Below are 111796 nucleotides of genomic sequence, written 5' to 3'. Positions count from 1 at the left end.
CGGCGTCGCGGACCGAGACCGTCGCTCCGGACTGGGTGTGGGTGCCGCCCCAGAGCTGGGTGATCCGTTGACCGTTCGGGAAGGTCCACCCGACGGTCCAGCCGGCGATCGCGCCGAAGCCGACCGTGTGGACGACCTGCTGGCCGGCGTCCCCCGGCGCCCAGACGAACCGGCTGCCGTCGGCCGCCGCGGCGACCGTGCCGCCGTTGTTGAAGCCGCCCGGCTCGCCGCCCTGGAACCAGTTCGCCCCGCCGTCGGTGGAGAAGGCGACGTGGCTGTCGTTCGGGCGGTCGGCGTCGGTGAAGTTGCCCGCCCGGACCATGACCGAGGGGTTGGCCTCCGCGTAGTCCAGGCTGGTGGTCCTGGTGAAGACCGGCTGGGTGAACATCGTCGACGGCACCACGTCGTGGTTGGTGTGCCGGAAGCCGCCGATGTCGCCCAACGCGCTGACCAGCGGTGCGCCGGAGGGCGGGCTGACCAGGTCGAGCACGGCGGTCTCCTCCAGCCCCTTGACCATCGGCCGGATGGTGAAGGTGCCGCCGGTGTCCCACCTGGTGAGGTCGGTGCTGCCGTAGATGGTGGCGCCGGTGCCGTACAGGAACCGGTCGGAGTCGTGCGGGTCGATCTCCACCGACTCGTTCATCCAGCCCAGCTTCGGCGCCTCCTCCGGTGGCGACGGGTTCGCCCCGAAGGTCAGCCACGGCACCGAGCTGATGTCCATCGTGTACTTCTTGGCCCGGTTGGGGTAACTGCTCCAGTCCCAGATCCGGCTCCAGGTGGCGCCCCCGTCGGTGCTGCGCCAGAAGACCGCGTCCGGCCACCAGGAGATCTGGGTCGCGACCAGCAGCGTGTTCGGGTTCTTCCGGTCGATGGTGAGGCCGCTAGGTCGTGCCGCCGTCGGTGCTGCGGTAGACCGGGTTCTCCTTGTCCGCCACACCGACGTAGACGGTCCGCGTGGCAGCCCCCGACGTGCCCGTGGCCCGGTCGAAGGCGACCCAGGTCAGACCCTGGTTCTGGGCCTGGTAGCCGCTGGTGTCGTTCGGGTCGGCGACGTAGTTGCCGGCGTTGGGGAAGCTGGTCACCTTCGCCCAGGTCGCGCCGTGGTCGGTGCTGCGCCACAGCCCGTTCCCGCCCTCGGCGGCGAAGTAGACGACGCTGTTCCGGTTGGGGTCGACGGCCAGCCGCTCCCCCATGCCCCGGCCGGGCATGTTGCCCAGTCCAGCAGCGGCGTCCAGGACCCGGTGGCCTGTTCCCAGCGGTACAGCCCGCCGATGTCGGTCCGGGCGTAGATCAGGTCCTTCTCGGTGGGGTTGAAGACGATGCCGGGGACGAAGCCGCCCCCGTCGATTCGGACGTTCTTCCAGGCGTACGCCTCGGAGGGTGGCGCTCCGGCGGCGGTGAACGGCACCGCCACCACGGCCACGGCGGCGGCCAGGGTGGCCACGACCGCGCCGGCGAGACCCTTGCGCATGCTGCGGTTCCTTCCCGGGAGGGGGACGCCCCGGCGGCGGGTTGACGCGCGTCCGGGGACGGACGTTGTGCTCCGACCGGAGTTGCCCTGGCTCCGGCGCGCTCGGGGAGATGGCTCCCGCACCCGAAGGAACGCGCTTACCCTAGCCGATCACACGCATCTATGGAAGCGCTCCCATGGGTTGTCATCCGTCCCGGGTGACGGCGCCTCACCCCCGGGCCGGACAGGATCGTTCCGGACGGGCGCGCGCCTGCCACCGAGGAAGGAGCCAGCGATGACTGTCGTGACCGTGAGCCGCATCGACCAGGACATCCAGGCCGCCGTGCTCGACGAGCTGACCTTCGAGCCCCGGGTTCAGCCGAACGAGATCGGCGTGACCGTGTCCGAGGGTGTGGTCACCCTGACCGGCCGGGTCGACAGCTACGCCCGCAAGTGGGCGGCCGAACGCGCCGCACACCGGGTGCCCCGCGTCCGGGCCGTCGCCAACGACCTCACCGTGCAGATCGGCACCGGCGCCGAGCGCCCCGATCCGGACCTCGCCGCCGCGGTCACGCACGCCCTGGAGTGGGACGCTTTCGTCCCGGTCGAGCGGATCGACGTGAGCGTGTCGCAGGGCTCGGTCACGCTGCACGGCGAGGTCGACTGGGAGTACCAGCGCCGGGCCGCCGAACGCGCCGTCGCCCGGCTGGCCGGCGTCCGCGCGGTGAGCAACGGTCTCTCCGTCCGCCCGGCCGCCCGCGCCGACGGGCACCGGCTCGCCGAGGCGATCGCCGACGCGCTCGCCCGCAACCGGGCCACCGAGGCGGAGCGGATCACGGTCCGCGTACACGGCGACACCGTCGTGCTCGGCGGACTGGTCCACTCCATGCCGGAGCGGGCCGAGGTGGAGCGGGTCGTCTGGTCGGCGCCCGGCGTCCGGGAGGTCCAGAACCACATCGCGGTGGCCCCGGTGCTGCGGTGACGCCACCCCGGCGCCCCGGGCCGGACGGCGGTGAACCACCCGGCCCGGGTGAGCCACCTTCACCCCGATCCGGGCGAGCGTGGGAGTCATGACTGATCCGAACGGGCTCCGACCCGGGTGCGCCGCACCCGGGTCGACCCTGCGGGTACACCGCCGTCGCTCGGATCGGCGGGGGGTGGCGCGATGAACACGCCGCTTCAGATCACCGCCCGCCTGCGCACACCCGTGACCGAGACCGACCACGTCCGGGGACCGGCGGACGCCCCGGTGACGATCGTCGAGTACGCGGACTTCCAGTGCCGGTTCAGCGGGGCCGCGTACCCGAACCTGGCCGAACTGCTCCGCCAGCGGGCCGACACGGTACGGCTGGTCTACCGGCACTTCCCCATCGCCAACGTGCACCCGTACGCGGAGAGCGCCGCCGAGGCGAGCGAGGCCGCCGCCGAGCGCGGGCGGTTCTGGGACCTGCACGACTGGCTCTTCGAGCACCAGGACCAACTCGACCCGGTGCACCTGTCGCTCGGCGTCGAGCAGATCGGCCTGCCCGCGGACGACATCGGCGCCGAGGTGGGCCGCCGGGCCCACGCCGACCGCGTACGGCGCGACTTCGTCGGCGGCATCCACAGCGGCGTGGCCGCCACCCCGACGCTGTTCGTGAACGACGTCCGCCTCGGCGGCGGCTACGACCTCGCGGACCTGCTCACCGCCGTCGACGCCGCCGCGCCCCCGTGACCGGCGGACCAGCCACGCCACGTCCCGCACGTCGCCGCGCCACCACCACGTGCGGGACGTCGTTCCGGTCCGGCGCCCGTCAGATCAGCCGCAGGTCGCGGGCGCGCCGCACCGCCTCGCGGCGGCGCGTGGCGTCCAGCTTGCGGTAGATGTTGCGGACGTGCGTCTTGACCGTGTTGACCGACAGGGACAGCTCGGCGGCGATCTCCACGTTGGACAGGATGCTCTGCAGGTACCGCAGGATCGTCAGCTCACGCTCGGTGAGGGGTTCGTCGAGCGCCGCCGGGGCGCCCTCGGCCGGTGCCCGCTCCACCGGCTCGTCGGCCCCGCGGACCAGGTCGCTCACCGTCGGCCAGTGCGCCGTCCCCGTGTCGAGATGCGCCGCGAGCAGGTCACGCACCCCCGGTTCGGCGCGGGTGAACGGCCGGCGGATGCCCTCCGGTCCGGCCAGGTCGAGGGCCCGCTCCAGCACCCGCCGGGCCCGCCGCTCGTCGCCCGTACGCCCGGCGAGCACCGCCTCCAGCACGGCGGCGTCCAGGCGTACGGGCAGCGGCCAGCCGTCCGCCTCCGGGGCCGACCAGTCGGGCAGGACGGCCTCGGCGGCCCGGTCGTCGCCGGCCCGTAGCTCGACCCGGGCACGACCGACGGCCAGGGCCGGGTCCCCGTCGTCGCCGAGCAGGTCCCGCGCCGTGTCCAGATCACCCCGAGCCCCCCGCAGGTCCGCCTCGGCGGCCACCAGCCAGCGGCCCAGCGCCCCGGCGCCGGGACGCCCGGCCAGCCGTTCCCGCGCGGCGACCAGCACCCGGTGCCCGGCCGCCAGATCCCCGGCGTCCCGCAGCAGGTGCGCCCGGCACAGCGCGGCCACCGCCCCGGCCTCGGGATCCCCGGTCGCCGGCTCCGCCAGCGCCAGGTCCGCCTCCGCTTCCTCGGGCTGGTCCCGGTGCACCGCCACCACGGCCAGCGCCAGGTACGCGTACCCGCAGTCGGTCCGCCCGGACCACCCCTGGCCCGGCGGCAGGGCGAGCGCCTCCCGAGCCAGCGCCTCGGCCCCGCGCAGCGCCCCGCGCACGGCGTGCAGCAGAGCCATCCGGCTGGCGCCGAGCAGCTCGGTCCGCGTCCGGCCAGCGGCCCGGGCCGCTTCCAACGCGAAGCCGAAATGCGCCTCGGCACGGCGCAGATCGCCGTCGGCGAGGTCGGCCAGACCGAGGGCGGTGCCGGCGGCCGCCCGCACGTCGGTGTCCTCGGCGGCAGCACCGCGCGGCTCGGCGGGCGGCGCCGGCGCGGCGAGCAACCGGTCGACCGGTGGCGCGGGCACCGCGCCGGCACCGCTCGGCGTGGGCCCGGCCACCCCGGCGGTGTCCGGCAGGCGGGCCGCCGGGCGGGTGGCGAGCAGGCGGGCGGCGGTGTCGCGTACCGCCGGGAGGTCGCCGGACAGGCGCGCCACCGCCAGCTCGACCGCGGTGGCCAGCCGGGCGAAGCGCTCGCGGCGGGGCACGGGCAGCGACCGGCCCGCCTCCGCCGCGGACCGCAGGTACCCGACCGCGGCCGGCGCGTCCCCCGCGTGGGCGCGCTCCGCGGCGCAGGCCAGCGCCAGCTCCGGGTCGGCCGCCAGGACCTCGGCGGGCGGGGGCGCGGGCGCGGGCCGGGGTGCCCCCTCATGGCCGTACGGGGCCAGCTCGGGCCAGTTCGCCACGAACAACTCGGTGGCCCGGGCCCAGTCGGCGCCGGCCAGCGCGTGGCGCAGCCCGTCGGCGGGCCGGCCGTTGCCGGCGTACCAGCCGGCGGCGCGCAGGTGCAGGTCCCGCTGCTCGTCGGCGGGCAGCCGGCTCAGCTCGGCGTGCAGCAGATCGGCGAGCAGCGGGTGGCAGCGATACCAGGGCGGGCGGCCGTCGTCGCGGCGCAGCAGCCCCCCGCCGCCGGACAGGGCGACCAGCGCCGCCTCCGCGTCGGTGCGGCCGGTGAGCGCGCCCGCGAGACCGGCGCAGACGGCGTCCGCCACCGCCGCGCGGCGCAGCACGTCCCGGTCGCCGGGGTCCAGCCCGGCGAGAACCTCCTCCCGCAGGTAGCTGGCCACGTCCGGCTGGTCGCCGCCGAACTGCTCGACCCATCGGGCCGGATCGGGCTGGCCCCGCAGCCCGAGCGCGGCGAACCGGAGTGCGGCCGGCCAGCCGCCGGTCCGTTCCCGCAGCCGCCGCACGGCCGCCGCCGGGAGCACCGCCCCGTGCGCGGCCAGCAGATCGGCCACCTCGTCACCGGTGAACGCCAGCTCGTCCGGGCCGAGTTCGGTCAGCTCCCCGGCCAGCCGCCAGCGGTGCACGGGAAGCGGCACCGCGGCCCGGGCGCCGACCACCAGGCGGAGCCGCTGCTCGGCATGCCGGAGCAGGAACTCCAGCCCGGTGACCGCCGCCGGGTCGGTGATCCGGTGCAGGTCGTCCAGGATCAGCAGCACCGGCCGTTCCCGGCCGGCGAGGGCCGCGGCCAGCAACTCCAACTGGTCCGGGCGGGGGGAACGGTCGGGCACCGACGGCTCGGCCGGACCGTCGCCCGGGTCGGTGGCGCTCCGCAGGGCCGCCGCCAGGTACGACCAGAGACGGTCGCCGTCGTCGCCGGCCTCCACCGACACCCACCCCACGTCGGGCCGCTCCCGGCCCGGGTCGGGGCCCGCCGCACCGAAATCCCCCGGTGGGGCGCTGGCCGGTGGAGCGTCCCGGGCGCCGTCGGCGGCCCCGGTCACCGGCCCGCCCCGGACCGGGTCACGGCCGGCCGCCCCGGCAGCCCGGAACCACGACGCGAGCAGGGTGGTCTTGCCCCAGCCGGCCGGCGCGGCGACGAGGGTCAGCGGCACGGCCGCCCCCTCGTCCAGCGCCCGCAGCAGCCGGGGCCGGAGCACCACCGGTTCGGGCAGCGCGGGTGGGCTGAGCCGGGAGGCCAGCACCGGCGCTCCCGGTCCCGTGACGACTGCGGTCTCCCGTCGGTCCTCCGGCACCCGGCCCCACCCCCATGGACGTGTCCATTCCCCCGGTCCTGCGGCCGGCGGTTACCCGACCGACGGCGGTTCACCCCTTCGGGGCGAGCACGCTTCACCCCGCCCCGGGCGAGGGTGGCGGTACGCGTGCTCCTTGCGCGCGCCCGGCGCCGGGCGCGCGGATCGGGACGGGAGGGACAGGTGGGACGGATCGCGACGGTGGCCGGCAGCGCCCTCGCGGGTGCGGTGGTGGGAGCCGTGTCCGGCCGGGTGCTCCGGAGCCGGCGGCACCGACCTCCGGCCGGCCGGCCCCGAGCCCACGCCGACCCGGTGGGCGGCTGGCAGGTCGTCACGGTGGACCGGGCACCCCGCGCGGTGCTGCCCGGCGGGCGGTGGCCGGAGCCCCTGCGCCGGCTCGGCGGCGCGATCCAGGTGGAGGTACGGCCGGCGCCCGGCTGCCGGGGCACCGAACTGGCCGCCCGGCCCCGCCCCGGCGTCCCGCTCCCGGGGCTCGCCGCGCACGTCGTCGGCGACGACCCCGCCCGCGCGGTCCGGGCCGCGCTGCGGCAGGCCAAACAGCTCGCCGAGACCGGCGAGGTGCTGCGCGCCGACCGGACGCCGATGGACCGGGGGCCGGCGGGATGAGGGCGCTGTGCTGGACGGGCGCCGGCCAGGTGGCGGTACGGCAGGTGCCCGACCCGGAACTGCGCAACGGCCACGACGCGATCGTGCGGGTGCGGCAGAGCGCCACCTGCGGCGGTGACCTGCCGCTGCTGGCCGGGCGGACGCCGTACGTGGCCGTGGGGGACGTGCTGGGGCACGAGTTCCTCGGTGAGGTCGTCGAGGTGGGGCCGGAGGTGCGCCGTCACCGGGTCGGCGACCGGGTGGTGGTCAGCGCCTCGGTGGCCTGCGGCACCTGCTGGTACTGCCGCGGCGGGCTCCCGTCGTGCTGCGACAACGGCAACCCGGAGCCGGAGGTCGGTGAGGCCGTGTACGGGCACGCGGTGCCCGGCGCGTTCGGGCGGCCACGCGCGACGGGCGGCTTCGCCGGCAGCCACGCCGAGTACGTGCGCGTCCCGTACGCCGACGTCGGCGCGTTCGGCGTGCCCGACGCGGTCAGCGACGACCGCGCGCTCTTCGCCTCGGACGCCGCCCCGGCCGGCTGGATGGCCGCCGACGTGGGCGGGGTACGCCCCGGCGACGTGGTGGCGGTGTGGGGCGCCGGAGCGGTCGGGCAGCTCACCGCCCGGGCCGCCGGTCTGCTCGGGGCGGAGCGGGTCATCGTCGTCGACGACCAGGACGACCGGCTGCGGATGGCGGAACGGCACAGCGGCGCGGAGACCGTCGACCCACGCCACGTCGACGTCCCCGCCGAGCTGCGCGAGCGGACCGGCGGGCGGGGCCCGGACGTGTGCGTGGAGGCGGTCGGGCCGGCCTGGGACGGGCAGGTCCGGACCCTCGCGGAACGCTTCACCGGTGGGGCGCAACGGCCGCCGGCGGTCCGCGAGGCGGTACACACCTGCCGCAAGGGCGGCACGGTCGTGGTGCTGGGCGAGTTCGACGGGCACGTGGACGCCTTCCCGCTGGGTGCGGTCAGCGCCAAGGGGTTGTCGGTGCGGGGCGTACGGCAACACGGGCAGCGGTACGTACCGATGCTGCTGGAGCGGATGGCCCGCGACGAGCTGCGCACGGAGCACCTGGCCACCCACCGGTTGCCGCTGGAGCAGGGCGCGCACGGGTACGCGCTGTTCCGGGACCGGCGGGACGGCTGCGTGCGTACCGTGCTCAACCCGGACCTGCCGGCCGGCCGGTGAACGGGCGGTGCGCGCGGCAGCGCGGCGCCCCGCGGGGCCGGCGGGTGGAGCGGGGCGGCGGCCCGGTCGGGGCGGATGGCAGACTCGGCGGATGCGTGAGGATCGGACGTACGACCTCGTCCTGTTCGGAGCCACCGGTTTCACCGGGGGGCTGACCGCCGAGTACCTCGCCCGGCACGCGCCGGCGGGGCTGCGCTGGGCGCTGGCCGGGCGCAACCCCACCAAGCTCGCCGCCGTCCGGGAGCGGCTCGCCGCGATCGACCCGGAGCTGGCGGCGCTGCCCCTGCTCACCGCCGACGTCACCGATCCCGGGTCGCTGCGGGCGGTCGCCGAGAGCGCCCGGGTGGTCGCCACCACCGTCGGCCCGTACGTCCACCACGGCGAGCCCCTCGTGGCGGCGTGCGCGCGGGCGGGCACCGACTACCTGGACATCACCGGGGAACCGGAGTTCGTCGACCTGATGTACGTACGGCACCACGCCGAAGCGGTCCGCACCGGCGCCCGCCTCGTGCACACCTGCGGGTTCGACTCGATCCCGTACGACCTGGGCGTCTGGTTCACCCTCAAGCACCTGCCGGCCGGCGTCCCGGTCACCGTCGACGGGTTCGTCCGGGCGGGCGGGCGACCCTCCGCCGGCACGTACCACTCAGCGCTGACGGCGTTCTCCCGGACCGGTGAGATGAGCCGCGCCGCGAAGGCCCGGCGGGCGGTGGAGCCCCGGCCGGAGGGCCGGCGGGTCCGCGCGGTCCCCGGCCGGATCGCCCGCTCGCCGGAGCTGCGCATGTGGACGGTGCCGCTGCCCACCATCGACCCGCAGGTGGTGCGCCGCTCGGCCGCCGCCCGCCCGGAGTACGGCCCGGACTTCCGCTACCGCCACTTCGCGGCGGTGAAGCGGCTACCGACCGTGCTGGCCGGCGTGGCCGGGCTGGGCGCCCTGGTCGGTCTCGTGCAGGTGCCGCCGACCCGGCGCTGGCTGCTCGGCCGGCTCTCCTCCGGGCAGGGCCCGAGGCCCGAGCAGCGGGCGCGCTCCTGGTTCCGGGTGCGGTTCCTGGCCGAGGGCGGCGGGCGGCGGGTGCAGACCGAGGTGTCCGGCGGCGACCCCGGCTACGACGAGACCGCGAAGATGCTCGCCGAGTCGGCCCTCTGCCTCGCCCTGGACGACCTACCCCGGACGTCCGGCCAGGTGACCCCGGTGACGGCCATGGCCGACCCCCTGCTGAACCGCCTCCAGAACGCCGGCATCACCTTCCGCCTGCGGTGAAAGGAAGGGCCCCTTTAACGCCTCCGGTAGAGGAAGGGTCCCCTGTTAACAGCTTGACCCTCGACCTGCTTGAGGACACAGGATCCATTGCCGTGGAGAGCGACCTGCACAGCATCGGCGAGCTGGCCCGGGCCAGCGGGCTGACCGTCAGCGCCCTGCGGTTCTACGACTCGGCCGGGGTGCTGGTCCCGGCCCGGGTCGACCCGGTGACCGGCTACCGGTGGTACACCGACGACCAGGTGCGCCCGGCCCGGCTGGTCGCCGGGCTGCGCCGGGTCGGGATGCCGGTGCCCGAGATCGCCGCGGCGGTACGGTCCGGGCCGGCGGCCGCACACCGGCTGCTGGACACACACCTGCGCCGCCTCGAGGACGGTCTCGCCGACGCCCGCCGTGAGCTCTCCCGGATCCGTACCCTCATCGATCCCGAGGAGCAGCCGATGACCACCCAGCTGACCCTGTCCCGCACCGACCTGGCCGCCGCCGTCGACGCGGTCCGTTTCGCCGTCGCCACCGGACCCGACCTGCCCGAGCTCACCGGCGTCCTCTTCGACGTGGACGCCGGCGGCGTCCAGCTGGTCGCCACCGACCGGTACCGGATGGCCCTGGCCCGGATCGGCGCCGACGTCGACGGGCCGGCCGTCCGCGCCCTCGTCCCGGCCGGCTTCGTCGACGAGGCACGCACGCTGCTCGACACCGCCGGGGAGGTGCGGCTGGCCGTCGGCGACGGCACCGTCGCGGTCACCGTCGCCGGGCGTACGCTCGACGCCGGCACCCTGCCGTACGACTTCCCGGACCACCGGCGGCTGCTGCGCACGGCGCCCGGCGGCCCGGCCCACCGCGCGACCGTCGACGTGGCCGCCCTGCGCGCGGCCCTCACCAGCCCGGACGCTCCCGTCGTCCACCGGGAGCACGGTGGCGCCGCGCTGCCGGTGAGTGTGCTCGGCCCGGACGGCCGGGGCGGGGTACGCCTGTACGGCGAGGACGAGCTGACCGGGGACGCGCTCCGGATCGGGGTGAACGCCGGCTACCTGCTCCAGGCCCTCGACGCGGGCGGCCGGGGCCAGCTCGTCCTGGAGCTGGACGGCCCGATCGCGCCGCTTGCCGTCCGCCGTCCCGACGACACCGACGCCTTCTCGGTCCTGATGCCGATCCGCCTCTGACGGGCCGTCGTGTCCCGGCCGCCCGGCGCCGGCGACGAGACCGGGCCCGGACCGGCCGGGGCGCGACGGTAGCATCTGAAGGTCCACCTGACGTCCGGACGGAGGCGTACGGAGCAGCATGCTCGACATGGAGTTGATCCGGAAGGATCGCGACGCGGTGGCGTCCGCGCTGGCCAAGCGGATGGACCCGGCGGAGGTGAGCCGCGCGCTGGACGAGATCCAGCAGCTCGACCAGGAGCGGCGCAGCCTGATCACCGAGATCGACGGCGAGCGCCAGCGCCGCAAGGCCGAGGCCCGGGCGTACGCGGAGGCCAAGCGGGCCGGCCGTGAGCCGGAGGTCGCCGCGCCGGAGGCCGGCCGCAAGCAGCTCTCCGAGCTGGAGGCCGAGCTGGACGAGGTGCAGGCGCGCCTGCGGGACCGGATGAGCGAGCTGCCCAACCTGCCGGCGGACGACGTCGTGCCCGGCGGCAAGGAGGCCAACCGGGTCGTCCGGACGTTCGGCGAGCCCCCGGCGATCGAGAAGGTCCGCGACCACGTCGAGCTGTCCCGGATGCTGGGCCTGGTGGACCACGAGCGGGGCGTCAAGCTCGGCGGTTCCGGCTTCTGGATGTACACCGGGGTGGGTGCCCGGCTGGAGTGGGCGCTGCTCAACTTCTTCATCGACGAGAACGTCAGGGCCGGCTACGAGTTCCTGCTGCCGCCGCACCTGCTGCTGGAGAGCGCCGGCTTCGCCGCCGGCCAGTTCCCGAAGTTCACCGACGACGTCTACCACCTGGACCGGGCGTCGGCGCCGCGCGCGCAGTTCCTGCTGCCGACCGCCGAGACGGCGATCCTCGGTGCCTTCCAGGACGAGATCATGGACACGGCGAAGCTACCGCTGAAGGCCTTCGCGTACACCCCCTGCTACCGCCGGGAGGCGGGTGGATCCCACTCGGACGAGCGCGGCACCGTGCGCGGCCACCAGTTCAACAAGGTGGAGATCTTCCAGTTCACCCTCCCGGAGCAGGCGGAGGCGGCGCACGAGGAGATGGTCACCCACGCCGAGAGCCTGGTCGAGAAGCTGGGGCTGCACTACCAGCGCACGCTGCTGTCGGCCGGCGACGCCAGCGCGGCGATGCGCAAGACCCTCGACATCGAGGTGTGGATGCCGAGCACCGGCAAGTACAAGGAGGTGTCGTCGGTCTCCTGGGGCGGTGACTACCAGGCACGGCGGGCGGCGATCCGCTACCGGGAGCCGGGCGGCAAGCAGACCCGCTTCGTCCACACCCTCAACGGTTCGGCGCTGGCGACGAGCCGGCTGTTCCCGGCGATCCTGGAGCAGTTCCAGCAGCCCGACGGCAGCGTGGTGATCCCGGAGATCCTCCGCGACCGCGTGGGCACCGACCGCCTGACCCCACGCTGACCCGCTCCGCGCTTCTCGGCGGGACCCGGACGTACGTCCGGGTTCCGCCGCTTCAGCAGGTGTTGAAAGGGGACCCTTCCGCTACCGGGGGCGTTAACAAGGGGCCCTTCCTTACACCTCGGCCAGGGATGCCAGGCGGCGGGTCAGGTCTTCGCCGTCCAGGAAGCCCTGGTGGGTCACCCGGCCGGTGCGGTCGAGGATGACGAAGGTGCTCTGCTCGGTGACCTCGAAGCGGCGCCACAGCGCGCCCGCCCGGTCGTCCACCTGCGGGACCCCGGCCAGTTCGAACTCGGTCACGAAGTCCTTCATGGCCTTCTGCTGGCCGAGGCCGGCGACGCCGACGACGGGAACCGTGTCGCGGTACTGCGGCGCCACCTCGGCGACCGTCCACGCCTGACTCGCGCACGTGGCGCACCAGGGCGCCCAGAACCATAGCACCACCGGTTTACCGGCCAGGGCGGCGGCGTCGAAGGCCGCGCCGTCGAGGGTCTTCGCCGTGAAGCGCAGCGTCTCCGGCACGGTGGCGGGCCGCTGCGCCGCGCTGGGTGACGCCGCCGAGGGTGAGCCTGTCACGGTGGGCGTACCGGCTGCGGGGGGCGGGGGCGCCGCGTCACCGGTCGCGGTGGTCGCGGACGCACCGCCGTCGCCGCCGCACGCGGTCGCGCCGAGCAGGGCGACCGCCGTCACGGCCGCCAGGACGGTACGCGGAAGCCTCCGCATCCGGGCCTCCCTCCGGTACGCGGTCACGACTCGGCCCTGGTCAGCCGCAGGGCGAGTTCGGGGCAGACCTTGACCGCCTTGAGCGCCCCCTCGCGGAGCCAGGTCGGCACGGGCGTGGCCGGGAACGCGGGGTACCCGTTGGCGTCGAGTCGGATGAAGTCGGGCACGACGTGCGCGCAGAGCCCGTGCCCGTCGCAGCGGGACCAGTCGAGCATCAGCTTCTGCGGGTTGGGGTCGGGGGCACCGGGCAGCCCCATCAGGCCCTTGACCCGCTTGCCGCAGCCGTCACCGGTGGCGTGCAGCCGCAGGTCCTCGGCGAAGACCTCCATCGCGGAGAGCGCGAACCGGGCCGTGCCGTCCGGGTGGCTGCACGCCCCACGGCCCTTGACGTCGCCGGCGGCGGCCCGGACGACCTCCACCGGGGCGCTGCCGGAGACAGCGAGGTCGACCGAGCGGGCCAGCTCCGGCAGACCCATCCTGCACGGCCCGCACTGGCCGGCGGACTCGCCCGCCAGGTAGCGGACCACCTGGGCGGCCTCGCCGAGCGGGCAGCTGTCCGGGCCGAGGGGCAGGATGATGCCGGCGCCGAGCGTGCCGCCGACGGCGGCGAGTCCCTTGCGGGAGATCTCGGCCCGGTCGGCCGCCTCCTGGGTGATCCACTTTCCGTGGTAGCCGCCCACCAGGATGCCCGGCCCGTCCGGCACCTCGCACAGGTCGAGGATCTCCCGCAGCGGGGTGCCGGCGGCGCATTCGACCACGGCCGGTCGCTTCGCCGCGCCGGTGACGGTGAGCAGCACGGTGCCGGGTTCGTCGTCGGTGCCGAGCGCCGCGTACTCGTACGGCCCGAGCCGGGCGGCGATCGCGAGTTGGGCGTACGTCTCCGCGTTGGAGAGCAGGGTGGGCAAACCACCGACACCCGAGTCGCTGGAGCGCTTCTTCGTACCCGGCGGGATGTGCGGCAGGCCGTTGATGCCGTTGACCAGCGCCCCGCCCTCGCCGGAGATGAACCGGTGCGGCACGGTGACGATGCTCGTCGGCACCGGCATCCGCCGCTCCCCCAGCGCTTCCATCAGGGGCTCCTGGCCCACCCCGTCGTCGGCCACGCCGATGATGATCTCGTCGGCGTCCAGCGCGTACGCGGCCAGCGCCGCCCCGTCGAGGACGAGGTGCGGGGCCCGGGTGAGCAGCACCTTGTCCTTCCAGCTGGCCGGCTCCCCCTCGGAGGCGTTGACCACGACGATCGCCGAGGCGTCCTGCCGTTCGCAGGACTCGAGCACGGCGCGCAGCTTCGTGGCGAACGGGAAGCCCGCCCCGCCCTTCCCCTTGAGCTGGATGCCGTCGGCGAGCCGCAGCAGGTTCGCCGGTTCCATCGGGCCGATCGGGCCGTGCACCTCCTCGTGGGTGAACAGGTCGAGGCGGCCGAACTCGGCGAAGCCCGCGGTCAGCCGGGGCTCGCCGACGCACGCGACCGGCGGGACGGTCGTCCGCATCACTTGGCCTCGCCCCGCAGCCCGGCCCAGTACGCCGTGTCGACGGCGTCCGCGCTCGCCCGGCGCCGCCGCCGGCTCTCCTTGGCCTCCCGGCGCGCCCGCCGGGAGGCGAGGTCGACCAGGGTCGGGGTGTCGTCCGGCGGCAGCGCGTCGTCCTCCGGGACGTACCGGGCCGGCGGCCGCCAGTAGTCCGTCTCCTCCGGCAGCACGTCCTCCTCGGCGCTGTGCCGGCCGCCGCCGCTGCGCGGGGCGGACGAGATCGGGGTGCCGGAGACCGGCCCGCCGGAGATCGGCCCGGCCGACACAGGTCCGGCCGAGATGGGTCCGGCCGAGATCGGCTGCGTGGTCTCCCAGCGGCGCGGGCTGGTCCAGGGCTCCTCCGGCTCGTCGCGGCGCTGCGGCGGCACCGAGTACCGGGTGCCCGTGTCCACCTCGCCCCGACTCCGCCGGGAGGGGCGGACCTCGTCGTCGTCGCGCCGGCGCCGGCCGGCCGGCTCCTCGTCGCGCCGGCGGGACCGGGACTCGTACTCGTACGCGTCCTCGCGCCGCCGGGTCACCCGCTCCTCGTCGCGGCGGGCCACGACGGGCTCGCGCTCCTCCGACCATCGCCGGGACCGGGTGGGCGCCGGCTCCTCCGACCGGCGGCGGGCGGGCCGCTCGCCGCGACGGGCCGGCACCGGCTCGACCTCGTCGCGGCGGCCGCGGCCCGGCGCCGGCTCGCGCAGCGAACCGGGCTCCGGCACCACCGGCACGGTGAACCGTTCGGGGTCGCGGCGGCGGCTTCCGGGCGCGCTCCACGAGCCGGCGAGGGTGGTCTCGGACCAGGTCGACGCCCGCCCGTCCCGCGTCTCGCGCCGGTCGTCGGCGTCGAGCTTGCGGGCGAGCGCGCCGAGGAGCGCACGGCCCTTGCCGTCATCGGTTGCCCGCGCGGTCATCGCCTTGTTCATCGCGGCGGCCTGGTGCTGCTCGCGGCTGCGCCGGCCCAGGTACACCGAGGCCCGGACCAGCAGCGCCAGGACCACGAGCAGCACGCAGGCGAGGTAGCTGACCACCACCCAGGACTTCGCCGGCCGGCCGGCGTTGAGGCCGTGGAAGATGGCGAACGGCCACGCGGCGTACGCGGCGGAGTGCAGCGTCCGCCACAGCCACTTCGGACCGACCCCGGCGAACCGGGCGCGGATGATGCCGGTCCAGAGCACGCTCACCATGAGCAGCCCGGCGACCGTGCCGAGGCCGACGTAGAGCCCGCGCCCGCTGACGAACGGGACCACCGCGTCGGTGCTCGCCGCCCGCCCGGTCGCGATCTTGGTGATGACGTGGAAGACCAGCCCGGCGACGCCGAGGATGCCGGTCGCCCGGTGCGCGGACTGGAGCAGCACCCGGTGCCGGATCATCAGCACGAGCCGGTCGGTGGCGAGCAGCCCCAGCATCACGGTGAGGCTGAGCGACACCAGGGCGATCACGCCGGCGAAGAACTCGGTGAAGAAGAAGCCGTACGAGTACATCGCCCCGCCCACGCCGGTCAGCATGGTGACGGCCCACAACGCGGCGAGCGCGGAGACGGTCAACAGGACGACCGCGGACCGCGACGGGGCGCGTACGCCCCGGCTGCTGGTGCTGGTCCGGACGGGCGCCGCCTTCTGTTTCTGCTGTGCCGGGGCCATCTGCTCCTCGATTGTCTCGCGGTGGCGCGCCACCGGCCGACCCTGCTCCCTCCTCCTGTACGGACGGACCGCGCCCCCGGATCACCGGTCGGCCAAGAATTTCCGCGCGGACCGTCGAACCGACCCGTCGCGCGGTGCGTGTACGCGACCTCCGGGGACGGCGATGACAGCGACAGATGTCCATACATTGACAGCGCCTGCAACACGCTTGTAAAGTTTCGGAAACTTTCAGCCCGGCGTGCAAGACACCGGCAACCTGGAAGCCCTCCCACGGCTCCACCACCACCTGCTTTCCCCCACACCCCCGTAGGGAGAATCCGATGCATCGACGTCGACGCCCGTCGGCGATCGTCGCCCTGGGCGTGATCGCCGGCCTGCTCCTCCCGGCCGTCGTGGCGGCACCCCCGGCCGCCGCGGCCCCGGCCGGCACCAAGAAGGTCATCGCCAACCTCTTCGAGTGGAACTGGACCTCGGTAGCGAGCGAGTGCCAGTCGACCCTGGGCCCCAAGGGTTACGGCTGGGTCCAGGTCTCGCCGCCGCAGGAGCACGTCCGGCGCTCCGAGTGGTGGGTCTCCTACCAGCCGGTCAGCTACCGGATCGAGTCCCGCAAGGGCACCCGCGCCCAGTTCAAGTCGATGGTGGACACCTGCCACGCCGCCGGCGTCAAGGTGATCGTCGACGCGGTGGTCAACCACATGTCCGGGCAGGACAACCCGGGCACCGGTTGGGCCGGGTCGTCGTACAGCCACTACGACTACCCCGGCATCTACCAGTCGCAGGACTTCCACTACTGCGGGCGGCCGGGCAACGAGATCAGCAACTACGGCGACCGGTGGGAGGTCCAGAACTGTGAACTGGTCAACCTCGCCGACCTGAAGACCGAGTCGGAGTACGTCCGGTCACGGCTGGCCACGTACCTCAACGACCTGCTGTCGCTGGGCGTGGACGGGTTCCGGATGGACGCCAGCAAGCACATGCCGGCGGCCGACATCGCGGCGATCAAGGCCAAGCTCTCGCGGTCCGCGTACATCGTGCAGGAGGTCATCTACGGCGCAGGCGAGCCGATCACGCCGAACGAGTACACCGGCAACGGTGACGTGCACGAGTTCCGGTACGGCAAGGACCTGGCCCGCGTCTTCCGCTCCGAGCGGCTGGCCTACCTGCGCAACTTCGGCGAGGGCTGGGGGCACCTGCCCAGCTCGGTCTCGGCGGTCTTCGTCGACAACCACGACACCCAGCGCGACTTCGGCGGGGTGCTGACCTACAACGACCGGGGCATCTACGCCCTCGCGAACGCGTTCATGCTGGCCTGGCCGTACGGGTCGCCGACGGTCATGTCCAGCTACACCTTCGGCAACCGGGACCAGGGCCCGCCCCAGGACTCCTCCGGCCGTACGCGCAACACGACCTGCTACTCCGGCTGGGAGTGCGAGCACCGCTGGCCGGTCATCGCCAACATGGTCGGTTTCCGCAACGCCACCGAGGGCGCCGGGGTCGCCAACTGGTACGACAACGGCTACCAGCACATCGCGTTCAGCCGCGCCGGCAAGGGCTACCTCACCGTCAACGACGAGGACTTCGCGATCAGCGGCCGGTCCTACTACACCGGCCTGCCGGCCGGCCGGTACTGCGACGTCATCCACGGCACGTACAGCAACGGGACGTGCAGCGGCCCGGTGATCACCGTGGACGGCAACGGCTGGTTCGCCGCCACCGTCCCCGCGCACGACGCGATCGCCATCCACGTGGGCGCCCGCCTGAGCTGAGCGGGAAGGAAGGGCCCCTTGTTATCGCCTTCTGCACAACAAGGGGCCCTTCTTAACACGGCATCCCTTAGAGTGATTTGGTGCTGTTTGACCGAATGGGCTCGCGCCTCCGCTGGACGGCCGTCGGGGTCGGCGTACCCCTGCTGCTGGTGGCCGCCGGCATCACCGGCTGGCGACTGACCCCGCAGCCGGAGCCCACACCGGCCGCCCAGCCGGTCATGGAGCAGCCGGCACCGGAGGAATCCGAGACCCCCGGGGCCCCCGAGACGCCCGTACCCGAGGAGACCGTGCCGGTCGCGGCGCCCGCGCCGGACGACCTGCCGGTCGTCGACTACGACCCGGCGCCCCGCGGCTTCCCGGCCGACCCGGAGCCGCTGGACCCCGCGCCCCTGACCGAGGGCGTGCACCCGACCCGGCGGATCGCCGCCTACACCGCGCCCGGCGGGAAGCCCGTCGCCTTCCTCGCCCCCACCATCAACGACGTCGAGCTGACCATGCCCGTCGTCGAGCGCCGCAGCGGGTGGACGGCTGTGCTGCTCCCCTCCGCCAACCGCACCCTGGCCTGGCTGCCGCCGGGCGGCTTCACCACCGTGCCCCTGCCCGACCAGATCGTCGTGGAGCGCCGGCACCACCGGCTGACGTGGTACCGGAGCGGCCGGGCCGTCCGGTCCTGGCAGGTCAGCCTCGGGCAGAGCGGTCAGGAGACGCCGCTGGGGCGGACCTTCGTCCTCGGCCGCACCGAGCCGCCCGAATCCGTGTACGGCGGAGTGGACATCTTCGCGCTCGGTGCGATCCCCGACGACCCCGACTCGGTCCCGGCCGGCCTGCGCGGCGCGCACATCGGGCTGCACAGCTGGTACCACGACGGCGAGCTGGGCCGGAACACCACCAACGGCTGCATCCGGCTGACCAAGAGCGGGCAGCGGCAACTGCTGTCCGAGGTACGCCCCGGCACCGAGGTCCTGGTCGTCGACGAACTGCCGGAGCCACCCCCGACCGCCTGACGATCAGGTCACGACGAACCGGACCGGCCCGCCTCCGGTCCCGGTCCACGCAAAGCGCGGCCGCGCAGCACCGACTGCTCACCGCCGCCGTGGTCGCCGCGAACAGTCGCCGTCGTGGTCGGGCCAGAGCAGGCAGCGCAGCCCGTCCGGCATGACCCGGTCGCAGAACACCCAGTGGCGTACGTTCTGGTTGTCCTCCGCCGAGACGGTGGTGCCGCCGGGGTCTAGCTGCGGCAGGACGTGCGCCCAGTGCGCCACCACCCGGGCGAGCCGCTGGGCGGCGAGCAGGTCGCCCGCGGCGGCGGGCAGGTGGATGACCCAGCGCTCGGTCACCGGCCGTACCCCCGCTCGTTGCGGGCGCGGGCCTGCTCGGACTGCCAGCGGCGCAGCGCGTCCTTGACGCGGTCGGTTTCCCGCCGGCTGCGCGCCAGCGCGTCGTAGACGGCGGCCAGGTCACCGGCGACCCGGTCGAGGAACTCCCCCACCTCCCGGGGGTCGAGCCCGCGCCGGCCCAGCGGCGTAGACCGGAACCGCCGCTCCCGCACCTGCCACGGTCGCATCGGATGGTAGGCGGCCGAGCGGTAGCAGGTCGGCCCGAGAACCGACCGCTGGCTGCTCCGGGCATGCCGGAAGAACACGCGCATGACAGCACCTGCCTCTCACCGTCGAGATTGACCTGTGGAAGGGGCGGGCCCACCGGTCCGCCCCGCACCGGCGGACCCGCCCCGGCACCTGCCACCGCAGCTCCGATCAGCAGTACGACAGCAGGGCCATCCGAGCAGCCCAGGATGCGAGCGCGATTCGTAACGCGAACGATCCGAGGCCTCACTCATCGTGCAGCGGGCTGCGCCCTTTTCGCAACTCCCGATTAGAGCCGATACCGTTGCGATGTTCGTCCGTTTCCTGAACACTGACGCCCATGACTGGAAGTCCGACCGTCCGTCGTCGACGCTTGGCCGCTGCACTGCGCCGTCTCCGGGAGCAGACCGGCATGACTGCCGACCAGGCCGCCAAAGAGGTCGGCATCTCGAAGTCGGCGCTGAGCCGGATCGAGAACGCCCAGGTCTCGGTGATGCCGCCGGTCGCCCGCGGCCTCCTTGAGCTGTACGGCGTCGAGGGCGAGGAGGTCGACGCGCTCGTTCAGGTCGCCCGGGACGCCCGCAAGCGCGGCTGGTGGCAGGCGTACGACGACGTGCTGCCGGACTGGTTCGAGGTTTACGTCGGACTGGAAGCTGAGGCTTCAGAGATCCGGGCCTTCCAGCCGCAACTGATTCCCGGTCTGCTCCAGACCGCCGACTACGCCCGCGCCGTCATCCGTGCCGAGCACCCGGACGCGTCCACGGACGAGGTGGAGCGCCGGGTCGAGTTGCGCATGCGCCGGCAGGCCAGCGATACCCCGCCCAGGCTGTGGGTTGTGCTGGACGAGGCCGCGCTGCGGCGCCCGGTCGGCGGTGCAGACATATTCAAGGCTCAGCTGCGGCGGCTGGTAGAGGCGGCAGCGCAGCCGGGTCACACCATCCAGATCCTGACCTTCGGCGCAGGCGAATACGGCTCGATGGGCAGCGCGTTCAGCTTGCTGGCCTTCCCGGAGCCAGCCGACCCGGGGGTTGTCTACGTCGAAACCCGCGCGGGTAGCCTTTATCTGGAAGGCCAACAGGTCAGGGAGTACAGCCGGGTCTTCGAACACCTGGTCGCCACGGCGGCCAGCGCTCGAGAGTCCCGCGACCTGATCCAGAGGGCGATCGACGACCTATGAGAGGACGGCGCGGGTGGACGAGGTCGACACGGCCCGCGTGACCTGGCGGAAAAGCACTCGCAGCAACGGATCCGGCGACTGTGTGGAGGTCGCGGACGACCTGGCGGGCAAGGTCGGGCTACGCGACAGCAAGGACCCGAGCGGACCGGTTCTGACCTTCGCGCCCACGGCTTGGCGAATGTTCATCGAGGCCGTGAAGGCTGAAGCTCCGCGACCGTAGCCGAGGGTCGAGCGGCGCAATCCCTCATCTCGACGTCAGGCTTCCGCCGCTTGCCCCTGCCGCCACAAGACGGACACCAGTAGCTTCCCCCCCAGCACGAGTGGACCACGGCGCATGTCGACACGGCGATCGACTTCGTGATCAGCAACGGCGCCGAGGACCGTGGTCAGACCATCTCCTACTCGCGTGTCTTCGAGGCAGCCAGCCTGCCGAACCCGCACAATCTGCACGAGAGTGGCGAGTCACATCGAGTCACCGAGTTCATGGCGGCCTTCCATCACCGCTGCAAGGAGCGGCAGCTGCCGCCCTTGGACGCTCTCGTCGTGCATGTCGCTGGCCCTCGTGCCGGGTTCCCCGGCGCAGGCTATTTCCGGGTCAACCAGAAGCCCGACCCGCGCGGCGGGCGGATCGCCCCGGAGGCTCAGATTGCTGGTGCCCACTTCTGGCAGACCCAACTGGAGGAATGCAGGCGATGGGGCGTACGGAGCCGGCGCGGACAGGTCTGATCGGCGAGGCCGAACAACCGACGAATCCGGAAGCTGCGCCAGTCAACTCTGCGGCGGGTCGATCCAACTGTCGAGGCGATACACGATCTTGCAGTATTCGGCGGGCTGATCGATGACCGGTTCGAACAGGACGCCGTCGGCGCCGAGCTTTATGGCGAGTTCCTGCCCGAAGCTGGTCGTCGGCGTCGAGCACCTGCCGGATCTCCGCCTGCAAGCCGGCGAACGCCCGACTCCCGGTCGAAGCGGCGACAGTCTCCGCGTTGCGGTCCCGCACCCATTGGGCGGCCTCCGCACCGTCGAGGTCCTCCAACCAGAGGTACGGGTCATCGCCTTCAGCGGTCAGCGTTACCACTGTCGCACTATCGCCGACCAATCGGCCTATCCATTGCCCCGGCAACTGTCAGCATGGCGACTCGCGGCCTGGCCCGGCTACTGTCCGAGGACAGCAGCCGCCGGCGCCACCCTCAGTCATATATCAAGATCAGCGGCGCTTGATATCATCAGCGCGGTATCCCGCGAGACTGAGAGGAGCCGACCATGTCCAGGACCATCCTCGACGTCGATGACGAACTGCTCGCCGAGGCTGCGAAGATCTTCGGCACCACCACCAAGAAGGCGACCGTGAACGCGGCTCTGAAGGCTGCCGTCGACCGGGAGAAGCGGCGCGAATTTGCCGACTGGCTCAAGAGCGGCGGCCTGCCGGGTCTGACCGGGCCGACCGACGTGAAGCCGAATGCGGCGTGAGTCGAGAACTCTACCTGCTCGACAAGTCGGCTCTAGCCCGCTGGCCCAAGTCCGCCGTCGCGCCCGTCCTCGACGAATTGTCCGAACGCGGTCTGTTGGCGGTGTGTGGCGCGGTCGAGATCGAGGTGCTCCAGAGCGCCCGGACGGCCAAGGACGCCCAGCGTGCCCGCTGGCTGCTCGGTGGCTTCCACTGGCTCCCGATGCCAGACGAGGTCTGGGATCGTGCAATCGACGTTCAACTCCAGGCGCTGCACAAGGGCAACCATCGCGCCCTCTCCATGGCTGATCTGGTGATAGCCGCAACCGCAGAGCGGCACGGGGCGACGGTGCTGCACTACGACGGTGACTACGACATGATCACTGCGATCACTGGTCAGCCCACCGTCTGGGTCGTGCCTGCTGGCACCGCAGACTGATCAGCCGATCTGCCCTCGCTCGTCGAGGTCGTCCAGCGCGGCCGAGACGACTGGTCGCCATGTTCGCGCGACACGGCGAAACGGTCAGCGAGTGTGATCCTGAGACCTTCGGCCCTGGCATGGGCGCGGCCTTCGGGGGTATGACCGGAACATGAGGGCGAGTTTCCGGCTTGGCCGGATCGCGGGCGTACCTGTCGGCGTCAACTGGAGCGTCCTGGTCATCTTCCTGCTCATCGCCTGGGGGCTGTCGGCCAACCAGTTCCCGCGCGCCTACCCCGACCGGCCGTGGATCGCGTACGCCGCCGCGGGCCTCGCGGCCGCGGTGGTCTTCTTCCTCGGCCTGCTCGCCCACGAGATCTCCCACGCGATCGTGGCCAAGCGCAACGGGCTCCAGGTCGGCGGCATCACGCTGTGGCTCTTCGGCGGCGTGGCCGAGCTGAAGGGCGAGGCACCCAACCCGGGCGCGGAGCTGCGCATCGCCGGGGTGGGCCCGCTGGTGAGCCTGCTCATCGGCATGTTCTTCGGTGCCATCGCGGTGGCGCTGGCCCTGGCCGGTTCCGAGGGGCTGCTGCTCGGTGCTCTCGCCTGGCTGGCCGGCATCAACGTGCTGCTGGCCGTCTTCAACGTCCTGCCCGCCGCGCCGCTCGACGGTGGGCGGCTGCTGCGCGCGGCGGTCTGGAAGGCCACCGGCGACCGGACGAAGGCGTCGGTCGTCGCCGCCCGGGCCGGGTGGGTGCTCGGCGCGCTGCTGATCGGCCTGGGCTTCTGGCAGTTCTTCGCCGGGGCCGGCTTCGGCGGGCTCTGGCTGATCCTGATCGGCTGGTTCCTCATCGGCGCCGCCGGGATGGAGGAGCGGCAGGCCCGGATGGGCAGCGCCCTGCGCGGCGTCCGCGTCGCGGACGTGATGACGCCGCAACCGCAGACCGCCTCCGGGGACCTGACGGTGGCCGACTTCGTCGACAACTACCTCTTCGCGTACCGGCACTCGGCGCTGCCGCTGACCGAGGAGGGGCGGCCCATCGGGCTGGTCACCCTCGACCGGGTACGCGACGTCCCGGTCGACCGGCGCGGCGCCACCACCCTCGCCGAGGTCTCCTGCCGGGCCGACGAGCTGGTGCTCGCCTCCCCCGACGAGTCGCTGAACGACCTCCTGCCCCGGCTCAGCGAGTGCGCCGACGGGCGGGCGCTCGTGGTGGCCGACGGCCGGCTGGTGGGCATCGTGTCGCCGAGCGACATCAGCCGGGCGGTGCAGCGCGGCAGCATGCGCGAGCAGATCACCGGCCGCCGGTAGGGGCCAGGCGGGCCCGGAGTTCCGGAGTGATCGGGCTGGACAGCTCCGAGGATCACCGACCCGTACCGGTGACCGGTCCCGGAACCCCGCTCAGCAGGCCCCGCAGCCACGCTCGGGTCCAGGCGGCGATGGTGAACGAGTCGGTGACCACCCCGTCGCGGATCAGCTCGCCGACCCGCCCGGCCGGGTACGTCCGTGCGGCGCGGATGCCCTCCTCGGCCGCGGTGTCGCCCAGCTCGGCGATCTCGGCCAGGTAGAGCCGCACCGTGCTGGTCGCGATGCCGGTGTCCGGATGCAGAACCCCCAGGTCGACCAGGCGGGCCGGTGCCACGCCGATCTCCTCGCGCAGTTCCCGCGCCGCCTGTTCCTCCGGCGGCACACCGGCCTCACCGAACCCACGCGGCGCCTCCAGGTGCCACCGGCGGGTGGTGTGCCGGAAGTGCTCCACCAGCACGACGCCGCCGTCGAGCACCGGCAGCACGACCAGGCCGTCGGCGCCGCTGCTGGGAAGCGACCGGAGGTACGTCCCGAGCACGCCACCCGGGAAGCGGACCGGATCGCGGACGAGCGTCACGTAGTCGTCCCGGTAGACCACCCCGGGCCGGCTCCACTCCGCCGGCAGGCCACGGGCGCGCAGGACGTCCGCCCTGGCCTGTTCCGCCGCCGCCACCTGCTCCGGCTCGTCCAGGATCTCCACCGCGGAGCCGGGCGGGTTGGCGAAGAGGTCCGGCTGGCGCCGTCGCAGCTCGACGTACTGCCTCCAAAGTTCACTCACCCTCGTCCTCCTGCGGCCGGTCGATGTTCGGCTCGTCGTCGCGACCCGTGTCACCCGGACTGACCGGGAATCCCGTCTCCTGCAGCCGGCGCACCAGCTCCCGCCAGTCCTCCCCGGCCCGTTGCAGGTGTACCCGCATAACGTCGACGCCGGTGCCGAGGTCTCGGGCGGCGCGGCGCTGGTCCCGGTTGACCACGGCGAAGCGGACCACGGCGGTGGCGCCCCGCCCGGCCACCTCGGCGGCCACGTCACCGACCAGCTCCACCCGTGGATCACCGTCGAAGACCAGCGAGACGGTGCTGCCCAGCACCTCGACCGTCACCCGGATCACCGGTTCCCACGCCCGCGCCCGTTCCAGGCGCCGTTCCCCGACGATGCCCGCCAGCCGCTGGGCCAGAGCGACGTAGCGGTCGTACACCCGCTGCGCCCGGGTGACGAAGTCGAGCGGCTCGGCGAGCAGTTCCCGCAGGGCGGCCACGTACTCCCGCCACTCGTCGGTGTCCCGCGCCTGCCGGACATGGTGCAGCTCCAACCCGGTCAGGTCGAGGCGCAGCGGCAGCTGGGCCAGGTCGAAGGCGTACGGCCGCAGCGTCCTCACCAGGGTGAGCAGGTCGTCCAGGTTCCGGTCCGGCGGCCGCTCCCGCCGGTACTCCTGCATCGCGGTGCGGCGCAGGGAGTCGGCGGGGATCAGCGCGTACCCGTCGACGGCGTCCGGCAGCGTGGTGTTGTAGCGCAGGTCGACCAGTTGCTTGAGCTGGCCGACCAGCGGCGCGGAACGAAACCGGCCCTCGGCCGGATTCGTGTCGGGCTCCACCAGGAACTCCCGGTAGAAGCCCTCCCGGGTGGCCTGCTCCGTCTCCACCGCCCAGAGCGTCACCTCCTGCATCCGCCGGCGCAGCACCGGGCGGCTCTCCTCCGGCAGCCGAAGATCCCGCCGGAGCTCCTCGATGTCGAAGGCGGCGAGCTGGAGCAGGAAGCGGCGGAACTCGGCGAACATGCAGCGCTCGGTGAGGCGGTCGTTCTCCGCGTCGTCCCACGACAGCCGCAGGCAGCGGACCTCGTCCACCTCGCCCAGCAGCCGCAACCAGCCCGACCAGCCGGCGCTGTCCACGCCGAACCCGGGCTCCGCCGCCAGGCTGCGCTCGCGCAGGAGGAACGGCACGAGGACGCCGTCGGCCAGCAGCTCCCGGAACGCCGCCCGCTGCGGCCCGTCCGCCGTGAAGTCCCGGTGGACGACGGGGTTGTTGAAGAAGTACGCCCGGTTCACCACCACCTGCTCGGCGTTGAGGATCGCGCGCAGGTACTCGGCCCGCGCGTCGCGGCGGCGGCGCTGCTCCACCTCCCGGTACGACTCCCGCCGCGCGACGATCCGGGCGAGCAGGTCCTGCGTGACCCACTGGTTGTCCAGGCACTGCGCGACGACCGTGATCGGGGCCAGGGCCCGGTTGTCGATCGGCGTCAGCCGGAGACCCGTGCCGGAGGGATCCGTCATGTCACTCCATCCCTTGTGGACGTCAAGGTCGGTGACGAGGCAATCACGGAACCCGCCCGGTCGGAAAGCCGACGAAGGGCCGAGGCTGCTTTCTGACAGTCGGCGCCGGCGCTCAGGGGCGGGGGAAGTAGTGGTCGAGCAGGTCGGTGCGGAACGTTCCGGACGGGTCGAGACGGACCATCAGGGCGAGGAAGTCCGCGTACCGGGGCCAGGCCGCGGCGACCGCGGCCGGGGCCAGACCGAAGACCTTGCCCCAGTGCGGGCGCGGGCTGACCGGCGCGAGGCGTTCCTCCACGGCCGCCACCACCGGAGTCACCGCCGCCGCGTCGCCAACCCAGGTGAAGTGGATCGCGAGGCTGTCGCGCCCGTGGTTCGGGCTGAGCCACAGCCGGTCGGCCGCGACCGCCCGCAGCTCGCAGACCTGGAGCACCGGGGCGATCAGGTGCGCCACCTCGTCCAGCGCGGCCAGCGCGTCGGCCCCCGCGGCCCGCGGCACGTGGTACTCCGACTGGAGTTCGTCCCCGCTGCTCGGGGTGAAGCCGAGCCGGAAGTGCGGCAGGCGCTCGTGCCACGGCCCGGGGGCCCCGAGCTGCGGGGTGCAGTGCTCCGGGGACAGCCCGGCCACCGGATGCCGGGGCGTCTCGGCGGCGGTCGTCCCGAGCCAGCCCGCCGGGGGTGGGGGCAGCTCCGCGTGCTGTTTGACCCACACCTCGCGGAGCAGCGGCGTCCGCCAGTCGGTGAAGACGCTGACGCTGTACGCGGAGTCGAGCGCCTCGTCCAGCGCCTCCCGGGCGAGGCCGAGGCGCACGTACTGGCACAGGGTGAAGGCCGGCACCACGTCGAGGGTGACCCGGGTGACGACGCCCAGCGCGCCGAGGGAGACCACGGCGCCGGCGAACGTGTCCCCGTCCGCGTCGCGGTCGAGGGTCAGCAGGTCACCGTCGGCGGTGACCAGTTCCAGGGCCGCGACGGCGCTGGCCAGGTTGCCGTTGCGTACGCCGGAGCCGTGGGTGCCGGTGGCGACGGCCCCGGCGACCGAGATGTGCGGCAGGGAGGCGAGGTTCGCCAGCGCGTACCCCTGGGCGTGCAGGGCGGTGGCGAGGTCGCCGTAGCGGAGGGCGGCCGGCACGGTGACGGTGGACCGGTCCCGGTCGAGGGTCACGTCCGGCGGCAGCCCGGCCAGCGACACCAGGTCACCGGTGGTGTCACCGAACCGGTTGAACGAGTGCCCGGTGCCGGCCGCCCGGAGCCGGTCGCTGCCGCCCCCCGCCGCCCCCCGCCCCCGCCGCCCCCCGCCGCCGCGCGCCTCCCTCACCCGCCCGCGCGCTGCCCCGCGCCGCGCACGTCGATCATGAAGCTGGCGGGTGCTTGGATCTCCAGATAGCCCGCTAACTCCATGATCAACGGAGCGAGCCGGAGGCGGGGTGATGCGGCGGTGGGAGGGGTGGGCGGTTATCCCGGGCTCGGGTGGGGAAATGGGGGCGGATGAGTAGTTACCGCGATCCCGCCCCGCGGGGCGATGTGTACCCCTCGGAGGAGGAGATGGACCCGACCGGTGTCGGTGTGCTGCCGGCGAGCGCGCCGCCGGACACCACCCCCGGGCCGCAGCCGACTCCGGCGCCGCCGCCCGCCCCGACGCCGGTGCCGCACCCCGGGCCCCCGCCGCGCGCGGAGGCCCGGTCGATCGTCACGCACCGCTTGGACGGGGCCGTCGAGGTGGTCACCGACCTGGACGGGGACGGCGTCGCCGACGTGGTGCAGGTGGACCTCGACGGCGACGGCGTTCCGGACGTCACGTACGTCGACAGCGACCGCGACGGCCGCCTCGACACCGTGCTCCGCGACCCCGCCGGCACGCGTACCCGCTGAGCGCCGCGCGCCTCAAGGTTGTTAACAGGGGCCCCTCCTCTACCGGAGGCGCTAACAGGGGGCCCTTCCTTACACCTTGGGCAGCACGTCGGCGGCGACCAGGTCCAGGTGGTCCAGGTCGGCGAAGTCGAGCACCTGGAGGTAGATCCGCTGGCTGCCGGTCTCGGCGTACCGGCCGATCTTGTCGACGACCTCGGCGGGGGTGCCGGCCAGGCCGTTGGCGCGCAGCTCGTCCGGCTCCCGGCCGATGGCCGCGGCCCGGCGGGCCACCTCGGCGTCGTTCCGCCCGCAGCAGAGCACGAGCGCGTTGGACCAGGTCATGGTGGCCGGGTCGCGCCCGATGCCGGCGCAGGCGGCGCCGACCCGCTCGAACTGGGCGACGGTGTCCTCGATCGAGGCGAAGGGCAGGTTGAACTCGTCGGCGTAGCGGGCGGCGAGGCGCGGCGTGCGCTTCGGGCCCATGCCGCCGAGCAGGATCGGCGGGCGCGGGGTCTGTACCGGCTTCGGCAGGGCCGGCGACTCGCTGACCGGGTAGTAGCGCCCGGCGAAGTCGAACGTACCGCCCGCCGGGGTCTCCCACAGGCCGGTGATGACCGCGAGCTGCTCTTCCAGCCGGTCGAACCGCTCGGCGAGGGACGGGAAGGGGATCCCGTACGCGGTGTGCTCGTCGGCGTACCAGCCGGTGCCGATGCCCAGCTCCACCCGGCCACCGCTCATCTGGTCGACCTGGGCGACGGTGATCGCGAGCGGGCCGGGCAGCCGGAAGGTGGCGGCCGTCATCAGCGTGCCGAGCCGGATCGACCGGGTGTCGCGGGCCAGTCCGGCGAGGGTGGTCCACGCGTCGGTCGGGCCGGGCTCGCCGGTCACCGAGCCCATCTTCAGGTAGTGGTCGGAGCGGAAGAAGGCGGCGAAGCCGGTCTCCTCGGCGCGGCGGGCCACGGCGAGCAGGTCGTCGTAGGTGGCGCCCTGCTGGGGTTCGGTGAAGATCCGCAGTTCCATGGTCCCGAGCATAGGGAGGTCGGCGGGGTGCCGCCCAGCGACCGCACATGCCTTGACACGCATATGCCGGCGAGGGAATATAGGCTGGTGACAGCCGACGCCTTCGCGGTCCTCGCCGAGCCGACCCGGCGCCGGATCCTCGACCGGCTCCGCCGCGCCGAGTGCAGCGTGGGTGAGCTGGTGACCGACCTCGGGGTGAGCCAGCCAACCGTCTCCAAGCACCTGCGGGTGCTCCGCGAGGCCGGCCTCGTCAGCAGTCGCACCGCCGCCCAGCAGCGCATCTACCGGATCGAGGTCCGGCCGTTGCAGGCGGTCGACGGGTGGCTGGCGCCGTACCGACGGCTCTGGACCACCCACCTGGACGCCCTGGAACGCCACCTCGACAGTCAGGAGCCGTGATGGACCGCGCCGACTTCCGCCCGACCCCGCCGGCCGAGGTCTCCCTGGAGACCGCCGGCGGGCGCCGGACCGTCGTGTTCGTCCGCGACCTGCGCCACCCTCCGGAGGTGGTGTGGTCGGCGCTGACCGAGCCGGGCCGGCTCGCCGAGTGGGCGCCGTTCCTCGCCGACCGCGACCTGGGCTCCCCCGGTGACACGACGCTCACCATGATCGACGGTGAGACCACCGAACGGCACCGGGCCACGGTACGCCGGGCCGAGCGCCCGCACCTGCTGGAGTACACGTGGGGCGATGACCTGCTGCGCTGGGAGCTGATCCCCACCGCCGCCGGGACCCGCCTGACCCTGCGCCACACGCTCGCCGACGGCGGCATGGCACCGATGGTGGCAGCCGGCTGGCACCTCTGCCTCGACATCGCCGACCACCTGCTCGCCGGTGACCCGGTGGGCCCGATCCGGGGCGCCGAGGCGATGGACTTCGGCTGGCCGGAGCTGCGCGACGCGTACGCGGAGCGGCTGACCGGGGACTGACGTCACCCCGGGCGCCCGGCGGACGGATCCCCGCCCGCCGGGCGCCGGGCCGAGCGGGGGTCTCAGACGTACGGCCGGGTGGCGTAGGCCGTCTTGAGCGCGGCCAGGCCGGTCGCCTTCGGCGAGAGCGTGCCCCAGCCGGAGTTGAAGTAGTTCGTCCGCACGATCCGGGGTCCGCGCTCGGCGTTGAGCGCGGCGACGGCCGCCGGGACGGTGCGGATCCACGCCGCCTGGTCGGGGATCTCGGCCGCCCGGACGCCCCACTCGGCGATCAGGACCGGCCGGGAGAGCGCGACCGGGCCGAGGTCGGCGACCGCCCAGTCCTTGGTCCGGCGGAACCGGGCCAGCGCGGTGTGGGTCGGGTCCGTGGCGTAGACGTTCCACTGGAGGAAGTCGAGCTTGGCCATCAGCGCCTCCGGGTGGGTGCGCTGGTAGCAGGCCCGGTCGAAGCCCCCCACCCCCACCGAGAAGGTGGTGCCGGCGGGCAGGCCGCGCGCCTTGAACCAGTTGACGATGTACGTGACGGCCTGCACCGCGCGGGCGTCGGACTCCGCCCACGGGTACGCCTTGCCCGCCTCGGTGGTGCCGAACTCGTGGTCGGTGTCCAGTTCGGAGGCGAGCTGGATGTTCACCCCGAAGCCCATCGTCCGGTACTGCGACAGCGCCCGCGCGAACAGCCCGTCGCACTGACCGGCGAGCACCTGGCTGTAGCCGTACGCCCGCGGCCAGGTCGTTCCCGGTCGCTGCTGGATGGTCATGGCGGGCGCCGGGACGGTGTAGCGCACGCCGTCCACGGTGAAGGTCTGCGCGTCGGTGTTCGGGGCGCCGTAGTGCTTGAGCTCCAGCACCATGTTGATCTTTATCCCGGCCTTGCCCAGGTCGACCAGCCAGGGCCGGTTCCAGCCGGGGAAGACGTAGCCGTCGGCGAAGCTGCGGTACTGGGTCAACGAGCGGATGTTTCCGCCCGCCATGTCGGCCGTCGGGTCGGCATTGCCGGAGAGGTAGTAGCCGCCGAGCACCGGCGGGGCGATCGTGTAGGTGGCGGTTGCGGTGGCGGTGCGCCCGCCGTTGTCACGCACCGTCACGGTGACCCGGGGCATCACGCCACCGCCCGGTAGACGGCCACCGCGCCGGTGTCCGACAGCTTCGTCCAGGTGCGTCCGGAGTCGTCGGTGACGGTGACGGTGAGCGGGTCGATGACGGCGGTGACCCGCGCCGGGGCGCTGCTGTTGCCCTGGGCGTCGGTGACGACGACGGTGACGGTCACCGGCCGGGTGTCGGCGTCGCCGTACGTGACGGTCAGCGTCATCGGGTCAGCGGGAGAGTAGACCGCGGCGTTCAGGGCGGCGGTCACGGTGGGAGCGGCCATCGCCGCCTCCTCTCATGCTTCTGCCGGCGGCCGGCGGGCCTCCGCGCCCGACCGGTCCGGCCGTGCTGGATCTCGGGCGGCGACCGGCCCAGCCGGGCCCGCGCCCGGACGGCCGGTCATCGGGTACGGCGGACCGCCCGGCCCGCGTGCGACGGCGGAACGGCGGTGCTGCCGTACGGGTGGTGTCTCGACCTGCACGTTCGCGCGACGGCGGTGGGCAGCGGTCGTTCCGCCGCGTCGACGCGGCGGGGCGGACGTGTCGGAAGGTGGCGACGTCGGTGTCCGGAGGTGACACCGGGGCGGGGCGCCCGGTCCCGGTGTCGGGCGGAGCGCGGCCCGTGGGGCGGAGCCGGCGGTGCGCTACGCCGGATCCGCCACGGCGACGGGGCCGGGCTCGGTGGCGGCGGTGTCGGCGGGGACGGTGCTGTCCCCGCCGGGCCCGAGGATCGGGATGTGGCCCGCCATCCTTACGCCTCTCACCTGCTACAACAGTGCGACGGCGAGGTGCCCGGCGTCCTGTCCGGAATCCGACTCCGTCGTGTCGCGCAGATGGTTGCGACATGCCGCCTGACCTGCCTTGAGAGGAGAGCCTCCGGTGAAGTACCTGATGCTGATCTACGGCAACGAGGAGATCTGGAACAGTCTGCCCGCGGGCGACCTGACCGCGCTGATCGGCGAGGTCGACGCGTTCAACGAGGCGCTGCGCGGCTCCGGCGAGCTGGTGGAGAGCCAGGGCCTGGTGTCCCGGGCCCGGTCGGTCCGCATGGTGGGCGACGCGCCCGTGGTCACGGACGGCCCCTACCTGGAGGCGAAGGAGTACGTGGGCTCGTACTTCGTGGTGGACGTCGACAGCGAGGAGCGGGCACTGGAGATCGCCCGGTCGTACCCGGCCCTGCGGTTCGGCAGCGGACCCAGCGGCGGCGGCCTGGAGGTGTGGCCGCTGATGACCGGCACCGGCGGCGACCTCTGACCGGCGACGACCGCGTCGGTGACCTGCTGCGCGACCTCGCGCCGCAGGTCCTCGGCGCCCTCGTACGCCGGTACGGCGACTTCACCCGCGCCGAGGACGCCGTGCAGGAGGCCCTGCTCGCGGCGGTCGAGACCTGGACCGCCGACGGCGTGCCGGAGCACCCGGCGGGCTGGCTGCGCACGGTGGCTGCCCGCCGCTACGTGGACCAGGTCCGCGCCGACGCCGCCCGCCGGCGCCGGGAGCAGGCCGTCCTGGACGCGACCCCCCGCGACGCGCTGTTCGCTCCGCCGCCGGACGCCGAGCCCGCCCACGACGACCTGCTCGAACTGCTGTTCCTCTGCTGCCACCCGGCGCTGGGACCGTCGGCGCAGGTGGCGTTGACGCTGCGGGCGGTCGGCGGGCTGACCACCCCGGAGATCGCCGCCGCCTTCCTGGTGCCGGAGAAGACGATGGGGCAGCGCATCGTGCGGGCCAAGCAGCGGCTGCGGGAGGCGGGTGCCCGCTTCGCGCCGCCACCCGAGCCGGAGCGGGAGCCACGGCTCGCGGTCGTCCTGCACGTGCTCTACCTGATCTTCAATGAGGGGTACGCGGCCAGCAGCGGACCCGCGCTGCGCCGGGTCGACCTGACCCGGCAGGCCATCCGGCTGACCCGGCGCCTGCACCGGCGGCTGCCCGCCGACGGCGAGGTGGCCGGCCTGCTCGCGTTGATGCTGCTGACCGAGGCGCGGGGACCGGCCCGTACCGGGCCGGAGGGCGAACTGGTGCCGCTGGCCGAGCAGGACCGGACGCGCTGGGACGGCTCCGCGATCGCCGAGGGCACCGCGCTGCTGACCGACGCGCTGTCGACCGCGCCGGTCGGCCCGTACCAGGTGCAGGCCGCGGTCGCCGCCGTGCACGCCGAGGCGCCGTCCGCCGAGGAGACCGACTGGCCGCAGATCCTGGGCCTGTACGAGCTGCTGGAGCGGCTGGCCCCCGGGCCGGCGGTGTCCCTGAACCGGGCGGTCGCGCTCGGCATGGTGCGGGGGCCGGCGGCCGGCCTGGACCTGGTGCGTGAGCTGGCGGACGGGCCGCTCGCGGGGCACCACCGGCTGCTGGCGGTCCGCGCGCACCTGCTGGAGCGGGCCGGGGAGCGGGCGGCGGCCGCCCGGGAGTGGCGGGAGGCGGCCCGGCTCGCCGGCAGCCTGCCCGAGCGGCGCTTCCTCATCCGGCAGGCCGCCCGACTGGTGTGAGGCGGGTCACAGCGATGTCGTGTCGAACGGTCGCCGCCCGCTCCGATCCCTCGGTGAACGGGGACCACGAGGTGCCCCGCCGAGGAGAGGACGATCCGAGATGACCAAGGTGACCGCACAGCTGTCCGTGTCGCTGGACGGGTACTACGCCGGCCCCCGCCACACCGGCGACGGCCACTGGATGGAGTCGGCGGAGGCCGCCGCTTTCTTCCGGGTCACCCGGTGGGCGACCGACGCGATGGCCTGGCGTGAACGGCAGGGCTTCGCCGGCGGTACGCACGACACCAACTCGGAGATCGTCGCCGAGAGCTTCGCGGCGGCCGGCGCGTACGTCATGGGGCGCCGCATGGCCGACGGCGGCGAGGTGCCCTGGGGTGCGGAGCCGCCGTTCCGGGCGCCGGTCTTCGTCGTCACCCACCGCCCCCGGGAGACCCTGGTGCGCGGCGGCGGCACCAGCTTCACGTACGTCACCGACGGCGTCGCCAGCGCCGTCGCGCAGGCCCGCGCCGCCGCCGGAGGGAAGAACGTGGCGGTGGCCGGCGGCGGCAGCCTGGTCCGGCAGGTGCTCGCCGCCGGCCTGCTCGACGAGCTGGAGCTGCACATCGTGCCGGTCGTGCTGGGCAGCGGCCTGCGGCTGCTCGACGCCGACCTGGGCCTCGGCGCGAAGGAGGGCATCGAGCTGGTCCCGACGCGGGTCGTCCACTCCCCCGACGTGACCCACGTCCGCTACACCGTCACCGGCCGCGCACCCCTCCTGCTGGACGACCGCGGCCGCGGCGGCGGCCCCACGACCACGGTTTCGTGACGCCCGTCCGTCCTCCGCCGTGCAGGGGGTCACCAGGGCTCGGGGATGTTCAGGGCCAGGCAGCGTTGGGTGCCGAGGGTCGGCTGGTAGCAGGCGGATGCCTCCAGGTTGTTCGTGTGGTCGAACCGCGTGAACGAGGCGCTGCCGCCGTTGGCGCAGGTGCTGCCGCTCGTGGTGGTCCCGCCGGTGACCCGGCCGCTGGCGCAGCCGAGAGTGGTCGCCGTCTTCTCCACCGTGTTCAGCGACGAGCGCTGGTCGGTGTACTGGTGCGCGCCGTAGCCGGTCAGCCGGACGCCGGGCCGGGTGATCGAGTACTGGAACGCGGTCGAGGCGTAGTACGACCAGCTCGCGCCGGTGCCGACCGCGCGCAACTGGGAGTCGCTCAGGGAGGGTGGGATGTAGAGGTGGAAGCCCTTGTCGTGGGTGCTCGTCCCCTGGACCATCCGGTAGACGATCACGAGCAGGCCCTGCTGGTAGCTGACCGTGCTGTAGGTCAGGTGGCTGCCGTTGCCGCAGGTGGTCCGGTCGGCGATGTAGCCGACCCCGTTGGCGTACAGCAGGACGCGGGCACAGCGGCTGTCGTTGGCGGTGTCCTCGATGGTGCCGACGGTGCTCGAGACGCCCGAGCTGTCGGTGGCGTAGCCGGTCAGCCGTACGCCGGGCAGCGTGCCCGCGTACTGGTAGGCGGTGGGGTGGTAGTAGCTCCACGAGGCCGACCAGCCGCTGCCCGAGGGCAGGGCCAGCGCCGGCGCGGCGGGCAGCAGGGCGGCGACCAGGGCGGTCACCAGGGCCACGACGAAGGTGGCACCGGTCGACCGCCATCGGGGATGGGTCATCGGTCCTCCGATCAGGTTCGGGGTTCACCGGTGAGAGTGGCGCGGAGGATGAGGACGGCTCAGTCCCGAAGTGGACGCTGACCGGTTCCGGTCACGCCGACGGGGCGGGCGGTGCGTGCGCCGGCACGTAGGACGGGGCGGCGGGCCGCGCGGAGTGGCCGTACAGTGTGCCCACCCCTTGATCAAGGAGTGTGCCGTGACCCAGCCACCACCGGCGCCCCGACCGCCCGCCGAGGATTCCGCCGGCGGGAGCGCGCCGCCGTACCTGCTGGCCGCGCCCGCCACCGCCGACGCTCCCGGCGCCTTCCCGTGGCCCGAGGGCCAGCCCGCGTGGGCGATCCCGGTCAACCTCCCGGCGGGCACCCGCGGCTACGCGGTCTTCCTCCCCCTGGTGCCGGTCGCCGAGGCGGATGGCGCGGTGCCGGCCGGTGCCCCGGCGGCCACGACGCAGGCGGGCGGTACGACGCCCGGCGGCCCGGCCGCGGGCGTCAAGCCGGAGGTCGCGTCCGCCGGCGGCGAGACCGCCGCCAAGGACGGGTCACCGGAAGCGGGCACCGATCAGCCCGCTCGGCCTCAGGGGGCGCCCGAGCCCATCGGGACGCCGGCCGGCAGCGGGCCGTCGACCACACCCGCCCTGGCCACCGGTCCGTCAGCGGCGTCCGGCGCCACGGCGGCGGCCGCACCCGCGCCGGGTGACCCGGTGCCGTACGCCGCGGGGCCCGGCCGGGCCGGCGTGCCGCCGTACCCCGGGATGTCCGGTGGTTTCTACCGGCCGGCGCCGCCGGGGCCGTCGTGGTTCCAGCGGCACTGGCCCGGGCCGAAGCCCACGCGGGGGCACGCGGTGCCCGCCGCGGTCCTCGCCGGTGCTCTCGGGCTGGCGTTCTTCGTGCCGCTCAGCCGCACCGGGATCGGATGGTTCCTGGGCTGGCTGGCCCTGACCGTCGGCGTGGTGGTCGCGGTCCGCCGCCCGGTCGCCGACCTGCCGCGGACCGAGCGGTGGGTCCGCGCCGGCTGGGCGGCGGCCGCGCTGGCGTTGCTGGCGGTCCTGGCCTTCCGCAACGCGTGGTGGTTGGTGACGTTCTGCGTCCTCGGCGCGCTCGGGTGCGCGGCCCTCGCGGTGGTCGGCGGTCGGGGCGTCCGGTCGATCCTGTTCAGCGTGGTCGCGGGGCCGGTCGCGGCCGTCCGGGGCCAGCCCTGGGTGCGGGCCCACTTCCGGTCCAACGCCGACCCGGGGCTGGTGCGCCGGGTGGTCGGTTCGGTCGCGGCCACCGTCGCCGCGCTGATCGTGTTCGGCGCGCTGCTCGCGTCGGCCGACGGCGCCTTCTCGGTGGTGCTCGGCGCGGTCGTGCCCGAGGTCAGCATCGGTACGGTGTTCCGCTGGATCTTCCTCGCCACGGTCGGTGCGCTCTGCGTCGTGGCCGCCGTCTGGACGCTCGCCGCGCCGCCGGACCTGTCCAGCGTGGACCGGTCGACCCGGCGCAGCTTCGGCATGGTGGAGTGGGCGCCGGTCATCACGGCCGTGACGCTGCTGTTCGCCGGTTTCGTGGCGGTGCAGTTCACCGTCCTGTTCGGCGGTCAGCGGCATGTGCTGCGCACCGCCGGGCTGAGCTACGCCGAGTACGCGCGCAGCGGCTTCTGGCAGCTGGTCGCCGTCACCCTGCTGACGCTCGCCGTGCTCGGCGGGGTGGCCCGCTGGGCGCGGCGCGAGAGCGGTGCCGAGCGGATCGTGCTGCGCGTCCTGCTCGGCGCGCTGAGCGCGCTCAGCGTCGTCATCGTGATCTCGGCGCTGTCCCGGATGTACACGTACCAGAAGGTCTACAGCTTCACCGGCGAACGTCTCTTCGTGATGGCGTTCGAGCTGCTGCTCGGCACGGTCTTCCTGATGATCCTCGTCGCCGGGCTGCGCTGGAAGGGCGGTTGGATCCCGCGCGCGACCGTGGCACTCGCCGTGGTCATGCTGCTCAGCCTGGCCGTCCTCAACCCGGAGGACTACGCCGCCAGCCGCAACATCGCCCGCTACCAGACGACCGGGAAGATCGACGCCTGGTACCTCCGGGCCCTCTCGGCCGACGCGACGCCCGCCCTGGCCGAGCTGCCCGACCCGGTACGCCGCTGCACCCTGAGCTGGATCGCCGACGACCTCGACGAGCCGGACCCCTGGTACGCCTGGAACCTGGGCCGGGTCCGCGCCCGGCAGGCGCTGGAGCGGGTGGGGCCGAGCGCGGTCGGCGGACCGAGCGACTGCAAGGCCGCCGACCAGTTCGACCTGCCGAAGACCCGCCGCCCCCGCTGACCCGCCCCCGCCCTGCGGAGCCGCCCTGCGGCGCCTCGCCCCGCCTCAGTCACCCCGACGCCGGCTGGTGAGGTCGAGCAGCCGCCGCATTTGGTACGACAGCACACGCCCCTGCCCCAGCGACAGCGTCACCTCGTGGCTGCCCGCGTCGACCACGGCCAGCGCGATCACCGGTTCCAGCCCGGCCGTCAGCCCCTGCGACAGCGACACCTCGGCGACGGCCGCCTCCGGCCGCCCACCGGTGACCGGCAGGCGGAGCGACCGGTGCCGGTGACGGTCGAGGCAATCTCGCCGGTCACACCAGTGCGGATGGGCGAGGTCCGCGAGCCGGCCGGTGGGATAGCGGTACGCGTACCCGCACGGCCTCGTCACGAGCGGACGGACGGCGGCCGGTTCCGCCCGCCAGCCGTACGCGTCGAGAGCGGCCGCACCCGACGTCACGTGCTGCCGGCAGACGTAGAGGGACGCTTCCAGGCTGTCGCCCCCGTACACCTCGATCCGCACGTCCGCCGGCCGCCCGCACGCTGGCAGGGCGGGCAGGATGCCAGGTTGAGCCGTCAAGATGCCCCCTTCGCCGCATTGCCGATGCGCCTTCCAGCCTCGCTCACAATGCCAAATGACGCAAGCGCTATTTGGCCTAATGGCTGCTCCACACAGTTGGCCAAGATCCAACGTGGGACGATGGCCGCGTGACGGACGACCTGGCGGCTGCGGTCCGGGCCTACGAAGAGGCGCGGGCTGCCGTTATGGACGCCCAGGCCCGGGCGGAGCAGCTCGTCACGAACGCGAGGAACGACGTGGCCGAGGCCCGTTCGCGGCTCGCCGAGGCAATTGTCGACGCCGCTCGTGACGGAATGCGGCAAGTCGACATCGTCCGGGTCACCGGATACACCCGCGAGCGGGTCCGCCAGATCCTGCGGGCTGGCGGCGTCGAAGCGGAGTGAGTCTGGCGGCGCTCAGTGCGTCGCGGTTCCCCGAACTGCCCCGGCCGTCCGCCCACACCGGTCCCGCCACCGCCGCCTGCTAGTCGAGGTGCTCGGCCGGGGCCGTCTGGAGCAACCAGGCCAGCGGCATTCTGGCCTGCTCCTCGTAGTCGCCGCGCTCCGACAGCCGATACAGGGTGACGGTCTGCCCGCTGTCGCGGTCCACCATCCAGTAGCGGGGAATGCCGGCGGCGGCGTACTCCCGGACCTTGGTGACCGAGTCGATCGCCTCGGAGCCCGGCGAGACGATCTCGACCACCAGCGCGACGTCCGCCGCGACGGACCAGACGCTCCGCGGCGGCGGCTTGCGCCACACGGTGAGGTCAGGGATGCGGCCGCCGACCCCGTCGGGGCCGGGCACCCGGAGGCCGGCGGCCTGGAGAACCTGCTCGGCGGGCCACCCGGCGATGATGAGCCACGCCATCAGCCGACTGGCGATCATCGCGTGCTCCGAGTCCGGCGGCGGCATGACCGACAGCACCCCCTCGGGGCTCGTCTCGTACCGGTGACCGTTGGGATCGGCGGCGTTCATGGCGGCCAGATCCTCGAGCGTCACGACAGCGGGCATGTGCCTGCCGACGGCCTCTGCGCTCATGGGCTCATCCTAGGCGCCGTACCCCTCCGGCCGATCGCTCAGCCGCGCCGGCGTCCCTTGTTCACAGCCCGTGGCGGCGGTCGCCGGCCACCAGTTCGGCCACCCGCGCCTCGGACCCGGCGGAGAACCGCTGCCGCCGGGCGTCGACGGCCTGCCGGGTCTCCTCCGCGACCAGGTCGCTGTTGATCATCGCCGCCGCCAGGGCGCCGCCCGCCGCGGCGGCCCCCACCTGCGCCGCCAGGTCCGTGACGTTCCCGGCCACCCACACCCCGGGTACGTCGGTACGCCCGGTCGGGTCGGCGGGGACGTGCTCGCCCATCCCGCTCGGGTGCTCCACCGGCCGCAGCCCGAGCCCGGCCAGGAGTCCGGCCCGCGCGACCGTCCGCGCCCCGACCGCCAGCGCGTCCCGCTCGACGACCGTTCCGTCGGCGAGCCGTACCCCGGTCAGCCGGTCGTCGACGATCTGCAGGGCCGCGACCGCACCGGTCACCACCCGGATGTCGCGGGCGGCGAGCTGTTCCGCCTGTTCCTCGTCCGGGCCGGCGGACAGGTGGGTGAAGTACGTGACGTCGGCGCTCCACTGGCGGAACAGCAGCGCCTGGTGCACCGACATCGGGCCGGTGGCCAGCACGCCGATGGCCCGGTCGCGGACCTCCCAGCCGTGGCAGTACGGGCAGTGGATCACGTCCCGGCCCCACCGCTCCCGCAGTCCGGCGACGCCCGGCAGGTCGTCCACCAGCCCGGTGGTCACGAGCAGCCGGCGCGCCCGCACCGACCGCCCGTCGGCGAGCGTCACGGCGAACCCGTCACCGTCGCGCGCCGCGGCGTCGACCTGCCCGGTCACCACGTGGCCGCCGTACCCGCGCACCTCGGCCCGGCCGCGCTCCAGCAGTTCGGCCGGCGGCGTGCCCTCGCGGGCGAGCAGCCCGTGCACCCCGTCGGCCGGCGCGTTACGCGGGGCGCCCGCGTCGATCACCACCACCGACCGGCGGGCCCGGGCGAGCATCAACGCCCCGTTCAACCCGGCGGCGCCGCCGCCGACCACCACCACGTCGTAGTCGCTGCTCAACTGATCGGTCATCCTGACCACCTCCCGCGCCAACCATGCGCGGACTGCGGCCGTACCAGCAAATGTTGTTGCCGTTGTGGCAAACTTGCCGGATGGACGGTGATCTGGACCAGGCCCTCGACGCGGTCGGCCCGCGGCTGCGCGCCCTGCGGAAGCAGCGCGAGACCACCCTGGCCGACCTGTCGAGGGAGACCGGCATCTCGGTGAGCACCCTCTCCCGCCTGGAGTCCGGTGCCCGCCGCCCGACCCTCGAACTACTGCTCCCCCTGGCCCGCGCCCACGGCGTCACGCTCGACGAGCTGGTCGGCGCCCCGCCCACCGGCGACCCGCGCATCCATTTGCGCCCCGTCACCCACCACGGCATGACGATGCTGCCGCTGACCCGGCGGGCGGGCGGCATCCAGGCGTACAAGCTGGTGATCCCGGCCCGCAAGGGGACCCCCGACCCGCAGACCCACGAGGGGTACGAGTGGCTCTACGTCCTCAACGGGCGGCTGCGGCTCGTCCTCGGGGAGCACGACCTGGTGCTCGCGCCGGGCGAGGCGGCCGAGTTCGACACCCGGGTGCCGCACTGGTTCGGTGCCGCCGACGCGGAACCGGTGGAGATCCTCAGCCTCTTCGGCCGCCAGGGCGAACGCGCCCACCTGCGCGCCCGCCCGACATCCCGTTCCGCGTCGTCATGACGACGCGGGCGGCGGCCACCACCTGGTGACCGCCGCCCGGCCCGGGCGTCCGGATCAGGCCAGGTCGTACCGGCCCAGGTTCATGACCTTGGTCCACGCCGCCACGAAGTCCCGGACGAACTTCTCGCGGGCGTCGTCGCCCGCGTAGACCTCGGCCAGGGCGCGCAGCTCCGAGTTGGACCCGAAGACGAGGTCGGCGCGGCTGCCGGTCCACTTGACCTCGCCGGTGGCGAGATCGCGCCCCTCGAAGGTGTTCGCGTCCTCGGACGTCGCCTTCCACGTCGTACCCAGGTCGAGGAGGTTGACGAAGAAGTCGTTGGTCAGCGCACCGGGGGTCGTGGTGAGGACACCGAGCGGCGACTGCTGCCAGTTCGCACCCAGGACGCGGAGACCGCCGACGAGAACCGTCGTCTCCGGCGCGCTCAGGGTCAGCAGGTTCGCCTTGTCGACCAGGAGGAACTCCGCCGGCAGGCGGTTGCCCTTGCCGAGGTAGTTGCGGAACCCGTCGGCGGTCGGCTCCATCGCCGCGAACGACTCCACGTCGGTCTGCTCCTGCGTGGCGTCCGTACGTCCCGGCGTGAAGGGCACCTCGACGTCGACTCCGCCGTCGCGGGCGGCCTGCTCGACGGCGGCGTCACCGGCGAGCACGATGAGGTCGGCGAGCGAGATCTGCTTGCCGCCGGTCTGCGCGGCGTTGAACGCCTGCTGGATGCCCTCCAGCGTGCGCAGCACCGTCGCCAGCTGGTCGGGGTCGTTGACCTCCCAGCTGTGCTGCGGTTCCAGGCGGATCCGCGCCCCGTTGGCGCCGCCGCGCTTGTCGCCGCCACGGAACGTCGAGGCCGACGCCCACGCGGTGGAGACGAGCTGGGCCACCGTCAACCCCGAGGCGAGGACCTGCGCCTTGAGAGCCGCGACGTCCTGCGCGTCGACGAGTTCGTGCGTCACCGGCGGGACCGGGTCCTGCCAGACCAGCGTCTCGGTGGGAACCTCCGGGCCGAGGTAGCGCTGGATCGGGCCCATGTCGCGGTGGGTCAGCTTGAACCAGGCCCGGGCGAAGGCGTCCGCGAACTCGTCCGGGTTCTCCAGGAACCGTCGCGAGATCTGCTCGTAGACCGGGTCGAAGCGCAGCGCCAGGTCCGACGTCAGCATCCGCGGCTCGCGGCGCTTCGCCGGGTCGTGCGCCTCCGGCACCATGTCGGTGCCCGCGCCGTTGCGGGGACGCCACTGGTGCGCGCCGGCCGGCGACGTCATCAGTTCCCAGTCGTAGCCGAAGAGGATGTGGAAGAACTCGTTGTCCCACCGGGTCGGGTGGTAGGTCCAGGTGACCTCGAGACCACTGGTGATCGTGTCGGCGCCCTTGCCGGTGCCGAAGCTGTTCCGCCAGCCGAGGCCCTGCTCCTCGATCGGGGCGGCCTCGGGCTCGGCACCGACGTGGTCGGCCGGGCCGGCACCGTGGGTCTTGCCGAAGGTGTGGCCGCCGGCGATCAGCGCGACCGTCTCCTCGTCGTTCATCCCCATGCGGTGGAACGTTTCGCGAATGTCGCGGGCCGAGGCGAGCGGGTCCGGGTTGCCGTTCGGGCCCTCCGGGTTGACGTAGATGAGGCCCATCTGGACCGCGGCGAGCGGGTTCTCGAGTTCCCGGTCGCCGGTGTAGCGGTCGTCGCCGAGCCAGGTCGTCTCGGGACCCCAGTAGACGTCCTCCTCGGGCTCCCAGACGTCCGGCCGGCCACCCGCGTACCCGAAGGTCTTGAAGCCCATCGACTCCAGGGCGACGTTGCCGGCGAGGATCATCAGGTCGGCCCAGGAGATGCTCTGGCCGTACTTCTTCTTGACCGGCCACAGCAGGCGCCGGGCCTTGTCGAGGTTCCCGTTGTCCGGCCAGCTGTTGAGCGGCGCGAAGCGCTGCATGCCGGCGCCGGCGCCGCCGCGGCCGTCGCTGATGCGGTACGTGCCCGCGCTGTGCCACGCCATCCGGATCATCAGCGGGCCGTAGTGGCCGAAGTCGGCCGGCCACCAGTCCTGCGAGGTCGTCAGGACCTCCGCGATGTCCCGCTTCACGGCGGCGAGGTCGAGGGCCGTGAACGCCTCGGCGTAGTCGAACTCACCGTCGAGCGGGTTCCGCTCGGCGGGGTTCTTGGCGAGGATCTTCAGGTTGATGCTGTTCGGCCACCAGCCGCGGTTGCCGCCGCCCTGGGTCGGGTGGGGGGCGCGTCCGTGCGCCACCGGGCAGCGCGACTCGCTCCCCGCGCTCGCGTCGTGGACGACGGCCTCGTGGTTCTCGGACATCGGGTTCTCGGACAACGGATTCCTTTCCGTGACGTGCCGTATCAGAGGGATCAGGAGTTGCCAGCGTCGGAACAGTCGGGGCACCGGCCCCAGTAGACGACCTCGGCCTCGTCGACCGAGAAGCCCCTGTCGTCGGACGGGGTCAGGCAGGGTGCCTCGCCGACGGCGCAGTCGACGTCGGCGATCAGACCGCAGGACCGGCACACCAGGTGGTGGTGGTTGTCCCCGATCCGCGACTCGTAGCGGGCCACCGAGCCGGACGGTTCGATGCGCCGCACCAGGCCCGCGGTGGTCAGCGCGCGCAGCACGTCGTACACCGCCTGGTGCGACACGTCGGGGAGGTCCCGGCGTACGGCGGTGATGATCGATTCCGTGTCGGCGTGCGGATGCGCGTGCACCGCGTGCAGCACCGCCACTCGGGGACGGGTCACGCGCAACGCCGCCCCCCGCAGCATCCGCGGGACGTCCATGATCGTGGCCACGCCGGAAGTCTTGCTCATTTTCTGGAATGAGTCAAGATTATGGGTGGGGCGTCACGCCACCCGCCAGCGGCGCCCGCAGCCCTACTCCTCGATGTATCCGGTGGTGGGATCGATCATGGCCAGGAACGTCCGGACGTGCTCCTCCATCTCGGGCCGGGTCATCGCCGAGCCGCCGGAGATCGCAAAGCCGTACTCGTGCGGCCCGTTGAGCCAGTCGAAGTCGTAGGTGCCGGGCTTTCCGGCACGCTCACGAACCCGGAACTCCTGCCCGTCGATGGTCAGCACGATCGGCGGTTGATCATCTCGGTACCGGATGCGCAGGTGCTCCGGCACAAGACCCGGCTCCGGCTCCGTTGACATGCGTGCTCCTTCTCCGCCGACCCGACCGCATCTCATCGTCCCTCGCGACCACGTCACAGTTCGCCATCAAGAAGCGCTTTCAGCAGAGGCAGCTGTCGTGGTCGGATCGGGTCACGATGGGCGCTCGACCGGACATGGAGTAGACGTGAGTTCCGGGACTGAACACGAGGACCGCTTCCGCCGCGTCTACACGATGAACTTCGAGCCGCTGCTGGCGTACGCGATGCGGCGTGTCGAGCAGCCTGAGGACGCGGCCGACGTGGTGGCCGAGACCTTCCTCGTCGCCTGGCGGCGCAGCCGTGACATGCCGCCGGAGGCCGAGGCCCGGCTGTGGCTGTACGGCGTGGCCCGCCGGGTGCTGGCCAACCACCACCGCGGCGGGGTGCGCCGGGAACGGCTGGGCGATCGGTTGCGGCAACGACTCAGGGTCGCCGTCGCCGTCGACCCGGGCAGCGAGGTGCCCGAACGGCTCACGGTCCAGGCCGCGCTGGCCCGGCTGGGCGATCTGGATCGGGAGGTGTTGCTGCTGACCTTCTGGGAGGGCCTGGAGCCGCGCGAGGCCGCGGCGGTTCTCCAGGTGAACCCTGCCGCGGTCCGTACCCGGCTGTCCCGGGCCCGGGCCCGATTGCGCGATCTCGTCGGTGACGACCTGGACCCGACCGGACATGTACCCGACGTCATGGCAGCACGCGGCTCAGAGGAGGGCAGATGACCGACGAACACCTCGACCGGATGGTCCGAGACGCCGACCCGTACCGACCCGATGTCATCCGGCACCTCGACGAGGCCGCACAGAACCTCCTGGAGGAGATCATGTCCGTGCCGACCCTCGAACCCGTCGCCGAGCCACCCGGCAGGCGCCCCCGGGCGCGCCGCGGCATGATGAGCGGCCTCGCCGGCGCAGGCGTCGCGGCCACCCTTCTCGCCGGCGTCCTGGCGGTCTCGATCATCGAAGGTGACCAGCCGGACGGACATCCGGCGAACCCGCCGATCACCTCCGAAGCGAGGGACCCGGCCACGTACTCCGCGATGGTGCTCAAGGCGGCCGAGGAGAACCCGCGGCTGCTGATCGACCAGCCCGGCTGGAAGGCGACCACCGTCTACGGGTTCGCCGAGAAGGAGGGCACCATCGCGTTCAGCAACGGCGGACGCCACCTGGCGATGAACTGGTATCCGGCCGCCCAGTACGACGGCTACCACAAGGATCGGCTCCACGTCAGCAAGCCGGAGGCGGTGAAGGTCGACGGCTGGCCGGCCGACCTGTTCCGGTACAGCGCGAGCGACTTCGCCGTCATGCTCCGGCCCCGCGACGGTTCCTTCGTCGAACTGCGTACCGGGGGCGCCTGGACCCGTGGCGAGTTCGATCGCGCTCTCGCCGACGTGGTCCGCGTCGACGCCCGCACCTGGCTCGCCGCGCTTCCGGCCGAGATCGTCACTCCCGACCGGGTGAGCGAGCAGGCGGCCGAGGTGCTCGCCGACGTGCCGCTCCCTCCGGGCTTCGACACCGCCACGTTGAACAACCTCGGTACCAACGACTCCTACCAGTTCGGCGCCAAGGTGACCGGCCGGATCGGCTGCGAATGGATCGCCGAATGGCTGCGGGCGAAAAAGGCCGGTGACGACGCCGCGCTCCGCCGGGCCGCGGACGCGTTGCGCAGCAGCCACACGTGGAAGGTGCTGCACCAGATGAACGACGAGGGCGACTGGCCGGAGGTGTTCTGGGAGACCGCCGACAAGGTGGCCGCCGGTAGCCCGCCCGACCAGTACGAAGATGCCCTGGGCTGCGAGTAACCGCCCGGATCGCCGAGCAGGTTCGGGCCGGGCGCCGAGGATCATCTGATCCTCGGCGCCCGGCGCCTGGTCTGGAGGCCTGCCGACCGCCCGTGGCAGGATCTGCCGGGTGCAGATCGGGATGCTCGGGCCGTTCGAGGTTCGCACGGACGACGGCGGCTCCGCCGACGTGCCGGGCGCCCGCCTGCGCGGGCTGTTGATCGCCCTCGCGCTCAGACCTGGCCAGGTGGTCCCCAAAGCGACGCTCGTCGACTGGATCTGGGGTGAACACCCGCCCTCCGACGCGGCGAACGCGCTGCAGCGCCTGGTTTCCCGGCTGCGGAAGGCGCTGCCGGAAGGGGCGGTCGAGGGGCAGCCGGACGGCTACCGGTTGACGGTGGACCCCGACGCCGTCGACGCCGTACGGTTCGAACGCCTCGTCGGCCAGGCCCGCGATGACGCGGGTCCGCAGCGGGCCCGGCGGCTCCGCGAGGCCCTCGCGTTGTGGCGCGGTGCGGCCATGCAGGATGTCGGTCTGCCCGACAGCGCGGCGCTCGACGCGGCGGCCACCCGGCTGGAGAGGCTACGCCTGACGGCCATGGAGGATCGGTTCGACCTGGAGGTCAGCCTCGGCCACGGTGCGGAACTGGTCCCGGAGCTGACCGACCTGGTGGCCGCGCACCCGGTGCGCGAACGGCTTGTCATCGCGCTGATGCGTGCCCTCGCGGCGGCCGGTCGCGACACCGAGGCGCTGCTCGTGTACCAGCGCACGAGCGAGGCCCTGGCCGACGCGCTGGGCGTCGACCCCTCCCCGGAGCTCTCGGCACTGCACGTCGCGCTGCTGCGGGGCGAGGTGGGGCGGCGGGAGCAGAATCGCAAGACCAACCTGCGTGCCGAGCTGAGCAGCTTCATCGGCAAGGACGAAGCTGTCACCGAGGTCGGCGCACTCGTCGCCCGGCACCGGCTCACCACCCTGATCGGGCCGGGCGGTTCGGGGAAGACCAGGCTGGCCACCGAAACCGCGCGCCGGCTGCTCGACGACCTGCCGGACGGCGCCTGGCTGGTGGAACTCGCCGCCATCGGCGCCGACGGAGACGTCGTGCAGGCGACGCTCGCCGGGCTCGGTCTCCGGGACGCTCTGCTCGGCGAGGCGCCGAGCATGGAGCTGATCGACCGGCTCATCGCCGCGATCCGCGAGCGGGAGGCGCTGCTGGTCCTGGACAACTGCGAGCACGTGATCGAGTCGGCGGCGGCGTTCGCCCATCGACTGCTCGGGGAGTGCCGGCGGCTGCGGATCCTGGCGACGAGCAGGGAACCGCTCGGCATCACCGGTGAGGCGCTGTGGCCGGTCGAGCCGCTGGCGTTGCCGAAGGGGGACGCCGGGCCTGGCGAGATCGAGTCCTCTCCCGCCGTCCAGTTGCTGCGGGACCGGGCGAGTGCGGTGCGCAGGGATCTCGCGGTCGACGCCCACACGTTGTCCACGATGGCGCGGGTCTGCCGGGCGTTGGACGGGATGCCGCTGGCGATCGAACTGGCCGCGGCCAGGTTGCGCACCATGTCCATCGATCAGCTCGCCGAGCGGCTCGACGACCGGTTCCGCCTGCTGACCGGCGGCAGCCGTACCGCGTTGCCCCGGCACCGGACGCTGCGCGCGGTGGTCGACTGGAGCTGGGAGCTGCTGACCGACGCCGAACGGAGGGTCCTGCGCAGGCTCTCGGTGTTCTCGGGCGGGGCGAGCCTGGAAGCGGCCGAGCGGGTCTGCGCCGGCGGCGCGGTCGAGCCGGAGGAGGTGCTCGAACTGCTCACCGCACTGGCCGAGAAGTCGCTGCTGGTCGCCGAGGGTGACGGCGCACCGCGGTACCGGATGCTCGGCACGATCAAGGAGTACGCCTCGCACCGGCTCGCCGAGGCGGGGGAATCGGACCTGGCGCGGCACGCGCATCTCGCCTACTTCACCGAACTCACCGAGGCCGCGGAGCCGCAGCTTCGCCGCGCCGAACAGCTGAAGTGGCTCGCCGTCCTCGAAGTCGAGCACGACAACATCGGTTCCGCGATGCGGGGCGCGCTCGCGGCCGGCGAGGCGCCCGCGGCGATGCGGCTGGCCGCGGCCGCCGGCTGGTACTGGTGGCTCGGCGGTCACCGGACCGAAGGCATGGAGCTGATCACCGCGGCCACCGCAACGCCCGGCGAGGTGAGCGACGAGATCCGGGCCACCGTGTACGCGCTCGTCGTGCTGTTCCTGAACTCCGGGCCGGGCGACGAACACCACGCGGCGAAGTGGATCCACAAGGCGTACCGGCTCAGCCGGCGCAGTCGAGGCAGCCACCCGGGGATGGCGCTCGTCGTCCCGCTGGAACGCATGGTGCGGGAGCCGGACGCGCTCCTGCCCGCCTGGGAGACCCTGCTGGACCACGAGGACCCCTGGGTCCGCGCGCTGGCCCGGCTGCACCTCGGCAAGCTGCGGATCATCCTCGGCCAGGACGGGTGGGATGTGGACGCGTACTTCGAGCGGGCGCTCGTCGAGTTCCGGGCCCTCGGCGAACGGTTCGGGATCTCGTTCGCCCTGAGCGAGCTGGCGGAGCTGATCGCCGTACGCGGTGAGTTCGCCGCGGCGTGCGCGCACTACGAGGAGGCGATCGCGGTCGTCACCGAGGTCGGCGCCGTCGAGGACGTCATCCGAATGCGGTCGCGGCAGGCGCGGTTGTACTGGTTGTTGGGCGATGAGGACGCCAGCGTGGCCGCCCTCGCCGAGGCGCAACGGTTCGCGGACCGGGTCACGTGGCCGGGTGCGCTGGCCGAACTGGCGCTGTCCAAGGCGGAGCTCGCGCGCTGGCGTGGTGACGCCGAGGAGGCGTACGAGCAACTCGGAGTCATGACAGCGCTGCTGGGCGACGAGGCGGAGCTGGCGGGTATCCGTGCGGGGACCCACGACCTGCTGGGCTATCTGACCGACGATGTCGACCAGGCCCGTACGCATCGCATGGCGGCCTGCGAGGCGGCGCGCGAGGCCGGTTACGCACCGTTGATCGCACAGGTGCTCGTGGGGGTCGCGGACCTGGCCCTGCGCCGCGACCAGCCCGAGCAGGCCGCGCGGCTGCTCGCGGCGAGCGCTGCGGTACGTGGACTGCCGGACCGCTCGCACCCGGACCTGGCCCGGATCGAGCAGACAGTGCGACGCCGCCTCGGCGAAGCGACGTTCGCCGAGGCGGCGCTGGCAGGCACTGCGACCAGCTGGAGTCAGTTGGTCGCGGTCACGCTCGCTTGTTGAACGTGGAACGCGCCCACAGGTACCCGACCAGAGCGATGCCGACGCACCAGGCGAAAGCGGGGATCACGTCACCGGTGGCGGGCGCGCCGGCGAGGAACCCGCGCAGGGTTTCGATGATCGGCGTGAAGGGCTGGTACTCCGCGAACTCCCGAAGCCCGGGCCCCATCTTCTCCGCCGGCACGATCGCGCTGCTGAAGAACGGCAGCATGACCAGCGGCACGGAGGCCAGACCCGCCGTTTCCGGCGACTTCGCGGACAGGCCCAGGGCGACCGTGAGCCAGCCGGCCGCGAAAGCGAGCAGCACGATGACGCCGATCGCGCCGAGCCAGTCGAGGGCGCTCGCCGACGGGCTGAATCCCAGCAGGAAGGCCACCCCGACGAGCGCCGCGATGGCGATCAGGTTGGTCAGCACGCTGGCGATGACGTGACCGGCCAACACCGCGCCGCGGGAGACGTGCATGACCTTGAACCGGTTGATGATGCCCTTCGTCATGTCGGAGTTCACCGACGTCGCGGTGGCCCCCAGCCCGTAACAGACGGCCAGCAGCATCAGCCCGGGTGTCGCGTAGTCGATGTAGTCGACACCGACGTCGAACGCGTCTCCGAACATGTACACGAACATCAACATGATCACGATCGGCATCAGGACCGCGTTGAACACCGAGGTCGGATTCCGGGCGATGTGTGTGACGTTGCGACGCAGCATGACGATCGGATGGGACTTGGCGCTCATTTCGCGGCCACCTCCGTGGTACGGCCCGTCAGGGCGAGGAAGACGTCATCGAGATCCGGTGTCTGCACGGACAGCCCGTCGGCACTGATCGCGTACTCGTCGAGCCGGTCCAGCAGGACCCGCAGCGACCTCGTCCCGCCGTCGCTGGGAACCCGCAGGGCCAGTGCCTCGTCGTCCCGCGTGGCCTCGGTGAGGACCCGCGCGGCCGCGTCGAGTTCGGCGACGGTGGTGAACCGGAGCCGGACGTGCGTCCCGGGAATCTGGCGCTTGAGCTCGTCGGGGGTGCCCTCGGCGACCAGGCGGCCCTGATCGAGCACCGCGATCCGGTCGGCGAGCTGATCGGCCTCCTCGAGGTACTGGGTGGTGAGGAAGACGGTCACACCGTCGGCCACCAGCTCACGGATGATCGACCACATCGTGCGACGGCTACGCGGATCCAGTCCCGTCGTCGGCTCGTCGAGGAAGATGATCCGCGGGTCGCCGACGAGCGTCATCGCCAGATCCAACTTCCGCCGCATCCCCCCGGAATAGGTCGACACCGGCTTCCGCGCCGACTCCACCAGGTCGAACCGCTCCAGCAGGTCCGTGACGACCCGCTTGCCGTCCCGGGCGGGAACCGGGCTCAGATCCACCATCAGCTGCAGGTTCTCCCGCCCGGTCAGCAACTCGTCGACCGCCGCGAACTGACCGGTGACCCCGATCGCCGCGCGCACCGCCCTGGGCTGGGTCGCGACATCATGTCCGGCGACCCGTACCGTCCCACCGTCGGCCCGCACCAACGTGGTCAACACGTTCACCGTCGTCGTCTTGCCCGCCCCGTTCGGACCGAGCAGGGAGAAGATCGTGCCGGCGCGGACCTCCAGATCGATGCCGTCGAGCACGACCTTGTCCTTGTAGGCCTTGCGCAGTCCTGTGACCGCGATCGCTGAACTTGTCATGCGACCACCATGGGCGCCCGCCCTGTCACCCGCCTGACACGACCCTGACACGGCCCCTGACACGGCTTCTGGCGGCGGTACGACCGCAGACCTCACATCACATGTGTGGCCGGAAGTACCGGAATCAGCGAGTTGTTCCTCCGTGCGCCTCCGCGGCCACCGCCGGACCAGTCCCACGGCCGGCGGTGGCCCAGATCTGGCCGGCGGTCAGAAGCACGGGTTGCGCAGCACCCACTCATCATCGCTACCAGCCGCCGCCGGCCGGCCGGGGCGAGCGCTGGACTCGACCAGTACGACGTGATCCTCGGGTCGTATCTGGGCGGGCAACCGGCCGAACCGCTGGACACGCTGCGCCGCGAATTCCTCGTCCGAGAACCGCATCCCGGACTCACGCTCCTCAAGCACGGCGCCCTCCCTCTCCGGACCAGTTGTTGCTGCTCAGGTCCCAATTGTTGCGGCGTTACCGCCACCGTTGCCACCATCGCGGCGGCCGGCACCGCGCGACCGCCGTGTCGTGCGCCACTGCCCGTCGAACGCGGCAGACCGCCGGCTTCGACAGCCGGGTCTGCCACACGTGTCCCTCGCCGAAACAGCTCGGCTCGGCGATGCACCTTGATTCGCGGGTGGCTGTTCCGGCACCCGTTCTCATCGCAGGGTGAGCGGGGTCACGGATTCGACGCGGGTCAGCTTCTCCGGGTTACGGACGTAGTAGACGCCGGTGATACGGGCGTCCTCGACACGGATCGCCATGACCCCGTCGAGTTCTCCGTCCAAGCGTACGAGGAGCGCCGGGTTGCCGTTGACCACGGTCGGTTCACCGGTGAGCGTGCCTTCGACCTTGCCCAGACCACCGAAGAACATACGGGCCACCTTCTCAGCGCCGACGATCGGTCGCAGCGCGGCCTGCTTGACGCCGCCGCCGTCGCCCACCAGAACGACGTCCGGGGCGAGCACGTCGAGCAGGCCCTGCAGGTCCCTGGTTTCGACCGCGCGCCGGAACGCTTCCAGAGCCGCCCGGGTCTCGCTCGGGGAGACCACCTGGCGGGGGCGGCGAGCATCGACGTGCTGGCGGGCGCGGTGCGCGATCTGATGGACGGCCGCGGAGCTCTTGCCGACGGCGGCCGCGATCTCGTCGTAGCTGACATCGAAGGCCTCGCGCAGCACGAAGACGGCCCGCTCGGTCGGCGACAGAGTCTCCAGGACGATCATGAGTCCCATCGACACGCTCTCGGCGAGTTCTACGTCCTCGGCCACGTCCGGCGCGGTGAGCAGCGGATCTGGCAGCCAGGGGCCGACGTAGGCCTCCTTGCGGCGCTTCATTGTGCGCAGCCGGTTGAGCGACTGCCGGGTGGTGATCCGGACCAGGTAGGCCCGCTGGTCGCGCACGTGCTCCGCGTCGGTCCTGATCCACCGTAACCAGGTTTCCTGCAGGACGTCTTCGGCGTCGGCCGCCGACCCGAGCATCTCGTACGCGACGGTGAAGAGCAGGTTGCGGTGGGCGACGAAGGTGTCGGTCGCCGGGTCACTGGCGTGGCTCATGTGTCGACCCTTCTTCTTCGCGGGTGGCCCTGGTTGCCGGAGGCCTTCAACCGGCATCAGCGGCACATCGTCGTCAGCCGGCGAAAGGCTCGAGGCCGAAGCGGCCCCACGCGATGAAGGCTGCGAGCGCAACGTAGCCCAGGTTCACCATTACCAACGTGAACTGACCAAGGCGGCCATGGATGATCATCGCGCCGACCATGAGCAGCACCCAGCAGACGGCAGTCACCGGCACCATGAACGGTGCGATGTCGAGCACGGCCGGCAGGATCAGGCCAACCGCGGCCAGGAGCTCGAGGACCCCGATGGTCTTGATGAAGCCGACGCTGGCGTATCCGGTCCACTCTCCGCCCTTGAGCGCAGCCAGTCTCTCCTTGGGTACGAACGTCTTGGTGATGCCGCCGGTCAGGGAGACTGCTGCCAGCAGTCCGGCGGCAATCCACAGGGCGAGGTTCATACCGTCCCTCCTTGCCTTGGGTAGGTGACTCCGGTGTCCTGGGACCATCCGGCACGGGCGGAGCCCCGATGGGACACCCTCGGTGGTTGGTGGCGGTTCGAGCTGGGATCGCCGATGCGCGGCCCAGCCGTCCGTTCAGCGGGTGGCCGGCGCCTCGCCACGCCTGGCCCGCAGCAACTCCTGGCGCTTGTCGTCCTTGACCCAGGTGAGCGAGCCGGGCTTGCGTGCCTCGTCCGCCAGATGCTTGACGGTGTGCTTGCAGACGAACTCCTTGAGCTTCGCGCCCGGGCCGCCACCGACGTACAGCCCGTTCGCGGTGTCGTCCCTCGCGGCGAACTGGAAGATTCCGGCGCGACGCCCCAGGCTGATGCACTGGCCGAAGAACCCCAGGTTGATGGGCGCCGGCTGCTCGCCCGCGATCCGGGCCAGCACCGTGTCGGCGGCGTGCGCGCCGATCCTCGTCGCGGCCTGGCAGCTCATCCGGAACGGCAGGTCCGACGGTGCCGCCGAGTCCCCGGCCGCGACGACGCGCACGTCGTCCACGCTCGTCAACGTCTCATCGGTGAGCAGGCGGCCCAGCGCATCGGTGCTCAGCCCGCTGCGGCCGGCCAGGTCCGGCACGCCGAAACCGGCGGTCCAGACGGTCACCGTGCTCGGCAATTCGCGGCCGTCACCGAGCTGCACGGCATCGCGTGTCACGGCCGTCACCTTCGCGCCGGGGCCGTCGACCACGGCCACACCGAGCCGGGCCAGCCGCTTGGCGACCGAGCGTCGCCCCCGCGGATGCAGGTAAGGGCCGAGCACCCCGCCGCAGACCAGGGTCACGGTACGGCCAGCCTCCGCCAGTTCGGCGGCGGTCTCGATGCCCGTCGGACCGGCTCCGACCACCGTCACCGAGGCCGTTCCCGATAGAGCGGCGACGACCGGCCGCAGCCGCTGCGCCTCCTCCAGGCTGGCAATCGGGTAGGCGAACTCGGCCGCTCCGGGCACGCCCGGGTCGGCGCTGCCACTGCCCACCGCATAGATCAGGTAGTCGTAGCCGACCGTGCCGCCGGCCGCCAACGTCACGCTGCGCTCGGCCGCGTCGATCCGGGTCACCGTGTCGACCACCAGCCGGACGCCCTCGCCCAGGACTTCCTGGTAGTCGACGACCGCGTCGTCGGACCCGCCCACCAGTTGGTGCAGGCGGATCCGCTCGACGAAGGTCGGGCGCGGGTTGACCAGGGTCACTGTGACGCCATCGCGCTGCGTGAGGCGATTGGCCGCCATGACACCGGCGTACCCGCCGCCGGCCACGACCACCTCGACGTTCCCAGTCATAGTGGCTCCTCCGTCTCCAGGGGTTCGGCCTCAAGACACCGCGTGACCGATCGTCCTGACACCGTGTGAGGCAGGCCACTCCACAGGCGCGGGCTCGACCCGCGCGTCGACACACCCCATGGCCGCTCGATGCGGGCAGAGGGCTGGGGTGACGTCGTGTCCGCCGGGCTCAGGCAGCGTGGTCGTCGTACGTCGCGCGGTTGGCGAGCACGTCGTCCATGTGCATTTCGGCCCAGGCTTTCAAGCCGCGCATCATCTGGTGCAGGGAGAGACCGAGGTCGGTCAGCTCGTAGGTGACCGTGACGGGCACGGTCGGCACCACAGTTCGGGTGATCAGACCATCGCGTTCCAGGGAGCGCAGCGTCTGAGTCAGCATCTTCTGGCTGACGCCGGCCAGCAGACGCGACAGCTCCGAGTACCGCATCGACCGGGGTTCACCGGCGCAGTCGGCGCCGAACTGATGTGAGCCGTCGCTGCCCAGCGCAGCAAGCACCAACGTAACCCACTTGTCCGCGATTCGATCGAGCAGCTCGCGACTAGGACATTGCGCCAAGAAAGCGTCATACTCCACCTTGGCCTGCGCCCTCTTCTGCGCCGCTGTCGTCGTTGCCATACGGACCTCTTCGCCAGGCTGGGTGCGTTACGAACCTTGAGGTGCCTACTTCCGAAAAGGAAGTTACACCCTGACAGTTAGACGCGCACCCGCGATGCACCAGAACCGTTCAACGCGACACGAAAGCCAGAGGTATCAGCATGGCCTTCACTTCCCTTCCCGGTGGCACCTGGACGCTGGGGGACCTGACCGTCACCCGGTTCGGCTACGGCGCCATGCAGCTCGCCGGCCCCGGGGTCATGGGACCTCCGGCCGACCACGACGGCGCACTCGCCGTCCTCCGCGAGGCCGTCGAACTCGGCATCACCCACATCGACACCGCCGACGCCTACGGGCCCCACGTCACCAACCAGCTGATCCGGGAAGCGCTGCACCCGTACCCCGACTCGCTGCGCATCGTGACCAAGGTCGGCGCGAACCGCGACCAGCAGGGCGGCTGGCCCCCGGCCCGCGACCCGGAAAGCCTGCGCCGGTCCGTGCACAGGAATCTGGAGAACCTCGGTTCCGACGTGCTCGACTTGGTCAACCTCCGGCTCGGCAATGCCGAGGGACCCCAGTCCGGCTCGGTAGCCGAGGCGCTCGAGACGCTCGTCGAACTTCAGCAGCAGGGCCTGATCCGGCACCTCGGGGTGAGCAACGCGACGCCGGAACAGGTCGCCGAGGCGCAGACGATCGCGCCGATCGTCTGCGTGCAGAACATGTACAACCTCGCGTACCGACAAGACGACGAACTGATCGACGCGCTCGCCAACCAGGGCATCGCCTACGTGCCCTTCTTCCCGCTCGGCGGCTTCAGCCCGCTGCAGTCCTCGGCGCTCTCGACCGTGGCCGCCCGGCTGGACGCGACACCGATGTCTGTCGCCCTGGCCTGGCTGCTACAGCGCTCGGCGAACATCCTGCTGATTCCCGGCACCTCGTCCGTGCCGCACCTACGCGAGAACATCGCGGGCGCGGGGCTTTCCCTCTCCGACGACGACCTCGCCGAGCTGGACAAGATCGGCCGCTAGCCGGGTTCATGGACCGGAAGCGTCAACGCTGCCCAACGGGTAGGCCCTTGGTGAGGCAGGCGGTTCCGTCAGGGCCGACGAGTGGCATCGACTGATAGCCCTCGCTGTGATAGAGGTCGATGTTCCGCTGGCTCTTGGCGCCGGTGTACAGCAGGATGCGGCGGCAATCCGGTTGGGCGGCGGCTTCGGCCCTGCGCAGCAGCCATCGGCCCAGCCCTTGGCCGCGCAGGTCGGGCACGACGGCGAGCCTGCCCACGTGCCAGTCGGTGTCGACGCGACGGGCCCGCACCATGCCCAGCAGCCGGCCGTCCAGCCAGGTGCCTGTGGTGCGCCAGGCCGCCAGCCAGTCACGCACCTCCTGCAGCGACTCGTGCAGGGCCGGTATGGCCGTGGTGTCGTTGACGACGGCCTCGTCCACCCAGCAACACCGCTGCAGCACAGTGACCTCGGCCGCGTCGTCAGGGGTCAGCGGTCTCGCGTAGGACCCTGGCAACGGTCCGGACAGGGCCCCGGCCCGTGCGCGCTCGCGCATCGGCCGCAGGGCGTGGGCGACCCGGACCAGTTCGTCCAGCAGGCCGACACCCGCCGTGTCGCGGGCCGCGTCGGGCCGCAGCCGCCCATTCTCCGTGGCGTCGCCGATGCGGATCGCGACCGTGGCGCCCAACGGAACCAGGCGCAGCGTGGTCACCACCTGCTTGGCGTGCTGAACCGACCGAGTGCCGGCCGACGTGTTGCCGTAGCTGACGAAGCCGATCGGCTTCCACGCCCATTCGCGGCTGAGGTAGTCCAGCGCGTTCTTCAGGGTCGCTGGCATCCCGTAGTTGTACTCCGGCGTGACCACGATGAACCCGTCCGCCGCGTCGACGATCGCGCTCCACCGACGTGTGTGCTCATGCCGGTAGACACCCGACGACGGGTGTTCCTCTTCGTTCAGGAACGGCAGGTTCAGATCGCCGAGGGCCACCGGCACAAGCTCGACGCCGAGTCGGGCGGCAGAAGGGGTGATCGTCTCGATCAGCCACTGTCCCACTGCGGGGCCGAGGGCACCGGGGCGGGTGCTGCACGTGAGCACCAGGACACGCGTCGATTTCGTTGACATGGAAACGAAGCCTAGATGCTAGGTTGATTACATGTCAACGAGACGGCCTGCCAGCAGCGTGCGGTGGTTGAACCCCGACGAGGAGCGGGCGTGGCGGGCATTCCTGCGCGTGATGGTCGCCGTTCGGACCGGCACGGCGCGCGACCTGGCCGCGATCGGCCTCTCCGAACCCGACTACGAAGTACTCAGCACGCTGTCGGAGCGGCCCGACCACACCAGCACCCTGGGGGAACAGGCCGACAAGATGGGCTGGTCACGCAGTCGGCTGTCCCGGCACGCCACCCGGATGGAAGCGCGCGGTCTCCTGCGGCGCGAACCCGACCCGACCGACGGCAGAGGCTGCCTTCTCGTACTCACCGCGCACGGCCTGGACACACTCGACAACGCCGCACCGGCCCACGTCGAGTCAGTACGACACCACTTCATCGACCGGCTCACCCCGGAAGACCTCATCGCCGTCGAACAGATCGCCCGGAGGCTGCAGGAAACCCCCGACCGGCGACGATCGACCACCCGACGGGCCGGATGACCGCCACCTCGCACTTCGACGTGGCGCTGCCGCTGCGATAGCCTGCCGGTGGCGCCGCGCCGATCGAGTCCAACTCTCGGTGCACCTGGTGCCGCATCCGCTTCGCCGCTTGGCGTCGGATCGATCAGCGGTCCTGCAGTTGCTTCCCGCATGTCCGGTTATCGGAGAGCCCATGCCCGCCTACATCCTCACCGGCGCCCCAGGGTCCGGCAAGACAGCGATCCTGCGCCAGCTGGAGATCGACGGCCACGCCGTGGTCGAGGAGGCGGCGACGGACGTCATCGCCCTGCGGCAGGCACTCGGCCAGCCAGAGCCGTGGCGAGAGCCCGACTTCGCCGACCGCGTGTTGAATCTCCAGCGGAAGAGACAGCTCGCGGCCAAGGCGGACGCCGGTGACGTCGTGTTCTTCGACCGGTCACCGGTCTGCACCTTGGCACTGTGCCGCTACCTCGATCTGAAGGCACCGCGTCACCTGCTCGAAGAGATCGAGCGCCTGGTGGGTGAGCGTTGGTATGAGCAGACAGTCTTCTTCGTACGACATCAGGGTTTCGTCCAGGCCACCGCCGCTCGTCGGATCAGCTTCCACGACTCGCTCGCCTTCGAGAGAGTCCATGAACTCGCCTACCGCGAGGTCGGATTCGACCTCGTCGACGTTCCGGCAGCTCCGCTACCGGTCCGCGTGGCAGCGATTCAAGAGGCGGTCGCGTCAGGCGATGAACCGCACCTCCGGGAAGGCCGGGTTCGGGCCTTCGAGCAGGCGCCGCCGCCGGTGGCGTAGGTTCAGGTCGAAGAACGCGAGCGGGTACGCCTGCTGGATCCGCACCGCCCGTGCCGGGTCGAGGGTGCCGACCCAGCCGGCGAGGTCCTCGTCGCTCATCCCGACGATGCCGGTTGCGAGCGTGGCTGCAAGCAGGTGTCGGCGGGTCAGTGCGGTGGTCATCGGTCCTTCGGGGTGGCGGTGGTTTCGACCCGTGCGATGAGCAGCTTCAGTCGCCCGATCTCGTCGGCGAGGGCGGTGCGGCCGGCGGCGGTGAGGGTGATCCAGGTTCGGCCGCGCCGTCCGGTGTAGCCCTTCTCGACCTCGATCAGGCCGGCCGTCTCCAGCACGCTGAGGTGCTGGGAGAGGTTGCCGGCGGTTAGCTCCAGTTGGGTGCGCAGGTAGCCGAACTCGACCCGGCGTGCCTCGTGCGCGATGGTGAGGATGCCCAGCCGTACCCGCTGGTGCACCACGTCGTCGAGGCCGGTGGCGGGATGCGGGGTCCCGGCCTCGTCCGTCTCGGGGGTGTCGGCAGGGCCGGTCACCGGGGCCGCCGCAGCCGTGACGCCAGCGCGAAGCCGGCGCTGCCCAGCAGCAGCAGGCCGCCGTTGATCACCAGCTGCGGTGCGAAGGCCCAGTGTTGCCCCCAGCCGACCCCCACCCGAAGTCGATCGGCACCAGCACCGCCGCCAGGTATCCGAGAGCGAACAACAGCAGCGCGACGCGCCGCTCCAGCCAGGCCAGTGCCAGCAGGGCCAACCCGATTGCGCCGGTGGGATCGAGCAGCCGGAGCAGCAACTGGACAGCGGCGGAGGGCTCGTCCGGGAACGTCAGCGGGTCGAGGTGGATCAGAACCGCCGTAGCGGCGGCGGACAGCGCGACGAGCGCGACGCCGGTGAGCACATACGGCAGCACCCGGGTGCCCAGTCCCCGGGCCCGGGCGACCCGCAGGTACCCGCCGGCGATCACCACGTACGCCAGCAACAGCGCCGCCCACCAGTAGAACTGCGCGGCCTGGTACCAGCCCTTGCACACCACCTGACCGTTCTGCGCCGCCCGGCAGTCGCTGAGGACCGGCTGGCTGAACCGGTACACCAGGATCGCCCCGAACGTCACCACGGCCAGCACCAGCAGCGGCAACCACGTCACCCGCTGGGCAAGACGAACCCGGCGCGCGAGGTCGCGCGCATCGGCCAGCAGCCGGCGGGGATCACCGCCGGCAGGAAACCGCGTCTGAAGTCATGCCAATAGGTTTCCACAACAAACTCATTGGCGCTACTACCACTTTGCGGCGGCGCGGTCCGGCTCATCCCTGGTCGCCCGCCGCAGCGCCGCCCGACTGATCCGATCCGCGAATCGGTCATGCCAGCAGCGAAGCGCTTGCTCCTCACGCGGCGTCATGCCACATAGTCGGTGGCGTGGAGGAGCACCTGACCGTGGGGCGTGTGGCGGGGTTGGCCGGCGTCAGCGTCCGCACACTGCATCACTATGACGAGATCGGCCTCCTGGAGCCGTCCACGCGGACGGCGGCTGGGCACCGGGCCTACTCCGCGGACGACGTGGAGCGACTCCGGGAGGTGCTCGCCTACCGGCGGCTCGGCTTCGGGTTGCGGGAGATCGCGGATCTGGTTGACGACCCGACCACCGACGCGGTCGCCCACCTGTGCCGACTGCGCGGCCTGCTGATGGACCAGCGCGACCGCGCTGCTGCCATGGTGACGGCCATAGACAGGGAACTGGAGGCACGCGCAGTGGGAATCAGGACGACACCGGAGGAGCAGCTGAAGGTGTTCGGCGCGCAGTTGTACGACGCCATCGGATCCGCTTACCCAGCGACCCGGCGAACCGAGCCACGGATCGCCGCGCGCATCTGGGACGCCCTGGGAGACGCACGTACGGTGCTGAACGTCGGGGCTGGCACCGGCTCCTACGAACCACCCGACCGCGACGTCACGGCGGTTGAACCGTCAGCGGTCATGCGGGCGCAGCGTCCCGTAGGTGCGGCGCCGTGCGTCGCCGCCGCCGCGGAGAGTCTGCCGTTCGAGGACCAGTCCTTCGACGCCGCGATGGCGGTCAGCACCGTCCATCACTGGCCGGACCCGGTCGCCGGGCTGCGTGAAATGCGGCGGGTGGCCCGCCGCGTGGTGGTGTTCACGTACGACGCCGATGACACCGGCTGGCGTCAGCGGTTCTGGCTCACCCGCGACTACTTACCTGAGTTCGCAGACCTCCTCGTCGGCTGGCCGTCCCTCGCCGACCTGACCCGCGCAATCGGAGGACGCGCGGAGCCGATGCTCGTCCCATGGGACTGCGCTGACGGCTTCTTCGAGGCACACTGGCGCCGGCCTGAGGCGTACCTGGACGAACAGGTACGCCGCGCGGTTTCGGTATGGACCAGAGTCGGACCGCAGGCTGAGCAACGGGCAGTCAGCACACTCCGCGGAGACCTTTCCTCAGGCCGGTGGGCCGAGCGCAACCGCGACCTCGTCGCCCTCGACACGGCAGAGCTTGGTCTCCGCCTGCTCGTAGCCTGAACCAGTGGTCGGTGTCGCGCAGGAGGCCGCCGGGCAGCGGACGCGATCAGCCCGCCGTCGCACGCGACAACCCGCGGTGACGCCGATGATCGATCCGCGACAATGGCCGACGTGGAAGAGGTCAAGGTCGTCGTCGCCCATGACGAGCGGGCGACCCTGCGCGTCGGCGACGTGTTCCTGAAGATCGACGCTGATCACACGCGTCGTCGGCGGCCTCGGCCGCGGCGGGTGCGGCCGCGCGGACGCTGCACGACGCGCCCCTGCCGCCATGGCCCGGTCGGCGCCTCGACGAGATCGCGTCGCGCCTCGACGGCGAATGCGAGTGGCTCGTCACGAACGGTGTCCTTCCCACCGACCTGGTCACCCGCAACCGCCAGGTTGCCGAGGCTGCGCTCCGGCCGTGGAAACTGGTGTTCATCCACGGCGACCTGCAGATCACCCACGTGTTCGTCGACGGTGACGAGATCACCGGCGTGATCGACTGGTCCGAGGCGGCCCAGGGCGATGCCCTGTACGCGTGCGGCGAGCACCTTCATGGCCAACAGGTGTTCCGCAGACGCCGCCGCGACCCGCAGGCCCGGATGATCGAAGACGCGAGGAGCTGTAGCGTCGCCGCCGGGAGCGACGTAGGCACTCGCCGGCTCGTTGAGCCACCACTGCGGCAGGCCGAGCTCGTCGGCGACTGCTCGGGCCTCGTCGAGCACGACCCCGTGCGGCTGGAACACGGCATCGATGTCACGAGTCGCCCGCCGTGCGTCGTAGGCCAGGGCCCTCGCAGCCCCACGGAGGACGTACAGATCCGCGACCACACGCCGCAGCGACCGCGTCTCGACCCACGACGGCGCACCGCGCCCGTCCTTGGCCGCCAGATGCTCCGTCAATGCTGCGAGGAATACGTGTCCCAGTGCTCTTCCCCGGTCGGGCGATGGTTCCTGGTCGAGCAGAACAGCGCGCATCTCGGGCGGTTCCCAGCGGTACTCCTCCAGGAACTCCGCCACCAACCGCCACCAACCGCCACCAACCGCCACCGTCGCGTCTCGTCGGCTCCGACGAGCAGGGCACCCAGGCAGGCCACCGTCAGTGGCTCATACCTGGCAGCACGCTTCCTCACACCCCTGACGCTGGTACACCGGGAGGTGGATTCGCGGCCAGCCACAGCCCGCAAGGAACACCCGGCAAGCCGTCACGGGTCGCGGCGGGCTGGTCCGCATGGAAGATCAACAAGGTGGGCCAGAGGCATCACGGTGCGAACCAGGTACGCCTCATCGTCGGCGACCCACATCGGGTGTGTTCGCCGAGGTCAAAGCGCAAGGATCGGTAGTGATGACGGCAGATCAGCAGACTGGAGGGAAGACTGTCCGCGGGCGTCGCTGCCGACCGGCGGAGCGTAGCAGCCGGGTAGACTGCCGTTCATGCAGCCCGCCTCGAAGCTGGAGCGCGGGGTGGTGAGCGCTGCCGAGCAGGCGTTGAGGCGCCAGCGTTACGTGAGCCCACTCGACGTGCTGACCGGGATGGGCTGGGTGCCACTCGGGCTGGTGACGGACTGGCGGCAGGGCCGGGCGCCGTACCTGGAAGCGGCCGCGGCGGTGTCGGCCGACCGGCTCGCCGACGCGCTGGAGGTGTTCCGCCGCTGGGTGGCCAGCCGTGGCCTGCGCCCCAGCCAGGTCAATTACCTCGCCGCCACCCGCGACCGGCGGCCGCTGCGCTTCACCGCTGCCGGCGATCCCACATTGGACGCCGGGACGGCGTGCCTCACCTGCGTTGACCTCGATCACCTGGTGTTCCTGCCAGCCGGGGACGCGGCGCTGACCCGTCGTGCCAAACAGGCCAGCCGGCTCGGCACGAGGACACCGCGTACGACGAGCTGCTGATGGCCGGTGTGCCACGGGAGCAGGCCCGGGAGCGGGTCTGGGACGACATCGACCGGGTTCTCGAACGGTGGCGGCGCCCGGCCTAAGCGCCGGACCCGTCCCGTCCCGAGCCTCGCTGGTCGGCTCACAGTTCTGCGTCACACTCGAGAAACAGCAGGTCAGACACCGTGGTGAACCGAAGGCGGCAGCCTAGCTGCAGCTAGGACCGGGCCGGAAAACGGCTCAGACTGCTTCGAGGTCGTCCGGTGGCAGGGTCAGCGGTTGTCGAGCAGAGTCCGTGCGACGTCGGCCGGGTCCCTCAGGCGTGGCAGCGGGAACATGTCACCGCTGTCCGGCTCGGTGGGCGGTGGATCGGCGCTGCGTCGTTGCGGGATCTCGATCGCTGGGCTGCCGTCGAGGCGGAGGGCGGCCGGGGCGTGGCCGGCGGCGCGCAGTGTGGCCAGGGTTTCGGCCTGCGACTTTGCGCTGGCGAGCACGGTCGGGGCGAGCCGGACCAGGTGCAGGGCCTGCAGCGAGCGGGTGTTGAGGATCTCGGTGAGCAGGGTTTCGTCGTCGCTGCGCAGGCAGCAGCCGGCTGGGCGGACCTGAACGCGGCCGTATCGGCGGGCTACGTCGTTGATCAGGTAGGTGAGTGTCTGCGGCACGCGGCCGCCTTCGGCCACCTCGGTGATCCGGGCCAGCAGATCCGCCGGGGTGGTTCCGGCGTCGAGTGCGCTGCGGATGCTGGCCGGCGAGAAACGCCAGGTCCAGGCGCCACTGCGGGACTCTGGCGTGGCCGCGCTGTCCAGCAGAGCCAGCAGGTTGGCCGACGGGGTGCCGGTCACCACCGCGGTGAGGTCGTTCTGCAACAGGACCGTGCCGCAGGATCGGGGCAGCATGGCCTGAGCGTGCCGGTGAGTAGCCTCGGCGTCACCGGCGAGCAGGCTACGGCAGAGCCTGGTCGCTGTTCCGTGAGCGAGCAGACCGAGCCGGTGGGCTTCCCGCCAGATGCCGGTGACGTATCGTTGCAGATCCTCATCGGCCTGGTCGGTCAGGACAGGGCTCTGCCAGGCCAGCCGGTCGGCGAGCGTGCCGGGGTCGGTGGCGTGCCCTTCGGGTAGGACGTCGACGACGGTGCGCAACGTCAGGGCGCGCAGACCCGTCAAAATCATCTCCTCGCCCTCGTCCCAGTAGAGGACACGGGAGGAGACTGCGGTGGAGTCGGCCGGGGCGAGCGGGCACGCGGGCATCGTCAACCAGGTGTCGACGATTGCCAGCAGCTGATCCGCGGGTTCGGCGGCGGCGAACTCGTCATAGGCCACCGAGGGGGCCAGACCGGCGTCCGAGGCGTCGGTGAGGCCGCCCGCAGCGAGCAGTTCGATGGTCAGACGAATACGATCCTCATCCTGGCCGGACGACTTGGCGATCCGCCGGAGTTCGCGTACGCCGAGCCCGCCCGTTTTGAGCAGGGGCACCGGGCCGCCGCTCATGCTTCCGCCGACCGCGGTGATTGCGGCGAGGGTCTCCGAGGCGGCGGCTGCGGCCTCCCGTTCGGCGTCCTTTGGCTCGACCGGGGTGGTAGGCACGGCCGGTGGCCGCGGGTCGAACGCAGCGACGTAGCCCTCCCGCAGCGCGAGGGCGACCTCGCGGGGCATCTCCTCGACCCCCCATGCGGAGCCGATGACCAGCCCACGCTCGGCGGCCCACGGCAGCGCCACCCCGGCCGAGCCGAACATGATCCCTCGCGCATCGAAGGGCTGCGCCGGCCGCAAGGCGAGCGCGGCGAGCCGGCCGCGAAGGTCGGCGGGGGCCTGCGCCACGAGCCGGCGCACGTTCTCCGGCCGCGCCAGCCAGCCGACCAGCGCACCGATCAACTCGTCCTTGCCGCGGCCCGTCACGGGGATGCCGTACACCTTGGCCAGCCTGCGCAGCTCGCTCATGTTCCGGGCGACGAGCAGCTCGGCGGCGCCGGGTCCAAGGTTCAGCGGGTGCGGCCACAACGGGCTCAGATGTGCCGCCGCGAAGCCATCGGCGTACGGCCAGATCAGGGCGAGCTCGGTGAGCCGGCGCAGCGCGGCGGCCAGGTCCGCGTCGCTTTCCGGTACGCCCAACAGCGTCGCCAGCCGCGCGGTGGTGCACCCGTCGCCCAGCGCCGCGGCGGCCTCCCCCACCTGCAGCTGCGGCAGAGTAAGCAACGCACAGGCAGCCGCCATCGACGACGGGTGCAGCAGCCGTACGGCGAGCTGGTCGGCGGTCGTCGGCGCAGGCTCGAGGGTCGCATCACGACGATTCGCGACCACACTGGTGAGCTGCTCCTGGGTCAGGGTGCGAAGGTAAGCGGCGAGGGACTGCACCGTGCCAACCTACGACGCCCCGCTCTGGCGGAAGGCGACAGGTACGCCATGCACGGAAACCGTGCCACACGATGTGGATCAACAGATCCGGCTTGTGGTAAGCGCCGCTGCCCCTTGACCCCCGTTTGGGTGTCCGTTTCGGTGGACCGGATGCGGCAGAACCCGAACCGCATTCCCGCAGCTAAGGGGCCGACCGTGACGCTAACGGCCGTACGCCGACGCATGCCCTGACCGACTCACCGCTGCTCGCCGCAGCAGAGCCGCCAGCCTGATCCGATCCGGAACGTCATTCAACGCGAGGCGGGACAGATCTTCGCGCAGTCCTTCCGGGACTTACCGCAGGAACGGCGCCTGTCCGCGACTCGCCGAAACAGGCACCGTTCCCGTCGATCATCACTGCGTGATGCTCTGACTCGCCCTATAGCGGATTTCCTCGCTGTCGAGCCCCAGGTTCGCAAGAAGCCGCGCAGCTGCGCTGTCTTCTGTGAGCGCTGCGGCGAGGAGATGGGTTGTCCCAGCATCGTGGCGCCCGTGTTGCCGTCCAATGCTGGTTGCCTGGTCCATGGCGCTAGCCGCCGCAGTACTCCAGGACGGGTCTCCGGGCTTGCCGGTGTCCCAGAAACGGGCTGAGGATTCGTTGGTGGGTAGCGTCTCCATCTCGACCTCGGCAAGCGACTCGGCCACCGACTGTGCCTTCGCGAAATCGAGACCGGCTTCGATGAGCAGTCCGCCGCCCTGGTTGTGCGGCAGGTACTGTGCCCGCAGCCGCTCGCCAACAGCCTCCAGTTGTACGTCCAGGCTGACGGTCGCGAGCAGCACGCAGCTGCTTTGGACGATATCGTGCCCAGTAACGACAGCCTGGCGCATAACCTCGCGTTCCAAGCAAGCCAGGACCGGCCCGCCCCACTTGTCCTGTCGCCCTGTGAAGCGGTCCATCAGCGCTGGGATCCACCGAATTGGCCAGGGGCCGCGGCTCTGAGCAGCCCCGAAGGCCCGCAGCGGATCGACCAGTGGGGCGAACGGCGCGGGCTCGGCGGTAAGGTCAACGGCCTCGACATGCCGTCGGACAACGGCTATGTCCAGATCAACACGGTCGGCCAGTGCGGCGACCGTCGGGTCCGCTGAGGTGAGCAACCCGAGCAGCAGGTGGGGTATGCCAAGCCGTGTCACCCCAGCCGCCCGAGCTGCCCCGGCGGCCCGGGCAAGCGCCGCATCAACCGCGCCGGACCACACCGGCACACCATCCTGCGCAGCGGCCGGGTTCGCTCGACGTACCCACCAGCGGGCTTCTCGCAACGCCCCGGCATAACCGCCTTGGGTGGGCCCTGCGTCGTCAGCCGTGTCCGGAACCCCCCGCTGCGGCATCGTCGCGCGGACATCGGCGATCCGCCGACCAAGCACACGACCGGCCCGGTCGTCGTTGCGTGCCGCCGCGATCAGCAAGTGGCCCGGATCCACCACATGATGGCCGTCGGCAAGCGCGTAGTAGTAGGCGGCTCGCAGCACGTCGGCGACCTCGTCACCGACCGGCGGATCAGCGTCCCCCGTCGTCATGTGTACCTACCCTTCGGCATACAACGCCACTTTGATATCGCGCCGAATATGAAACCGGCAATGAATGCGGCGATCTTACCGGCGTAGCCGCTGACACGCATGTTGCTAATGAGCCTATGGAATGACCACCCGCACTCCAGTCCCCGCTTTACCCGTTCGTTGGAGGTCAATATCTTTGCCTTGCCAACCGTCCACCAGAACGCTCGCGACAGGTACGGTTTAGGCTTGTCAACCAGGTATTTGAACGTCTCCTGGGGCCAAGACGGGCTGTCTTCGTCTCCGCTGTAGTGGTGAGTCCGGTGCTCAGCGGTGCCGCTGGCGTTGTCACTCCAGGAACGGATCCGCTCGCCTGTCACGTCGAGGGTGTAGTCGGTGGCCGTTCCGTTCCGTTCTGGGTGATCGTATTTACCAGGTCCGTGGCGTGGTAGATTACAGTGACGCTCAATCGAGCCGATCGATGGCTGCCCGTCGATCGAGGTAACATCGCCATCCTTCGGTGCCGTCGCGCAGGGCAGACGCCTACAGGAGCGACCAGGACAACCGCCATCCGGTCGACGGCGGCGAACGTCCGGCCCGGCGAGACAAGACCTTCGCCCACCTCGGGCAGCCCCGGCTCCTGGCTGCCCGCCATCGGTCTCGTCAGATTGAGGAAGCGCGGCGCTGGTGTCGGCTAAACGCGACGCGGAACGGCCCCGTCCGGCGGGCCGAACCGCACCCATGCGGTCCGTCCATGCGGTTCGCGCACCGCCACCTACGCGATGAGCCCTGCGGTGACCCGAACCGCTAAAGAGCAGGTCAGCAGCGAGATCACGTCATGGAGTGGGGCGGAGGTACCACCATGCGAACCGGGCCGCCACGATCGCCGGTGACCCGCTACCACTGAATTTGCCCAGCTCATGGGCGTTGGGCGTGGCCAACGACTCCCGGCCCGGCCGCCGAACCGCCGGTGCGGTTCGCCGACGTTGACGACCGAGAGACCGAGTCGTTCAAGCCCCTTCCCGAATTCGCGACCATGCCGCCGCCCGAACAGCGGTACCCGGTCGTAACCGATGACGCCCGTTGCTGAATCGAGTCGGTCGCCACCGCCTCAACCGCGTCGGCCCACGCGGGTTTCCGGCCGCCGCTCACGTTGGTTGGCGACCCGTTGCCCCTACGGTTCCTGGAACGTCGTCGCAGGCAGCCACTTGCTGCTGCCCGCAGCTCAGGCGATCTGGCGAAGGTCGTTGCCGTAGTCAAAGATGATCCGCATACGGGCACCGAGGGCGCTTGCGTACCGGCTGAGCGTAGCCACCTCGTTGGCGTCTAGATCACCGTTCTCGATTTGGCTGACCCGGCCGGGGGTGACCCCCATCAGTTCGGCCACCTGGCGCTGCGTGAGCCCAAGCCGCTTGCGCTCCTCGGCAAGGTGGAACGCACTGATCCACGCCTCGGTTCGGGCACGTTCCGCATCAAGCGCATCGTCGTCCCCGTCATGCAACTCGGCGCGGACGTCGTTCCAGTCGTGGAAGTCGCTCATCAACCCTCCCTCCTTTTCCGTTCCACAGCGAGCCAGCCTTCGTACGCAACCTCAGCGACCGGAATCGCTCCGTCGTACCACCGCGTCCAGTCGCCAGCCTTGTTGCCGGCCACCAACAGCACCGCCTGTGACCAGGGATCGAAGACGAACAGGATGCGGATCGCGACGTCGCGCCCTGACCTCGGACGCAGTTCCTTGAGGTTGTTGGGGCACGGGTTGAGTATAGCTCGGCCTAAACCCTCTCGCCAGAAGAACGTGATGGCGCGAAAGGAGGTGAAGGTTACTAATTAGTAGGTATGCTCACGGGCTCAACGGCTCCGGCCTTCTCGGTCTACGCCAACGAGACGTTCAGCGAACATGGCGAGCTCTTCGGCTCATGCGCCGCTCGTTGACCGGTCCAACCAGCAATCGCCGCCTCGGAGAACCCATGGCTGTCCGGCGTCGTTCCGCACGCTGCGGCCGACATTCCAGGACCGCCAGCTTCGGGACATGTTCGCGATCCTCCGCAACACCGAACCTGGTCTGGCCGAGCACGATGCCCTCCGCGACCGGCTCATCGTGGAGCATCTCGACCTCGCCCGCGCCTTGGCCCGCCGGCACCGGCACCACCGGGTACCCAGTGATGACGCCGCGCAGGTCGCGTGCGAGGCGCTCATCCGCGCCGTTGACCACTGCGACCCCAGATACGGCGACTTCATCCCGTACCTCTGCAAATGGGTTGCCGGATCGATCCGCGCATACGCCCGTTCCTTGTCCCTCTCCGGAACAGTCCACACATCTCTCGGCCGAACAGCGGTCGCCACCGCACGTGACGCGTTGACCCAGGAACTGATCCGCGATCCCACGCGGAACTGGCCGCGCGCCTCGCCGTACCGGCAGGCACCGTGACGACGAGCGTCCAGACCTGGCGGGCATCCACGCCTGTCTCGATCGACATCCCGCACCAACGAGACGCCCAGCCGATGACAGCAATCCTGCCTACGCGATCGCAGAGCGAATCGTCCGAACTCGAAACCGCCAACCTCGTCCGCGAACTGCTCGGCCCGCTTCGTCCCGAGCAGCGTCGGTTGATCGAGCTCCGATACCTGCACGAGGCTGACATCCACGAAATTGCCCAGCGTGTCGGGTCCCCGCCGGAAGAGATCGAAATCCGCCTCGCCGAAGCCCTCGAACATCTCCGTCACCAAGCGCACCACGTCTACGACGCTTGACCGCTGCCACTTCCCGGCATGCCCCGTCAACCCGCCCGGACCCCCCACCGGCCGCGTCTCCGCCGGCTGTCCAGATGAATGTGGTGGAGCCGTATTCGTATGACGGCACTGCGGAGATCCCCGCCGAACTGCCCCGCACGCAGAGTCAGGTCCCGGCCAGGCATCGCGGCCAGAATACCGGCAGTAGCCTGCGGTTTCGCGGCTCTTGGACCCCTCCGTTTGGGTGTCCGTTTCGGTGGGGCGGGCGGGACTCGAACCCGCGACCGAGGGATTATGAGTCCCCTGCTCTAACCGGCTGAGCTACCGCCCCGGCACCGCGCCGGATCGTAACCCGCCCGGTTGATCAGCGGCCAGCACGAACCGGCTCCCCTCGCTCACGGCGCCTGGCGCAGCAGCACGATGGGCAACGCGAGGATAACAGCGTGCAGTCAGGCCACCGCGCGAGGAGGTGTCAGGCCGGTGGGCGCAGGTACGCCAGGACCGCGCCGGCCGTTCGCCAGCCGCTGGCGAGCGCCCCCTGGATGGACGGGCTGTCCCGATGGTCGCCCGCGACGAACAGCCCCTCTCCCAGGGCCACCGGCTTGCGCAGGCGGCCCTGGGGCGGCGGCGCGGCGGGCAGCGCGTCGGGGACCGACACGGTGGTGAGGTGGGTCCAGTCCGCCGTGGAGTGCCCGTAGAGGCGGGTCAGCTCCTCCCGGATCACCGGTTCGGGTGGGGCGGACGGCCCGACCACCGAGGTGGCGACCAGGTGCCGCCCCTTCGGGGCGTACGTCGGCACGGCCTTGCTGACGACGACCGTGTTGGCGACCAGTTCCCGCCGGTCGCCGTCGACGAGCAGAATCGGCTCGTCCAGGGGCGGCGTGTCGGTCGCGTGGTAGTAGGTCGTGTAGCTGTGCATGCGTACCCGGGCAAGCATCGGCAGCAGCGTCGCCGCCGCCGGCGGGTCGACCGCGACCACGACGACGCGGGCCGCGACGTCGCCGGCCTGGGTGCGGACCCGGCCGGGCGCCACCTCGGCGACCGGGGTGTCCAGGTCGATCAGGTCGGTGGGCAGCGGCGCGGCGACGGCCCGGGGCAACGCCGCCATCCCCTCGGCCGGCAGGCCGATGCGGCCACGGGCGAAGGAGCGCAGCACCATCGCGAACACGTGGCTGGACGTCTCCAGCTGGCGGTCGATGAACACGCCGGACAGGAACGGCCGCAGCAGCTCCTCGACGATCGCGTCGGAGAGGCCGGCGCGGCGCAGCGCCACCTCGGTGGTGGTCTCCGGTGCCTCCAGCAGCCGCCGGGCGGGCAGGGTGGCGCAGCCGGCGGCGAGCGCGGCGAACCGCAACCGGTCCGGCAGCGAGCCGACGCCGGCCAGGGCGGTGCCGGGCGCGCCGGCCGGCTTCCGCAGCGGGTTGACCAGCCGCGTCAGGGTGCCGCCCCGGCGGACCAGAACGCCGGAGGTGAAGTACCCGAGGTGGAGCCGGTCGACGTCCAGCAGCGTGCCGAGCCGGGGGTAGGCGGTGTTGAGCACCTGGAAGCCGCGGTCGAGCAGGAAGCCGTCGACCGCGTCGGTGGCGACGCGCCCGCCGAGGCGGCCGCTCGCCTCCAGCAGGCGCCAGGGCACGCCGGCCCGGTGCAGCCGCCGGGCCGCCGCCAGGCCGGCCAGGCCGCCGCCGACGATCACCACGTCGGTCTCAGCCAGCACGCTGCACCTCCCGCTCACCGTTGGACCGCGACAACCGGCCCGGCCACCAGATCGTCGGACCGATGTCGTACGACAGGGCGGGCACCAGCAGGGAGCGCACCACGATGGTGTCGATCAGCACTCCGACGGCGACCGCCACGCCCAGCTCGACGAGCACGACCAGCGGGAGTACGGCGAGCGCGCTGAACGTGGCGGCGAGCACGATGCCGGCGGACGTGATGACACCGCCGGTGACGGCGAGGCCGGCGAGCACGCCGGCGCGGGTGCCACGCCGGACGGACTCCTCCCGGACCCGGCTCATCAGGAAGATGTTGTAGTCGATCCCGAGGGCCACCAGGAAGACGAAGGCGAAGAGCGGGAACGAGGCGTCCACGCCGGGAAAGTCCAGGACGTACGTGAAGATCAGCGCGCAGAGCCCGAGGGTGGCCGCGAAGCTGAGCAGCACCGTCGCGATCAGCAGGACGGGGGCGAGGATCGCCCGCAGCAGCAGCGCCAGGATGATCGCGATGACGAGCAGGACGACCGGGATGATGACGTTCTGGTCACGCCGTGAGGCGTCGGCGGTGTCCACGTTGATCGCGGTGAAGCCGCCGACCACGGAGTCGGAGTCCGGTACGGCGTGCACGGCGACGCGCAGGTCCCGGATGGTCCGCTCGGCGCCGTCGGAGTCCGGCGGGTCGGCGAGCGTCGCCTCCAACTGGACGATGCCGTCGACGACCTTCGGCGGCGCGTTCGGGGCCGGCGGCCCGGTCGGGTTGTCGGTCACCGGGCGTACCGCCGCGACGCCGGGCACGCCCCGCGCCACCTCGGCGACCTGCCGCGCGGTCTCCTGCGTCGTGAAGACGGTGGCGGGGCTGCCGGTGCCGGCCGGGTAGTGCCGGGCGATCGCCTCCTGCCCGGCGACCGATTCGGTCCGCTCGGTGAAGAGGTCGCTCTGGCCGAGGGTGGTCACGCCGAGCTGCGTGAGGCCCACCGCCGACGCGGCCAGCACGACGCTCGTGAGGAGCCAGACCACGCGGGCCCGCCGCGCGACGAACCGGGCGACGCGGCTCCAGATGCCGTGCTCGGCGCGGGAGTCGGCGCGGTCGACGAGGGGCCGGCGCGGCCAGAACGCCCACCGCCCGCCGAGCAGCAGCAGTGCCGGCAGGAAGGTGAGCATCACCAGCAGCGTGGCGGCGATGCCGATGGCCGAGACCGGCCCGAGTGCGCGGTTGGAGTTCAAACTGGACAGCAGCAGGCAGAGCAGGCTGACGATGACGGTGCCGGCGGAGGCCACGATGGCGGGGGCCGCGCCCCGCCAGGCCGCCGTCATCGCGTGCCAGGGGCGCTCGTGCCGGTGCAACTCCTCCCGGTAGCGGGCGACCAGCAGCAGCGCGTAGTCGGTGCCGGCGCCGAAGACGAGCACGGTGAGGATGCCCTGGGCCTGCCCGTTGAGGGTGATCGCGCCGGCGTCGGCGAGCAGGTAGACGAAGACCGAGGCCAGCGCGAAGGACATGCCGGCGGCGAGCAGCGGGAAGATCCACAGCACCGGGCTGCGGTAGACCACCAGCAGGATGACCAGCACCACGCAGAGGGTGACCAGCAACAGCGTCCCGTCGATCGCGGAGAACACCTCGATCAGGTCGGCGAGCAGGCCGGCGGGCCCGGCCACGTCGACGGTGAGCCCGTCCCGGTCGGCGCCGGCGACGGCGCGCAGGTCCTCGACGACCGTCCCGATCTCCTCGCCCCGGTCGTCGTCGATCGGGACGACCACCTGCACCGCCTGCCCGTCCTCGCTGGGGATCGGGGGCGGCAGCGGGCCGACCACGCCGGGGACCTCGGCGAATCGGGCGGCGTCGGCGGCGATCCGCTGCCGGTCCGCGTCGGTGATGCCGGTGGTGCGCTCGTAGACGACGAGCGCGGGCAGTGTGGGCTCGTCGACGAACCGCTCGGACAGTTGCTGGGCGCGGGTCGCCTCGGCGTCGGCGGGGAGGAAGGACGCGTTGTCGTTGGTGGCGACCTCACCGAGCCGCCCGGAGTACGGCCCGGCCACACCCCCGACCACCAGCCAGGCGAGGACGACCAGCAGTGCGATCAGCGTGACCCGCCCGCCTCGTCCGGACATCCGCACCACCCGTGATTTCGACGCACTGATCGACGCAAGCGGAAGTCTAAGCCGACCCTACCCATCCTGCCCGCCGAACCGGTCGTGGGTAGCCGAAACCGCCCACGCCCGCTGCGTCGATCTCGCACTTCCGGTGCACCGGGTTGCGCCGTTCGTCGGCCGGACTGCAAGATCAGCGAGAGCGCCCGGGGGGCCGGAACGACGAAACGCCCGCCGGTCGGTCGGCGGGCGTTGGGTGGAGAGAAGCTCCCCCGTTTGGACTCGAACCAAAAACCTGCCGGTTAACAGCCGGCTGCTCTGCCAATTGAGCTACGGGGGACCGTGCGGTCACGCGGCTTTCGGATCTCTCCGGCTCCGTGCGACGGGACAAGAGTACAGGACTCCCCGGGGTCTTGGTCCAGGGGGTTACCCCGCGCCCACCCGCACGCTGACCCAGGGATATAACGGGACAAATCGTCATCGCGGCACAAGGAGGTATGAGCGGAGAGCAGGATGGGTAGTTAGCTGCCGACGACAGGACGCAGGCGCATCGGTCTGTCCCGACGGGGTATGTGGCGGGACGACGGCGCGTCAGGTACGGAAGGAGCCGCCATGCGCGGAAAGATCATGTTTCTTGGCGGGCTGGCTGCGGGATTCGTCCTGGGCGCCCGTGCCGGCCGGGAGAAGTACGAAGAGTTGGTGATCCGGGGCCGCAAGGTGCTCGACCACCCGACCGTCCAGGAGGCGGCCGGCGTCGCCCAGGCCCAGGCGACGCGACTCTACAGCGAGGGCAAGGACAAGCTCGGCCAGTCGAAGCTGGGCGAGAAGCTGAGCGGCAACGGCCACCGGCAGGAGCTGACCGCCGCCGACGACGCGTTCGCCGGCACCCCGGCCACCGTCGGCGCCAAGTCCGGCTCGTCCGGCGGCGGCTCGACGCCCGGGTCGACGACTGCCAGCAGCACGTCCCGCAAGCCGTCCGGCTCGGGCAGCAGCGGCAGCACCCTGTAACGCGTACGCCTCAGCGGGCCGGTCGTCTTCGGACGGTCGGCCCGCCGGCTTGTGACCCGGAGGCGAACCGCCCGCGGCCCCGGCGCGCTACGGGGTGGTAACAACACCGTGGCAGACTCCCGCCGGGGAGGTGGTGGAGATGGTCTCCGTCCGGCCGGAGAATGCGGACCAGGCGCGCCTGGTCACGCTGCTGCGCGACCAGGGCCCCCGGTCCCGGGTGGAGCTGGGTGACGCGCTGGGCCTGGCCCGTGCGCGGCTGGTCGCCGGGATCGAGCGGTTGACCGAGGTCGGGCTGGTGGAGAGCGCCGGGCCCGCCGCCTCCCGCGGCGGCCGGCGCTCGTCGTTGCTGCGCCTCGGGCGCGGGGTACGCTTCGCCGCCATCGTCGTCGGTACGCGGGAGCTGACCGTCACCGTCACCGACGGTGAGTTGACCCCGCTCGCCGACCTCACCGAGCCGGTCGACGTGCGGCAGGGGCCGGAACCCGTGGTCCGCCGTGCTGTCGAGCTGATCGGCAAGCTCCGGGCGGAGCTCGGCCTGGGCCGGCTCACCGGGGCCGGCGTGGCCCTACCCGGGCCGGTCGACCTACGGGAGGGCGTGCCGGTCTCGCCACCGCTGCTGCCCGGCTGGCACCGCTTCCCGGTCCGCGACACGATCGCCGCCGAGCTGGGCTGCCCCACGGCGGTCGACACCGACGCCAGCGTCGGCGCTCTCGGCGAGCGGCACGCCGGCGTGGGACGCGCCTTCGACGACTTTCTCCGGGTCACCCTGGGCTCCGGCGTCGGCTGCGGTCTCGTCCTCGGCGGTCACCTGCACCGGGGAGCCACCGGCAGCGCCGGGGACATCGCCCATCTGACGGTCACCGAGTACGGCCCGACCTGCGTGTGCGGCGAGGTGGGCTGCCTCGAGGCGTACTGCGGCGACAGCGGGCTGGTCGGGGCGGCGCTGGCGGCGGCGCGCGGTGGCCGCTCACCCGCCCTGGCCGCCCGGCTCGCCGAGACCGGTGACCTCACCGTGGCCGACCTGACGGCCGCCGCCGGCGACGGCGACCCGGCCGCGAACGCGGTGGTACGTGAGGCGGGGCGCCGGCTGGGTCAGGTGCTGGTCGGGCTGATCAGCTTCGTCAACCCGGCCATCGTCATCATCGGCGGCGCTCCCGCCGGCCTGGGACACACGCTCCTGGCCGAGATCCGGGCACTCGTCTACCGCCGGTCGGCGCCCCTGGCCACCGGCACGATGCCCATCGTCCTGTCGGACCTCGGCGACCGGGCGGCCGTGATCGGCGCCGCCCGCCTGATCAGCGACCAGACCCTGACCCCCACCTGACCCACCCACCCGCCCGCGCTTAGTCGATCATGAAGTTAGCGGGGTGACACGCCGACACGGGACCCGCCAACTTCATGATCAACACAAGCGGGGGACCCGGCCGGAGGGTGGGACAAGGCCGGCCGGGTCGGGTCGGCGTCAGTCCTTGCTGGTGAAGGCGGCGTCGAAGGCAGCCGCCGGGGCGTCGAAGGCGAGCCGGCGGACGAACTGCAACGCCTCGGGGGCGCCGACCAGGCGGTCCATGCCGGCGTCCTCCCACTCGATCGAGATCGGACCGTCGTACCCGATCGCGTTCAACGCGCGGAAGCAGTCCTCCCACGGCACGTCGCCGTGCCCGGTGGAGACGAAGTCCCAACCGCGGCGCATGTCCGCCCAGGGCAGGTGGGAGGCGAGGCGACCGCGCCGGCCGTCGCCGGTACGCACCTTCGCGTCCTTGCAGTCGACGTGGTAGATCCGGTCGGCGAAGTCGAAGATGAAGTTCACCGGATCGAGTTCCTGCCAGACGAAGTGCGACGGGTCCCAGTTGAGCCCGAACGCGGGCCGGTGCCCGATCGCTTCGAGGGTCCGCTTCGTCGTCCAGTAGTCGTACGCGATCTCGCTCGGGTGCACCTCGTGGGCGAAGCGCACGCCGACCTCGTCGAAGACGTCGAGGATGGGGTTCCACCGGTCGGCGAAGTCCTGGTAGCCGCGCTCCAGCATCGCCGGCGGCACCGGCGGGAACATGGCGAGGGTGTGCCAGATCGACGAGCCGGTGAAACCGACGACGGTCTTCACGCCGAGCTTCGCCGCCGCGCGCGCGGTGTCCTTGATCTCCTGTGCGGCCCGCTGGCGTACGCCCTCGGGTTCACCGTCGCCCCAGATCCGCGCCGGCAGGATCCCCTGGTGCCGCTCGTCGATCGGGTGGTCGCACACCGCCTGGCCGACGAGGTGGTTGGAGATCGCGAAGACCTGGAGGTTGTGCTTGGCGAGGGTCTCCTTCTTCCGGTCGACGTACGACTCGTCGGCGAGCGCCTTGTCGACCTCGAAGTGGTCGCCCCAGCAGGCGATCTCCAGGCCGTCGTAGCCCCACTCGGAGGCGAGCCGGCAGACCTCGTCGAACGGCAGATCGGCCCACTGGCCGGTGAAGAGCGTGATGGGTCGCGCCATGGTCCTGTTTCCCCTGTCGTGATGGGGATTCCGTTCCTGCGTGACCGGGGCGAGGGAGTGCCGGGTGCGGGCGGCCCCGACGGTGCACCGGTGGGCGCGGTCGCGCCTGGGGCCGACGGGTTGCGCCTCCCGTCGGCTCACCGGCCACCTCGCGGTCGCCGCCCTCACTCTAGGCGCGATGGGCGCGGCGCAAAAGGGCCCTCAGGCGTACGTGTACCAGGCGTCGTGCGACAGCAGGTCGGCCGGGCTCACCGTGTTCCAGGGCGTCATCACGTCACGCAGGTCCACCACGTTCGGCGTGCCACCGGTGGGCAGGTAGGCGGCGGAGGGGCGGGCCCGCTGCCAGTCCGACCAGAGCTTGTCGACGTGGCAGTGGTGCAGCCAGAAGACCGGATCGTTCGGGGAGACGCCGGTCGCCATGGTGCCGCCGACCCACACGTGGACCCGGTTGTGCAGGTTGGGACCGCGCCAGCCCTCCACAAAGTTGCGGAAGCCGGACGCGGACGTGCTGTTCCAGGGCGCGACGTCGTACCCGGTCTGGGCGAGGACGGTGGCGACCTGGCTGGCGGTGGGCAGGCTCTGCCCGCCGGCGCCGAACTGCCGGCGCAGGTAGCTGCGGCTGTCCACCCGCACGGTCAGCGTCCAGTTGCCGGCGCCGTACGCGAACGGCCCGGTGGTGACCTGGCCGTCGCCGCTGCGCCCGTTGCCGCCGAGGAAGTCCGGCGACCAGAGCGACGCGGTGGTGGACCGGTCGGTGGTCCAGTCCCAGTACGGCAGGTCCACGCTCGGATCGACCGCCTGCAGGGCACGCTCGAACTCCAGCAGGAACTGCCGGTGCCAGGGCAGGAACGACGGCGAGCGGTGGCCGACCCGGTTGCCGGTGTCCGTGTCGCCGAGGATGAAGTCGTTGTGGGTACGGACGAACTGGTCGTAGACGCCGCTGCGCTTGAGTGCGAGCACAGCGTCGACGAACGCGCGCCGTTCGGTCGGGGTCAGGTCACGCTGGTTCTTGCGGATGCCCATGCGGATGCCTCTCGGGGTCGGTCAGCCGTGCAGCGGGATCAGCCGGGCGCCGTCGAGGTCGTCGACCGCGGCGCGGGCCAGGCTTCGCAGGTCCTCGAACGACCGGTAGTGGTGGACCGCGCTGACGTAGCTGCCGTCGGCGTTCGCCATCACGTGCAGGTCCACGTCGTCGATCCGGACGGCGGGCGCGGGCAGGCCGTGTGCGGTGCGGTGCCGGTGCCCGCCGTGAGCGGGCGCACCGATGCTGATGCGCCGCCCCCGGTAGGTCTCGGTGACCGCACCCGTGCCGTCCGGCGTGGGACGCGCCGGCGCCGGTCGTTCGGTCGCGTCGGCGACCCGGGTGACGCCCACGATGGATCCCGCGGAGACCGCCGCCGCGGCGGCGACGCGTAGCACGTCGCGCCGGTTGACCTGGGTCATCCTCACCATTCCTCTCAATGCCAGCAGATGATGAACACTCGAAGAAAGCAAGCTTTCCTTCGAGAAGTGCCGAAGATCCTTCGGCGACTGCGGAGTGAGAGGAAGCTATCAACGGACAGTGGCGCCCCTCAAGGACGGTCGACAGTGGAGTGACGACGCCGGTGACGGGACGTCACCGGGTCCGCCGTTGTCGCGGCAGGCAAGTAATGGAGGCGGATCGATAGCCGCCGCCCCGGCCGACCAGAGCCGACGGGGCATGTCCATGCACCGATGTGGCGCAGGGTTATCGGGCGCGTTCGATGGGTGACGCAGGACACGCCACGGGCCCCCTGCCGGAGCAGCGGGCCCGTGCGTCGACGCGGGTGTTGGGAGGGGCCCCTTGTACAACACCAGGCGTTAACAAGGGGCCCTTCCTTTCAACTCAGGGCAGGGTCCACTTCTGGTTGGCGCCGGTGTGGCAGGTCCACAGGTGCACCGCCGTGCCGTCGGCCGAGTTGTTGCCGGAGACGTCCAGGCACTTGCCGGACTGCGGGTTGCGCAGGGTGCCGTTGGACTGAGCCGACCAGTTCTGCGCGCCGGTGCCGTTGCACGTCCAGAGCTGGATCTTGGTGCCGTCCGCCGACCCGCCACCGGAGACGTCCAGGCACTTGCCCAACGCCTTGACCGTCGAGTTCGGCGACACCGTCCAGGTCTGGGCGGCGCTGCCGTTGCAGGTCCAGATCTGGATCTGCGTACCGTCGGCGGTGGCGCTGTTGCGCACGTCCAGGCACTTGCCGGCCAGCCCCTTGATCGGGCCGGTGCCGGGGGTGCCGCCACCCCCCTTCACCAGGGTGAAGTCGTCCACGTCGTAGAGCCCCGTGCCCGACCCGGTGAAGGTCAGGTAGAGGTTCCGCGTTCCGGACGGTACGCCGGACAGGGTGGTCGTGACGTCGGCGAAGGTGGTCCAACTGCCGGTGTTCGGCACCGCGACCGAACCGAGCACGGTGCCGGTGGTCGAACCGGTGCGCACCTGGAGCGTGCCGCCCGGTCCGCCGGAGACCACCCGGGCCCGGAACGACGTGACGCCGGTCAGGTCCACCCCGTTGTACGCGGCCCAGTCGCCCGGGTCGATGTAGCCGAGGGTCTGGCCACCGTTGGCGCCGGCCTTGGTGAACGGGGTGACCCCGCTGGCCGAGCTGTACGCCTCCGCCTGGATCGTGGTGTTCCCGCCCGGCGGGGTGGAGCCCAACTCCTTGATCCGGATGTTGCGGAACGAGGCGTCGTCGCCCGTCCCGTGGTTCTGCAGCCCGATGTGGCCGGCGAGCGACCGGGCCGGGTCGGTGTTGGTGAAGTCGTTGATCTTCACGCCGTTCAGGAAGACCTGGAGGCGCTCGCCCTCCACCAGCAGTTCGTAGGTGTTCCACTCCCCCGGCGGGTTCAGTGCGGCGTCCCGGGCGGCGATGTCGGCGGACTTGAAGGTGTAGACGGCACCCGTGGTGCGGTCCGCCGCGTCGGTGGCGTCGATCTGGACCTCGTAGCCGTTGTTCACCGCCGACCACGGATCGCTCGACGGCGGGAAGCCGATGAAGACGCCGGAGTTGTCGTCACCGGCGAGCCGCCAGTCGAGCTTCAGCGAGTAGTTGGTGAACTGCTTCGCGCTGTACCAGTAGAGACCCATGCCGCCCACCGAGGTGAGCGTGGCGTCGGCGTTGCTGAAGCTGCCCGGCCCGGCCTGCGACCAACCGGTGGTCGAACCGTTGTAGAGGGTGGTGTAGCCGGTCTCCGGACGGCAGTCGGCCTTGGTGCGGCCGGCCGCGTACCGGATGCCGCCGAGCAGGTGGGCGCGGAAGGCGGGCTCGGCGTACGAGGCCTGCGTGTGCCCGCCGCCGGTGTAGAAGGCCCGGCCGCCGCTGTAGGTCTTGCACCACGAGTGCGGGTGGTCGGCGCCCATCGAGCCGCCCGAGTACGACGACTCGTCGAGCGTGGCCAGGACGCGGGCCGTGGAGCGGGCGTTGGTCTGGTAGTTGTACCACTCGTCGGTGCGCGTCCAGGTCTGCGGCAGGTGGGCCGTGGCCGCGTGGGCACGGTTCTCGGCCTTGACGTTGGCCTGCTGGATGGCCGGGTGCGACGCGAAGTACGCCCCGACGAGGTTGCCGTAGAAGGACCAGCCGTACTCGGTGTCGGCGGCGGCGTGGACGCCGACGTACCCGCCGCCGGCGCCGATGTACGCCTCGAAGGCGCTCTGCTGGCTGGCGTTGAGCACGTCACCGGTGGTGTTGAGGAAGACCACCGCCTCGTACTGGGCGAGGTTGCCGGTGGTGAAGGCGGCGGCGTCCTCGGTGGCGGTGACGGTGAAGTTGTTCGCCGCCCCCAGGTCGCGGATGGCCTGGGTGCCGACGGCGATGGAGTCGTGCCGGAAGCCGGCCGTCTTGGAGAAGACCAGCACGTCGTACGCGGCGTCGGCGGCGCTGACCGGGCCGGCCTGGGAGGTGCAGGCGAGGACGGCGAGGACGGCGGTGGCCACGCCGAGGACGGGTCGGAGGAGTCTGCGCATGTCGCTCTCCCAACGGGTGTTAGGAGGGGCCCCTTGTACAACACTAGGCGTTAACAAGGGGCCCTTCCTTTCAACTCAGGGCAGGGTCCACTTCTGGTTGGCGCCGGTGTGGCAGGTCCACAGGTGCACCGCCGTGCCGTCGGCCGAGTTGTTGCCGGAGACGTCCAGGCACTTGCCGGACTGCGGGTTGCGCAGGGTGCCGTTGGACTGAGCCGACCAGTTCTGCGCGCCGGTGCCGTTGCACGTCCACAGCTGGATCTTGGTGCCGTCCGCCGACCCGCCACCGGAGACGTCCAGGCACTTGCCCAACGCCTTGACCGTCGAGTTCGGCGACACCGTCCACGTCTGCGCCGCCGTGCCGTTGCAGGTGTAGATCTGGATCTGCGTACCGTCGGCGGTGGCCGCGTTCCGGACGTCCAGGCACTTGCCGGCCAGGCCGACGATCGGGCCGACCCCGCTACCGCCACCGGTGGTGAAGGTGAACGAGTCGACGTCGTAGAGCGCGCCCGTGCCGGAGCCGGCGAAGGTCAGGTAGAGGGTGGTGGTACCGGCCGGCGGGTTGCTGATCGTCCCGTTGACCGTGGTGAACGTGTCCCAGGCGCCGGTGACCGGGACGGTGGCCGAGCCGAGCACGGTGCCGGTGGCCGAGCCGGCGCGGACCTGGAGGGTGCCGCCGGCGCCGGCCGAGGAGACACGGGCGCTGAACGACGTCACGTTGTTGATCCGGTACGGCTCGAACGCGATCCAGTCGCCGTTGTTGATGTTGCCGACGGTCTTGCCGCCCTCGGCGGTGGCCTTGTCGAAGGTCGCGATGCCGGACGAGGTCTTGAAGTGCTCCGCCTGCCGCTTGCGCGGCTGGAGGGTGTGCTGGGTGTGGGTGGTGAGGCCGCCCGCGTCGGTGTACTCGGCGTCGAAGATCGCGAAGATGTTCGCCGCGTCGTCGTGTTCACCGTCGACCGGGATGGCGATCGAGCCGGTGCAGCCGGTCTTGGAGGTGATCTGGTGGCCGTGCTGGTCGTGGCCCAGCACGTAGGTCATCTTGACCTTGGTGCAGTCGATCGTCCCGTCCTCGGGATCGGTGACGGTGATGCTGAACGGCACGGTGTCACCGAAGGAGAAGAGCGATCCGTTGGCCGGGGCGTTGATGACCACTGTCGGCGCGGTGTTGCCGACGCCGATCTGCACGCTCGCGGTGCCGGTGGCGCCCTGCGGATCGCGGACGGTCAGCGTGGCCGTGTAGGAGCCGTTCGCGGTGTACGTCTTCGTCGGGTTGGCAGCCGTGGAGGTGGTGCCGTCGCCGAAGGCCCACGAGTAGGTCAGCGCCCCGCCCTCCGGGTCCGACGACCCGGCCGAGGAGAAGCTCACGGTCAACGGGGCCGCCCCGGACGTCTTGTCCGCCGACGCCACCGCCGTCGGGGCGCGGTTGCCGCCGCCGATGTAGTCGTACCGGTAGAGGGCCGAGTTGGCGTCGCCGTTGAAGTAGCCGGTGCCGTAGTCCAGGACGTAGAGGGCGCCGTCGGGGCCGAACGCCATGTCCATGACCTGTTTGCCGTTCCACGGGAACGTGTCGATGGTGCCGACCGAGCCGTCGGCGTTCACGTGGATCGGCTTCACCCAGCCCCGGCCGAACTCGCCGGCGAAGAACTGCCCGTCGAAGCTCTGCGGCCACTTGGTGGTGGAGGTCGACGAGGCGTTGTAGCGGTAGACCGGGCCGCCCATCGGCGACTCCGAGCCGCCGCCGAACTCCGGCGGGCTGCCGGCGTCGCCCGCGTACCGGATCCACGACGCCTTGGCGCCGGGCAGGGTGGTCAGGCCGGTGTTGCGGAACGAGTTGTTGGTCGCCCCGCCGGTGCAGTTGTACTTCGCGCCGGCGGTGCCGGTGGCGAAGTTCCATTCGGCGTACGTCTCGTTGGCGGTGTTGGTGCCGGTGCAGTACGGCCAGCCGTAGAAACCCGGGCCGGTGACCCGGTTGAACTCGACCTGACCGCTCGGGCCGCGGGTGGTGGTGGTGCCGGCGTCCGGCCCGTAGTCACCGACGTAGACGATGCCGGTGGCCTTGTCGACGCTCATCCGGAACGGGTTGCGGAAGCCCATCGCGTAGATCTCGGGGCGGGTCTTCGGATCCGAGTCGACGAACATGTTGCCGGCCGGGATGGAGTACGTCCCGTTCGCGTTCACCTTGATCCGCAGGATCTTGCCGCGCAGGTCGTTGGTGTTGGCCGAGGTGCGCTGCGCGTCGTACGCGGGGTTGCGGTTGGTGCGCTCGTCGATCGGGGCGTACCCGGAGGAGTCGAACGGGTTCGTGTCGTCGCCGGTGGACAGGTAGAGGTTGCCGGCCGCGTCGAAGTCGATGTCACCGCCGACGTGGCAGCAGATGCCCCGGTCGGCGGGGACGTCGAGGACGTCGACCTTGCTGCCGGTGTTGATGGTGAAGTCGGCGTTGAGGGTGAACCGGGAGAGCCGGTTGACGCCCTGCCAGGCGGAGAAGTCGCTGCCGGTCGCGGGGGCGTCCCCGGTCGGGGTGGACAGCGGGGGCGCGTAGTACAGGTAGATGTGCCGGTTGCTGGCGAAGTTCGGGTCGACCCCGACCCCCTGCAACCCCTCCTCGTCGTGGGTGTAGACGGCGACGGTGCCGATCACCGACGTGGTGCCGGCCGCGTCGGTGCGGCGGACGGTGCCGTTGCGGGCGGTGTGCAGGACCGAGCGGTCCGGCAGCACCGCGATGGTCATCGGCTCGCCGACCTCGGCGACGCCCTTGGCGAGGGTGACCTGCTGGAAGTCGGTGGCGACGATGGGGTGGGCCTGGGCCGGGGTGGGGCCGCCCAGGGCGGCCGGGCCGGCGCCGAGGGCGACGGTACCGGCGGCGGCGACCAGGAGCAGGGCCGCGCCACCGGCGAACCAGGGACGGTGGTGGGGAGTGTGCCTCGTGGACATCGCTGTGCTGTCCCTTCCTGACGAGTGACTGCCAGGGCGGGGCGCGCGCCGTCGCGCCGGATGCCGTAGCGGGATGCCGTCGGTTCAGTCGATGGGTTCCCGCGCCGCCGGTTCACCTCGACGAAACAATCCGGTGTTGGCGACGACCCTAAATGGCATAGGTCGATGTGTCCATACCTTCTGACGATCCAGCATGGACTTTCGCTGGATCTGTCGAAAGTTGCCCGGGTCGGCGGCGGGCGGAGCGGGTCAGCGGTGGCGGTCGATCGCCTGGCCGGCCAGGGCGGCGAGTGCCGCCCGGCTCTGCGGGGTCACCGGGGCCCGTTCCAGCGCGGCCAGGGCGGCGTCGGCGCGGACCCGGATCATCTGCTCGATCTTCTCGCGGGCGCCGGTGCTCTCGATGATCTTCCGCAGCTCGGCGGCGCCGTCCGCGTCCAGCTCCGGGTTGCCGAACAGCTCCCGCAGCCGCGCCGTCTGCGCCCGATCGGCGGCGTCCCGGACCAGCGCCATCATCACCGTCGGCTTGCCCTCGCGCAGGTCGTCCAGAACCGACTTGCCGGTGACCGCCGGGTCGCCGAAGACGCCGAGCACGTCGTCGCGGAGCTGGAACGCGTCACCGAGCGGGTCACCGAAGTCGGCCAGCGCGGCCACCACCTCGGGCCCCGCGCCGGCCAGCGTCGCGCCGATCTGCAACGGCCGGGTGACCGTGTAGCGGGCCGCCTTCATCCGGATCACCGTCAGCGCGCTGGCGACCGAGCCGTCACCCACCCCGGACACCAGGTCCAGGTACTCCCCCGCGATCACCTCGGTACGCATCAGCGCGAAGACCGCGTACCCCCGGTGCACCGCGTCGGTGCTCAGCCCGCACTCGTGGAACATCTGGTCCGACCACGCGGCGCAGAGGTCACCGCAGAGCAGGGCGGTGTTGCGCCCGTACGCCTCGGGGTCGCCCCGCCAGGACGAGCGGGCGTGCAGGTCGGCGAAGATCCGGTGCACCGACGGCTCGCCCCGGCGGCGGTCGCTGCCGTCGAGGATGTCGTCGTGGATCAGCGCGAACGCGTGGAACAGCTCCAGCGCGGCGGCGGCGACCACGATCGGCGTACCGTCCGGCCCGCCCGCGCTCCGCCAGCCCCAGTAGCAGAAGAGCGGGCGCAGCCGCTTGCCGCCGGCCAGCACGAACCGGTGCAGCGCCGTGAACACCCCGCGCGGAGCGCCGTCCGGCCAGTCGGGCCCCTGCCGGTCGAGGAACGCGGCCAGCTCGGCGTCGAACCGGGCCCGCAGCCCGCTCGCGTCGGTGGGCGCGACGGTGACGGTCACGACGCCTCCCCCGATCGCCCGTCGTCACCCGGCGGGGACGCGTCACCCGGCGGGGACGCGGCGACCGACGGGCCGGCCGGGGCCAGCCCGGCCAGCTCCAGCAGCAGCGCCTTCACCTCGGTCGCGGCCAGCCGCTCCCGCGCCGCCGACGGGTCGGAGCAGAGCAGCAGAGGCCCGTCGGCGGGGTCGGCGGGCAGCCGCCCGTGCGAGCCCCGGACCGCCCGCGCGCCCGCGTCCAGCCCGACCACGCTCATCAGGTACCGCATCCCCAGCGTCTTGCGGGCCAGCGCGACCGCCGCCCGCCGCTTCGCCGCGCCCGGGGCCGCCGGGTCGAAGAACAGCTCCGCCGGGTCGTACCCGGGCTTGCGGTGGATCTCGACCAGCCGGGCGAAGTCCGGCGCGCGGGCGTCGTCCAGCCAGTAGTAGTACGTGAACCAGGCGTCCGGCTCGGCGACCAGGACGAGCTCACCGGAGCGTGGGTGGTCCAGCCCGGACGCCGCCTTGCCGTCGGCGTCCAGCACCTCGGCCACCCCGGTCAGCCCCGCGCACAGCTTCGCCACCGCCGGCACGTCGGCGGGGTCGCGCACGTACACGTGGGCGACCTGGTGGTCGGCGACCGCGAAGGCCCGCGAGGTCCACGGGTCGAGGTACTCCATCCCCGCCTGCGTGTACACCCGCAGCAGCCCCTCGCGGCGCAGCAGCCGGTTCACGTCGACCGGCCGGGACACGTCGGTGATGCCGTACTCGGAGAGGACCACCACGGTGGCGTCCCGGGAGCGGGCGGCGTCCAGCAGCGGCGCGAGCACGCCGTCCAGCTCGGCCGCCGCCGCGGCAGCCCGCGGCGAGGACGGCCCGAAGCGTTGCAGGTCGTAGTCCAGGTGCGGGACGTAGACCAGGGTCAGGTCCGGGGACTGGTCGGCGAGGATCCGCTCGGCGGCCCGGCAGATCCACCGCGACGACGGCAGCCCGGCACCCGGCCCCCAGTACGTGAACAGCGGGAAGGTGCCGAGCGCGCCGGTGAGCGCGTCGTGCAGCTCCGGCGGGTCGGTGTAGCAGTCCGGGTCCTTGCGCCCGTCGGCGTGGTACACGGGCCGGGGCGTGACCGTCCAGTCGACGTCCGCGCCCATCGCGTACCACCAGCACACGTTCGCCACCGTCCACCCGGGCTCGACCCGCCGGGCGGCCTGCCACAGCTTCTCCCCGCCGACCAGCGCGTTGTGCTGGCGCCACAGCAGCACCTCGCCGAGGTCCCGGAAGTACCACCCGTTGCCGACGATCCCGTGCCCGGCCGGCGGTACCCCGGTGAGGAAGGTCGACTGCACCGAGCAGGTCACCGCCGGCAGCACCGTCCCCAGCTCGGCCTGGAAGCCCTCGTCCGCCACCGCCCGCAGCCGGGGCATGTGCGCCAGCAGCCGCGGGGTCAGCCCCACCACGTCCAGCACGACCAGCCGCCTGCTCATGCCGCCACCTCGCTCCGCTCCGCGCCGGAGACGGTCAGGCCGAGCGCGACCAGTTCGTCGCGGGCGAAGGCCAGCTCGGCGGCGATCCCGGCGGCCAGCTCCGCGTCGGTGCGCGGTCGCCGCGCCGCCGGCAGCACCCCCCAGGTGTACGTCTCGACGTCGAGGTGGTCGCAGCCGGCGTCCGGGCCGGCGAAGAGCGCGGCCAGTGCGGCGCGCAGCACCGGCAGTGTCGAGGCCAGCGGCGGCTCGGGCGGGGCGTGCAGCGGCACGTGGTAGTGCACCCGCCACGGGCCGGGTAGCGCCGCGTCGAGGGCCGCGTCCAGGTCGTCGGCCGCCCAGGCGGGGTCCGCCGGATCGGCCGTCCCGTCGACGCCGGCCGGGACGCCGTCCGCACCGGGGGCGGACCGGGGCGGACCGGTCGCGGCGGCGCAGCCGGCCGCACGGGTCTGGTGCAGGAATCGCGGCTCCACCCAGCGGCGCAGGGCGTCCGCGTCGGCGACCGGGTGGGTGGCCTCCAGCGCGGCGGAGACCTGCACCTTGACGACCGGCAGGCCGGCCGCGCGCAGCCGGCCGAGGGCGGCGGCGGGATCCTCCCAGGCGCAGGCGAGGTGGGCGAGGTCGAGGCAGATCCCCAGCCGCCCGGTGTCCATACCGGACAGTATCGCCGTGGCCTGCCCGGTCGACTCCACCAGACAGCCGGGTTCCGGTTCGAAGCCGACCCGCACCGGCCGGCCGGTGTCCCGCTCGACGGCCGCGAGTCCCGCCGCCAGCTCGTCGAGCCGGCGGCGGGCGGCGTCGGCGCGGGCCGCGTCCCACGGTTCCCGCCAGGCGAGCGGCAACGTCGACACCGAGCCGCGGGCGGCGTCGTCCGGCAGCAGGTCCGCGAGCACCCGGGCCAGGTTCAGGGTGTACGCGAGCCGCCCGGCCGTGGTCCAGTCCGGGTGGTACACCGCGCCCTTGACGACGGGCGCCTGGAACGCCGCGTACGGAAAGCCGTTGAGGGTGACCACCTCCAGGCCCCGCGCGGCCAGCCCGGTGCCCAACCGGCGGCGGGCGCCGGGGTCGGCGGCCAGCTCGGCGGCGACCGGGGCGGCGAGCCACAGTCCCAGCCCGAGCAGGTCGGCGCCGAGCGTCTCGCGGACCGGCACGGCGTACGTGTCGAGTTGGGCGAGGATGCCGGCGAGGTCCTCGGCGGGGTGCACGTTCGTGCAGTACCCGAGGTGGACGGTGGTCCCGCCGGCGTGCCGCAGCCGCATCAGCTGCCGCCGCGCAGGATCGAGTTGCCGGCGAAGGTGGCGTCCGGCACGTCCCCGTCGCCCAGGTCGAGCCGTCCGGACTGTCCGTAGAATTCGATCGGGTTGCGCCAGAGCACCCGGTCCACGTCGTCGTCGGTGAACCCGGCCAGCAGCATCGCCTCCCCGGTGGCCCGGGTGAGCAGCGGGTCGGAGCGCCCCCAGTCGGCGGCCGAGTTGACCAGCACCCGCTCGGTCCCGTACGCCTTGAGCAGCTCCACCATGCGCGGCGGTGACATCTTCGTGTCCGGGTAGATGGAGAAGCCGAGCCAGCAGCCGGTGTCCCGGACCAGCTCGACGGTCACCTCGTTGAGGTGGTCGAGCACGACCCGGCCCGGTTCGACGCCCGACTCGGCGACCACGGCGAGGCTGCGTTCCACGCCGCGCGCCTTGTCCCGGTGCGGGGTGTGCACCAGCGCCGGCAGGTCGTGCGCGACGGCCAGGGCGAGCTGGGCGGCGAAGACGTCGTCCTCCTCGGGCGTCATCGAGTCGTACCCGATCTCGCCGACCGCCACCACGCCGTCCTTCTCCAGGTAGCGCGGCAGCACGTCGAGCACCGGCCGGCAGCGCGGGTCGTTGGCCTCCTTGGGGTTGAGCGCCACCGTGGCGTGGTGGCGGATCCCGAACTGCCCGGCCCGGAACGGCTCCCACCCGATGAGCGAGTCGAAGTAGTCGGTGAACGAGCCGACACCGGTGCGCGGCTGGCCCAGCCAGAACGCCGGCTCCACCACCGCGCGGACGCCGGCGGCGGCCATCCGCTCGTAGTCGTCGGTGGTGCGGGACGTCATGTGGATGTGCGGGTCGAAGATGCGCATCACGCCTCCTTGGGGCCGGTGTGGGGGCCTGGGTCGGCACCGGCGCGGAGCCGGTCGAGCAGGTCGGTGGCGTCGGCGGGCATGGTGCGGCCGGCTGCGGCCCGCTCGGCGGCGAGCGCGGCGAGCATCGCCGCCAGCTCACCGTCGGCGCGGGCGTCGAGGTCGGCCACGACGGCCAGCGGCACGCCGGTGAACACGCACTTGAGCACCGCCTGCCGCCAGGCCGCCGGGTCGAGGTGCCGGGCGTACCGGCCGAGGGCCGCCGCGACCAGCCGGGTGTCGTTGGTGCGGATCGCGTCGTGCAGCAGCGGCACCCCGGCCCCGCCGACCGGCAGCAGCGGCAGCGCCTTGAGCACGGCGCGTTTCTCGGCGGCGTCCCCGGTCCGGTAGAGCGCCTCGGCGTGCGCCGCGTGGTCGGCGGGCAGGGCGGCCAGCAGCAGTGCGCGGGCCGCCTCGTCGGCGGTCCAGCCGGGCAGGTCGGGCAGCTCGGCCCGGCCGCAGCGCCGGCCGGCGGCCGGGAAGAGCCGCGCGATCGCGGCCGGTTCGGCCGCGACGCGGCGCAGCGCTGCCGCCAGCCAGTCGGGATCGGGTACGCCCCGCAGCGCGTCCCGCAGTCGATCCGGTGTCATCGCCGTCTCCTCCCTCTGCTGCCGCCAGGGTCACCGCGAGCCCCCTTTGCTCTGCTTCACCCCACGCAACGGCCGGTATCCGGATAGCGGACGCCGGGCAGTGCGTCCGTTGAAGCAGAGCAAAGGGCGCCGGTGTGGTCCTGTCCCGTCGCCGGGGCACCGGCGGGCGCGGCGCCTCCCGCGCGATCGGCCGTCCCGCCGTTCGGCCCGGCCGCCGCGCGCAGAAACTCCAGCGAGCGGGCGGCGACGGTCGGCGCGGCGTGCGAGTGGCGGGGCAGCTCGACCGCGACCAGCCCCCGGTAGCCGACCTCGCGCAGCGCGGCCAGCACCGGCGGGAAGTCGATCTCGCCCGTGCCGAACTCCAGGTGCTCGTGCACGCCCCGCCGCATGTCGTCGATCTGGACGTTGACCAGGTGGGCGGCGACATCGCGGACGCAGTCGGGCACCGGCAGCGGCTCCAGGCAGCGGCAGTGTCCGATGTCGAGGGTGAGGCCCAGCCGGTCGGGCGCCCCCAGGGCCGCGTGCAGCCGGCGCCAGCCCGCGATGTCCTCGACCAGCATCCCCGGCTCGGGTTCGAAGCCCAGCGTCACGCCGGCCGCGTCGGCCGCCTCGACCACCGTGGCACACCCGCCCAGCAGGCGGTCCCAGGCCACGGCGGGCGGCACGGCCGCCGGCCGGACACCGGCCCAGAAGGAGACCGCCTCGGCGCCGAGGTCCGCGCCGACCGCCACCGCCCGGCGCAGGAACTCGATCCGGCGGGCCGGATCGTCGTGCTGCAGCGTCGGGGCGTGCTTGTGCCAGGGGTCGAGCAGGTACCGGGCACCGGTCTCGACCACCACGGCGAGGCCGAGCGCCGCCAGGCGACGGCCGACCGCCTCGACCCGCCGGGCCAGCGCGGGCGCGAACGGGTCCAGGTGGTCGTGGTCCAGCGTCAGCGCCACCCCGGTGTACCCGAGGTCCGCGATGACCGCGAGCGCGTCGTCGAGGCGGTGGTTGGCGAAGCCGTTGGTGCCGTACCCGAGCCGCAGCCCGCCGCCCGCCGGCACGGACGCCGTGGGATGACCGGGAGCCGGCGGCCGGGCGGCGGTCATGTCGGGGAGACCTTCCGGGCCAGGCGCCGGCCCAGCGGCGCGGCCGCCGCCACCGCCAGTCCCAGCAGGCCGGCACCGGCGCGGGCGGTCAACGCGCCCTGCAACGCGGGCAGGCCGGTGATGCCGGCGCCGACCGCCGCGCGGACCCGGCCGGCGGTCGGCTCGGCCACCACCCGGGCCTGGGCGGTGCCGTAGCGGGCGGCGTACCAGCCGGCGAGCAGGACCGGCAGGGCCGCCGCCACGGCGGCCACGCGGCTCCGGCCGCCGGCGGGGCGGTACGCGGCGCTCGCGGCGACCAGGGCGGTGCCGGCGAGGGTGCCCAGTGGGAGCGTGGTGTCGGCACCACTGACCTCGCGGCGGGAGAGCGCGGTGACGGTCCAGGTGTGGGCGGCGACGGTGACCGCCGCGGGCAGGGCGGTGCGCATCCGGCCGCCGGTCGCGCCGAGCAGGACGTCCAGCCCCCGGCACGCCGCCATCGCGGCCGGCCCGGCGGCGGTGTTCTTGGCCGCGAGGTCGTACGCCCAGACGGTGGCGGCGAGCGGCACCGCGACGGCGGCGGCGCGCCGGCCCCCGGCGGCGACGGCGAGCCCGACCCCGGCGGCGGTGAGGCCGGTGGCGATCCCGAGCGCGAGACCGGGGTCGACCCGGCCGCTGGGGATCGGCCGCTCGGGGCGCTCGACGGCGTCCAGCCGCCGGTCGGCCCAGTCGTTGGCGGCCATGCCGGCCCAGTACAGCAGCACCGACGCGGCGGCGAGGGCCGGCGTACGCGGACCGAGCGCGCGGGCCGCGGCGGCCCCGGCGACGACGTCCCCGGGCACCGAGAGCGCGGCCGGGGCGCGGACCAGCTCGGCGAGGTCAGCGACGCGGGGCATCGGTGCCCCCCTCGTGCAGCCGGCGGGCGAGGTCGCACAGCCGGGTCCACTGGTCGGCCAGGGCGTGCGTGGTGGTGCCGAGCGGGTCCTTGAAGAAGAAGGCGAGGTCGGTCAGGGGGCCGGTGTGCCCGGCGGCGTGCGCGGCGGCGGTGAGCCGGGCCAGGTCGAGCACCAGGGGCGCGGCGAGCGCCGAGTCACAGCCGTGCCAGGTGAACTGCAGCCGCCCGCCGGTGCCGAGGAAGCCGGCGAAGGTGACCAGGTCCCAGGCGGTCTTGAAGTCGCCCAGTTCCTCGACGTACTCGATCCGGGTGCCGCCCTGCGGCAGGTAACCGAGCGTCTCGCCGAGGAGCCGCTGCTTGCTGCGCACCTTCGCGGCGTTGGCGTCCGGGTCGGCGAGGGTGGCGCCGTCGCCGCCGCCGAGGAGGTTGATCCCGGACCAGGATCGGACCTCGAGGTGCCGCATGGCGAACATCGGGGCGAGCACCGACTTCAGCAGCGTCTCCCCGGTCTTGCCGTCGTGGCCCGCGTACGGCACGCGGTGCTCGTCGGCCAGCGCCGTCAGGGCCGGCAGCCGCAGGCCGGTGGACGGGGTGAAGTCGACGTACGGGCAGCCCGCCGTCACGGCCGCGTACGCGTACAGCGAGCTGGGGGGCAGCACCTCGTCGGGGCCGGTGAGGGCGGCCCGCAGGGCGGCCGGGTCGGCGTGCGCCGGGTGCGGGCGGGGTGCCGGTTCGGTGGCCGAGACGTTGACCACCACCACCCGGGCCAGCCGGTGCCGCTGCCGGAAGTCGGTGAGGTCGCGGACGATCGCGGCGGCGCGCTCGGCCTGCGTCCCGCCGGTGGGTGCGAGGCGCAGCTCCGGCTCGACCGCGGCCAGTTCGTCGGTCAGCGCGGCGACCAGGCGGCCCGGCAGCACGCCGGCGGCGGCGAGGGCCTCGGCGCGCTTCGCGAGCGGGGTGGTGACGACGTCGTGCCCGCCGAGGACCAGGTCGGTGAAGGACGGCAGGGCGGGACCGCGCACCTCGGGAAGCTCGGTGACGCACCCGATCGGCCCGGTCAGGCCGGCCCGCAGGGCGAGCGCCCCGACGATGCTGGTGGTCGCGACCGAGCCGCGCGCCCCCACCAGCCAGACACCCGTACGCATGGCACTCCTTCCCGGTCGGGGAAACCGGCCTGCATAGACCTACATAGATATCAGAAGATCGTTCCGAAAGATACCCTTTGTGCGGGTGGGCCCCGCCCGCCGTCCACCCCGGGAAGCTCACCGGCCGGCACCGAAGTCGGCGGCGACGACGCCGGACCGGCGCCCGGTGCGGGTGCGGACGGGCGGGGCTGGCAGGCAGGGACGGTCGGCGTCTCGCCCCTGCCTCCCCCGCATCCGCCGGTCGGACGGCGGCGCGCCCGAGCGGACGACTTCATCGGAGGCGGTCGTGCCCGGCCGTGGTGGGCGGGTCGGGCGGTGGGCCGCCAGGGGGTGGGTGGTGTCGGGGTGGTGGCGACCGGCCCGGTCGCCGTGGGTGGCGGTCCTCCGGTGCGGCCGGGGAATCCCGGTCCGGCCGCACCGGACGACCTGCTCGTGCCGCCGGTCGGCCCGGTGACACGTCCTCCGGTCCCGACCCGAACCCGGCCGCGGGGCGCAACCGCGGCCGGCCCTCGCCGGTCGGTCCCGGAGGTGACTCAGGCGGCGACCGTCGCCAGTGCCGGCTCCACGTCGGTCCACGAGGAACCGAGCTCGGCCGACCGGCTCACCGCGTCCAGCACCAGTTGGACCTGCAACGCGTCGGCGAACGAGGGCGCCGGGTCGACGCCGGTCGCCACCGCCTCGACGAAGTCCCGCATCTGGTGGGTGAAGGAGTGCTCGTACCCGATGATGTGGCCCGGCGGCCACCAGGCCGACATGTACGGGTGCTCGCCCTCGGTCACCAGGATCCGGCTGAAGCCCTGCTCGGCGGCGGGCCGCGTCGCGTCGTAGAACTCCAGTTCGTTGAGGCGTTCCAGGTCGAAGACCACCGAGCCGAGCGACCCGTTGATCTCCACCCGGAGGGCGTTCTTCCGGCCGGTGGCGAACCGGCTCGCCTCGTACGTCGCCAGCGCGCCGCCGTCCAGCCGCGCGACGAACACGGCGGCGTCGTCGACGGTCACCGGGCCGGTGGCGGGGCGGTGCCCGTCACCGTCCAGCGTGGCCGCCAGGCCGTTCGAACCGGCGGGCAGCGGCCGTTCCTTGACGAACGTCTCGGTGACGGCGCTGACCCCGGTGATGAGCTGGCCGGTGACGTACTGGGTCAGGTCGATGATGTGCGCGCCGATGTCGCCCAGCGCGCCGGAGCCCGCCTTGTCCTTCTGCAGGCGCCAGACCAGCGGGAACTGCGGATCCACGATCCAGTCCTGCAGGTAGGTCGCCCGGACGTGCCGGATCACCCCGAGCCGTCCGTCGGCGACCAGCTGCCGCATCATCGTGACCGCGGGCACCCGGCGGTAGTTGAACCCGCACATCGACCGCACCCCGGCGGCCTGAGCGATGGCCGCCGCGGCGGCCATCGCCCGGGCCTCGGACACCGTGTTGGCCAACGGCTTCTCGCACAGCACGTGCTTGCCGGCGGCCAGCGCGGCGAGGGCGATCTCGGCGTGACTGTCGCCCGGCGTGCAGACGTCGACCACGTCGATGTCGTCCCGGGCGACCAGGTCGCGCCAGTCCGTGGTGTACGCCTCCCAGCCGAGCCGGTCGGCGGCCTCGGCCACCTTCCCGGTGTCCCGGCCGCAGATCAGCGCCATCCGGGCCCGCGCCGGCAGGTCGTACACCCGGTTCACGGTGCGCCACGCCTGTGAGTGCGCGGCGCCCATGAACGCGTAGCCGACCATGCCGACCCGCAGTTGCTTGTCTGTCGTGGACAAGGTGGGTCTCCCCCCGTGTGTCAGAACCCGAGCTTCAGGTAGTTGCTCGCGTTCTCCTTCGTGATCGTCTCGGAGGCGAGGATGATCTCCTTGGGCACCTGGAGCTCCACCAGGTCGGACATGCCCTTGCCCTGCCCGATGAGACGGGCCAGGGAGATGGCCGAGGAGGCCATCGAGGGGCTGTAGGTGACGGTGGCCTTCAGCACGGTGTTGTCGGCCTGGATGTCCTCGATGGCCTTCTTCGAGCCGGCGCCGCCGACCATGAAGAACTCGCTGCGGTTGGCCTGCTTGATCGCGGCCAGTACGCCGATGCCCTGGTCGTCGTCGTGGTTCCAGAGGGCGTCCATCTTCGGCAGGGCCTGCAGGAGCTGGGCGGCCTCCTGCTGGCCCGTGTCGGCGGTGAACCGGGCCGCGCGGCGGTTCTGGACCTTGAAGCCGGCCTGGGCCAGCGTGTCCGCGAAGCCCTTCGACCGCTCCTGGGTCAGCTCCAGCTCGTCCATGCCGGCGATCTCACCGATCACCGGGGCGGTGACGTTCTTGGCCTTGAGCTGGGCGATGATGTACGTGGCGGCGGCCACGCCCATGCCGTAGTTGTCGCCCTTGATCTGCAGCCGGTACGCCTTGGCGTCCGGGAACGCCCGGTCCAGGTTGACCACCGGGATGCCGGCCTGCATCGCCTCCAGGCCGAACGCGTTGAGTTCCTTGCCGTCGTGCGGCAGCAGCACGATCACGTCCGGCTTCTGCGAGATCAGCGTGGACAGCGCCGCCCGCTGGGCCGCCGCGTCCGCGCCGGCCTCGACCGTCTTGAACTCCACGTCGGAGTACGCGCCGGCCTGCGCCTTGGCGTTGTTGGTGATGGCGGCGATCCAGCCGTGGTCGGCGGCGGGAGCGGAGAAGCCGATGACGACGCGCTTGCCCGGCTCGTTGTTACCGCCGGGTGCCGCCGCCTTGGTCTGCGCCTCGGTCGGCTGGGCCTCGTTGCTGGTGCAGCCGGCGAGCAGGACGCCGGCGCCGACAGCGGCCCCGCCGAAGAGCAGCCGGCGGCGCGACAGGTCGCGGCTGTGCTGGGTCATGACGACCTCCTGGTTTGCGGTGGTGGAGGGAATTTGGGGTGTGCGAGGTCCGGCCACCGTCGTCGAGTTCGGGTGGCCCAGGTGCGTGTGTCGATCAGGTGGTGGTGAGCCGGTTCCGGTTGAGGAACTGGGTGAGGCTGCGGAACTGGACCTGCTGGACCAGGACGGCCGCGACGATGATGCCGCCCTTGACCATGTTCTGGGCCTCCGTGGAGAGGCCGTTGATGGCGAAGAGGTTGGTGATGGTGGCGAAGATGACCACCCCGAGCAGGGAGCCGATGATGGTGCCCCGCCCGCCGCTGAGCAGCGTGCCGCCGATGATCGCGGCGGCGATCGCGTCCAACTCGTAGAGGTTGGCCATCGCCGCCTGCGCCGAGTTGGCCTGGGCGGTCAGCATGATGGCCGCGATGCCGCAGCACAGGCCGGACAGCGCGTACAGCAGCAGGGTGTGCCGCTTGACGTCGATGCCGGCCAGCCGGGCCGCTTCCGGGTTGCCGCCGACCGCGACGGTCCGCCGGCCGAAGGTGGTGCGGTTGAGCAGCACCCAGCCGGCGGCGACCACCGCGGCGAGGATGTAGACCAGCAGCGGGATCCCGAGCAGGTTCGTGCTGGCGATGCCGTTGATGAAGGTGTTGTCGGACACCTGGGTCTGCTTGTCGGAGATCTCCGCGGCGAGCCCCCGGGCGGCGACCAGCATCGCCAGGGTCGCGATGAACGGGACCAGCCGCCCGTACGAGATGAGCAGGCCGTTCACCAGTCCCACCGCGAGCCCAACGGTGAGTGCGCTGAAGATCATGCCCCCGGCGCCGTAGCTCTGCGTGGCGAGCGTGGTGCACCAGACTCCGGCGAGCGCGACGATCGCGCCGACGGAGAGGTCGATGCCGCCTCCGATGATCACGAACGTCATGCCGACCGTGACCACGCCGACCACCGACGCGAGCTTGAGGATGCTGAGGAAGTTGGCCCAGACCCAGTCCGGGTCGGAGTAGAGGTCGGAGCGGGTGGCCGCGCCGATGATGATCAGCACGACCAGAACCCCCACCAGGGCGAGGTTGCGTCGGGCGCCCTCGCCTCCCTCGCCGTGCCACCAGGAGAGCCGGCCGCCGGTCTTCTCGCTGGCCAGGGCCGTCTCCGCCGGGTCCACGGGCGGCGACTGCGCCGGCAGCCCCGTTCCGCGCTCCGGTGCGGCGGTGGAGGTGGGCGTGGAATCGCTCATGCCGGTGCGCCTTCCATCAGGGACCCCGCCATGACGAGGTCGAGCACGGTGTTCTCGTCGAGTTCGGTGGCCGGCGCCTCGCAGACGACCCGGCCCTCCCGCATGACCAGCACGCGGTCGGCGAGGCCGAGCACCTCGGGCACCTCGCTGGACACCAGCAGCACCCCGACGCCGCGGGCGGCCAGGGCACGGATCACCTGGTACAGCTCGGCCCGCGCGCCGACGTCCACGCCCCGGGTCGGCTCGTCGAGCAGCAGCAGCTTCGTGTCGCCGAGCAGCCACCGCCCGACCACGACCTTCTGCTGGTTGCCGCCGGAGAGCGTCCGCACCGGCCGGCGGACGTCGCGGGGCCGCAGGTCGAGGCTCTCCGCGATCCGGTCCGCCTCGGCCCGCTCCCGCGCGGCGTCGGTGAAACCCGCCCGGGAGTACCGGCCGAAGGTGGCGAGCGTGACGTTGCGGTAGATCGGCTCGCCCAGCAGCAGCGCCTGGCTCTTGCGCTCCTCGGGGGCCATGCCGAGGCCGGAGCGTACGGCGGACCCGACGCTGCCCGGGCGGAGCGCCCGGCCGGCGACCCGCACGGTGCCGGCGTCGGCCCGGCGGGCGCCGTAGATGGTCTCCAGCAGCTCGGACCGGCCGGAGCCGACCAGCCCGGCGATGCCGACGATCTCGCCGGCCCGGACGCCGAGCGTGACGTCGGCGAACTCGCCGGCCCGGGTCAGCCCGTCGACGCGGAGCAGGTCGTCGCCGGCCGGCGCCGCGGCGGGCCGGTCCGGGAAGACGTACTCGATGGTCCGGCCGGTCATCTTCGAGACCAGGTCGCGGGTCGGTGTGTCGCGGGCCGGCAGGTTCGCCGCGGTGGTCCGGCCGTCCTTGAGTACGGTGACACGGTCGCCGATCTCGCGGATCTCCTCCAGCCGGTGGGAGATGTAGATGACGGCGATGCCCTGCGCGGTCAGCTCGCGGATGATCCGGAAGAGGTTGCCGACCTCGTCGTGGGCGAGCACGGCGCTCGGCTCGTCCATGATGATCAGTCGCGCCTCGTGGGACAGCGCGCGGGCCATGCTGACGACCTGTTTGCCGGCGGCCGGCAGCGACCGGACCATCCGGTTCGGCGGGATCTCGGCGTGCCCGAGCCGGCCGAGGATCTGGCGGGTCCGGCGGGCCATCTGACCGCGTCGGACGAAGCCGAGGCGGCGCGGCTCGTGGCCCAGGAAGGCGTTCTCCGCCACCGACAGGTCCTCGACCAGGTCCAGTTCCTGGTAGATGGTGGCGATGCCGGCGCGCATGGCGGCCTGCGGGTTGGTGAACGTGACCGGCTCGCCGCGCCACTCGACGGTCCCCGAGTCCGGACGGTGCACCCCCGCGAGGACCTTGATCAGGGTGGACTTGCCGGCGCCGTTCTGCCCGAGCAGGCAGTGCACCTCCCCGGCGCGGACCTCCAACTGCACGCCGTCGAGGGCGCGTACGCCCGGGAAGGTCTTCACCACGTCGGTGAGGCGCAGCACGGTCTCGGCGGTCATCGGCGCCTCCAGGTGGGTTGGGACTTGGCAGGGAGCATGGCGACCATCGTCGGGTCGGCGAGGACCCGTTCGACCGCGACGTGGGCTGCGCCGTGAGCTGCGGCCCGGAAGTCGAGTTCGGAGGCGACGAACTGGCACCGGGCGTCCGGACCGGCCACGACCAGCCGGCCCAGCTGTGCCTGTGCCTCGGCGATGAGGTGTCCGCGGAACCGGGCGAAGTAGCCGCCCAGGACGATCACCCGCGGGTTCAGCAGGTTGACCAGGATGGCGCCGCCGATGCCGAGCCACCGGGCGATCTCCCGCAGGGCCTGCTCGACCCGGGGGTCCCCGGCCGCCTGCCGGCGTTCGATCTCCGTCAGCCGCTCCTCCGGCGCCCGTACCGGGCCGCTGTCCGGGCGCCCGTAGGCGTGGTCCGGCGCCGCCATCCGCAGCAGCGCCGCAAGGCCGACCTTGGTCTCCCAGCACCCGGTCCGCCCGCAGCCGCACCGGTCACCGTTCGGGTCGACCGGGAGGTGGCCGACCTCCCCCGCGAAGCCGTCGCCACCGCGCAGCAGCCGACCGCCGGAGATGATGCCACCGCCGACACCGACCTCCCCGGTCAGGTAGACCAGATCGGGGGTGCCGGCCGCCACGCCCGCGGTGTACTCCGCCAGCGCGGCCAGGTTGGCGTCGTTGTCGACCCGCACCGGTATCGGGGCCGAGGCGGCGGCCAACCGCTGCGCCACCGGGACGTCCCGCCAGCCGAGGTTGGGTGCGTACAGCACGGTGCCGGTCTCCACGTTCACCAGCCCGGGGACCGCCACCGTGATCCCCATCACCCGCAGCCCGGCCGCGGCGAGGTCGGCGAGCGCCTCGCGCACCACCCCGGCGAGCCGCTCCAGCGACCGGTCGACGTCGGAACCCATCGCGTCGAAGCCGATCCGCCGGTCGATCAGCGTCCGCCCGGTCAGGTCCAGGCCGTGCGTGGCGATGTAGTCGACGTTGATCTCCAGCCCGAGCGCGCCGACGGTGGCCCCGTCGAGGGAGATCACCCGCCCTGGACGGCCGACCGCGCCAGCCTGCCGCAGGCCGGTCTCGACCACCAGGCCACGGGCCTGCAGCTCGCTGATCAGGCTGGAGACGGTGGTCTTGTTCAGCCCGGTCTCGGCGGCGATGGCCGCCCGGGACGCCGGGCCCCGGGTGTTGAGGTAACGCAGCACCAGGGAGAGGTTGGAACGACGAACGGTGGTCTGATCGGCCGGAAGATCTGCCGGCTGCGCCGGGGCTCCGGTCGGTTCAACCTGAACCACCAACCGTCTCACCTCCTTCCCTGACGCTTTGTCGACCTGACGTGTCGGCTATCAAATTAGGTGTGGCCGACACCCTCGACAAGACCATGGGGATAAATACCTTCGTAACACTTCGGCAACGACACCTGCCGTTGCCCGTGATTAACCGCCAAACGACGGTCAGTCCCGCCGGGGGCGAGCAGAACAAAGCCCGTCCCGGCCGCCCGAATCAATTCGGCGCACGATTGTGCAAGCCCGCGCGGGCACATTCGACAGCTGTATCGCAGTCGCCGGTCCGGCATTGTTCGCCGTTCGGGGCCGCCTGGTGTGCGGCGGGGCCGGCGGGCGCGCCCGCCGGCCCCGCCGGTCGCCTAGCCGCCGTCGAGGGTGAGCCAGTCGACGTCGAACAGATACCCGCTCCCGCCCTTGAAGAGCAGGTGCAGCGGGCCGGTACCGGTGCTGCTCAGAGTGGTACCGACGGTGGTGAAGGTGCCCCAGCCGCCAGTGCCCGGCACCGTCACCGACCCGAGCAGTGGCCCCGTGGCCGAGCCGGACCGGACCTCGATGGTGCCGCCGGCGGTCGCCGAGGAAACCCGGGCGGAGAAGGACGTCCGGCCGGCGGTGCTCACCGCCGCGTACCCCACCCAGTCACCGTTGTTGACGTACCCGACGGTTTTTCCACCACTGGCCGACGAGTGATTCGCGACCTGCACTCCGGACGACGATGAATAGGACTCTCCCTCCACCTTGACGGACGACGCGACAAGTTCTCGGATCCGGATGTTCCGGAACGAAACATCGTCGCCGGCACCATTGTTCTGGATGCCCACGTAACCCTGCGGGCTCCGATTCGGGTCACTGTTGGTGAAATCGTTGATCTGCACGCCGTTGAGGAACACCCGGATGCGTTCGCCCTCCACCAGCAGCTCGTAGGTGTTCCAGCTTCCGGGCGGGTTCAGGGCCGCGTCCCGGGCCGACGCGTTCGGCGCCTTCACCCCGTAGACGGCCCCGGTCACCTGGTTCGCCGAACCGGAGCCGCCGATCTGGATCTCGTAGCCGCCGGCGGGGGTGGTCCCGGACGTGCCGTCGGCGCCGATCAGCACGCCGGAGTCGTCCGACCCGGCCAGCCGCCAGTCGAGCTTGAGGGAGTACGACCGGAATGCCTTGGCCGAGTGCCAGTAGACGCCCCGGCCGCCGAAGGAGCTGAGGGTCGCGTCGCTGTTGGTGAAACCACCCGGTCCGGCCTGCGTCCAGCCGGCGGTCGACCCGCCGTAGAGGATGGTGTAGCCGGTCTCCGGCCGGCAGTCGAACATCGCGAAGCCGGCCGCGTACCGGATCCCGCCCAACAGGTGGGTCCGGAACGTCGGGTCGGTGAAGGAGGCGTCGGTGTGCCCGCCCCCGGTGTAGAACGACCGGCCGGCGGAGATCGAGCGGCACCAGACGATCGGGTGGTCCCCCATGGTGCCGCCGGAGTAGCTGGCCTCGTCGAGGCTGGCCAACACCCGCGCGGATGACCGCGGGTTGACGTGGTAGTTGTACCACTCGTCGGTGCGGGTCCAGGTCTGCGGCAGGTGCGCGGTCGCGGAGTGCGCCCGGCTCTCCACCCGCACCTGGGCCGACTGAACCGCCGGGTGGGACACGAACCGGGCACCCACCAGCTGGCCGTACCAGGGCCAGCTGTGCTCGGTGTCGGCTGCCGCGTGCACCCCGACGAACCCACCACCGCCCTCGATGTACGCCTGGAAGGCGTCCTGCTGGCTGGTGTTGAGCACGTCACCGGTGGTGTTGAGGAAGACCACCGCCTCGAACTGGGCGAGATTGGCGGTGGTGAAGGCGTTCGCGTCCTCGGTCGCGGTGACGGTGAAGTTGTTCGCCGCACCGAGGTCGCGGACCGCCTGGACGCCCGCGGCGATGGAGCCGTGCCGGAAACCCGCGGTCTTGGAGAAGACCAGCACCTGGTACGCGGGGTCGGCAGCCGACACCGGCGGAGCGAAACTGCCGATCAGCAGCAGGGCGGCCGCGAGTGTGGCCGCGAGCCGGATGGTTTTCATGGCACCTCCCCTCAGGACAGGACGAAGGAGTCGACGTCGAACAGGTAGCCGGTGCCGGATCCGCGGTACACCAGGTAGAGCGGGCCGGACGCGGAGCTGGTGAGCGTGGTCGAGACGGACTGGAAGGTTCCCCACCCACCGGTGGTCGGCACCGACACCGACCCGAGCAGGGTGCCGGTCGCCGAGCCGGAGCGGATCTGGATGGTGCCGCCGGTGGTGGCCGAGGAGACCCGCGCGGTGAAGGACGTCTTCCCGGCCGTGCTCACCGCCGCGTACCCGGTCCAGTCGCCGTCGTTGATGTAGCCGACGGTCTTTCCGCCGTTGGCGTTGACGTGGTTGGCGACCTGCACTCCGGACTGCGAGCTGAACGACTCCGCCTCGGTGCTCCCGGTGGCGAAGGTGAACGCGTCCAGGTCGAACAGGCTGCCGGTGCCACCGGTGAAGACGAGGTACAGCGGGCCGGTTCCGTTCGGCGCCGCGGTCAGCGCGGTGCTCACCTCGGTGAAGGTGTTCCAGTTTCCGGTGACCGGCACGGTGACCGAGCCGAGCAGCGTTCCGGTGGCCGAGCCGTACCGCACCTGGATGGTGCCGCCCGCGCCGGCCGACGAGGCCCGGGCGGTGAACGCGGTGGCGTTGCTGAGCCGGTACGGCTGGAACGCGATCCAGTCGCCGTTGTTCACGTAGCCGACCGTCGTGCCGCCCTCGGCGTTGCTGTGGCTGACCTTCTGCACCCCGGACTGGGTGGAGTAGTGCTCGGCCTGCCGGTGCCGCGGCTGCAGGATGACCTGCGCGGTGCCGGTGGCCCCGGCGGTGTCGGTGTAGCTGGCCTGCAGGACGCCGTAGATGTTCGCGGTCTCGTCGTGCTCCCCGTCTACCGGGATGGTGATCGTCCCGGAGCAGCCCGTCTTCGAGGTGATCTGGTGGGCGTGCTCGTCGTGGCCGAGCAGATAGGCCAGGGTGACCTTCGTGCAGTCGATGCTCGTCTCCTCCGGATCGGTGACGCCGATCTGGAACGGCACCGTGTCACCGAAGCTGAACAGCGTCCCGGTGGTCGGGGCCTGGAAGGTGACGGTCGGGGCGGTGTTGCCGACGGTCACCGTGACGTTGGCGGTACCGGTGGCCCCCTGCGGGTCGCGGACGGTCAGGGTCACCGCGTAGGTCCCGTTGCTGTTGAAGGTCTTCGTCGGGTTCGCCGCGGTGGAGCTGGTCCCGTCGCCGAAGTTCCAGGAGTAGGTCAGCGCGCCGCCGTCGGGGTCGGACGAGCCGGCCGAGGAGAAGGCCACGGTCAGCGGCGCCGGGCCGGAGGTCTTGTTCGCGGTCGCCACGGCCTGCGGTGCCTTGTTCCCGCCGCCGATGTACTCGATCCGGTAGATCCCCGGCGTGGCGTTGTTGCCCCCATAGTCGAGCACGTAGAACGCCCCGTCCGAGCCGAACGCGGTGTCGATGATCTGCCCGCCGGACCAGGGGAAGTTGTTGATCGCGCCGTAGCTCCCGTCCGAGTTGATGTCGACGACCTTGATCCACTTGCGGCCGTACTCGGCGGCGAAGTAGTGCCCGTTCAATTCCTGCGGGAACTTCACCGTCGACGAGCTGGCCGCGTTGTACCGGTAGACCTGGCCGCCCATCGGCGACTCCGACCCGCTGCCGAACTCCGGCGGGGAGCCGGCGGAGCCGCCGTAGCGGATCCAGGAGGGCTTGGCCGCCGGCAGGTTCGTCAAACCGGTGTTGCGGAACGAGTTGTTGACCGGCGCCGCGCAGTTGTACTGCCCGGTGGCCGGACCGCTGGGGAAGGTCCACTCCCAGTACGTCTCGGCGGTGGTGTTCAGCCCGGTGCAGTACGGCCAGCCGAAGTTGCCCGGCCCGGTGATCCGGTTGAACTCGACCTGTCCGGCCGGTCCGCGCCCGGACACCGCGCCGCCGTCAGGCCCGTACTCGCCGAGGTAGACGATGCCGGTGGGCTTGTCGACGCTCATCCGGAACGGGTTGCGGAAACCCATGGCGTAGATCTCCGGGCGGGTCTTCGTGGTACCGGGCGCGAAGAGGTTTCCGGTCGGGATGGAGTACGAACCGTCAGCATTCACCTTAATCCGGAGCAGCTTGCCCCGCAGGTCGTTGGTGTTGGCTGAGGTCCGCTGGGCGTCGAACTGCGGGTTGCGGTCGGCGCGCTCGTCGATCGGCGCGGAGCCGCTGGACTCGAACGGGTTGGTGTCGTCGCCGGTGGTCAGGTACAGGTTGCCCTGCGCGTCGAAGTCGATGTCCCCGCCGGCGTGACAGCACAGGCCGCGGTCGCTGGGGACCTTGAGCACGACCTTCTCGCTGGCGAGATCCAACGTGTTGTCGGTCTTGAGCACGAACCGGGAGAGCCAGAACTCGCCCTTCCACGCGTTCCAGTCCGCCTGGGTGCCGGTCTTCGGGGCGTCGCCGCTCGGCGTCGACAGCTTGGGCGAGTAGTAGAGGTAGATGTACCGGTTGGTGGTGAAGTTCGGGTCGACCCCGACGCCTTGCAGGCCCTCCTCGTCGTGGGTGTAGACGGTGAGCTTGCCGGCGACGCTGGTGTTGCCGTTCTTGTCGGTGATCCGGATCGTTCCGTCGCGGGCGGTGTGCACGACGGAAAGGTTGGGCAGGAGGGCCAGCGACATCGGCTGGCCGACGTCGCCACTACCGGAGGCGAGCTGAACGGCCTGGTAGTCGGCGGGATCGACACTGTGGGCGCCCACCGGGGACTGCGCGCCGACGACCACCGCGGTGGTCGTGAAGGCCAGCAGCACGGCGTGGAGCAGCCGCGATCGACGCCTTGGACGGGACGGAGACATGAGCATCTACCTCTCCTGAGCTGTGAGCCAGTCAGGCAGAGCGCGCGCCGCCGCGCTGATGCCGGGGTGGGGGTACCACGGTGGTGGGGGGAGCCGCGTGACGGGTGCCGAGTCCGTCAGCGTGTGCTTCGGGGCCCTCGACGCCAGGACCGGCAACGTCACTCATGACGTCCGCCGGCGAGTTGGCGCCGCGAAGCTCCGCAGCCCGTGATGTGGTTGCCCCGGATCGCTGGGAGCAGGACCCAAAGGTCCGGTTCGGGGGATCGCTCCATTCGTCCGGTGGCCCAACAAACAAACCACAGTGGACACCTTCCGCGCAACACTCGTTCCGGAAAATTTTGCCTTGTCGATCGATCCCGAGGTACGTTGGCCGGTTGGGGGGTGCACGCTCAGTCGTCCGGCCGAGGTGGTGCCGGGCGACTGGCCGGGCGTTCTCATGCCGCCTCCGCAAACGCCAGGTCACTGGCGAGCACCGCGGCGCCGGCGACACCGGCTCGCGATCCCAGTTCGGACAGGACGACCGGGAGGTTGCCGGTGGCCAGCGGCAGCGACCGGCGGTACACCACGCTGCGGATCTCGGCAAGCAGGATGTGGCCAAGTTGCGCCAGCCCACCGCCGATCACGATCATCGACGGGTTGGTGAAGCTGACCAGCCCGGCCAGGACCCCACCGACCCGCCGGCCGCCGTCGCGGATGAGCTGGATGCAGGTGACGTCGCCCTCGACGGCGCCCTCGGCGACGTCCACGGCGGTGACGGCGCCCCGGGCGGCGAGCCGTTCGGCGAGGGCCGGTGACGCGCCGCTGCGCGCGGCCGCCGCCGCGTCCTTGGCCAGGGCCGCGCCGCTGAACAGCGCCTCCAGGCAGCCGACGTTGCCGCAGGAGCACATCGGACCGTGGGAGTCGACCTGGATGTGGCCGATGTCCCCGGCGCAGCCGTCGGTGCCCCGGTAGACCTCGCCGCTGAGGTAGATCCCGCACCCGATCCCGGTGCCGATCTTGACGAACAGGAAGTCGTCGACCGAGTGGGCCACCCCGCCGTGCCGCTCCCCGATCGCCATGATGTTGACGTCGTTGTCGACCACCGCCGGGCAGCCGTGCTCCCGGGTGAGCAGCTCCCGCACCGGGAAGCGGTCCCAGCCGGGCATGATCGGGGGTGAGACCGGGACGCCGTCGCGGAAGCTCACCGGCCCCGGCACGCCGACGCCGACCGCGTCGAGCCGCTCGTACGCCCCGTCCACGCGCGCCTTGTGCAGCAGCTCGTTGACCCGCTGGAGCGTCACCTTGGGACCGTTGCGGATGTCGGCCGGCTCCGCGTACGCGGCCACCGGCTCCAGCCGGCCGTTGACCACCTCGACGTCGATCGAGCTGGCGCCCAGGTCGACGGCGGCGAAGCGCAGCTGCGGGCTCAGCTCGACGAGGGTGGAGCGCCGGCCGCCCCGGGAGGCCGCGAGGCCCGCCTCGGCGACGTAGCCGAGGCCGACGAGGCGCTCCAGCTCGGCCAGCAACCTCGGGCGGGGCATCTGGAGGCGGTCCGCCAACTCGGCCCGGGAGACCGCCCCCTCGTTCCGGAGCAGCCGCAGCAGTCGCACGTGCAGGGGATCGACGGTCCGCACGGGACTCACCTCTTCGTCGGCGTCGTTCACATCGACGCAATGCCGATGTGTCGTGTCCGACACAGTAGGAGCCTTCCGTGCCGCCTGTCCAGAGCTTCGGCCATTCTGTTTCCAACTTCTGTCCATACGAACAAAAGCTATAAGTGGATCAAGAAAAGATCCCCCCTCTCCGCCTGGGCGATCCTGGGCCTCCCACCCCCGACGAGAGAGCGTGGCGGCAACTTCGGGGGAAGTGCTGCCTCCCGAGGCCCGGAGGCAGCACTTCCCCCGAAGTTGCGACCTGCCACCCTCAAGGGGGTGCCCGTGGTGGCGGACACGGGAACGCCCCGCCGTCCGGGCGGACGGCGGGGCGTGGCAGCGGCGGGTCGGGTCAGCGCCGGCCGGCGTTACGCTTCTTGCGGAGCTTGCGGTCGTCCCGCAACTCGACGTACGGCTCCTCGTCGGCCGAGCGGCCCGCCGAGATGGCGCGGCTGCGCTCCAGTTCCGCGTCGAACTCGGCGCCGAGCAGGATGGCGATGTTGCTGAGCCACAGCCAGATCAGGAAGATGATCACACCGGCGAGCGCGCCGTACGTCTTGTTGTACGAGCCGAAGTTGCTGACGTAGAGCGCGAAGAGGCCGGAGATCACCAGCCAGATCACCACGGCCAGCACACCACCCGGGCTGACCCAGCGGAAGCCGCCGTGCCGCGCGTTGGGCGAGGCCCAGTAGAGGATCGCGAACATCAGGCTGACCAGGAGCAGCAGCACCGGCCACTTGGCGATGTTCCAGACCGTCACCGCCGTGTCACCGAGCCCCACGGCGTTCCCGACCGCCTCGGCGAGACCACCGGTGAACACCACGATCACCGCACAGGCCAGCAGCATGATGCCGATCACCGCGGTCACGCCGACCCGGATCGGCAGGGTCTTCCAGATCGGCCGGCCCTCCGGCACGTCGTAGATGGTGTTCGACGCCCGCATGAACGCGGCGATGTAGCCGGAGGCCGACCAGAACGCGGCCAGCAGACCGACGATCGCGCCGATGCTCGCCAGCCCGCCGCTTCCCTGGGCCTGTCGGATCGCGGCGTCGATGATGTCCTGGATGTTCTGCTGCGGCACCGCCTGGTTGACGGTTTCCCGCACCCCCTCGGTGGCCCGAGGCCCGAGCAGGCCGAGGAGCGAGATCAGCACCAGGAGGCCGGGGAAGATGGACAGGACCCCGTAGTAGGTGAGCGCCGCCGCCCAGTCGATCAGGCTGTCGTCCTGGAACTCGCGGACGGTGCGCTTCAGCGCCGCCTTCCAGCCGGTGCCGGGGAGCTGCGTCGGGCTCTGCGGCCCGTCGTCGGGGCCGACCGGCCGGTCCTGGAACTCACGCCCGTTCCGGGCAGAAGACTCATCGGAGGCCATCGCCCCTCCCCCTCACGTCGGCAATGGTGCTCCTCCGACATGCCCCGGCGGCGGCAGGGGTTAACCACCTACCTGTAGAGCAACCTGCCCATCCGGCGCGAAGCGACCAGCAGGCCGAGCGCCAGGACCAGCAGCAGGTAGAGGATGTCGAGCAGCCAGCCCCAGCCCGCCGTGCCGACGGTGACGCCCCGGATCAGGTGCACGGCCCGGTAGAGCGGGGTCACCTCGACCAGCCAGCGCAGCACCGCCGGGTACGCCTCGGCGGGAACGAACGTGCCGGAGAACAGGAACAGGACGAACTGCGCCGAGCCCATCAGGTCGAAGTCCTGCCAGCTGCGCATGAACGTGGAGATCGCCATGCCGAGGGCGCCGAACGCGAAGCCGACCAGCACCGCCGCCGGGAAGGCCGCCAGGGCACGGCTGACGCTGGTCAGGTCCATCACGGCCATCACGGCCAGGAACGCGGCCGAGTACGCGCTGCCCCGCAGCATCGCCCACGCCAACTCGCCGAGGGCGATCTCGAACGGCTGCACCGGGGTGGCGATCACCCCGTCGTACAGCTTCATGTACTTCATCTTGCCGAAGAAGTTGAACGTGGTCTCCGCGAGCGCACCCGTCATCGCCGACGAGGCGAGCATGGCCGGCGCGACGAACGCCGCGTACGTGACGACCGCGCCACCGGGCAGTGTGAGGTCGCCGACCAGCGCGCCCACGCCGACGCCGATCGAGAGCAGGTAGAGCAGCGGCTCGACGAAACCGGAGACCAGCAGCAGCCAGTAGACCGACTTGAGGGCCGCGACGTTGCGCTCGGTCACCGAGGCCGACCGCCGCGAGGCGGCGGAGACGTCGACCAGCCGGGGCAGGACCAGACCGACCATGACACCCCTTCCTAGACGACGAGCTTGCGGCCGAAGGTGCGGCGGGCCAGCAGCCAGCCGCCCACCGCCCAGGCGGTCAGGTAGAGCAGGTGGCCGAGGACCGACCACTGGGGAGCGACGCCGAGGGTCGCCGCCCGGCTCAGGTCGACGGCGTGCCACAGCGGCGTCGCGTACGCGAGCCAGCGCAGCCCCAGCGGCAGCGACTCGACCGGGAAGAACACCCCGGCGAAGAGCGTCATCGGGATCACCGCGAACCGGAACAGCATCGCCAGCCAACTGTCCGTGTCGACCGCCGCCGCGTACGCGAACGTGGGTGCGGCGACCGCCAGGCCGAGCAGCGCCGCCACCGGCAGCGCCAGCACCGCCCACGGCGACCGGAGCGCCCCCAGCAGCCCGGTCACCAGGAGGAATGCCGCGATCGAGGTGAGCACCCGGAACAGCACGAACGCCAGGTGGCCGGCGAGGATGTCACCGACCCGCAGCGGCGCCGCGCTCTGCGCCGAGTAGAGCTTGACCCACTGGAAGTTGCTGAACACCGGCCAGGTCGACTCGCCGATCGCCACCTGCAACGCCGTCGAGGCGAGCAGGCCACCGACGATCCACTCCAGGTAGGAGACGCCGCCGACGCCCTGGTCGATGTACGCCCCGACGCCCACCCCGAACCCGAGCACGGTCAGCGCGGGCAGCAGGAACGACGAGAACACACCGGCCCGCCAGGTGCGCCGGTAACCCACCAGGTAGTGCGCGAGCACCGCCAGCGCCGGCACCCGCGGCAGGGCCGGCCGGGCCCGCTCCCGCGCCAGTTGTGTCATGCCACTCCGCTCCCCGTCCACCCGGCCTTCCTACCGCAGCGGTACGACAGGCCGCGGCCACCCTACGGCGACCGCGCCGTCCTGTCGCCCCGATTTGTCCGACCGGCCCGCCGGTGGCCGGCCGCAGCCGCCGACGGTAGGCGGGTTGCGCGTGATCGACTCGGGTTCCGTGAAGTCGGGCTGTCCGGGTGCGTCTGACACCCCGACTTCAGTGCAGCCGAGTCGGTCGGATCGCATAGCGCAGGTCGGGCAGGCGGACCGGATCCTGCTGACCGAGCGGGCTCAGCCGCACGGGCGACACGTCCGGGTCGGCGAAGAGCCGTACGCCGCTGCCGAGCAGCACCGGAACGACGTGGATCAGGAGGTCGTCGACCAGACCCGCCCGGACGCACTGCCGCGCCACGTCGGCCCCGATCAGCACCACGGCCCGGCCGGCGGCCGCCTGCCGGGCCTCGGCCACCACCTGCGCGGCAGCGCCCGACACGCACCGCACGTCCGGGTCGTCCACCTCGTCCGGCCGGTGGGTGAGCACCAGGATCGGGCCGCTCCAGGCGCCGCCGTACACCTTCTGGCCGAGGGCGCGCCCCACCTCGTAGCTGCGCCGGCCGACGAGCACCGCCCCCGCGCCCGCGACCACCTCGTCGGCCGCCGGGCCGTGCGTCCACGGCCCGGAGAGGAAGTCCATGCTGTCGCCGGGGCCGGCGATGAAGCCGTCCACCGACATCGTCACGTGCCACCGCACCAGCCCACCGTTCATCCGCTCTTCTCCTTCGGTGCAAACACCGTCGAAGGGTGGACGTCCGCCGGCGGCGGAAATCATCGATCGGCGGCGGACTGGTCGCGTTGACCGGCTCCGGATGCGGTATCCCGCAGTGTGTCGCCAGGCCGGGACACCCCGGGATGCCGCATCCGGTGCGGCCCCCGAGGTCTGCGCCCGACGCGGGCTTACCGAAGGGGTGGCTACGGCCGCTCGGGAGCGTGGGCGACGAACGTGCGCCAGGCCTCGGGGGCGAAGGCCAGCACCGGCCCGCCCGGGTCTTTGGAATCGCGTACGGCGACCAGGCCGGGGAGATTGTCGGCGACCTCCACGCAGGCGCCGCCGCTGCCGTTGCTGCGGGTGCTCTTGCGCCACCGGGCGCCGGTCAGGTCCATGTCTCCGCCACTTCCGCCATCAGGTCGAGGGACTGCTGTTGCGATAGTGCCTCACCACGGATGGACTCCCAAACCTCAACCATCTGCTGCACGTAACCGGCGCGGTCGACCACCTGCCCGTGGCGCTGCCCTTCCAGGTACACGAGGTCCTCGCCACCCGGCGAGGTAGTGATCACGAAGGGACCGTCGAGCCCAGCGTAGGCCCCGGCGGAGAGCGGCACGACCTGGATCCGGACCCGTGGCAGGGTGGAGCCCAGCTTCACCAGGTGCTGCACCTGCTCCCGCATCACCTCCGGCCCGCCGACGCGGCGGCGCAGCACGTACTCGTCGACGACCACGCTGAGCAGCGGCGGCCGGTCGCGGGTGAGGACGCCTTGCCGGTCCAGCCGGGCGGTCACCTGTTGCTCGATCTCGTCCACGGCGAACAGCCCGGCACCGGCCAGGATGGCGCGGGCGTAGCCCTCGGTCTGGAGCAGGCCCGGAACGTAGAGCGGCTCGAACCAACGCAGCGCTGATGCCTCCTGTTCGATGCCGGCCCAGTCGCGGAACCACGGCACGACGGTCTCCCGGCTGATCCGCCGCTGGATGCGTTCGAACCGCCCGTCCGCCCCGAACACCGCGTCGCACCGGCGGGCGAAGTCAAGGCTCGGCCGGCGCTCGCAGGTCTCCACCTTGGCCACCAGCGCGCCCGAGTAGCTCAGCGCCTCGGCGAGGGCGGTCTGGGACATGCCGCTGCTGGCCCGGGCCAGCCGCAACTCCTCGGCGAAGTGGTCCAACATGGACGAGCGCCCGGAGGGCCCGCGCTGATGCCGGGGTACCGCCCGCACGTCGCGGCGCGCCCGTCCTGGCGGTGCCGGGTGTGCGGCGCCGCCTGGCCGTGCTCACCGGCCCGGCTGGCGCTGCTCGGCGAGTACCGCGAGAACCGGACCGGGCTGCTGATCTACCTCGGCACGCTGATGGCCGAGGCCATGACCGACCTGGCCGACCTGAACGGCCCGACGGTGCCGGCGAACCTGCACGACCGTTTCCTGGCCTGGGCCCGCACGCGGTGATCAGTCAACCGGCCGGCGAATGCGCGCCCCACCGGGCCGACGGTCCCGCTCACGCAGGACCGGCTTGGACTGATCAACTCGACTTCCTTGATGTCGGGCCGTCGGGACGCGTCCGACCCCCCGACTTCAGTGCAGGCGAGTCGATCATCAGCCTGGACACGCTTAATCTACATAGGTAGGGTAACGGCATGGAGCCGCTCGGACGGGTCGGTGGCGCCACCGTCGACGTGCTGCGCGTCCTGCTCGACGGCGGGCGGCCACGCTGGGGCCTGGAGATCATCAAGGTGACCGGGCGTCCGTCCGGCAGCGTCTACCCACTGTTGGAGCGCCTGGAGCGGCACGGTTGGGTCACGTCCTCCTGGGAGGAGACGGATCGGCGCGGACCCCGACGACGCATGTACGAACTGACCGCCGACGGTGCCCGGGAAGCGCAACGGGTGTGCGCCCGGGCGGACGCGCGGGCCGCCCCGGTCCGGTCCATCCGGCCCCGGGAGGCCTGATGGATCGGCTGGTCGTCGCGCTCGCCCTGGTCCGCTGTGCCGCCGCGCTGCTGCCCGGCCCGCACCGCGCCCGCCACCTCGAACAGTGGCGGGCCGACGTGCAGGGAGCCGCCGAACTCGGCCTGTCACCCCTGCGCCTCGCGGTGGGGACCACCGTCGCCGCCGCACGGATCGCCGTCGTCTACCGGAAGGAATCACACGCCATGCAACCCATCGGCCCGCTCGCCCTCGCCCTGCGGCTCGTCGGCGGTCCGGGTGCCCGCCGGCACGCCGTGACCCTGGCCGCGCTGTTCGGTGTCGCCCTGCTGGCCGGCCTCGGACTGCTCCTCACCGGATGACTCCGGCGGCGACAGCACGACCGGCGTGCCCGCGCGCAGATCCGGGCCGGCACGTTGACGCTGTGCGGACCCAAGGCCGACCGCACGACGACGCCGCCAGCCGACCGCACGCCGGCGCCCCCGCCAGCCGGCGCCCCCGCCAGCCGGCCGCACGCCGACGCCGCGGTCAGCCGGCCGCACGACGACGCCGCGGTCAGCCGGCTGTGGTGGGGCGGACGGGGAGCAGGTTGCGCTCGGCGAATACCTTCTTGGCGACGAGAGTGGCGTTGACCGCCCGCGGCACGCCGCAGTAGACCACCGATTGCAGCAGCGCCTCGACGATCTCGGAGGGGGTCAGGCCGGCGTTGAGCGCGCCGTTGACGTGGACCTCGAGCTGGGCGTCGGCGGCACCGAGACCGGTGAGTATGCCGAGGGTCAGGAGTTCACGGTCACGGCGCGCCAGTTGAGGCCGGACGTAGAGGTCACCGTACGACCAGGCGACCGACCGGTAGCTCAGCTCGGGTGAGACGTCGGCAAGTGCGTCCAGCAGCCGCTGCGCGGCCCCGTTGGCAGCCTGCTGGAGCGCTGCGAGTCCACGCTCGTACTGTTCGTCGCTGTCCATGGTCGTGCCCTACCTGTGAGCGGTCGTCCATACGGCCCTGGGGCCCCGGCCGCCGGGTACCCGCCGTTGTGCAGGACAAACGACTCATCGCCCGGGTGAGGCTCCCCGACCTGCCGGAGGCCCGCGCCTTCCGGTCAGTCCACCAGGGTGCGGCCGGTGAGGTGCAGGAAGACGTCCTCCAGGCTGCTGCGGCGGACCAGCACGTTGACCGGGTGCAGGCCGAGCGCGGCCACCTCGGCCACGGCCGCGTCGCCGTCGGCGACGTAGAGCAGGATGCGGTCGGGCAGCACCTCGACCCGCTCCCCCAGCCCGTCGAGTTTGCCGGCGAACGCCTCCTGGGACTCGGCCGGAAAGCGCAGCTCGACGACCTCCCGGGTGGAGTGCCGCTCGATGAGCGCGCGGGGCGACCCCTCGGCGACGATCCGACCGCCGTCCATGACGACCAGGCGGTCGCAGAGCTGCTCGGCCTCGTCCATGTAGTGCGTGGTGAGCACCAGCGTGACGCCCTGCTGCTTGAGCCGGAACAGCCGCTCCCACACCAGGTGCCGGGCCTGCGGGTCGAGGCCGGTGGTCG

The 111796-nt window shown here is 72.1% G+C and carries 109 protein-coding genes and 2 tRNA genes (2 of these 111 cut by a window edge); 41 read left to right on the top strand and 70 right to left on the bottom strand.

All coding sequences use genetic code 11. The features are described 5' to 3' along the window. Together AB0873_RS13535 and AB0873_RS13530 are read right to left on the bottom strand one after the other, a co-directional pair. Positions 1-937: the 5' portion of a cellulose binding domain-containing protein gene (locus AB0873_RS13535; protein WP_366599965.1), read on the bottom strand. 107 nt of this gene lie to the left of the window's left edge; only the first 937 of its 1044 coding nucleotides appear in the window; its start codon is at positions 935-937; its stop codon lies off the left edge, out of view. After that, entirely contained in the window at positions 882-1208 is a 327-nt protein-coding gene (locus tag AB0873_RS13530) for a hypothetical protein (protein WP_366599964.1), read from the bottom strand. Before AB0873_RS13530 ends, AB0873_RS13535 begins: the two co-directional genes overlap by 56 nt. A gap of 537 nt (positions 1209-1745) precedes the next feature. On the opposite strand from AB0873_RS13530, the gene AB0873_RS13525 reads away from it, so the two are divergent. Then, a complete protein-coding gene (locus tag AB0873_RS13525; RefSeq protein WP_366599963.1) occupies positions 1746-2432 on the top strand; it encodes a BON domain-containing protein in 687 nt (228 codons plus the stop codon). Positions 2433-2615: 183 nt separating this feature from the next. Beyond that, a complete protein-coding gene (locus AB0873_RS13520) occupies positions 2616-3164 on the top strand; it encodes a DsbA family protein (RefSeq protein WP_366599961.1) in 549 nt (182 codons plus the stop codon). 79 nt (positions 3165-3243) lie between these two features. On the opposite strand, the gene AB0873_RS13515 is transcribed toward AB0873_RS13520, so the two are convergent. Next, positions 3244-6150, bottom strand: coding sequence for a LuxR C-terminal-related transcriptional regulator (locus AB0873_RS13515; RefSeq protein WP_366599960.1), 2907 nt, complete (start codon positions 6148-6150; stop codon positions 3244-3246). A 249-nt stretch (positions 6151-6399) separates the two neighbouring features. On the opposite strand from AB0873_RS13515, the gene AB0873_RS13510 reads away from it, so the two are divergent. The 5 genes from AB0873_RS13510 (at position 6400) to serS (ending at position 11766) form a co-directional block, all read left to right on the top strand. After that, positions 6400-6774 carry a hypothetical protein gene (locus AB0873_RS13510; RefSeq protein ID WP_366600008.1) on the top strand — a complete coding sequence of 125 codons (375 nt, stop codon included), beginning with the start codon at positions 6400-6402 and terminating at the stop codon, positions 6772-6774. Then, the gene (locus tag AB0873_RS13505; protein WP_366599959.1) at positions 6771-7943 is read left to right on the top strand and encodes a zinc-dependent alcohol dehydrogenase; all 1173 of its coding nucleotides are present in this window, start codon (positions 6771-6773) and stop codon (positions 7941-7943) included. The genes AB0873_RS13510 and AB0873_RS13505 overlap by 4 nt, the downstream gene beginning before the upstream one ends. A 91-nt stretch (positions 7944-8034) precedes the next feature. Then, positions 8035-9204, top strand: coding sequence for a saccharopine dehydrogenase NADP-binding domain-containing protein (locus AB0873_RS13500; protein ID WP_366599957.1), 1170 nt, complete (start codon positions 8035-8037; stop codon positions 9202-9204). A gap of 104 nt (positions 9205-9308) precedes the next feature. Beyond that, positions 9309-10364: a MerR family transcriptional regulator gene (locus AB0873_RS13495; protein WP_366600007.1), complete on the top strand. Its 1056-nt coding sequence runs from the start codon at positions 9309-9311 to the stop codon at positions 10362-10364. Between the two features lie 118 nt (positions 10365-10482). Continuing rightward, a complete protein-coding gene (gene serS / locus AB0873_RS13490; protein WP_366599956.1) occupies positions 10483-11766 on the top strand; it encodes a serine--tRNA ligase in 1284 nt (427 codons plus the stop codon). A 111-nt stretch (positions 11767-11877) separates the two neighbouring features. Here serS and AB0873_RS13485 read toward each other — a convergent pair whose 3' ends face one another. From AB0873_RS13485 to AB0873_RS13475, 3 genes are read right to left on the bottom strand one after another with little or no spacing between them, the layout of a single operon-like run. Then, positions 11878-12486 carry a redoxin domain-containing protein gene (locus AB0873_RS13485; protein WP_366599955.1) on the bottom strand — a complete coding sequence of 203 codons (609 nt, stop codon included), beginning with the start codon at positions 12484-12486 and terminating at the stop codon, positions 11878-11880. Positions 12487-12509: 23 nt separating this feature from the next. Further along, the gene (locus tag AB0873_RS13480) at positions 12510-13979 is read right to left on the bottom strand and encodes an NADH-ubiquinone oxidoreductase-F iron-sulfur binding region domain-containing protein (RefSeq protein WP_366599954.1); all 1470 of its coding nucleotides are present in this window, start codon (positions 13977-13979) and stop codon (positions 12510-12512) included. Further along, positions 13976-15673 carry a hypothetical protein gene (locus AB0873_RS13475; RefSeq protein ID WP_366599952.1) on the bottom strand — a complete coding sequence of 566 codons (1698 nt, stop codon included), beginning with the start codon at positions 15671-15673 and terminating at the stop codon, positions 13976-13978. The genes AB0873_RS13480 and AB0873_RS13475 overlap by 4 nt, the downstream gene beginning before the upstream one ends. A gap of 287 nt (positions 15674-15960) precedes the next feature. On the opposite strand from AB0873_RS13475, the gene AB0873_RS13470 reads away from it, so the two are divergent. Both AB0873_RS13470 and AB0873_RS13465 read left to right on the top strand, forming a co-directional pair. Further along, positions 15961-17406 (top strand): alpha-amylase family protein, encoded by a 1446-nt coding sequence (locus AB0873_RS13470; protein ID WP_366599951.1) that lies wholly within the window; start codon positions 15961-15963, stop codon positions 17404-17406. 80 nt (positions 17407-17486) lie between these two features. Further along, entirely contained in the window at positions 17487-18410 is a 924-nt protein-coding gene (locus tag AB0873_RS13465; protein WP_366599950.1) for a L,D-transpeptidase family protein, read from the top strand. A 78-nt stretch (positions 18411-18488) separates the two neighbouring features. On the opposite strand, the gene AB0873_RS13460 is transcribed toward AB0873_RS13465, so the two are convergent. Both AB0873_RS13460 and AB0873_RS13455 read right to left on the bottom strand, forming a co-directional pair. After that, positions 18489-18743 carry a hypothetical protein gene (locus AB0873_RS13460; protein WP_366599949.1) on the bottom strand — a complete coding sequence of 85 codons (255 nt, stop codon included), beginning with the start codon at positions 18741-18743 and terminating at the stop codon, positions 18489-18491. Beyond that, the gene (locus tag AB0873_RS13455; RefSeq protein ID WP_366599948.1) at positions 18740-19054 is read right to left on the bottom strand and encodes a DivIVA domain-containing protein; all 315 of its coding nucleotides are present in this window, start codon (positions 19052-19054) and stop codon (positions 18740-18742) included. The genes AB0873_RS13460 and AB0873_RS13455 overlap by 4 nt, the downstream gene beginning before the upstream one ends. A gap of 275 nt (positions 19055-19329) precedes the next feature. Here AB0873_RS13455 and AB0873_RS13450 point away from each other — a divergent pair, with 275 nt between their 5' ends. From AB0873_RS13450 to AB0873_RS13425, 6 genes are all read left to right on the top strand, one after another. Beyond that, positions 19330-20166 carry a helix-turn-helix transcriptional regulator gene (locus AB0873_RS13450; RefSeq protein WP_366599947.1) on the top strand — a complete coding sequence of 279 codons (837 nt, stop codon included), beginning with the start codon at positions 19330-19332 and terminating at the stop codon, positions 20164-20166. A 13-nt stretch (positions 20167-20179) separates the two neighbouring features. Continuing rightward, complete coding sequence (locus tag AB0873_RS13445; RefSeq protein WP_366599946.1) at positions 20180-20386, top strand: DUF397 domain-containing protein; 207 nt, start codon at positions 20180-20182, stop codon at positions 20384-20386. A 137-nt stretch (positions 20387-20523) separates the two neighbouring features. Next, positions 20524-20892, top strand: coding sequence for a hypothetical protein (locus AB0873_RS13440; protein WP_366599945.1), 369 nt, complete (start codon positions 20524-20526; stop codon positions 20890-20892). Positions 20893-21429: 537 nt separating this feature from the next. Further along, positions 21430-21636 (top strand): type II toxin-antitoxin system VapB family antitoxin, encoded by a 207-nt coding sequence (locus AB0873_RS13435; RefSeq protein ID WP_155330844.1) that lies wholly within the window; start codon positions 21430-21432, stop codon positions 21634-21636. Next, positions 21633-22052 carry a PIN domain nuclease gene (locus tag AB0873_RS13430; RefSeq protein ID WP_366599944.1) on the top strand — a complete coding sequence of 140 codons (420 nt, stop codon included), beginning with the start codon at positions 21633-21635 and terminating at the stop codon, positions 22050-22052. The genes AB0873_RS13435 and AB0873_RS13430 overlap by 4 nt, the downstream gene beginning before the upstream one ends. 151 nt (positions 22053-22203) lie before the next feature. Then, complete coding sequence (locus AB0873_RS13425) at positions 22204-23343, top strand: site-2 protease family protein (protein ID WP_366599943.1); 1140 nt, start codon at positions 22204-22206, stop codon at positions 23341-23343. Between the two features lie 52 nt (positions 23344-23395). Here AB0873_RS13425 and AB0873_RS13420 read toward each other — a convergent pair whose 3' ends face one another. The 3 genes from AB0873_RS13420 to AB0873_RS13410 all read right to left on the bottom strand — a co-directional run bounded on the left by AB0873_RS13420 (position 23396) and on the right by AB0873_RS13410 (position 26925). Then, positions 23396-24118 (bottom strand): NUDIX hydrolase, encoded by a 723-nt coding sequence (locus tag AB0873_RS13420; protein WP_366599942.1) that lies wholly within the window; start codon positions 24116-24118, stop codon positions 23396-23398. Next, positions 24111-25610 (bottom strand): hypothetical protein, encoded by a 1500-nt coding sequence (locus AB0873_RS13415; protein WP_366599941.1) that lies wholly within the window; start codon positions 25608-25610, stop codon positions 24111-24113. Before AB0873_RS13415 ends, AB0873_RS13420 begins: the two co-directional genes overlap by 8 nt. Before the next feature lie 112 nt (positions 25611-25722). Further along, positions 25723-26925 carry a D-arabinono-1,4-lactone oxidase gene (locus AB0873_RS13410; protein WP_366599940.1) on the bottom strand — a complete coding sequence of 401 codons (1203 nt, stop codon included), beginning with the start codon at positions 26923-26925 and terminating at the stop codon, positions 25723-25725. Between the two features lie 170 nt (positions 26926-27095). Between AB0873_RS13410 and AB0873_RS13405 the strand changes: the two genes are divergently transcribed. Then, positions 27096-27479, top strand: coding sequence for a hypothetical protein (locus tag AB0873_RS13405; RefSeq protein ID WP_366599939.1), 384 nt, complete (start codon positions 27096-27098; stop codon positions 27477-27479). Positions 27480-27548: 69 nt separating this feature from the next. Here AB0873_RS13405 and AB0873_RS13400 read toward each other — a convergent pair whose 3' ends face one another. Further along, positions 27549-28478, bottom strand: coding sequence for an LLM class F420-dependent oxidoreductase (locus AB0873_RS13400; RefSeq protein WP_366599938.1), 930 nt, complete (start codon positions 28476-28478; stop codon positions 27549-27551). Positions 28479-28565: 87 nt separating this feature from the next. On the opposite strand from AB0873_RS13400, the gene AB0873_RS13395 reads away from it, so the two are divergent. Both AB0873_RS13395 and AB0873_RS13390 read left to right on the top strand, forming a co-directional pair. Further along, positions 28566-28877 carry a metalloregulator ArsR/SmtB family transcription factor gene (locus AB0873_RS13395; RefSeq protein WP_366599937.1) on the top strand — a complete coding sequence of 104 codons (312 nt, stop codon included), beginning with the start codon at positions 28566-28568 and terminating at the stop codon, positions 28875-28877. Further along, positions 28877-29407: an SRPBCC family protein gene (locus tag AB0873_RS13390; RefSeq protein WP_366599936.1), complete on the top strand. Its 531-nt coding sequence runs from the start codon at positions 28877-28879 to the stop codon at positions 29405-29407. The genes AB0873_RS13395 and AB0873_RS13390 overlap by 1 nt, the downstream gene beginning before the upstream one ends. 62 nt (positions 29408-29469) lie before the next feature. Here AB0873_RS13390 and AB0873_RS13385 read toward each other — a convergent pair whose 3' ends face one another. Both AB0873_RS13385 and AB0873_RS13380 read right to left on the bottom strand, forming a co-directional pair. Further along, complete coding sequence (locus AB0873_RS13385; RefSeq protein WP_366599935.1) at positions 29470-30507, bottom strand: hypothetical protein; 1038 nt, start codon at positions 30505-30507, stop codon at positions 29470-29472. After that, positions 30507-30776, bottom strand: a complete 270-nt coding sequence (locus tag AB0873_RS13380) for a hypothetical protein (protein WP_155330835.1) — start codon at positions 30774-30776, stop codon at positions 30507-30509. Before AB0873_RS13380 ends, AB0873_RS13385 begins: the two co-directional genes overlap by 1 nt. Positions 30777-31371: 595 nt before the next feature. Here AB0873_RS13380 and AB0873_RS13375 point away from each other — a divergent pair. From AB0873_RS13375 to AB0873_RS13365, 3 genes are all read left to right on the top strand, one after another. After that, positions 31372-31746 carry a YciI family protein gene (locus AB0873_RS13375; RefSeq protein ID WP_230688997.1) on the top strand — a complete coding sequence of 125 codons (375 nt, stop codon included), beginning with the start codon at positions 31372-31374 and terminating at the stop codon, positions 31744-31746. Continuing rightward, a complete protein-coding gene (locus tag AB0873_RS13370) occupies positions 31710-32975 on the top strand; it encodes a DUF6596 domain-containing protein (RefSeq protein WP_366599933.1) in 1266 nt (421 codons plus the stop codon). The genes AB0873_RS13375 and AB0873_RS13370 overlap by 37 nt, the downstream gene beginning before the upstream one ends. A 100-nt stretch (positions 32976-33075) precedes the next feature. Then, positions 33076-33780 (top strand): dihydrofolate reductase family protein, encoded by a 705-nt coding sequence (locus tag AB0873_RS13365; protein ID WP_366599932.1) that lies wholly within the window; start codon positions 33076-33078, stop codon positions 33778-33780. A 29-nt stretch (positions 33781-33809) separates the two neighbouring features. Here AB0873_RS13365 and AB0873_RS13360 read toward each other — a convergent pair whose 3' ends face one another. Continuing rightward, positions 33810-34616 (bottom strand): hypothetical protein, encoded by an 807-nt coding sequence (locus AB0873_RS13360; protein WP_366599930.1) that lies wholly within the window; start codon positions 34614-34616, stop codon positions 33810-33812. Between the two features lie 196 nt (positions 34617-34812). On the opposite strand from AB0873_RS13360, the gene AB0873_RS13355 reads away from it, so the two are divergent. Beyond that, a complete protein-coding gene (locus AB0873_RS13355) occupies positions 34813-36909 on the top strand; it encodes a DUF4153 domain-containing protein (RefSeq protein WP_366599928.1) in 2097 nt (698 codons plus the stop codon). Positions 36910-36954: 45 nt separating this feature from the next. Here the strand turns inward: AB0873_RS13355 and AB0873_RS13350 are convergent, their stop codons facing one another. Then, a complete protein-coding gene (locus tag AB0873_RS13350; protein WP_366599926.1) occupies positions 36955-37470 on the bottom strand; it encodes a hypothetical protein in 516 nt (171 codons plus the stop codon). Positions 37471-37598: 128 nt separating this feature from the next. On the opposite strand from AB0873_RS13350, the gene AB0873_RS13345 reads away from it, so the two are divergent. After that, positions 37599-37853, top strand: a complete 255-nt coding sequence (locus tag AB0873_RS13345) for a hypothetical protein (protein WP_366599925.1) — start codon at positions 37599-37601, stop codon at positions 37851-37853. A gap of 79 nt (positions 37854-37932) precedes the next feature. Here AB0873_RS13345 and AB0873_RS13340 read toward each other — a convergent pair whose 3' ends face one another. Together AB0873_RS13340 and AB0873_RS13335 are read right to left on the bottom strand one after the other, a co-directional pair. Beyond that, entirely contained in the window at positions 37933-38487 is a 555-nt protein-coding gene (locus AB0873_RS13340) for a Uma2 family endonuclease (protein ID WP_155330828.1), read from the bottom strand. Positions 38488-38548: 61 nt separating this feature from the next. Further along, entirely contained in the window at positions 38549-39568 is a 1020-nt protein-coding gene (locus AB0873_RS13335; protein ID WP_366599924.1) for an NAD(P)/FAD-dependent oxidoreductase, read from the bottom strand. Positions 39569-39648: 80 nt separating this feature from the next. Between AB0873_RS13335 and AB0873_RS13330 the strand changes: the two genes are divergently transcribed. After that, positions 39649-40239, top strand: coding sequence for an XRE family transcriptional regulator (locus AB0873_RS13330; RefSeq protein ID WP_366599923.1), 591 nt, complete (start codon positions 39649-39651; stop codon positions 40237-40239). 54 nt (positions 40240-40293) lie between these two features. Here the strand turns inward: AB0873_RS13330 and katG are convergent, their stop codons facing one another. The 3 genes from katG to AB0873_RS13315 form a co-directional block, all read right to left on the bottom strand. Further along, entirely contained in the window at positions 40294-42525 is a 2232-nt protein-coding gene (gene katG, locus AB0873_RS13325; protein ID WP_366599922.1) for a catalase/peroxidase HPI, read from the bottom strand. A gap of 50 nt (positions 42526-42575) precedes the next feature. Then, entirely contained in the window at positions 42576-42995 is a 420-nt protein-coding gene (locus AB0873_RS13320) for a Fur family transcriptional regulator (RefSeq protein ID WP_366600006.1), read from the bottom strand. Positions 42996-43088: 93 nt separating this feature from the next. Beyond that, entirely contained in the window at positions 43089-43367 is a 279-nt protein-coding gene (locus AB0873_RS13315; RefSeq protein WP_366599921.1) for a hypothetical protein, read from the bottom strand. Positions 43368-43512: 145 nt separating this feature from the next. On the opposite strand from AB0873_RS13315, the gene AB0873_RS13310 reads away from it, so the two are divergent. From AB0873_RS13310 to AB0873_RS13300, 3 genes are all read left to right on the top strand, one after another. Further along, positions 43513-44079, top strand: a complete 567-nt coding sequence (locus AB0873_RS13310) for an RNA polymerase sigma factor (protein ID WP_155330823.1) — start codon at positions 43513-43515, stop codon at positions 44077-44079. Continuing rightward, the gene (locus AB0873_RS13305; RefSeq protein ID WP_366599920.1) at positions 44076-45158 is read left to right on the top strand and encodes a hypothetical protein; all 1083 of its coding nucleotides are present in this window, start codon (positions 44076-44078) and stop codon (positions 45156-45158) included. Before AB0873_RS13310 ends, AB0873_RS13305 begins: the two co-directional genes overlap by 4 nt. 109 nt (positions 45159-45267) lie before the next feature. Beyond that, positions 45268-48405 carry a BTAD domain-containing putative transcriptional regulator gene (locus tag AB0873_RS13300; RefSeq protein WP_366599919.1) on the top strand — a complete coding sequence of 1046 codons (3138 nt, stop codon included), beginning with the start codon at positions 45268-45270 and terminating at the stop codon, positions 48403-48405. Here AB0873_RS13300 and AB0873_RS13295 read toward each other — a convergent pair. From AB0873_RS13295 to AB0873_RS13265, 7 genes are all read right to left on the bottom strand, one after another. Beyond that, positions 48389-49138 carry an ABC transporter permease gene (locus AB0873_RS13295; RefSeq protein ID WP_366599918.1) on the bottom strand — a complete coding sequence of 250 codons (750 nt, stop codon included), beginning with the start codon at positions 49136-49138 and terminating at the stop codon, positions 48389-48391. The genes AB0873_RS13300 and AB0873_RS13295 overlap by 17 nt on opposite strands. Further along, positions 49135-50076: an ATP-binding cassette domain-containing protein gene (locus AB0873_RS13290; protein WP_155330819.1), complete on the bottom strand. Its 942-nt coding sequence runs from the start codon at positions 50074-50076 to the stop codon at positions 49135-49137. The genes AB0873_RS13295 and AB0873_RS13290 overlap by 4 nt, the downstream gene beginning before the upstream one ends. Positions 50077-50283: 207 nt before the next feature. Next, on the bottom strand, positions 50284-50481 hold the full coding sequence (locus AB0873_RS13285) for a hypothetical protein (protein ID WP_155330818.1): 198 nt from the start codon (positions 50479-50481) through the stop codon (positions 50284-50286). 240 nt (positions 50482-50721) lie between these two features. After that, positions 50722-51615: an RNA polymerase sigma-70 factor gene (locus tag AB0873_RS13280; RefSeq protein WP_366599917.1), complete on the bottom strand. Its 894-nt coding sequence runs from the start codon at positions 51613-51615 to the stop codon at positions 50722-50724. A 73-nt stretch (positions 51616-51688) separates the two neighbouring features. Then, positions 51689-52072, bottom strand: coding sequence for a DoxX family protein (locus tag AB0873_RS13275; protein ID WP_366599916.1), 384 nt, complete (start codon positions 52070-52072; stop codon positions 51689-51691). A 135-nt stretch (positions 52073-52207) separates the two neighbouring features. After that, entirely contained in the window at positions 52208-53392 is a 1185-nt protein-coding gene (locus AB0873_RS13270) for an FAD-dependent oxidoreductase (RefSeq protein WP_366599915.1), read from the bottom strand. Positions 53393-53561: 169 nt separating this feature from the next. Then, positions 53562-54005, bottom strand: coding sequence for a helix-turn-helix domain-containing protein (locus tag AB0873_RS13265; protein ID WP_366599914.1), 444 nt, complete (start codon positions 54003-54005; stop codon positions 53562-53564). Positions 54006-54145: 140 nt separating this feature from the next. On the opposite strand from AB0873_RS13265, the gene AB0873_RS13260 reads away from it, so the two are divergent. Continuing rightward, positions 54146-55012, top strand: a complete 867-nt coding sequence (locus AB0873_RS13260; RefSeq protein ID WP_366599913.1) for an aldo/keto reductase family oxidoreductase — start codon at positions 54146-54148, stop codon at positions 55010-55012. 22 nt (positions 55013-55034) lie between these two features. Here AB0873_RS13260 and AB0873_RS13255 read toward each other — a convergent pair whose 3' ends face one another. Beyond that, positions 55035-56111 carry a bifunctional NAD(P)H-dependent oxidoreductase/GNAT family N-acetyltransferase gene (locus tag AB0873_RS13255; RefSeq protein ID WP_366599912.1) on the bottom strand — a complete coding sequence of 359 codons (1077 nt, stop codon included), beginning with the start codon at positions 56109-56111 and terminating at the stop codon, positions 55035-55037. 31 nt (positions 56112-56142) lie between these two features. Here AB0873_RS13255 and AB0873_RS13250 point away from each other — a divergent pair, with 31 nt between their 5' ends. Then, positions 56143-56640, top strand: coding sequence for a MarR family winged helix-turn-helix transcriptional regulator (locus AB0873_RS13250; RefSeq protein WP_366599910.1), 498 nt, complete (start codon positions 56143-56145; stop codon positions 56638-56640). A 172-nt stretch (positions 56641-56812) separates the two neighbouring features. Beyond that, the gene (locus AB0873_RS13245; RefSeq protein WP_366599908.1) at positions 56813-57418 is read left to right on the top strand and encodes an AAA family ATPase; all 606 of its coding nucleotides are present in this window, start codon (positions 56813-56815) and stop codon (positions 57416-57418) included. On the opposite strand, the gene AB0873_RS13240 is transcribed toward AB0873_RS13245, so the two are convergent. The 3 genes from AB0873_RS13240 to AB0873_RS13230 form a co-directional block, all read right to left on the bottom strand. Continuing rightward, positions 57347-57580: a hypothetical protein gene (locus tag AB0873_RS13240; RefSeq protein WP_366599907.1), complete on the bottom strand. Its 234-nt coding sequence runs from the start codon at positions 57578-57580 to the stop codon at positions 57347-57349. The two genes, AB0873_RS13245 and AB0873_RS13240, sit on opposite strands and share 72 nt — an antisense overlap. After that, positions 57577-57942 (bottom strand): transcriptional regulator, encoded by a 366-nt coding sequence (locus tag AB0873_RS13235; RefSeq protein ID WP_366599906.1) that lies wholly within the window; start codon positions 57940-57942, stop codon positions 57577-57579. Before AB0873_RS13235 ends, AB0873_RS13240 begins: the two co-directional genes overlap by 4 nt. Positions 57943-58009: 67 nt before the next feature. Then, complete coding sequence (locus AB0873_RS13230; protein ID WP_366599905.1) at positions 58010-58546, bottom strand: hypothetical protein; 537 nt, start codon at positions 58544-58546, stop codon at positions 58010-58012. A gap of 269 nt (positions 58547-58815) precedes the next feature. Between AB0873_RS13230 and AB0873_RS13225 the strand changes: the two genes are divergently transcribed. The 4 genes from AB0873_RS13225 (at position 58816) to AB0873_RS13210 (ending at position 61888) form a co-directional block, all read left to right on the top strand. Then, positions 58816-59931, top strand: a complete 1116-nt coding sequence (locus tag AB0873_RS13225) for a MerR family transcriptional regulator (RefSeq protein ID WP_366599904.1) — start codon at positions 58816-58818, stop codon at positions 59929-59931. 245 nt (positions 59932-60176) lie between these two features. Beyond that, positions 60177-61322: a phosphotransferase gene (locus AB0873_RS13220; protein WP_366600005.1), complete on the top strand. Its 1146-nt coding sequence runs from the start codon at positions 60177-60179 to the stop codon at positions 61320-61322. Positions 61323-61343: 21 nt separating this feature from the next. Continuing rightward, positions 61344-61802 (top strand): hypothetical protein, encoded by a 459-nt coding sequence (locus AB0873_RS13215; RefSeq protein WP_366599903.1) that lies wholly within the window; start codon positions 61344-61346, stop codon positions 61800-61802. Continuing rightward, positions 61802-61888, top strand: coding sequence for a hypothetical protein (locus tag AB0873_RS13210; protein ID WP_366600004.1), 87 nt, complete (start codon positions 61802-61804; stop codon positions 61886-61888). The genes AB0873_RS13215 and AB0873_RS13210 overlap by 1 nt, the downstream gene beginning before the upstream one ends. Positions 61889-62056: 168 nt before the next feature. On the opposite strand, the gene AB0873_RS13205 is transcribed toward AB0873_RS13210, so the two are convergent. From AB0873_RS13205 to AB0873_RS13185, 5 genes are all read right to left on the bottom strand, one after another. Next, positions 62057-64135, bottom strand: a complete 2079-nt coding sequence (locus tag AB0873_RS13205) for a helicase-associated domain-containing protein (protein WP_366599902.1) — start codon at positions 64133-64135, stop codon at positions 62057-62059. A gap of 393 nt (positions 64136-64528) precedes the next feature. Next, positions 64529-65689, bottom strand: coding sequence for a Clp protease N-terminal domain-containing protein (locus tag AB0873_RS13200; protein ID WP_366599901.1), 1161 nt, complete (start codon positions 65687-65689; stop codon positions 64529-64531). Beyond that, entirely contained in the window at positions 65686-66045 is a 360-nt protein-coding gene (locus AB0873_RS13195) for a hypothetical protein (RefSeq protein ID WP_366599900.1), read from the bottom strand. Before AB0873_RS13195 ends, AB0873_RS13200 begins: the two co-directional genes overlap by 4 nt. Positions 66046-66890: 845 nt before the next feature. Next, positions 66891-67205, bottom strand: coding sequence for a helix-turn-helix transcriptional regulator (locus tag AB0873_RS13190; protein WP_366599899.1), 315 nt, complete (start codon positions 67203-67205; stop codon positions 66891-66893). After that, a complete protein-coding gene (locus tag AB0873_RS13185; RefSeq protein ID WP_366600002.1) occupies positions 67205-67465 on the bottom strand; it encodes a type II toxin-antitoxin system RelE/ParE family toxin in 261 nt (86 codons plus the stop codon). The genes AB0873_RS13190 and AB0873_RS13185 overlap by 1 nt, the downstream gene beginning before the upstream one ends. Positions 67466-67694: 229 nt before the next feature. On the opposite strand from AB0873_RS13185, the gene AB0873_RS13180 reads away from it, so the two are divergent. Next, positions 67695-68093: a sigma factor gene (locus AB0873_RS13180; protein WP_366599898.1), complete on the top strand. Its 399-nt coding sequence runs from the start codon at positions 67695-67697 to the stop codon at positions 68091-68093. Next, positions 68090-68416: a sigma factor-like helix-turn-helix DNA-binding protein gene (locus tag AB0873_RS13175; RefSeq protein ID WP_366599897.1), complete on the top strand. Its 327-nt coding sequence runs from the start codon at positions 68090-68092 to the stop codon at positions 68414-68416. The genes AB0873_RS13180 and AB0873_RS13175 overlap by 4 nt, the downstream gene beginning before the upstream one ends. Positions 68417-68652: 236 nt before the next feature. On the opposite strand, the gene AB0873_RS13170 is transcribed toward AB0873_RS13175, so the two are convergent. The 4 genes from AB0873_RS13170 to AB0873_RS13155 form a co-directional block, all read right to left on the bottom strand. Beyond that, positions 68653-68726 (bottom strand) — tRNA-Ile (locus AB0873_RS13170). A gap of 141 nt (positions 68727-68867) precedes the next feature. Further along, positions 68868-70109 (bottom strand): FAD-dependent oxidoreductase, encoded by a 1242-nt coding sequence (locus tag AB0873_RS13165; RefSeq protein ID WP_366599895.1) that lies wholly within the window; start codon positions 70107-70109, stop codon positions 68868-68870. After that, entirely contained in the window at positions 70099-72213 is a 2115-nt protein-coding gene (locus AB0873_RS13160) for an MMPL family transporter (protein WP_366599893.1), read from the bottom strand. Before AB0873_RS13160 ends, AB0873_RS13165 begins: the two co-directional genes overlap by 11 nt. A gap of 246 nt (positions 72214-72459) precedes the next feature. Continuing rightward, positions 72460-72532: transfer RNA gene (locus AB0873_RS13155), tRNA-Asn, on the bottom strand. Between the two features lie 272 nt (positions 72533-72804). Between AB0873_RS13155 and AB0873_RS13150 the strand changes: the two genes are divergently transcribed. Next, a complete protein-coding gene (locus AB0873_RS13150) occupies positions 72805-73200 on the top strand; it encodes a hypothetical protein (protein WP_366599891.1) in 396 nt (131 codons plus the stop codon). A 139-nt stretch (positions 73201-73339) separates the two neighbouring features. After that, the gene (locus tag AB0873_RS13145; RefSeq protein ID WP_366599890.1) at positions 73340-74524 is read left to right on the top strand and encodes an ROK family protein; all 1185 of its coding nucleotides are present in this window, start codon (positions 73340-73342) and stop codon (positions 74522-74524) included. Positions 74525-74662: 138 nt separating this feature from the next. Here the strand turns inward: AB0873_RS13145 and AB0873_RS13140 are convergent, their stop codons facing one another. The 27 genes from AB0873_RS13140 to AB0873_RS13010 all read right to left on the bottom strand — a co-directional run bounded on the left by AB0873_RS13140 (position 74663) and on the right by AB0873_RS13010 (position 109510). Then, positions 74663-75670, bottom strand: a complete 1008-nt coding sequence (locus tag AB0873_RS13140; RefSeq protein WP_366599888.1) for a sugar phosphate isomerase/epimerase family protein — start codon at positions 75668-75670, stop codon at positions 74663-74665. A 201-nt stretch (positions 75671-75871) separates the two neighbouring features. After that, positions 75872-76693, bottom strand: coding sequence for a tyrosinase family protein (locus AB0873_RS13135; protein ID WP_366599886.1), 822 nt, complete (start codon positions 76691-76693; stop codon positions 75872-75874). A gap of 21 nt (positions 76694-76714) precedes the next feature. Beyond that, on the bottom strand, positions 76715-77113 hold the full coding sequence (locus tag AB0873_RS13130) for a tyrosinase family oxidase copper chaperone (RefSeq protein ID WP_366599885.1): 399 nt from the start codon (positions 77111-77113) through the stop codon (positions 76715-76717). Positions 77114-77534: 421 nt separating this feature from the next. Next, positions 77535-79646, bottom strand: a complete 2112-nt coding sequence (locus AB0873_RS13125; RefSeq protein WP_366599884.1) for a ThuA domain-containing protein — start codon at positions 79644-79646, stop codon at positions 77535-77537. Positions 79647-79721: 75 nt separating this feature from the next. Continuing rightward, positions 79722-82580: an RICIN domain-containing protein gene (locus AB0873_RS13120; protein ID WP_366599883.1), complete on the bottom strand. Its 2859-nt coding sequence runs from the start codon at positions 82578-82580 to the stop codon at positions 79722-79724. Between the two features lie 249 nt (positions 82581-82829). Further along, the gene (locus AB0873_RS13115) at positions 82830-83897 is read right to left on the bottom strand and encodes a polyprenyl synthetase family protein (protein ID WP_366599881.1); all 1068 of its coding nucleotides are present in this window, start codon (positions 83895-83897) and stop codon (positions 82830-82832) included. Continuing rightward, entirely contained in the window at positions 83894-85357 is a 1464-nt protein-coding gene (locus AB0873_RS13110) for a nucleotide pyrophosphatase/phosphodiesterase family protein (protein ID WP_366599880.1), read from the bottom strand. Before AB0873_RS13110 ends, AB0873_RS13115 begins: the two co-directional genes overlap by 4 nt. Beyond that, on the bottom strand, positions 85354-86613 hold the full coding sequence (gene eboE / locus AB0873_RS13105; RefSeq protein WP_366599878.1) for a metabolite traffic protein EboE: 1260 nt from the start codon (positions 86611-86613) through the stop codon (positions 85354-85356). Before eboE ends, AB0873_RS13110 begins: the two co-directional genes overlap by 4 nt. Then, the gene (locus AB0873_RS13100; RefSeq protein WP_366599877.1) at positions 86613-87464 is read right to left on the bottom strand and encodes a TatD family hydrolase; all 852 of its coding nucleotides are present in this window, start codon (positions 87462-87464) and stop codon (positions 86613-86615) included. The genes eboE and AB0873_RS13100 overlap by 1 nt, the downstream gene beginning before the upstream one ends. After that, positions 87464-88093, bottom strand: a complete 630-nt coding sequence (locus AB0873_RS13095; protein ID WP_366599876.1) for an EboA domain-containing protein — start codon at positions 88091-88093, stop codon at positions 87464-87466. Before AB0873_RS13095 ends, AB0873_RS13100 begins: the two co-directional genes overlap by 1 nt. Positions 88094-88149: 56 nt before the next feature. Beyond that, positions 88150-89184, bottom strand: coding sequence for a sugar phosphate isomerase/epimerase family protein (locus tag AB0873_RS13090; protein ID WP_366599875.1), 1035 nt, complete (start codon positions 89182-89184; stop codon positions 88150-88152). After that, a complete protein-coding gene (locus AB0873_RS13085) occupies positions 89181-90056 on the bottom strand; it encodes an SCO3242 family prenyltransferase (protein ID WP_366599874.1) in 876 nt (291 codons plus the stop codon). Before AB0873_RS13085 ends, AB0873_RS13090 begins: the two co-directional genes overlap by 4 nt. Next, positions 90040-91200, bottom strand: a complete 1161-nt coding sequence (locus AB0873_RS13080; protein ID WP_366599873.1) for an inositol-3-phosphate synthase — start codon at positions 91198-91200, stop codon at positions 90040-90042. Before AB0873_RS13080 ends, AB0873_RS13085 begins: the two co-directional genes overlap by 17 nt. A gap of 533 nt (positions 91201-91733) precedes the next feature. Continuing rightward, positions 91734-92948 (bottom strand): Gfo/Idh/MocA family oxidoreductase, encoded by a 1215-nt coding sequence (locus AB0873_RS13075; protein WP_366599872.1) that lies wholly within the window; start codon positions 92946-92948, stop codon positions 91734-91736. Positions 92949-92968: 20 nt separating this feature from the next. After that, positions 92969-94021 (bottom strand): substrate-binding domain-containing protein, encoded by a 1053-nt coding sequence (locus AB0873_RS13070; RefSeq protein ID WP_155330785.1) that lies wholly within the window; start codon positions 94019-94021, stop codon positions 92969-92971. A gap of 94 nt (positions 94022-94115) precedes the next feature. Then, positions 94116-95237 (bottom strand): ABC transporter permease, encoded by a 1122-nt coding sequence (locus AB0873_RS13065; RefSeq protein WP_366599871.1) that lies wholly within the window; start codon positions 95235-95237, stop codon positions 94116-94118. Then, positions 95234-96757, bottom strand: a complete 1524-nt coding sequence (locus AB0873_RS13060; RefSeq protein ID WP_366599870.1) for a sugar ABC transporter ATP-binding protein — start codon at positions 96755-96757, stop codon at positions 95234-95236. Before AB0873_RS13060 ends, AB0873_RS13065 begins: the two co-directional genes overlap by 4 nt. Further along, positions 96754-97956 carry an ROK family protein gene (locus AB0873_RS13055; protein ID WP_366599869.1) on the bottom strand — a complete coding sequence of 401 codons (1203 nt, stop codon included), beginning with the start codon at positions 97954-97956 and terminating at the stop codon, positions 96754-96756. Before AB0873_RS13055 ends, AB0873_RS13060 begins: the two co-directional genes overlap by 4 nt. Positions 97957-98396: 440 nt before the next feature. Next, positions 98397-100076, bottom strand: a complete 1680-nt coding sequence (locus AB0873_RS13050) for a ThuA domain-containing protein (protein WP_366599868.1) — start codon at positions 100074-100076, stop codon at positions 98397-98399. A gap of 11 nt (positions 100077-100087) precedes the next feature. After that, positions 100088-102895: a carbohydrate-binding protein gene (locus tag AB0873_RS13045; protein WP_366599867.1), complete on the bottom strand. Its 2808-nt coding sequence runs from the start codon at positions 102893-102895 to the stop codon at positions 100088-100090. Positions 102896-103323: 428 nt separating this feature from the next. Next, complete coding sequence (locus AB0873_RS13040; protein ID WP_366599866.1) at positions 103324-104502, bottom strand: ROK family protein; 1179 nt, start codon at positions 104500-104502, stop codon at positions 103324-103326. Between the two features lie 370 nt (positions 104503-104872). Continuing rightward, the gene (locus AB0873_RS13035) at positions 104873-105889 is read right to left on the bottom strand and encodes a YihY/virulence factor BrkB family protein (protein ID WP_366599865.1); all 1017 of its coding nucleotides are present in this window, start codon (positions 105887-105889) and stop codon (positions 104873-104875) included. Positions 105890-105957: 68 nt separating this feature from the next. Further along, on the bottom strand, positions 105958-106767 hold the full coding sequence (locus tag AB0873_RS13030; protein WP_155330780.1) for an ABC transporter permease: 810 nt from the start codon (positions 106765-106767) through the stop codon (positions 105958-105960). An 11-nt stretch (positions 106768-106778) separates the two neighbouring features. Continuing rightward, positions 106779-107579 (bottom strand): ABC transporter permease, encoded by an 801-nt coding sequence (locus AB0873_RS13025; protein WP_366599864.1) that lies wholly within the window; start codon positions 107577-107579, stop codon positions 106779-106781. 208 nt (positions 107580-107787) lie between these two features. Beyond that, complete coding sequence (locus tag AB0873_RS13020) at positions 107788-108336, bottom strand: dihydrofolate reductase family protein (protein WP_366599863.1); 549 nt, start codon at positions 108334-108336, stop codon at positions 107788-107790. Positions 108337-108539: 203 nt separating this feature from the next. Further along, entirely contained in the window at positions 108540-108731 is a 192-nt protein-coding gene (locus AB0873_RS13015) for a DUF397 domain-containing protein (RefSeq protein ID WP_366599862.1), read from the bottom strand. Then, positions 108722-109510, bottom strand: coding sequence for a helix-turn-helix transcriptional regulator (locus AB0873_RS13010; protein WP_366599860.1), 789 nt, complete (start codon positions 109508-109510; stop codon positions 108722-108724). The genes AB0873_RS13015 and AB0873_RS13010 overlap by 10 nt, the downstream gene beginning before the upstream one ends. Before the next feature lie 27 nt (positions 109511-109537). On the opposite strand from AB0873_RS13010, the gene AB0873_RS13005 reads away from it, so the two are divergent. The 3 genes from AB0873_RS13005 to AB0873_RS12995 all read left to right on the top strand — a co-directional run bounded on the left by AB0873_RS13005 (position 109538) and on the right by AB0873_RS12995 (position 110621). Continuing rightward, a complete protein-coding gene (locus tag AB0873_RS13005) occupies positions 109538-109783 on the top strand; it encodes a flavin reductase (RefSeq protein WP_366599859.1) in 246 nt (81 codons plus the stop codon). 188 nt (positions 109784-109971) lie between these two features. Next, on the top strand, positions 109972-110283 hold the full coding sequence (locus AB0873_RS13000) for a PadR family transcriptional regulator (RefSeq protein WP_366599857.1): 312 nt from the start codon (positions 109972-109974) through the stop codon (positions 110281-110283). Beyond that, a complete protein-coding gene (locus AB0873_RS12995; protein WP_366599856.1) occupies positions 110283-110621 on the top strand; it encodes a hypothetical protein in 339 nt (112 codons plus the stop codon). Before AB0873_RS13000 ends, AB0873_RS12995 begins: the two co-directional genes overlap by 1 nt. A 193-nt stretch (positions 110622-110814) precedes the next feature. Here the strand turns inward: AB0873_RS12995 and AB0873_RS12990 are convergent, their stop codons facing one another. Next, complete coding sequence (locus AB0873_RS12990; protein WP_366599854.1) at positions 110815-111222, bottom strand: carboxymuconolactone decarboxylase family protein; 408 nt, start codon at positions 111220-111222, stop codon at positions 110815-110817. A 134-nt stretch (positions 111223-111356) separates the two neighbouring features. Continuing rightward, positions 111357-111796 carry the 3' portion of an ABC transporter ATP-binding protein gene (locus tag AB0873_RS12985; RefSeq protein WP_366599852.1) on the bottom strand. 481 nt of this gene lie beyond the right edge of the window, so only the last 440 of its 921 coding nucleotides appear in the window; its start codon lies beyond the right edge, outside the window; it ends in the stop codon at positions 111357-111359.

This window comes from Micromonospora sp. NPDC047707 (assembly GCF_040704235.1).
Taxonomy (GTDB): Bacteria; Actinomycetota; Actinomycetes; order Mycobacteriales; family Micromonosporaceae; genus Micromonospora.
This window is presented reverse-complemented; position numbering and strand designations above follow the sequence as displayed.

Excerpts from the sequence above, each read along its gene's own strand:
- AB0873_RS13530 (WP_366599964.1), bottom strand. The coding sequence starts at position 1,208 with ATGCCCGGCCGGGGCATGGGGGAGCGGCTGGCCGTCGACCCCAACCGG.
- AB0873_RS13525 (WP_366599963.1), top strand. The coding sequence starts at position 1,746 with ATGACTGTCGTGACCGTGAGCCGCATCGACCAGGACATCCAGGCCGCC.
- AB0873_RS13520 (WP_366599961.1), top strand. The coding sequence starts at position 2,616 with ATGAACACGCCGCTTCAGATCACCGCCCGCCTGCGCACACCCGTGACC.
- AB0873_RS13505 (WP_366599959.1), top strand. The coding sequence starts at position 6,771 with ATGAGGGCGCTGTGCTGGACGGGCGCCGGCCAGGTGGCGGTACGGCAG.
- AB0873_RS13500 (WP_366599957.1), top strand. The coding sequence starts at position 8,035 with ATGCGTGAGGATCGGACGTACGACCTCGTCCTGTTCGGAGCCACCGGT.
- serS (WP_366599956.1), top strand. The coding sequence starts at position 10,483 with ATGCTCGACATGGAGTTGATCCGGAAGGATCGCGACGCGGTGGCGTCC.
- AB0873_RS13485 (WP_366599955.1), bottom strand. The coding sequence starts at position 12,486 with ATGCGGAGGCTTCCGCGTACCGTCCTGGCGGCCGTGACGGCGGTCGCC.
- AB0873_RS13470 (WP_366599951.1), top strand. The coding sequence starts at position 15,961 with ATGCATCGACGTCGACGCCCGTCGGCGATCGTCGCCCTGGGCGTGATC.
- AB0873_RS13455 (WP_366599948.1), bottom strand. The coding sequence starts at position 19,054 with ATGCGCGTGTTCTTCCGGCATGCCCGGAGCAGCCAGCGGTCGGTTCTC.
- AB0873_RS13450 (WP_366599947.1), top strand. The coding sequence starts at position 19,330 with ATGACTGGAAGTCCGACCGTCCGTCGTCGACGCTTGGCCGCTGCACTG.
- AB0873_RS13435 (WP_155330844.1), top strand. The coding sequence starts at position 21,430 with ATGTCCAGGACCATCCTCGACGTCGATGACGAACTGCTCGCCGAGGCT.
- AB0873_RS13425 (WP_366599943.1), top strand. The coding sequence starts at position 22,204 with ATGAGGGCGAGTTTCCGGCTTGGCCGGATCGCGGGCGTACCTGTCGGC.
- AB0873_RS13415 (WP_366599941.1), bottom strand. The coding sequence starts at position 25,610 with ATGACGGATCCCTCCGGCACGGGTCTCCGGCTGACGCCGATCGACAAC.
- AB0873_RS13405 (WP_366599939.1), top strand. The coding sequence starts at position 27,096 with ATGAGTAGTTACCGCGATCCCGCCCCGCGGGGCGATGTGTACCCCTCG.
- AB0873_RS13400 (WP_366599938.1), bottom strand. The coding sequence starts at position 28,478 with ATGGAACTGCGGATCTTCACCGAACCCCAGCAGGGCGCCACCTACGAC.
- AB0873_RS13390 (WP_366599936.1), top strand. The coding sequence starts at position 28,877 with ATGGACCGCGCCGACTTCCGCCCGACCCCGCCGGCCGAGGTCTCCCTG.
- AB0873_RS13385 (WP_366599935.1), bottom strand. The coding sequence starts at position 30,507 with ATGCCCCGGGTCACCGTGACGGTGCGTGACAACGGCGGGCGCACCGCC.
- AB0873_RS13380 (WP_155330835.1), bottom strand. The coding sequence starts at position 30,776 with ATGGCCGCTCCCACCGTGACCGCCGCCCTGAACGCCGCGGTCTACTCT.
- AB0873_RS13365 (WP_366599932.1), top strand. The coding sequence starts at position 33,076 with ATGACCAAGGTGACCGCACAGCTGTCCGTGTCGCTGGACGGGTACTAC.
- AB0873_RS13360 (WP_366599930.1), bottom strand. The coding sequence starts at position 34,616 with ATGACCCATCCCCGATGGCGGTCGACCGGTGCCACCTTCGTCGTGGCC.
- AB0873_RS13340 (WP_155330828.1), bottom strand. The coding sequence starts at position 38,487 with ATGAGCGCAGAGGCCGTCGGCAGGCACATGCCCGCTGTCGTGACGCTC.
- AB0873_RS13335 (WP_366599924.1), bottom strand. The coding sequence starts at position 39,568 with ATGACCGATCAGTTGAGCAGCGACTACGACGTGGTGGTGGTCGGCGGC.
- AB0873_RS13330 (WP_366599923.1), top strand. The coding sequence starts at position 39,649 with ATGGACGGTGATCTGGACCAGGCCCTCGACGCGGTCGGCCCGCGGCTG.
- katG (WP_366599922.1), bottom strand. The coding sequence starts at position 42,525 with ATGTCCGAGAACCACGAGGCCGTCGTCCACGACGCGAGCGCGGGGAGC.
- AB0873_RS13320 (WP_366600006.1), bottom strand. The coding sequence starts at position 42,995 with ATGGACGTCCCGCGGATGCTGCGGGGGGCGGCGTTGCGCGTGACCCGT.
- AB0873_RS13315 (WP_366599921.1), bottom strand. The coding sequence starts at position 43,367 with ATGTCAACGGAGCCGGAGCCGGGTCTTGTGCCGGAGCACCTGCGCATC.
- AB0873_RS13305 (WP_366599920.1), top strand. The coding sequence starts at position 44,076 with ATGACCGACGAACACCTCGACCGGATGGTCCGAGACGCCGACCCGTAC.
- AB0873_RS13295 (WP_366599918.1), bottom strand. The coding sequence starts at position 49,138 with ATGAGCGCCAAGTCCCATCCGATCGTCATGCTGCGTCGCAACGTCACA.
- AB0873_RS13290 (WP_155330819.1), bottom strand. The coding sequence starts at position 50,076 with ATGACAAGTTCAGCGATCGCGGTCACAGGACTGCGCAAGGCCTACAAG.
- AB0873_RS13280 (WP_366599917.1), bottom strand. The coding sequence starts at position 51,615 with ATGAGCCACGCCAGTGACCCGGCGACCGACACCTTCGTCGCCCACCGC.
- AB0873_RS13275 (WP_366599916.1), bottom strand. The coding sequence starts at position 52,072 with ATGAACCTCGCCCTGTGGATTGCCGCCGGACTGCTGGCAGCAGTCTCC.
- AB0873_RS13270 (WP_366599915.1), bottom strand. The coding sequence starts at position 53,392 with ATGACTGGGAACGTCGAGGTGGTCGTGGCCGGCGGCGGGTACGCCGGT.
- AB0873_RS13265 (WP_366599914.1), bottom strand. The coding sequence starts at position 54,005 with ATGGCAACGACGACAGCGGCGCAGAAGAGGGCGCAGGCCAAGGTGGAG.
- AB0873_RS13260 (WP_366599913.1), top strand. The coding sequence starts at position 54,146 with ATGGCCTTCACTTCCCTTCCCGGTGGCACCTGGACGCTGGGGGACCTG.
- AB0873_RS13255 (WP_366599912.1), bottom strand. The coding sequence starts at position 56,111 with ATGTCAACGAAATCGACGCGTGTCCTGGTGCTCACGTGCAGCACCCGC.
- AB0873_RS13250 (WP_366599910.1), top strand. The coding sequence starts at position 56,143 with ATGTCAACGAGACGGCCTGCCAGCAGCGTGCGGTGGTTGAACCCCGAC.
- AB0873_RS13245 (WP_366599908.1), top strand. The coding sequence starts at position 56,813 with ATGCCCGCCTACATCCTCACCGGCGCCCCAGGGTCCGGCAAGACAGCG.
- AB0873_RS13240 (WP_366599907.1), bottom strand. The coding sequence starts at position 57,580 with ATGACCACCGCACTGACCCGCCGACACCTGCTTGCAGCCACGCTCGCA.
- AB0873_RS13215 (WP_366599903.1), top strand. The coding sequence starts at position 61,344 with ATGCAGCCCGCCTCGAAGCTGGAGCGCGGGGTGGTGAGCGCTGCCGAG.
- AB0873_RS13210 (WP_366600004.1), top strand. The coding sequence starts at position 61,802 with ATGGCCGGTGTGCCACGGGAGCAGGCCCGGGAGCGGGTCTGGGACGAC.
- AB0873_RS13200 (WP_366599901.1), bottom strand. The coding sequence starts at position 65,689 with ATGACGACGGGGGACGCTGATCCGCCGGTCGGTGACGAGGTCGCCGAC.
- AB0873_RS13190 (WP_366599899.1), bottom strand. The coding sequence starts at position 67,205 with ATGAGCGACTTCCACGACTGGAACGACGTCCGCGCCGAGTTGCATGAC.
- AB0873_RS13180 (WP_366599898.1), top strand. The coding sequence starts at position 67,695 with ATGTTCGCGATCCTCCGCAACACCGAACCTGGTCTGGCCGAGCACGAT.
- AB0873_RS13160 (WP_366599893.1), bottom strand. The coding sequence starts at position 72,213 with ATGTCCGGACGAGGCGGGCGGGTCACGCTGATCGCACTGCTGGTCGTC.
- AB0873_RS13150 (WP_366599891.1), top strand. The coding sequence starts at position 72,805 with ATGCGCGGAAAGATCATGTTTCTTGGCGGGCTGGCTGCGGGATTCGTC.
- AB0873_RS13145 (WP_366599890.1), top strand. The coding sequence starts at position 73,340 with ATGGTCTCCGTCCGGCCGGAGAATGCGGACCAGGCGCGCCTGGTCACG.
- AB0873_RS13140 (WP_366599888.1), bottom strand. The coding sequence starts at position 75,670 with ATGGCGCGACCCATCACGCTCTTCACCGGCCAGTGGGCCGATCTGCCG.
- AB0873_RS13135 (WP_366599886.1), bottom strand. The coding sequence starts at position 76,693 with ATGGGCATCCGCAAGAACCAGCGTGACCTGACCCCGACCGAACGGCGC.
- AB0873_RS13130 (WP_366599885.1), bottom strand. The coding sequence starts at position 77,113 with ATGACCCAGGTCAACCGGCGCGACGTGCTACGCGTCGCCGCCGCGGCG.
- AB0873_RS13125 (WP_366599884.1), bottom strand. The coding sequence starts at position 79,646 with ATGCGCAGACTCCTCCGACCCGTCCTCGGCGTGGCCACCGCCGTCCTC.
- AB0873_RS13120 (WP_366599883.1), bottom strand. The coding sequence starts at position 82,580 with ATGTCCACGAGGCACACTCCCCACCACCGTCCCTGGTTCGCCGGTGGC.
- AB0873_RS13110 (WP_366599880.1), bottom strand. The coding sequence starts at position 85,357 with ATGAGCAGGCGGCTGGTCGTGCTGGACGTGGTGGGGCTGACCCCGCGG.
- eboE (WP_366599878.1), bottom strand. The coding sequence starts at position 86,613 with ATGCGGCTGCGGCACGCCGGCGGGACCACCGTCCACCTCGGGTACTGC.
- AB0873_RS13100 (WP_366599877.1), bottom strand. The coding sequence starts at position 87,464 with ATGCGCATCTTCGACCCGCACATCCACATGACGTCCCGCACCACCGAC.
- AB0873_RS13095 (WP_366599876.1), bottom strand. The coding sequence starts at position 88,093 with ATGACACCGGATCGACTGCGGGACGCGCTGCGGGGCGTACCCGATCCC.
- AB0873_RS13090 (WP_366599875.1), bottom strand. The coding sequence starts at position 89,184 with ATGACCGCCGCCCGGCCGCCGGCTCCCGGTCATCCCACGGCGTCCGTG.
- AB0873_RS13085 (WP_366599874.1), bottom strand. The coding sequence starts at position 90,056 with ATGCCCCGCGTCGCTGACCTCGCCGAGCTGGTCCGCGCCCCGGCCGCG.
- AB0873_RS13080 (WP_366599873.1), bottom strand. The coding sequence starts at position 91,200 with ATGCGTACGGGTGTCTGGCTGGTGGGGGCGCGCGGCTCGGTCGCGACC.
- AB0873_RS13070 (WP_155330785.1), bottom strand. The coding sequence starts at position 94,021 with ATGACCCAGCACAGCCGCGACCTGTCGCGCCGCCGGCTGCTCTTCGGC.
- AB0873_RS13065 (WP_366599871.1), bottom strand. The coding sequence starts at position 95,237 with ATGAGCGATTCCACGCCCACCTCCACCGCCGCACCGGAGCGCGGAACG.
- AB0873_RS13060 (WP_366599870.1), bottom strand. The coding sequence starts at position 96,757 with ATGACCGCCGAGACCGTGCTGCGCCTCACCGACGTGGTGAAGACCTTC.
- AB0873_RS13050 (WP_366599868.1), bottom strand. The coding sequence starts at position 100,076 with ATGAAAACCATCCGGCTCGCGGCCACACTCGCGGCCGCCCTGCTGCTG.
- AB0873_RS13045 (WP_366599867.1), bottom strand. The coding sequence starts at position 102,895 with ATGCTCATGTCTCCGTCCCGTCCAAGGCGTCGATCGCGGCTGCTCCAC.
- AB0873_RS13035 (WP_366599865.1), bottom strand. The coding sequence starts at position 105,889 with ATGGCCTCCGATGAGTCTTCTGCCCGGAACGGGCGTGAGTTCCAGGAC.
- AB0873_RS13030 (WP_155330780.1), bottom strand. The coding sequence starts at position 106,767 with ATGGTCGGTCTGGTCCTGCCCCGGCTGGTCGACGTCTCCGCCGCCTCG.
- AB0873_RS13025 (WP_366599864.1), bottom strand. The coding sequence starts at position 107,579 with ATGACACAACTGGCGCGGGAGCGGGCCCGGCCGGCCCTGCCGCGGGTG.
- AB0873_RS13020 (WP_366599863.1), bottom strand. The coding sequence starts at position 108,336 with ATGAACGGTGGGCTGGTGCGGTGGCACGTGACGATGTCGGTGGACGGC.
- AB0873_RS13015 (WP_366599862.1), bottom strand. The coding sequence starts at position 108,731 with ATGGACCTGACCGGCGCCCGGTGGCGCAAGAGCACCCGCAGCAACGGC.
- AB0873_RS13010 (WP_366599860.1), bottom strand. The coding sequence starts at position 109,510 with ATGTTGGACCACTTCGCCGAGGAGTTGCGGCTGGCCCGGGCCAGCAGC.
- AB0873_RS13005 (WP_366599859.1), top strand. The coding sequence starts at position 109,538 with ATGCCGGGGTACCGCCCGCACGTCGCGGCGCGCCCGTCCTGGCGGTGC.
- AB0873_RS13000 (WP_366599857.1), top strand. The coding sequence starts at position 109,972 with ATGGAGCCGCTCGGACGGGTCGGTGGCGCCACCGTCGACGTGCTGCGC.
- AB0873_RS12995 (WP_366599856.1), top strand. The coding sequence starts at position 110,283 with ATGGATCGGCTGGTCGTCGCGCTCGCCCTGGTCCGCTGTGCCGCCGCG.
- AB0873_RS12990 (WP_366599854.1), bottom strand. The coding sequence starts at position 111,222 with ATGGACAGCGACGAACAGTACGAGCGTGGACTCGCAGCGCTCCAGCAG.